At 47.6% G+C, this 115,343-nt stretch carries 74 protein-coding genes (2 of these 74 cut by a window edge); 56 read left to right on the top strand and 18 right to left on the bottom strand.

What is annotated here, in order from left to right:
- From ACYVI9_RS13715 to ACYVI9_RS13680, 8 genes are all read left to right on the top strand, one after another.
- Positions 1-2,456, top strand: partial view of a glutaminase domain-containing protein gene (locus ACYVI9_RS13715; protein ID WP_460765327.1) — the 3' portion only. It extends 7 nt beyond the left edge of the window; the window shows 2,456 of its 2,463 coding nt (coding positions 8-2,463); its start codon lies off the left edge, out of view; the stop codon is at positions 2,454-2,456.
- 101 nt (positions 2,457-2,557) lie between these two features.
- Positions 2,558-4,840, top strand: a complete 2,283-nt coding sequence (locus ACYVI9_RS13710) for a GH92 family glycosyl hydrolase (RefSeq protein WP_460765325.1) — start codon at positions 2,558-2,560, stop codon at positions 4,838-4,840.
- Positions 4,841-5,075: 235 nt separating this feature from the next.
- Positions 5,076-7,298, top strand: a complete 2,223-nt coding sequence (locus ACYVI9_RS13705; RefSeq protein WP_460765323.1) for a glycoside hydrolase family 2 protein — start codon at positions 5,076-5,078, stop codon at positions 7,296-7,298.
- 768 nt (positions 7,299-8,066) lie between these two features.
- Positions 8,067-10,889: a SusC/RagA family TonB-linked outer membrane protein gene (locus tag ACYVI9_RS13700; protein WP_460765321.1), complete on the top strand. Its 2,823-nt coding sequence runs from the start codon at positions 8,067-8,069 to the stop codon at positions 10,887-10,889.
- Positions 10,890-10,901: 12 nt separating this feature from the next.
- Entirely contained in the window at positions 10,902-12,632 is a 1,731-nt protein-coding gene (locus tag ACYVI9_RS13695) for a RagB/SusD family nutrient uptake outer membrane protein (protein WP_460765319.1), read from the top strand.
- A 22-nt stretch (positions 12,633-12,654) separates the two neighbouring features.
- A complete protein-coding gene (locus ACYVI9_RS13690) occupies positions 12,655-15,783 on the top strand; it encodes a SusC/RagA family TonB-linked outer membrane protein (RefSeq protein ID WP_460765317.1) in 3,129 nt (1,042 codons plus the stop codon).
- A gap of 12 nt (positions 15,784-15,795) precedes the next feature.
- Positions 15,796-17,505, top strand: coding sequence for a RagB/SusD family nutrient uptake outer membrane protein (locus ACYVI9_RS13685; protein ID WP_460765315.1), 1,710 nt, complete (start codon positions 15,796-15,798; stop codon positions 17,503-17,505).
- Between the two features lie 28 nt (positions 17,506-17,533).
- Positions 17,534-18,460, top strand: coding sequence for a hypothetical protein (locus tag ACYVI9_RS13680; protein ID WP_460765313.1), 927 nt, complete (start codon positions 17,534-17,536; stop codon positions 18,458-18,460).
- A 522-nt stretch (positions 18,461-18,982) separates the two neighbouring features.
- On the opposite strand, the gene ACYVI9_RS13675 is transcribed toward ACYVI9_RS13680, so the two are convergent.
- Both ACYVI9_RS13675 and ACYVI9_RS13670 read right to left on the bottom strand, forming a co-directional pair.
- Positions 18,983-20,107, bottom strand: coding sequence for a glycoside hydrolase family 43 protein (locus ACYVI9_RS13675; protein WP_460765311.1), 1,125 nt, complete (start codon positions 20,105-20,107; stop codon positions 18,983-18,985).
- A gap of 47 nt (positions 20,108-20,154) precedes the next feature.
- Positions 20,155-21,561 (bottom strand): sulfatase, encoded by a 1,407-nt coding sequence (locus tag ACYVI9_RS13670; protein WP_460765309.1) that lies wholly within the window; start codon positions 21,559-21,561, stop codon positions 20,155-20,157.
- A gap of 314 nt (positions 21,562-21,875) precedes the next feature.
- On the opposite strand from ACYVI9_RS13670, the gene ACYVI9_RS13665 reads away from it, so the two are divergent.
- The 14 genes from ACYVI9_RS13665 to ACYVI9_RS13600 all read left to right on the top strand — a co-directional run bounded on the left by ACYVI9_RS13665 (position 21,876) and on the right by ACYVI9_RS13600 (position 47,722).
- The gene (locus ACYVI9_RS13665) at positions 21,876-25,040 is read left to right on the top strand and encodes a SusC/RagA family TonB-linked outer membrane protein (RefSeq protein ID WP_460765307.1); all 3,165 of its coding nucleotides are present in this window, start codon (positions 21,876-21,878) and stop codon (positions 25,038-25,040) included.
- A 54-nt stretch (positions 25,041-25,094) separates the two neighbouring features.
- Positions 25,095-26,822, top strand: coding sequence for a RagB/SusD family nutrient uptake outer membrane protein (locus ACYVI9_RS13660; RefSeq protein WP_460765305.1), 1,728 nt, complete (start codon positions 25,095-25,097; stop codon positions 26,820-26,822).
- Between the two features lie 39 nt (positions 26,823-26,861).
- Positions 26,862-28,259: a T9SS type B sorting domain-containing protein gene (locus ACYVI9_RS13655; protein ID WP_460765303.1), complete on the top strand. Its 1,398-nt coding sequence runs from the start codon at positions 26,862-26,864 to the stop codon at positions 28,257-28,259.
- 94 nt (positions 28,260-28,353) lie between these two features.
- Complete coding sequence (locus tag ACYVI9_RS13650) at positions 28,354-29,295, top strand: PorP/SprF family type IX secretion system membrane protein (protein WP_460765301.1); 942 nt, start codon at positions 28,354-28,356, stop codon at positions 29,293-29,295.
- Between the two features lie 55 nt (positions 29,296-29,350).
- The gene (locus tag ACYVI9_RS13645; RefSeq protein WP_460765299.1) at positions 29,351-31,456 is read left to right on the top strand and encodes an arylsulfatase; all 2,106 of its coding nucleotides are present in this window, start codon (positions 29,351-29,353) and stop codon (positions 31,454-31,456) included.
- A 3-nt stretch (positions 31,457-31,459) separates the two neighbouring features.
- Positions 31,460-32,776: an alkaline phosphatase family protein gene (locus tag ACYVI9_RS13640; protein WP_460765297.1), complete on the top strand. Its 1,317-nt coding sequence runs from the start codon at positions 31,460-31,462 to the stop codon at positions 32,774-32,776.
- Entirely contained in the window at positions 32,776-34,164 is a 1,389-nt protein-coding gene (locus ACYVI9_RS13635; RefSeq protein WP_460765295.1) for a sulfatase family protein, read from the top strand. The genes ACYVI9_RS13640 and ACYVI9_RS13635 overlap by 1 nt, the downstream gene beginning before the upstream one ends.
- Positions 34,165-34,377: 213 nt before the next feature.
- Positions 34,378-35,802: a sulfatase gene (locus tag ACYVI9_RS13630; RefSeq protein ID WP_460765293.1), complete on the top strand. Its 1,425-nt coding sequence runs from the start codon at positions 34,378-34,380 to the stop codon at positions 35,800-35,802.
- A gap of 9 nt (positions 35,803-35,811) precedes the next feature.
- On the top strand, positions 35,812-39,900 hold the full coding sequence (locus tag ACYVI9_RS13625) for a hybrid sensor histidine kinase/response regulator (protein WP_460765291.1): 4,089 nt from the start codon (positions 35,812-35,814) through the stop codon (positions 39,898-39,900).
- 118 nt (positions 39,901-40,018) lie between these two features.
- Positions 40,019-41,419, top strand: a complete 1,401-nt coding sequence (locus tag ACYVI9_RS13620; RefSeq protein ID WP_460765289.1) for an arylsulfatase B — start codon at positions 40,019-40,021, stop codon at positions 41,417-41,419.
- A gap of 63 nt (positions 41,420-41,482) precedes the next feature.
- Positions 41,483-43,333 carry a sulfatase family protein gene (locus ACYVI9_RS13615; RefSeq protein ID WP_460765287.1) on the top strand — a complete coding sequence of 617 codons (1,851 nt, stop codon included), beginning with the start codon at positions 41,483-41,485 and terminating at the stop codon, positions 43,331-43,333.
- Positions 43,334-43,402: 69 nt separating this feature from the next.
- Positions 43,403-45,073 carry an arylsulfatase gene (locus ACYVI9_RS13610; protein WP_460765285.1) on the top strand — a complete coding sequence of 557 codons (1,671 nt, stop codon included), beginning with the start codon at positions 43,403-43,405 and terminating at the stop codon, positions 45,071-45,073.
- A gap of 77 nt (positions 45,074-45,150) precedes the next feature.
- Complete coding sequence (locus ACYVI9_RS13605) at positions 45,151-46,284, top strand: family 43 glycosylhydrolase (RefSeq protein WP_460765283.1); 1,134 nt, start codon at positions 45,151-45,153, stop codon at positions 46,282-46,284.
- Positions 46,285-46,336: 52 nt separating this feature from the next.
- Positions 46,337-47,722, top strand: a complete 1,386-nt coding sequence (locus ACYVI9_RS13600) for a sulfatase family protein (protein ID WP_460765281.1) — start codon at positions 46,337-46,339, stop codon at positions 47,720-47,722.
- Positions 47,723-47,951: 229 nt separating this feature from the next.
- On the opposite strand, the gene ACYVI9_RS13595 is transcribed toward ACYVI9_RS13600, so the two are convergent.
- From ACYVI9_RS13595 to ACYVI9_RS13570, 6 genes are all read right to left on the bottom strand, one after another.
- Positions 47,952-49,148, bottom strand: a complete 1,197-nt coding sequence (locus ACYVI9_RS13595) for a glycoside hydrolase family 76 protein (protein ID WP_460765279.1) — start codon at positions 49,146-49,148, stop codon at positions 47,952-47,954.
- 156 nt (positions 49,149-49,304) lie between these two features.
- A complete protein-coding gene (locus ACYVI9_RS13590; RefSeq protein ID WP_460765277.1) occupies positions 49,305-50,438 on the bottom strand; it encodes a SusE domain-containing protein in 1,134 nt (377 codons plus the stop codon).
- Positions 50,439-50,479: 41 nt separating this feature from the next.
- Positions 50,480-52,135 (bottom strand): RagB/SusD family nutrient uptake outer membrane protein, encoded by a 1,656-nt coding sequence (locus tag ACYVI9_RS13585; protein ID WP_460765275.1) that lies wholly within the window; start codon positions 52,133-52,135, stop codon positions 50,480-50,482.
- Between the two features lie 11 nt (positions 52,136-52,146).
- On the bottom strand, positions 52,147-55,470 hold the full coding sequence (locus ACYVI9_RS13580; RefSeq protein WP_460765273.1) for a SusC/RagA family TonB-linked outer membrane protein: 3,324 nt from the start codon (positions 55,468-55,470) through the stop codon (positions 52,147-52,149).
- A 217-nt stretch (positions 55,471-55,687) separates the two neighbouring features.
- Positions 55,688-56,776 (bottom strand): FecR family protein, encoded by a 1,089-nt coding sequence (locus ACYVI9_RS13575; RefSeq protein WP_460765271.1) that lies wholly within the window; start codon positions 56,774-56,776, stop codon positions 55,688-55,690.
- A gap of 68 nt (positions 56,777-56,844) precedes the next feature.
- Positions 56,845-57,420, bottom strand: coding sequence for an RNA polymerase sigma factor (locus ACYVI9_RS13570; RefSeq protein ID WP_460765269.1), 576 nt, complete (start codon positions 57,418-57,420; stop codon positions 56,845-56,847).
- Between the two features lie 244 nt (positions 57,421-57,664).
- On the opposite strand from ACYVI9_RS13570, the gene ACYVI9_RS13565 reads away from it, so the two are divergent.
- The 19 genes from ACYVI9_RS13565 (at position 57,665) to ACYVI9_RS13475 (ending at position 89,341) form a co-directional block, all read left to right on the top strand.
- Positions 57,665-59,824, top strand: coding sequence for a GH92 family glycosyl hydrolase (locus ACYVI9_RS13565; protein ID WP_460765267.1), 2,160 nt, complete (start codon positions 57,665-57,667; stop codon positions 59,822-59,824).
- Between the two features lie 27 nt (positions 59,825-59,851).
- Complete coding sequence (locus ACYVI9_RS13560) at positions 59,852-60,754, top strand: ROK family protein (protein ID WP_460765265.1); 903 nt, start codon at positions 59,852-59,854, stop codon at positions 60,752-60,754.
- A gap of 22 nt (positions 60,755-60,776) precedes the next feature.
- Entirely contained in the window at positions 60,777-62,201 is a 1,425-nt protein-coding gene (locus ACYVI9_RS13555; RefSeq protein ID WP_460765263.1) for a glycoside hydrolase family 125 protein, read from the top strand.
- Positions 62,202-62,210: 9 nt separating this feature from the next.
- Positions 62,211-62,897, top strand: a complete 687-nt coding sequence (locus tag ACYVI9_RS13550; protein ID WP_460765261.1) for a basic secretory protein-like protein — start codon at positions 62,211-62,213, stop codon at positions 62,895-62,897.
- Positions 62,898-62,906: 9 nt separating this feature from the next.
- The gene (locus tag ACYVI9_RS13545) at positions 62,907-65,195 is read left to right on the top strand and encodes a GH92 family glycosyl hydrolase (protein ID WP_460765259.1); all 2,289 of its coding nucleotides are present in this window, start codon (positions 62,907-62,909) and stop codon (positions 65,193-65,195) included.
- Between the two features lie 135 nt (positions 65,196-65,330).
- Positions 65,331-67,694 carry a TonB-dependent receptor domain-containing protein gene (locus ACYVI9_RS13540; protein ID WP_460765257.1) on the top strand — a complete coding sequence of 788 codons (2,364 nt, stop codon included), beginning with the start codon at positions 65,331-65,333 and terminating at the stop codon, positions 67,692-67,694.
- A 63-nt stretch (positions 67,695-67,757) separates the two neighbouring features.
- Complete coding sequence (locus ACYVI9_RS13535; protein ID WP_460765255.1) at positions 67,758-68,801, top strand: alpha/beta hydrolase; 1,044 nt, start codon at positions 67,758-67,760, stop codon at positions 68,799-68,801.
- 202 nt (positions 68,802-69,003) lie between these two features.
- Entirely contained in the window at positions 69,004-70,926 is a 1,923-nt protein-coding gene (locus tag ACYVI9_RS13530; protein ID WP_460765253.1) for a glycoside hydrolase family 172 protein, read from the top strand.
- Between the two features lie 78 nt (positions 70,927-71,004).
- Positions 71,005-74,103, top strand: coding sequence for a SusC/RagA family TonB-linked outer membrane protein (locus ACYVI9_RS13525; protein WP_460765250.1), 3,099 nt, complete (start codon positions 71,005-71,007; stop codon positions 74,101-74,103).
- A gap of 38 nt (positions 74,104-74,141) precedes the next feature.
- Positions 74,142-75,989, top strand: coding sequence for a RagB/SusD family nutrient uptake outer membrane protein (locus ACYVI9_RS13520; protein ID WP_460765248.1), 1,848 nt, complete (start codon positions 74,142-74,144; stop codon positions 75,987-75,989).
- Positions 75,990-76,012: 23 nt separating this feature from the next.
- Positions 76,013-77,791 (top strand): DUF4886 domain-containing protein, encoded by a 1,779-nt coding sequence (locus ACYVI9_RS13515; protein ID WP_460765246.1) that lies wholly within the window; start codon positions 76,013-76,015, stop codon positions 77,789-77,791.
- Positions 77,792-77,879: 88 nt separating this feature from the next.
- Positions 77,880-78,932, top strand: coding sequence for a LacI family DNA-binding transcriptional regulator (locus tag ACYVI9_RS13510; protein WP_460765244.1), 1,053 nt, complete (start codon positions 77,880-77,882; stop codon positions 78,930-78,932).
- Positions 78,933-79,076: 144 nt separating this feature from the next.
- Positions 79,077-80,246 carry a glycoside hydrolase family 172 protein gene (locus tag ACYVI9_RS13505; protein ID WP_460765242.1) on the top strand — a complete coding sequence of 390 codons (1,170 nt, stop codon included), beginning with the start codon at positions 79,077-79,079 and terminating at the stop codon, positions 80,244-80,246.
- A 182-nt stretch (positions 80,247-80,428) separates the two neighbouring features.
- Entirely contained in the window at positions 80,429-81,673 is a 1,245-nt protein-coding gene (locus ACYVI9_RS13500; RefSeq protein WP_460765240.1) for a DUF6786 family protein, read from the top strand.
- Positions 81,674-81,737: 64 nt separating this feature from the next.
- On the top strand, positions 81,738-83,525 hold the full coding sequence (locus ACYVI9_RS13495; RefSeq protein WP_460765238.1) for an L-fucose isomerase: 1,788 nt from the start codon (positions 81,738-81,740) through the stop codon (positions 83,523-83,525).
- Between the two features lie 19 nt (positions 83,526-83,544).
- The gene (locus ACYVI9_RS13490; protein ID WP_460765236.1) at positions 83,545-84,609 is read left to right on the top strand and encodes a DUF4185 domain-containing protein; all 1,065 of its coding nucleotides are present in this window, start codon (positions 83,545-83,547) and stop codon (positions 84,607-84,609) included.
- Positions 84,610-84,699: 90 nt separating this feature from the next.
- Positions 84,700-85,998, top strand: a complete 1,299-nt coding sequence (locus ACYVI9_RS13485) for a sugar MFS transporter (protein WP_460765234.1) — start codon at positions 84,700-84,702, stop codon at positions 85,996-85,998.
- A gap of 231 nt (positions 85,999-86,229) precedes the next feature.
- Positions 86,230-87,237, top strand: coding sequence for a glycoside hydrolase family 43 protein (locus ACYVI9_RS13480; protein WP_460765232.1), 1,008 nt, complete (start codon positions 86,230-86,232; stop codon positions 87,235-87,237).
- Positions 87,238-87,253: 16 nt separating this feature from the next.
- Positions 87,254-89,341, top strand: a complete 2,088-nt coding sequence (locus ACYVI9_RS13475; RefSeq protein ID WP_460765230.1) for a hypothetical protein — start codon at positions 87,254-87,256, stop codon at positions 89,339-89,341.
- 115 nt (positions 89,342-89,456) lie between these two features.
- Here the strand turns inward: ACYVI9_RS13475 and ACYVI9_RS13470 are convergent, their stop codons facing one another.
- Positions 89,457-90,971, bottom strand: coding sequence for an alpha/beta fold hydrolase (locus tag ACYVI9_RS13470; protein ID WP_460765228.1), 1,515 nt, complete (start codon positions 90,969-90,971; stop codon positions 89,457-89,459).
- Between the two features lie 290 nt (positions 90,972-91,261).
- Entirely contained in the window at positions 91,262-92,446 is a 1,185-nt protein-coding gene (locus ACYVI9_RS13465; RefSeq protein ID WP_460765226.1) for a hypothetical protein, read from the bottom strand.
- Between the two features lie 225 nt (positions 92,447-92,671).
- On the opposite strand from ACYVI9_RS13465, the gene ACYVI9_RS13460 reads away from it, so the two are divergent.
- Together ACYVI9_RS13460 and ACYVI9_RS13455 are read left to right on the top strand one after the other, a co-directional pair.
- Positions 92,672-94,795, top strand: a complete 2,124-nt coding sequence (locus ACYVI9_RS13460) for a M3 family metallopeptidase (protein WP_460765224.1) — start codon at positions 92,672-92,674, stop codon at positions 94,793-94,795.
- A 49-nt stretch (positions 94,796-94,844) separates the two neighbouring features.
- Positions 94,845-96,035 carry an acyl-CoA dehydrogenase family protein gene (locus tag ACYVI9_RS13455; protein ID WP_460765222.1) on the top strand — a complete coding sequence of 397 codons (1,191 nt, stop codon included), beginning with the start codon at positions 94,845-94,847 and terminating at the stop codon, positions 96,033-96,035.
- A 4-nt stretch (positions 96,036-96,039) separates the two neighbouring features.
- On the opposite strand, the gene ACYVI9_RS13450 is transcribed toward ACYVI9_RS13455, so the two are convergent.
- Both ACYVI9_RS13450 and ACYVI9_RS13445 read right to left on the bottom strand, forming a co-directional pair.
- Positions 96,040-96,714 carry a hypothetical protein gene (locus ACYVI9_RS13450; protein WP_460765220.1) on the bottom strand — a complete coding sequence of 225 codons (675 nt, stop codon included), beginning with the start codon at positions 96,712-96,714 and terminating at the stop codon, positions 96,040-96,042.
- A 52-nt stretch (positions 96,715-96,766) separates the two neighbouring features.
- A complete protein-coding gene (locus ACYVI9_RS13445; protein ID WP_460765218.1) occupies positions 96,767-97,645 on the bottom strand; it encodes a 1-aminocyclopropane-1-carboxylate deaminase/D-cysteine desulfhydrase in 879 nt (292 codons plus the stop codon).
- Between the two features lie 79 nt (positions 97,646-97,724).
- Between ACYVI9_RS13445 and ACYVI9_RS13440 the strand changes: the two genes are divergently transcribed.
- Positions 97,725-98,621, top strand: a complete 897-nt coding sequence (locus ACYVI9_RS13440; RefSeq protein ID WP_460765216.1) for a nucleotidyltransferase family protein — start codon at positions 97,725-97,727, stop codon at positions 98,619-98,621.
- 166 nt (positions 98,622-98,787) lie between these two features.
- Here ACYVI9_RS13440 and ACYVI9_RS13435 read toward each other — a convergent pair whose 3' ends face one another.
- Together ACYVI9_RS13435 and ACYVI9_RS13430 are read right to left on the bottom strand one after the other, a co-directional pair.
- The gene (locus tag ACYVI9_RS13435; RefSeq protein WP_460765214.1) at positions 98,788-99,921 is read right to left on the bottom strand and encodes a S1 family peptidase; all 1,134 of its coding nucleotides are present in this window, start codon (positions 99,919-99,921) and stop codon (positions 98,788-98,790) included.
- Positions 99,921-100,499, bottom strand: a complete 579-nt coding sequence (locus ACYVI9_RS13430) for an RNA polymerase sigma factor (RefSeq protein WP_460765212.1) — start codon at positions 100,497-100,499, stop codon at positions 99,921-99,923. The genes ACYVI9_RS13435 and ACYVI9_RS13430 overlap by 1 nt, the downstream gene beginning before the upstream one ends.
- 213 nt (positions 100,500-100,712) lie before the next feature.
- On the opposite strand from ACYVI9_RS13430, the gene ACYVI9_RS13425 reads away from it, so the two are divergent.
- The 3 genes from ACYVI9_RS13425 to ACYVI9_RS13415 all read left to right on the top strand — a co-directional run bounded on the left by ACYVI9_RS13425 (position 100,713) and on the right by ACYVI9_RS13415 (position 104,044).
- Positions 100,713-100,904, top strand: coding sequence for a hypothetical protein (locus ACYVI9_RS13425; protein WP_460765210.1), 192 nt, complete (start codon positions 100,713-100,715; stop codon positions 100,902-100,904).
- 200 nt (positions 100,905-101,104) lie between these two features.
- Positions 101,105-102,754: a DEAD/DEAH box helicase gene (locus tag ACYVI9_RS13420; protein WP_460765208.1), complete on the top strand. Its 1,650-nt coding sequence runs from the start codon at positions 101,105-101,107 to the stop codon at positions 102,752-102,754.
- Between the two features lie 135 nt (positions 102,755-102,889).
- On the top strand, positions 102,890-104,044 hold the full coding sequence (locus ACYVI9_RS13415; protein ID WP_460765206.1) for an acyl-CoA dehydrogenase: 1,155 nt from the start codon (positions 102,890-102,892) through the stop codon (positions 104,042-104,044).
- A gap of 38 nt (positions 104,045-104,082) precedes the next feature.
- Here the strand turns inward: ACYVI9_RS13415 and ACYVI9_RS13410 are convergent, their stop codons facing one another.
- Positions 104,083-104,544: a hotdog fold thioesterase gene (locus ACYVI9_RS13410; RefSeq protein ID WP_460765204.1), complete on the bottom strand. Its 462-nt coding sequence runs from the start codon at positions 104,542-104,544 to the stop codon at positions 104,083-104,085.
- A gap of 135 nt (positions 104,545-104,679) precedes the next feature.
- Here ACYVI9_RS13410 and ACYVI9_RS13405 point away from each other — a divergent pair, with 135 nt between their 5' ends.
- The 4 genes from ACYVI9_RS13405 (at position 104,680) to ACYVI9_RS13390 (ending at position 108,085) form a co-directional block, all read left to right on the top strand.
- Positions 104,680-105,324: an HAD family hydrolase gene (locus ACYVI9_RS13405; RefSeq protein WP_460765202.1), complete on the top strand. Its 645-nt coding sequence runs from the start codon at positions 104,680-104,682 to the stop codon at positions 105,322-105,324.
- Positions 105,325-105,402: 78 nt separating this feature from the next.
- Positions 105,403-106,998: a M60 family metallopeptidase gene (locus ACYVI9_RS13400; RefSeq protein WP_460765200.1), complete on the top strand. Its 1,596-nt coding sequence runs from the start codon at positions 105,403-105,405 to the stop codon at positions 106,996-106,998.
- A 68-nt stretch (positions 106,999-107,066) separates the two neighbouring features.
- Complete coding sequence (locus ACYVI9_RS13395) at positions 107,067-107,744, top strand: YggS family pyridoxal phosphate-dependent enzyme (RefSeq protein ID WP_460765198.1); 678 nt, start codon at positions 107,067-107,069, stop codon at positions 107,742-107,744.
- Positions 107,745-107,779: 35 nt separating this feature from the next.
- Complete coding sequence (locus ACYVI9_RS13390; protein ID WP_460765196.1) at positions 107,780-108,085, top strand: MmcQ/YjbR family DNA-binding protein; 306 nt, start codon at positions 107,780-107,782, stop codon at positions 108,083-108,085.
- 97 nt (positions 108,086-108,182) lie between these two features.
- On the opposite strand, the gene ACYVI9_RS13385 is transcribed toward ACYVI9_RS13390, so the two are convergent.
- On the bottom strand, positions 108,183-108,596 hold the full coding sequence (locus ACYVI9_RS13385; RefSeq protein ID WP_460765194.1) for an OsmC family protein: 414 nt from the start codon (positions 108,594-108,596) through the stop codon (positions 108,183-108,185).
- Positions 108,597-108,752: 156 nt separating this feature from the next.
- Between ACYVI9_RS13385 and ACYVI9_RS13380 the strand changes: the two genes are divergently transcribed.
- The 5 genes from ACYVI9_RS13380 to lipA all read left to right on the top strand — a co-directional run bounded on the left by ACYVI9_RS13380 (position 108,753) and on the right by lipA (position 113,808).
- Positions 108,753-109,889 (top strand): DmpA family aminopeptidase, encoded by a 1,137-nt coding sequence (locus ACYVI9_RS13380; RefSeq protein ID WP_460765192.1) that lies wholly within the window; start codon positions 108,753-108,755, stop codon positions 109,887-109,889.
- Positions 109,886-110,731, top strand: a complete 846-nt coding sequence (locus ACYVI9_RS13375) for an aminotransferase class IV (RefSeq protein WP_460765190.1) — start codon at positions 109,886-109,888, stop codon at positions 110,729-110,731. Before ACYVI9_RS13380 ends, ACYVI9_RS13375 begins: the two co-directional genes overlap by 4 nt.
- Positions 110,732-110,759: 28 nt before the next feature.
- Positions 110,760-111,260 (top strand): gluconokinase, encoded by a 501-nt coding sequence (locus ACYVI9_RS13370; RefSeq protein ID WP_460765188.1) that lies wholly within the window; start codon positions 110,760-110,762, stop codon positions 111,258-111,260.
- Positions 111,261-111,269: 9 nt separating this feature from the next.
- Positions 111,270-112,589: a gluconate:H+ symporter gene (locus tag ACYVI9_RS13365; RefSeq protein ID WP_460765186.1), complete on the top strand. Its 1,320-nt coding sequence runs from the start codon at positions 111,270-111,272 to the stop codon at positions 112,587-112,589.
- A 295-nt stretch (positions 112,590-112,884) separates the two neighbouring features.
- Entirely contained in the window at positions 112,885-113,808 is a 924-nt protein-coding gene (gene lipA, locus ACYVI9_RS13360) for a lipoyl synthase (RefSeq protein WP_460765184.1), read from the top strand.
- A gap of 93 nt (positions 113,809-113,901) precedes the next feature.
- On the opposite strand, the gene ACYVI9_RS13355 is transcribed toward lipA, so the two are convergent.
- Positions 113,902-114,699, bottom strand: coding sequence for an N-acetylmuramoyl-L-alanine amidase (locus ACYVI9_RS13355; RefSeq protein ID WP_460765182.1), 798 nt, complete (start codon positions 114,697-114,699; stop codon positions 113,902-113,904).
- 50 nt (positions 114,700-114,749) lie between these two features.
- A protein-coding gene (locus tag ACYVI9_RS13350) for an ROK family protein (RefSeq protein WP_460765180.1) crosses the window boundary here: on the bottom strand, positions 114,750-115,343 show its 3' portion. It continues 375 nt past the right edge of the window; only the last 594 of its 969 coding nucleotides appear in the window; its start codon lies beyond the right edge, outside the window — the gene reads right to left on this strand; the stop codon is at positions 114,750-114,752.

Genomic DNA, 115,343 nt, shown 5'->3' with positions numbered 1-115,343 from the left:
GCGTTTTTAGTAAACCTATGTTATTGTTGGGATGTCTTGTTTCTATGTTGTGGTGCCAGGCACAGGAACGTAAAGCACCTTCCTATCCACTGATTACCCATGATCCGTATTTCAGTATCTGGTCAGATACAGATCAACTGCCCGATGCTGTTACAAAACACTGGACAGGGGCGGATCAGTCACTGACAGGGTTTCTGAGTGTGGATGGCAAATTGTACCGTTTTTTGGGTAAGGAAGAAACCGACTATCAAACGGTGTTGCCGGTTGCAACAGAGAAGTCATATACCGTATCCTACACAGTGAATAAACCCGCTGCAGGATGGAAAATGCCTGTATTTAATGAAGCAGGCTGGAAAAAGGGCCCGGCACCTTTTGGTGATGACCGGGAGGCCCGGACGAGTTGGCAAACGGATGATCTTTGGGTCCGCCGGTCCTTTACACTTACGGGAAATATGAAGGAACAATTGTACCTTAAAATCAGACACGATGATAATATTACAGTGTATCTGAACGGCGTAGAGATTTATAAAACGGAAGGTTGGATTCACAAGTATAAGTATATTAAAATTCCGAAAGCGGCTTCTTTATTAAAGAAGGGAGGAAATGTGCTGGCGGTACATATCAGGAATACTGCCGGTGGACGTCACCTTGATTTTGGATTGGTGCGTGAAAAGGCTTCCAGACTTAATGCCGGCATTCAGCCGGCGGTGCAACAATCTGTGAATGTTTCCGCGACCCAAACCAGTTATACCTTTAATTGTGGTCCGGTTGACCTGGACCTGAAATTTACTTCTCCCTTGGTCATCAATGACCTGGATTTACTGGCACGGCCGGTTTCTTATATAAGTTACAAAGTCAGATCCCGGGACCGACGTAGCAGGGACGTAAAACTATTGCTGACGGTCAGTTCAGATCTCGCCGTAAATACACCTGATCAGGAGGTAGCTGTATCCGGTTATCAGACCCAGGGTCTGTCGGTTTTAAAAACAGGTACCCTGTCGCAGGACTATTTGAAGCGAAAGGGAGATGATGTCCGTATAGACTGGGGCTATCTTTATGTGGCGGTTCCTCAGCATAAAAGCGAGCAGTTTGTCAGCCGGGATTATGAAACGGCGCTGCAATCCCTGAAAAGCGGGAAAACCCAACCGCTGTCAACTGAAAAGAAAGGCAAACGCTTCCTGTTGAATACTTTGACGAAGTTAAACGTCAACGATCCGAAGGAAAGTCATTTGTTACTGGGCTACGATGATATATGGTCGATTCAATATTTTGGAACCAATCTCAGACCCTGGTGGAACCAGCATAACAATACAACGATGGATCAACTGTTGGTAGCCGCTCAACAGGATTATGATGCGACGATACAGAAGTGTAAAGCTTTAGACGAACGCATTTATAAGGAAGCCCTGCAGGCAGGGGGCGAGGACTACGCGCGGCTTTGCGAAATTAGCTATCGACAGGTCATGGCAGCACACAAACTGGTTCGTAGCCCTCAGGGCGATTTACTCTGGCTATCGAAAGAGAATTTTAGTAATGGCTGTATCAATACCGTGGATCTGACTTATCCGTCAGCGCCTTTATTTTTAGTGTACAACCCCGATCTCGAAAAAGGTATGATGAACGGTATTTTTTATTACAGTGAGAGTGGACGCTGGAAAAAACCTTTTGCTGCGCATGACCTGGGCACTTACCCTCAGGCCAATGGCCAGGTGTATGGCGAAGACATGCCGGTGGAAGAGTCAGGGAATATGATCATTCTCGCTGCGGCCATTGCCAGAATGGAAGGTAATGCAGATTATGCGAAGCAGCACTGGCAGACCCTGACTACCTGGACCGATTATCTGGTAAAAGAAGGTTTTGACCCCGCCAATCAGCTGTGTACCGATGATTTCGCCGGCCATCTGGCGCGCAACGCCAATCTTTCATTGAAAGCCATTATGGGTATTGAAAGCTACGCCTATTTGGCCAAGATGATGGGAGAAACGGATATCTATAATAAATATCACGGGATCGCTGTATCCATGGTACCCAAGTGGATGCAACTTGCTGACGATGGCGATCATTACAGTCTGGCATTTGAGAAAAAAGGAACCTGGTCTCAGAAATATAATCTGATCTGGGATCGAGTGCTGCGGTTTCATATTTTTCCTGAAGAAGTGTTTCAGAAAGAGATGAAGTTCTATCTGAATCATCTGAATAAATACGGCCTCCCGCTCGACAGCCGCAAAACTTACACCAAAAGCGACTGGACCATCTGGACCGCCTGTTTAACTGGGAATGACCAGGATTTTAAACGGCTGGCAGGTCTTGTTTATAAATATGCCATCGAAACACCTACCAGGGTGCCATTAAGTGACTGGTATGAAACCACCACAGGAAGTAAGGTGGGTTTTCAGGCCCGCAGCGTGATCGGTGGCCATTGGATGAAGGTCCTGGACCATCAGTTAAACCAGTGAACTGCCGGCCACCTGGCTTTAGTACTGGCAGAAACTTCAGATTGCAGATGGACCTGTTCCATTTAATTTCCTGTAGTTTTACGCGAAAGAATTAGCATCATATGAAGAAAATTGGCTATGTTTTGCTGTTAATTATCTGTTGCCGGAACGGAAGTATCAGGGCACAGGATCTGGTACAGTATGTAAATACCCTCCAGGGCACCAACTCGAGTTTTGAGTTGACCCATGGCAATACTTATCCCACAACCGCGTTGCCTTTTGGGATGCATACCTGGACGCCACAAACCGGCAACAATGGAGATGGGTGGAAATACCAGTATGCCAAGAACACGATAAGAGGTTTTCAACAGGCGCATCAGTGCAGCTCCTGGACCAATGATTATGCTGTATTTTCTTTTATGCCGGCCATTGATCAGTTGCGTGTAAATGAAAATCAGCGGGCGTTGCGCTTCAGACATGAGAACGAGATCGCCAAACCCCATTATTATAAAGTGAAGTTTGACAATGATATTGTTACAGAAATTTCACCTACGGAGCGCGGCGCTCATCTCCGTTTCAGTTTTCCCGCAGGACATAAGGCTTTTCTGGTTTTAGACGGTTATACAGGATTAAGTGAAGTTCATATCCACCCGGAACAGAAAATGATCACTGGATTTGTCAATAACGGTAGAGGATTTCAGAAGGGATGGAAGAGCTATTTTGTGGCTGTTTTTGATCAGCCGTTTACGGCCAGCGGCACCTGGGATAATACAACTGATGCTATTCAACCAGGTAAACTTGCGGATCAGGGAAAGGGCAGGGGAGCTTATCTGGAATTTAAAGAAGCTGCAGTGGTGCAGGTAAAAGTCGCTTCTTCTTATATCAGTGCTGAACAGGCCCTGCTGAATCTGGAAAGGGAACTGGGAGGCGCAAACCGTCTGGAAGATACCAAATCCAGGGCAGCGGCAGTCTGGAATGACCATCTTTCCAAAATCCTTGTAGAAGGTGGCTCGGAAGCGGATAAAGCGACTTTTTATTCCTGCTTTTTCAGGGCCAGTTTGTTTTCCCGAAAGTTTTACGAACTGGATCCTCAGGGTCAACCCTATTATTTCAGTCCCTATGACGGCAAAGTGCATCGGGGATATATGTTTACGGATACAGGTTTCTGGGATACTTTTCGGGCGCAGTTCCCCCTCAATATATTATTGTATCCTACCATGCACGGCCGATATATGCAAGCCCTGCTGGACGCTCAGGCGCAATGCGGCTGGCTGCCTTCCTGGAGTTTTCCTAATGAACAGGGCAGTATGATTGGTAATCATGCCATTTCGCTGCTTACAGACGCCTGGGCAAAAGGGATCCGCAGTTTTGATCCGGCGCAAGCCCTGAAAGCCTATGTGCATGAGGCCAATAATAAAGGCCCCTGGGGGCCGGCTAATGGGAGGGACGGTTATCAGTGGTACAATCGTATCGGTTATGTGCCCTATCCGCAGGTCAGAGAGGCTACCGCCAAAACACTGGAATATGCCTATGACGATTTTTGCGGATACCGGTTGGCTGAAATGACGGGGCAGCAGCAGCTGCAAGAGCCTTTTGCTGCTTCTATGTATAATTATAAAAAGGTATATAATCCTTTAACAAGATTTATGGAAGGACGGGATGCGGCAGGGAAATTTTCTCCGGATTTTGATCCGGTGGAATGGGGCGGCCCATTTACGGAGGGCAATGGCTGGCATTGGGTCTGGTCGGTCTTTCATGATATCGACGGGTTAATTCAGCTCATCGGAGGTGACCAAACATTTTGTGCTAAGTTGGATTCTGTATTTTCGATACCGAATAACGTAAAAGTCGGGACCTACGGCGGAATGATCCACGAAATGACCGAAATGGTAAAAGCTGATATGGGACAATATGCCCATGGCAACCAGCCGATACAACATATGCCTTATCTGTATAATTACGCCGGTGCGCCCTGGAAATCCCAGTATCGGGTCCGTCAGGTAATGCGAAAATTATATAATGCCACAGAGAACGGTTATCCGGGAGATGAGGATCAGGGCCAAACATCGTCCTGGTATGTGTTGAGTGCGCTTGGATTTTATAGTGTATGCCCGGGAACAGATCAGTATGTGCTGGGCAGCCCATTGTTCAGAAAAGCGACCATAACGCTGGAAGACGGCAAAAAATTTGTCATACAGGCCGATGGAAACAGTGATCAGCATGTTTATATACGTTCTGCACGGCTCAATAAGAAACGCTACTCGAAAAATTATATCCGTTATTCGGATATCACCCGTGGTGGCAATTTTCAATTGCAAATGGACGACCAACCGAACCAAAAAAGGGGAATATCCCCGGCGGACCGGCCTTTTTCAGTTTCCCGGGACAGAACGGCTAAACCCTGACCCGGCCTGTACCTGATCCCTGAAAATCCCTGTATTTAAGGACCTTAACAGCAGGCTGACACATTTTTTATACAAATACATACAATATTGACAAGTGAATCTTCCGTAGGATTTTAGTTTTAACTTTCCTGCAGTCTGCAAATGCTGCCGGTTGAATTATTTAAATCCGCGACCCCGTCTGTTAAACGGACAGGTGCGCTATCCTACAAGTCAATAGAATATGCGATTGAAAAAAATGTTCCTTGCTATCCTGGTGTCGTCCAGTCTGTCTGCTACGGCACAATCCTACAAACCGGCACCAGCGGCCCTGATGACCGAATGGGGGGAACGGCTGACGCCGGACAATGCATGGCAACAATATCCCCGCCCCCAAATGAAACGCGCTGCCTGGCTCAACCTGAATGGTTTATGGGATTATCGGATTCAACCAAAAGGTTCTGGTGCGCCAGCTGACTATACGGGAAAAATTTTAGTACCATTCGGCATAGAGTCGGCGCTTTCCGGAGTTGGCAAACCGCTGTTACCCGACCAGGAACTCTGGTACCGTCGAAACTTTACCATTCCGGCGGACTGGAAGGGACGGGAGCTGATATTGCATTTTGAAGCAGTTGACTGGTATGCGAAAGTCTGGGTCAACGGACAACTGGTCGGCCAACATAAGGGCGGATCAGATCCCTTTTCCTTTAATATCACTTCATTTTTACGCAGCAGGGGACCCCAGCATCTGGTTCTGTCTGTATGGGACCCCACTGATGCGGATATACAGGCCAGGGGAAAGCAATCCCTGGAACCCAAAGGAATCTGGTATACAGCAGTATCCGGTATCTGGCAGACGGTCTGGCTGGAACCTGTTGCTAAATCACATATTTCCGGTCTGAATCCTGTGCCGGATATCGACCAGCATCGAATTGAATTTAATTTTCAAGCTGAAAATATAACAGCCGGTCACCAGTTGCGTATTGAAATAAAGGATCAGGGCCGGACGATCAAAGATACGCTGGTAGATTATCAGTCTGCTATCAGCATTCCACTTCAGGAGATCCGGTACTGGACGCCTGATCAACCCCAACTGTATCCAACCCGCATCAGTCTGCTCAAAAAGGGCCGGATCGTTGACAGCTTTCAGACTTATTTCGCCATGCGCAAGATCAGTCTTGTTAAAGATGCCAATGGATATCAGCGACTGGCCCTGAACAATAAGCCCCTTTTTCACCTGGGTACCCTGGATCAGGGCTGGTGGCCGGATGGTCTCCTGACACCGCCTTCTGAAGCGGCCATGATGTATGATATCGTCCAGCTGAAGAAGATGGGTTTCAATACGATTCGCAAGCATATCAAGGTAGAACCGTCCCGGTATTATTATATGGCCGATTCCATCGGGATGCTGGTCTGGCAGGACATGCCTTCCGGTTTACTATGGCCCAATGATCCTTCCCATGTAAAATATGAAGATGCCAAAGACTGGGTGCGTCCACCTGCTTCAGCCATTCAGTTCGAGAGCGAATGGAAATCGATCATGACCCACCTTAGATTTTTCCCTTCCATTGTCATGTGGGTGCCATTTAACGAAGGTTGGGGACAGTATGACACCAAACGGATAGCTGAATGGACAAAAACTTTTGATCCGACCCGTCTGGTTGACGCACCCAGCGGCTGGACCGACAGGGGGGTGGGTAACGTAGTGGATGTACATCAGTATCCTGGACCGGCGATGGAAGTACCTGAGTTGCATCCGGGACGTTCAATGGTACTCGGGGAATTTGGAGGACTGGGCCTGGTGGTGAACAATCATATATGGGATGCCCACAAAAGAAACTGGGGGTATAAGACCTATACGGAAGACTCGGTATTGATCCGTGAATACACCGAGTTGATGCACAATCTCTCTTTAATGGTCAAACGCGGACTGTCTGCCGCGATTTATACCCAAACAACCGACGTGGAAGGAGAGGTCAACGGGTTGATGACTTATGACAGGAAGGTCGTAAAAATTCCCATCAGGTTGTTACAGCGTTTGCACCATCCGATCTATGAAAATCCGGATGGACATTTGCAGTTTTTAAACCAGTCAACAGAAACCAGCCGTCCTAACATTCACTATCGGTTGAACAAGCCCGCAGCTGACTGGCTGCAGCAACCGGAGGCCTTTTTATCGTCCCTGAAACCGGTGGAGGTAGAGAAGGGCGGCAATGTTTATGCCTATCAGGAGTTCAATCTCGACCAGATCCCTGATGCACTGGGTATGAAGCTGTATGCTTCCGGCGATTTTTCTGTATACATCAATGGCGTAAAAATTTGGTCTGAGGATCGGGTGCGTATCAAAAGACATTACGATGATATCAACCTTTCAATGGGACTGCGCTTGTTGCACACCGGAAAAAACCGGATAGCTGTTATCGCAAGTAATGCAGAAAGAAAGGTCAATTTTGATTTTTCCTTATACCAATGGCGGCGATAGTCCATATGCAGTAAAGGAAGGGACAAAAGCGCATAATTTTTTCAAATCACCGATCAGCTTCATTCAGACGCGCGTCGGGTCGAAGGGGCCGCCTGAAGCTGGTTCGTTAACGATCAGGTTTTCCGGAATATTCGAATCAGCTCCCTGATACCGCCATCGTGCAAAAAATATAGTAAGTACCGCTTAGTCAGTAATTACTGAGTGGGTAGGTGATGCCACAGTTCGTCGCCCATTCAGTCGACACAGAAAAAAATAAGCCATTGTAAGTCTACTTATTTTGTAGACTAATATGATTCTCTTACTTTTGCGCGAAACCTGCTGAAAATATGTATCAAGAACAAATATGTATGTACAAGATGAAGATGATAAATAGGCGCGATATTGCCTTTTTCTGCGTTAGTAATACAAAATTTACAATATTTCATACAATAGTTAAAGTCTGTTGTCCTGTCTGCATCTATCTTTCCGCTGTTATTAGTTAAAGACTTCGTAACGCCTGATATTGTCCCCAGTGCAATACAGTTGCCTTTCGACTACCAGTTGCAGTGATGCAATTGGTCGGTTGATCATTGTCTGAAGTAACAACGATTGTAGCAGCTTGCCGCCCGGATTGGAAATAACCGGTGATTTCCTGTATACAATTTATTAATAGCTGATACCTGCTGTAAAAGACCTGGGGTCGATAGAATATGATTTCTGTGCGCAATTCAAATCTCATTGCCACCTCGGAACTGCGTTTGAAATATTGAGCGAAAAAAAATACAAAGCATGAAAATACTGCATGTGAAAAAAAGCTTTTTTGCCGGACTACTGGTAATTATTTTCTCTGCCACAGGTCTACGCCTGGATGCACAAACCAGTGATACCCTGGATTTGGGTTACCGTAAAATAGCGAAGGAGGATTTTAATGGTGCGTCTTATACGATAACAGCTGAGGATTTACGCAATTTGCCCGTGACCAACCTCACCAATCTCTTATCGGGGCTGGTACCCGGATTTTTCTCCGTTCAAACATCCGGAGGCACAGTAAATGAAGCCGCCGATTACTGGATACGGGGTATTCGGACCAATGCGGAAGGCGTGTTGGTATTGGTTGACGGCCAGGAACGGGTTTTTGGAATTTTAAGTTCTAATGAAGTTGAATCCATCACAGTGGTTAAAGATGCGCTGGTTACTGCACTATATGGAACCCGGGCTGCCAACGGCATCATCTTCGTCAATACCCGCAAAGGCAATAAGGGGCGTCCACAGATCCAACTTACTTCCCAGCTGATCAATCAGCAACCACTCGGCCAGCTGACTTCTGTAAATGCAGCAGCTTATGCCCGTAATTATAATGCGGCGCTCGCATCAGATGGCCTGGGTACATCCAACCGCTATTCCACATATGATCTCGGTCAATATGACCAGGCCGGACGTAATGAAGAACTATACCCTGATATCAATTGGAGGGATCAATATTTTAAATCCAGTAACTGGGTACAGAAACATAATCTGAGTATATCCGGCGGCTCGGACAAGACCCGCTATTTTATCAATGCCGGTTTTCTGAATCAGGCGGGTATGTTTGAAACAGATCAGGAGTCGGCCTACAGTACCAATAATACGACCAGTCGTTACAATCTGCGTTCCAATCTGGAAGTGGACGTAACAAAAACCACCCTGCTGAATCTGGATCTTTATGGCTGGTTTGACAAACAGAATCGTCCTGGTGGTGATTCTTACGGAGCGTATAATGCCCTGGTGACCACGCCGTCCAATGCTTTTCCTGCCTATTACATCGATCATGGAAATTATCTTGACCAGGAAGGCAATCGCGTTCAGGGCATCAATGGAAAAATAACTGCCGGCAGCAGTCTGGCTTCGAACCCCTGGGCCTTACTCAACCGTAACGGCTATTCCATCCTTAACCGGGTATACGGATCTTTCAGAGCCAGGCTGACCCAGGAACTTTCCTTTCTGACTGAGGGGCTGCAGGCTTCTGCCAGCTTATCGATGGACAGTTATACAGCAGCGGTTACCGACAGAAGTAAGTCATTTGCCTATTACAGTCTTTCAGAAGCGGGTTCTGATGTGCTTAGAAAAACCAACACGGATGGTACAATGGATAATTCGGTATCGGACAGGGCCAGTGAAGCCAGAACTGCTTTGGATTTTCAACTGAGTTATGATAAATCCCTGAACAAACACCATATTACAGCGACTACTTTCTACAGTCAATACGAATTTGACAATCAGACATCCATTCCCAGCCGGTTCCAGACCATTGGTGCTTGGCTGGGTTATCAATATGACCATCGGTATGGAATCGATCTGACCGGGTCCTATCATGGGGTTTACAAATTCGCACCCGGGAAACGCTTTGGTTTTTTCCCGGCAGCAGCAGCAGGCTGGACTGTTTCAAATGAATCCTTCTTTAAAACCCTCCGACCCGTAGTGTCGTATTTCAAGCTCAGGGGCTCTTATGGCCTGGTTGGCAATCAAAGAGGGGTTTCAGAGTTTCAGTTCAAAACGAGGTTGAATCAGGAATCAGCCGTCTACTGGTTTGGCAATGCCATGAATGCCAAGCAGGGTTATGTAGAAGACATTATAGCCAATCCTGGTCTCACCTGGGAGAAAGCAAGTCAGCTTAACCTGGGCGCCGATCTGCGTCTGTTCGACAATCGGTTCAGTTACCACTTTGATTATTTCCGGGACCGGCGCACCGATATGTATATGGTCAATAATAATGTGACTTCATTGTTGGGCACGGTGGCTACGATTCAGCAGAATATCGGGGAGATGGAATCAAAGGGTTTTGAAATGGCCGCCTATTGGAACAGTAGCGTCGGAGCTGTCAACTATATGCTGGGTGGGACTTATTCCCGGACCAGTAACCTGAACATTACTACCGGAGAGATCACAGAACCGTACTACTGGTTGCAGAGTGCGGGTTATGGTAGGGGCATCCGGACCGGTTATGTCGCCACCGGCCTCTTCCGATCCTACGAAGAAATCGCAGCTTCCCCCACCCAGACTTTTTCCGATGTACAGCCTGGTGATATCAAATACCGGGATGTTAATGGCGATGGACGCATCGACCGCAACGACCAGGTGCCACTGGATTACGGTAACGTGCCCCAGATTTTTTACGGGATACATGCGGCGATGTCCTACAAGGGACTGGGGTTGACAATACTCTTGCAGGGAGCAGCCCAAACCACCCAGATGCTGTCCGGCAAAGTGGCGTTTCCTTTTTATGATAATGGCACCATGTATGCACACCAGCTGGATTACTGGACGCCTGATCGTCCCGATGCAACTTATCCGAGAATTTCCACCCTGAACAGTAATGTGAACAATAGCCAGACATCGTCATTCTGGATTCGTGACGCCAGCTATTTGCGATTGAAAACGCTCGAATTGTCTTATGATTTTTCAGAGCGAATCCTCCGCGAATCCTTTATAAAGAACCTGAGATTATTTGTCAACGGCTATGATCTGTATGTCTGGACCCGTAATGGTTCCCCGCTGGATCCGGAAGACGGTGGGGGTTCCGGTTCGATGCCATTGACCAGAAATATGAGTGCGGGATTTTCCATCAGATTTTAAACGGATTAGATTATGAAAACCATGCGTAATAAACTGATATACGGCATGCTGCTCTTACCGCTGGCAGCCTGTCATTATATGGATGAGACGCCTTATGACTGGGCACAGCCAGAAGATGTGTTCTCCATGGAAGCCAGTTATGAGAAACCGATTTCTCAGGCGTATTCCTATCTCAAAGGTGGGTTCAACCGTGTTTCGGGATCCTTTCTGGATGCTGCCACTGATGATGGAATGAGTACCATCAGCACTTCTGCTATTCACCGTCTCTCGCGTGGTTATGCCACATCGAGCAATCCTGTTGAATCCTGCTGGGATGATTCTTATAAGGGGATTCGTCAGGCACTTTTTGTTCAGAAAAGTCTCGCCGAAATTGAGTTAGTGCTCAACAATAAGAGCAGCGAGGATGTGCTTGAGATTAAGAATATCTACTCCGGCGAAATGTACTGTTTGCGGGCGCTTTATGAATACGACCTGCTGCGGCATTATGCGGGGTACCCGATTGTGGATCAGTATTACAGCCTGGGTGATGACCAGCTTGGTCAGCTGGCGCGCAGTTCCTTTGCGGATTGTGTCAGTCATATTACACGCTTATGTGATTCTGCAGCCAAATACCTGGATGTTACGCCCATTGGCAATAACAGTGGTTTTGGCAGAATGACCCGGGGTGCGGCCCTGGCCATCAAGGCTAAGACTCTGGTGCTGGCGGCGAGTCCGCTATTCAACCAGGGTAGCAATAACAATGCACTCACCGGCTATGTGAACGGGGGCGTTGCGGAACAACAGGGTCGATGGGAGGCTGCAGCGGCTGCCTGTGCTGCGGTGATCAATCTGAAGAAAGACAACGGGTCACCAATGTATTCCCTGCAGGGTAATTACCAGAACCTGTTTACCAGTTCACCTAATAATGAATATATCGTTTTTGTAACGGCGGCAAAATCCAATGGTTTGGAAAACCGGCAGTTCCCGCCTACTTTATCCAGGAACCAGGGCGGGGGAACGGTACCTACCCAGGAATTCGTAAATGCATTTACCATGGCTGACGGTACTGATTATACCGGAGGGGCTCCTGAAGATCAGTACAGCGACCGCGATCCCCGCCTCGCATTCATTGTAGGTTATAATGGTGCCAAATACGGCGGCCTGGGCACCATCCAGACCAAGACCGGTACCGGTGCCACAATCGACGGACTGAATATTACAAAGGACCGTTCTACCAATACGGGTTACTATCTGCGTAAATTCCTGGACTTTAATGTGAACTTTTCGAAAGCCAGTCCGGGCAATGCTTTCCATCTGTTTCCCCTGACAAGACTGGCAGACGTTTTACTTCTCTATGCGGAGGCCATGAATGAAGTTAATGGACCCGATGCCGATCCGCAGGGTTATGGATTGACCGCCCGCCAGGCTGTCCAACAGGTTCGCGACCGAGCAGGTTTCAGCACAGATCAGTATCTGGATGGTGTAACAGATATCGCTGCCATGCGCGCAAAGATCAGGCAGGAAAGGAGGGTGGAGCTGGCATTTGAAGAGCAACGTTATTTTGACCTGCGACGATGGATGGAAGGCAGCAGGCTCAGTAATCCGGTTACCGGCGTTCATTTTGAACAATCGGGCAGCAACCTTTCCGGCAGTTATTTTACTGTTGACGGGCTCCGGCATTTTGATTCCAAAATGTACCTGCATCCCATTCCTTATGGAGAAACGAAGATCTCTCCCCAAATAATACAAAATCCAGGCTGGTAACTGATAAATTATGTATACGATTATGAGAAGAATATTATTACTCACCTTACTATTGGTCCTAGGCAGATACTGTGATGCGCAAACGGTGATCAGTGGTACCGTTACAGATGAAGACGGCAAAGCACTGAGTGGCGCTACGGTGGCACAGCAGGGAGCAACCAGTGCTGCCATGGCGGATGTAAACGGGAAGTACGAACTGCAACTCGATCCAGGGGAATCCAGGGTACTTTTATTTTCGATGATCGGTTTTGCCGATCAGCAGGTTAATATCGGCTCGGAAACTGTAATCGATGTACAATTGAAGAGCACTACCAAAGATTTGGATCAGGTGGTGGTAGTGGGGTATGGTACGCAACGCAAAGTATCTGTAACCGGTGCCATATCGAATGTTGGCGCTTCCGAGCTCAAAAGCGTGCCCGTTTCCAGCGTTACCAATGCACTTACCGGCCGGGTGCCCGGTTTGATTACCCGGCAGACCAGTGGCCGACCCGGGCAGGATGATGCAGCCTTATTTATCCGCGGTAGGGCTACATTTAATAATGCTGCACCGCTGGTATTGGTCGATGGCGTGGAGCGGGATTTCACCCAGATAGAAAGTGAAGACATTGCGAGTGTTTCTATATTGAAAGACGCTTCTGCCACTGCGGTATACGGTGTAAGAGGTGCTAATGGAGTGGTACTGGTGACTACCAAAAGAGGCCGGCAGGGCCAGTCCAGAATAAATTTTAATGCGGAGTATGGTATCACTCATTTCAATCGCCTGACCAAGGCCCTGAATGCTGAAACTACTTCATTGTTTCAGCGTGAGGGAACCGTCAATATGGGGCTCGATCCTTCGATAATTTCCAATACCAGTAATTTTCCGGTGGCCGAATACGACAACTATCTCTACCGGACCCACCTGAGTCCCTTTACCCATGCAGACAATGATTTTATTGAAACTTTTACCCGTCCCGGCCGGCAGCAGAAATACAATATCAATATTTCGGGAGGGAACAAAGTCGTCAAGTATTTTGTTTCTGCCGGATATTTTAACCAGCAGGGGATGTTTGAAGCCGATATTGATGCGCTGCGGGAAACACCCGTTCTTCGGCAGCTCATTGACTTGTCACCTGAAGTAGATGCTGCGCTTCAAAAAAAGGATTATGATGCAGCTTATTATTTTCAACGGATCACAACCCGCTCTAATATCGATATCAACCTAAGTGAAGATTTCAAACTGGGTGTGAACATGTCCTACCTGTTCAAAAAGGAAAACCGACCTGCTACTTACGATGGCCTGTCCAGTAAGGCAGAGAACCTACGGCTTTTCGCTTCTTTTTACCGGAATGCCCCCCAGGCTTTTCCGCTGATGAATCCCAACGGTAGTTTTGGCGGTGCCGTAGGTGTGTGGCGACAAAACCCGCTGGTGACGATCGCCAATACTGGTTTCAGGTCCGATTTCTCCAATCAACTGCAAACGGCTTTTACGTTTAACTATAATTTACGAAAACTGCTCAAGGGACTTTCCGTTGACGGACGGTATGCTTTTGATGTCGATTGGAGCAATTGGCGCGGCATGCAATGGCGTCCCTATTTGTATGCTTTTAATACAGAGGACAGTTCTTATCTCCAGGGGTTGGCTGGTGTACTTCCGAACCAGGGATCGGGAAAAACCTCCGCTACCTATGCGCAATGGATCGAACTCGCCATGCGGTACAAAACCAAGATTGGCCTCAAGCATAATATTTCGGCAGTGGTCCTGGGAAATTATATTTCCAATTCCGTTCCCGGTGGCCAGTATTCTTATGTACCGCATGTCTATCAGGCACTGATCGGTAGATTGAACTATGACTATGACAACAGGTATCTGCTGGAAGTCAATACGGGTTATAACGGTTCCAATCGTTTTTCCAAAGGCCATCAATATCAGTTATTTCCTTCGGTTTCTTTTGGCTGGATATTGACCAATGAATCTTTTCTGCCAAAAACTGATTGGTTGAACTTTATTAAGTTAAGGGGATCTTTCGGTCAGGTAGGTAACGATAAGCTGGGTGGGTTCTCCTATTATTACCGATCCACATATGAAAATGGCGCATCCTATTCTTTTGGTGAGACCCAGAATCCCGCCGTTACCGGGCTGCAACAGGGGCGTTTGGCCAATGACAATATCCGCTGGGAGACAGCTTCCAAGTACAACCTGGGTCTGGATACCCGCTGGCTTCGCAGCCGGCTCAGTCTGAATGTAGATCTGTTCAAGGAACATCGTACCGATATTCTGACGATTCCCGCGCAGTACCTGATTGCGGCGGGCGTAAACAGCCTGGCCCCCGAAAATATTGGTGTCGTGGACAATAAAGGTTATGAATTGGAATTGGGCTGGCAGGATACATTTGGTACAGAAGGCAATTATTTCATGAAAGCTATTTACTCATTTGCACGTAATAAGATTATTGAAATGAGCGAGTCCAGCCAGCCTTACGATTATATGATGTCCACGGGGCGTTCCATTGACCAGTTTATGGGCTATTTGTTTGATGGATTTTTCCAGTCTTATGAACAGATTGCAGCGGCACCTCAGCAATTCGGTCTGTCGAATCTTTCTCCAGGTGATATCAAATACAAGGATATTAACCAGGACGGAATTATCGATCAGAATGATCAGTCTGCAATAGGGTATAGTACGGTCCCCGAGATTACTTACTCCTTTTCGGCTGGCATTAGTTATAAAGGCGTGGACCTGAGTCTGCTGTTTCAGGGAGCGGCCCGCAGTTCAGTTTATATGGCCGGTGACCTCGGCTGGGACAATAGCTGGGGGAATTATTACGAAGAGCATGTCAATCGCTGGACACCGGAGACCGCCGCCTCGGCTACTTATCCGCGTTTCCTGCAAAAAGCCGATGGTAATAATCAAAACTATTATCTGTCGGATTTCTGGTTGCGCAATGGTCGCTATCTGCGCCTGAAGAATGTACAATTGGGTTATACAATGCCCAAACGTCTCTACAGACGGGTGCCTATGACTTCGATTCGTTTCTTCGCCAATGCCTTTAACCTGATCACATGGGACGAGGTAAAACGGATCGATCCGGAGTCCAGTCCTGACCGGAATGTTGGTCAGTTCTATCCGCAACAGCGCGTGATCAATTTTGGTGTTAATGTTGGCTTTTAAATCTATCAGCAAATGGAAAAGATTCTTTATATATTCATGCTCGCTCTTCTTTTTAGCTGCAATAAGGAAGGATTATTGGACAGTACGGATCTGGACGAGCTTACCGACGAGAAAGTATTTTCTGATGTAGAGAATACCCGAAAGGCTTTGTACAATCTATACGGAAACATGCGTGAAGAAGTAGCCAATAACAGCGGCAGTTTTTCGGTATTATTTAATATGAATGTGACGGTGGCGATGCTGGACAACGCCACCGATGACGGTGCGGGCAACACAACCCGTACGGCCGGTATTTCTCCTGGCATTCAGAAGTATATCACGGGGGCGATATCCGGGACAACCAATCCGGTGGTATTGACCCATCCCTGGCGTTTTTTCTATCGCAATATCCGTAATGCCAATATTTTTCTGGCCAATATTGATCAGTCCCCGATGACCGATGAAGAGAAAAAGAGCAGTGCCAACCAGGCCCGTTTTCTCCGGGCCTACTATTATCATGAACTTTTCCGTTGGTTTGGCCCGCTGGTGATATCCACCCGGCCGATTGATCCCTTTGCTTTTGATTCTACTAAAAGAGAGAGCGTGAAAGCTACTGTTGATTTTATCGTCGGTGAGTTTGATGCCGTTTCACAGCCCGGTGCTTTGCCTGATCGTTGGAGCGGTGCGGATTATGGCCGGGCTACCCGGACTGCGGCCATGGGTTATAAAGCACGTACACTTTTATATGCCGCCAGTCCGTTATACCAGCAGGAATCCGGGGTAAGCTGGGCCCAGGCAGCTGCGGCGGCGCAGGAGTTGATCGAGTATGCGGATAATAATAATATTCACAGTCTCTATTTTGCGCCCGGAGAACCGGATAAAAATTATACACGCTATTTTAACGAGCGGGTCAATGATGAGAACATGCTGGTCTACCTTCGGGCATCGGATAATGACCTCTATAATTTATTTCCGGCCTTCAACCCCTGGAATGTGAACAAAGAGCTTACAACGGTGCCTACCCAGTGGCTGGTGGATTGCTACGATATGGCCGATGGCTCAGAGCCGATCCTGGGCTATAACGGTGATAACAGCCCTGTTATCAATCCTGCGTCGGGTTACGATGAACAAAACCCCTATGCAAATCGTGATCCCCGATTTGACCAGACAATTATGCACCAGGGCACGATCTGGCCCAACGTCAACAAAGGTTCGGCCAAGGTGAACATTACCACACCTCATAATTGGGGTAGCGGCTATTTTCTGGTTAAATACCTCGATGATCGGATTGACCATCGTGACGGAGGTACTACTTCTATGAATTTTATCATGATGCGTTATGCTGAAATACTGCTGGACTATGCAGAGGCGGTTAATGAAGCAGAAGACAATGCAACCGCCCGAGTGCTGGCAGTGGAGCAGCTAAACAGAATCAGAGCCCGTGCCGGTATTACCCAACCACTGGTGGCGTCGGATTATACCCAGGCGACGCTGCGTCAGCGGATCCGCAAAGAACGACGCGTGGAATTATGTTTTGAAGAACATCGTTTCTTTGATATCAGAAGATGGAAGATCGCCAAGACGGTCATGAACCGACCTGCCATCGGTATCACACTACAAAATGGAAAGTATGTGCGGCAGGAACTGGACAACAGAAATTATAATGAGCGTATGGACTTGTTGCCACTGCCGAATGACGAGGTGAACAATGCGCCATTGATTTATCAAAATCCCGGATATTAAATACAAATTATTTTTTAAACTGATAAATATGAAAAATTATATTTCCCTGCTGAGTTTACTGAGCGCATTAATGCTGATGGTTGCCTGCGAGAAAAACGTCGAGGAAGTAAATTATGTACCCGGTATCAGCATTGGTTTCCAGGAAGTGGGTGATAGCAATATTGTGCAAACCAGTAAAGGTGCGGCGCAGTATACTGCAAAAATTGAAGTGAAGGCTACCGGTAGCATCATCAGCGCCTTTGAAATTTACAGTGCCGATGCACAGACTGGAAATCAGGATACCCTGATTGATGGAACGACGCAGTCTTTTGAGCAGGCTGCCAGTCATGTCAGTGCCAGTTTTACCATTCCGGACCTGAGTGAGAACCGTTGTATCAAAGTCGTGGTTACTGATACCCTGGGTCAGACCTATGAGAAGAACCTGGTGGTGAAAATAACACCCGCAGTCTACTTTTCCAATACCGTACAAATAGAGACGGTCGAAAATTATTACGGCCCTTACTATGCCAGCTGGTTGAATGGTCGTGTATATATGCGCCGTAGCAGTGAATACAAGGATGCCGTTGTGCTTTCGCTCGGTGATATTATCAATCCTGGTATCGATACCCTGCCTTCCCTGGTGGATCCTTCTCAACGCAGCAAATATGGTTTGTTGACCATAGAAGGATTGCAGTCTGCCAGGTTTGCAGCAACCGATCTGACAGGCGATGATTATCAGGCAATCAGTCAGATAGATGCGGCACCCATTACGGCTTTGGGAACGCCTAACCAGGAAGTTGTAGCCATTGCGGCAGGGGGCGTTTATCTGTTTAAAACTGCCGGAGGTACTACCGGTTTGATCCATGTAGAGAGTCTTACGCAGAAAACCGGCACTATCGAACAGTCCAACGGTAATTGGGTGGCTGATACGCCTTATTATGAGGCAGCTATTTCCACCAAAACCCTGGCGCCTTAAGTTGAAGGAGAGGCTCCCTGACGGCATGCCGGTAGCCTCAAAGGGTTTGGTAAGCAAGACCTGGCAGCGCTGGGTTTTTCAAACAAGTAGAACAAGCAAGCAATAAATACAATCCCCGCCCATTTTTATCGGTGGGGCTTTTTCGTATCATTCGCAATCGAACAAATGGATTTAGGAGTGAAGGGGAAATGCCCTGATTTAGTGAATTGCAGTAACACACGCTAAAAAATTCTTGTCGCTTCTCACAATCGAAGACTTTTCCAGGTAGTATAAGGTAAAACCGGTCCCTTGGTCAGACATCTGCCATTCCCGTATCATGGTATATCAACGGAAGACGTTTGCTGCGGTATCCGAATCAACCAGCAATCTTTATCGCCCTAAGACTATTTACTATTTTTGTCTAAGCTGATTGTCACTACATTGAAATGCAGCCGCAGAGTTTAATCAGGTAAATAAGCAATTTTGTCAAATTGTAATCGAAGCCTTCCTTTAATCAAAAGTCCTCATAAACGTTCTGTCGTATTAATGTATTTTGGGATAAGCTTGTGGTGTGGTAGTCGGTCCCTGGACGGTTAACTCTCCTCTGGCATTGATGTTCATCTTGTCGATAAAAACCACCCTTTCTTTGCCTGTTTTGCTGGTTCGGCCATGATAAACGCAATACATGGTTTTGCCATCCTGTGACCAGGTGACGCTATTATGGCCCGTACCGGTAACAATGCCGCCGCTGGCTGTATTTTTTTCAAGAATCGGATTATTAGCAGCCTTGGTAAAGGGACCCAACGGTGAAGTTGCCGTTGCATAGCCCACGGCATAGTTGCCGCCGCCGAAGAAATTAGCGGAATACATCATATAGTATCTGTCCTTGTTTTTGAAGATAAAAGATCCTTCCGTCCAGCGGCGGTTTACTTCGCGGGAGGTAACCGACCGGCTTTCCCATTCGGACTGGCGGTCATCCATTTTGACCGGTGGACGCAGGAGCAGTACAGGTTCGCCGATGACGCCGCTGAAGTCGGGTTTGATTTCTACACCATACACCCAGCTTTCTTCGATTTCCTGGTACCAGCCTTTCTCCCGGGCCCAGGATGCTACTTCGCTTTCCACTGGATGTTTGTAGCAGCAACGGGAATAATACATGAAAGTTCTTCCATCAGGCTCGAACCAGAGATTGGCATCGATAATAGGGTAGCCGGGGTCGAAGATGGGGCGGTTATGTAGATCGATAAAGGGGCCGGTAGGCTGGTCAGCTACTGCTACACCGATCTTGAAATTTTCCTGTTCCTGATTAGGGTTGACCTTCCACTGTGCACTGTAAAACATATAATATTTACCCTGACGTTCATATACTTCCGGTGCCCAATAATCACCCAATCCCCAGCCGTTTTCGTTATTGCCATAATAAACCTGTCCAACAGATTCCCAGTTGACCAGATCCCGCGAGCGATAAGCAGAAAATCCTTTTTTTGCCCCACCACCTGTACCATACATATAATATTGACCGTCTCCGCAGTGCAGTACATAGGGATCGCCGAAAGCCACGTCCAATGGATTACTATAACTAAGTTGGGTTTTATTTGCCTGCTGATGGCAGCCCAGGCAACAGATCATGGCGAGAAAGATCAGGGGGTAACAGGATTTCAGGAGCATTATGGGATATTTATTAAATATTAAAAGATTAAAAGCGTATAAAATTATTAGTCGGTAGCGCCAACTTCGCTTTTCCACCGGTTTAAGGCTGCTTTGAGTTTCTTTACAATTGACTGATGTGTAGCTGACAGATCGCGGGTTTCACTGCGGTCAGTCTGCAGATTATAGAGTTCCGTATGACCGTCATCGTAGAAATCGATTAGTTTCCATTGTCCCTGGATAATACTGCCTGCCGAACGGCCTCCAAGAAAATGAGGTTGATCCAGGGGGTAATGCCAGTAAAAATTTCTGTCGGGCATGGGCTGTTTCGGATCTTTCAACAGGCGGCTAAACGAATAACCGTCCAATTGCTGGCTATTTTTGGAAGCATGTACCAGATCCATAAAAGTAGGGTATATGTCAAAATTCACCAGCGGTTGTTCACAAACTGCCCCCTGGGCGATTCCCGGCCCGTAGATGATAAAGGGCTCGCTGACGCCACCTTCATAGAGCATACTTTTGCCGCCCCTGAGCGGGGCATTGGAGGTTATCCGGGTTTCTCCGCCGTTGTCGCTGGTAAAGATGATGATGGTGTTTTTGTCCAGACCGGTTTCTTTCAGTTTTTTTAAGATCATGCCTACACCATCGTCAATGACTTTTAACTGGGCCGCCAGATGGGGATTATTATGGGTGGCCCAGGTATCATTGCCATAAGGTTTGTAAGGATCATTTTGCGGATTTCTTTTACCAGACGGGCTGGTGCCGGCGTCTTTTTTCCGGCGGAAATGTTCCACGAGTTCGGGCTTGCCGTGAACGGCCGTATGGACGGCATAATGACTCAGGTACAGAAAGAAAGGGGCTTTTTTATTTCGATCGATAAAGTCGACCGCTTCCTGGTTCTGACGGTCTGTCAGGTATTCATGTTCACCCGGCAGTTTTTTGGTAATTTCCCGGTTCCAGAAATAGGGCCAAAAATAAGCGCCTTCGGCAATGCCACGATTCTCACTGACAATCACTTCGTCAAAACCGTGCTGGTCCGGCAGGGTTTCTTCGGTAGCGCCCGCCCGTTTATAACCCGATAAATGCCATTTTCCGACGATGCCGGTCCGGTAGCCATTGGCCTGCAGCATTTCTGCCAGCGTTATATGAGCCAGAGGCAGGTGGGTGGCCGCATCGGGTCGCAGGTAATCGTTAATTTTTAAACGAGCCGGATATTGCCCGGTCATCAGGGCTGCCCGATAGGGAGAACAGACAGGGGCTGCTGCATAGAAACGGGTAAACCGCATTCCTGACCCGGCCATTTTATCCAGATTAGGTGTTTCGTTAAATCTGTTACCATAACAACCCAGTTCACTATATCCAAGGTCATCTGCCAATATATAAATGATATTGGGTTGTTGAATGCGCTGGCTCTGAACCGGAGCGGCAAACAAAAGGCATAGGAGCAGGAGACTTAAACTATATCGAACAAGCATGCCTTAAAGATATCAAAGTCGGGGTTGTCTGTCTGTAAAAATTGTCCCCGGTTCTTTAAAAATTGTCGGGATTCTGGAAAATTTCCGGCAGGATGTACTAAAAGTTTATTAAGTCTACTATATTTGTGGACTATTAGATATTCATAACTAAATCTCATTTTCCGGCGAATTTGGAAGGAAAATACAAAATTGACATGAAAAGATACATTTATTACAGCCCTTCGCCACTTATGACAATACATTCGGTGCAACCAATGCTTACCACATTGTTTACTCATTTATTTTACGATAGCGTTATTTAATAATATGCATTTATGATAATGAAAGCTTGCGGCAGGTTCAGTCTGCTGTTATTATGTTTTCTGATGTCCGTATTTACTGGAAAACTTATGGCCCAGGTGCCCAGAATTTTGACTGGAACCGTAAAGGACATCGCAGATAACCGCCCGATAACCGGTGCCAATATCGAGATCAGGGGCAAACGCAGAACGACGACCACGGATGATCAGGGCCGCTTTACGATTACCGTGGCCCCCAATGATGTATTGATCGTAAGTTTTGTCGGCTACAGCCGCCAGGAAATCCCGTTGAGAGGCCGCAGCACATTGGAAGTGTTGCTGGTAACGGCGGCGACAGACCTGGAAGAAGTGATCACTGTGGGATATGGAACGCTGCGAAAGAGTGATGTTACCGGCTCGATTTCCTCGGTTAAAATGGAGAATGTCGACGAAACCAAAGTAGCCTCCTTTACTGAAGCTTTACAAGGCAAGGTATCAGGGGTTAATATAGTGACGAACTCCGGAGAACCCGGAGGCGCGGTCACCTTTAATATCCGGGGAATGACCTCGGTGACCGGAAGCAACCAGCCCCTGATCGTGATTGACGGTCAACCCATCGAATCCTCCTTCAGCGCGGCTTATGCCGGGTCTGGTCTGGATGGAACGGCAGATGCACCTCCCGCCGACCCCTTGGCTTCAATCAATCCGAATGATATTGAATCCATTGAAATCTTAAAAGACGCCTCATCCACCGCCATTTACGGCTCCCGGGGTGCTAACGGCGTGGTCCTGATTACGACCAAGACAGGTAAGGGGGCTAAAGACCGGATTTCCTTTACCTCCCGGTTTGATGTCAGCCAGTTGCCGAAAAAAATAGAAATGCTGGACAGCTATGAATATATGTTATATAGGAATGAAGCCTATGTCAATGATGACCGGGAACCCCTCTTTAACCAGGCCCAGCTGGATTCAGTGGCAAAAATGCCCAATACCAACTGGCAGGACCTGGTTTACCGGAATGCGCTGACCCAGGATTATTATCTTTCTGTAACTGGAAACGAGCCCAAGAAATGGAACTATCTGCTCTCGGCGAACTATGCCGACATGCAGAGTATTATTAAAAATGCGGGGTATAAAAGGGGAAGCATCCGCCTGAATTTTGACCGTAATATTGGCAGCAAACTCAAGATCAGCTTCAGAACATTTGCGTCCTATGCCCGGCGTAATTTCGGAAGTCAGTCCAACTGGACCGGTATCCTGAGCGGCACCACTGTGCTGGGTGCCCTGGCTTTCAATCCCCTGCAAATTCCGTTTGAGGAAGGGGCAGATGATGACGAACTGGATATGAGTCTGACCAATAGTCCACTGCTCCTCATTAATTTTGCAAAAGATCATTCCAATATCCGGACTTTTATTTCCAATTTTACGGCCGAGTATAAAATTACGCCTTCCTTAACCTACCAGTTCAAAGCCGGGGTAAATGATATAACCACCCGCCGCAACCTGTTTTATCCTACCGGTACCTGGCTGGGGGATACGGCTCCTGATGGTTATGCGTCAGAATCCGATAATAATAACTATAATTATGTGCTCGATCATATCCTGACCTTCCGAAAAATATTCAATAAGAAGCATTCCCTGAATGCCATGGGCGGTTTTTCCTGGCAGCAATGGTACAACCGTTCTTCCAGTGTTATCAATATGGATTTTCCATCCAATACCCTGGGATACGGCAATATGGAAGCCGCTGCATATCCAGGTCGGTACTATAACGGCCTGCGGAGCAGGGCCCTGTCCTCTTTTATCGGTCGCATCAACTATACCTATGACCGGCGGTATTCTATTATGGCCACAGGCCGGTATGACGGTTCCAGCCGTTTATCACCGGGGCATAAATGGTTGCTTTATCCTTCTCTGGGTGCTTCCTGGAATGCCACCAATGAAAAATTTTTCCGGGATAATATAAAAAGCAATGGGGTAATGTCCTCACTTCGCCTGCGTGCGAGCGTAGGGGTTGCCGGCAATGATAATATTGCCATCGGGGGATCCCAGGCTTCCTATGGGCTCAATTTTTATCCCATTGGTTCCAATATTGAGACCGGCTATGTGAACAGCCGTTTTGAGAATCCCAATCTTACCTGGGAACGGACGGTACAATATAATGGAGGTATCGATCTTGGGTTTTTAAAAGACCGGCTGAATTTTACGGTTGATTTTTATCGTAAGGTTACTACGGATCTGCTGATCGATCTTTCGTTGCCCGTGTCCGCAGGTTATGGCAGTTATTATACCAAAGTTGGCGAGGTTACCAATACCGGGGTAGACATCGAGGCCCGGTACAATGTCCTTAAAAGCAAGAAGACTTCACTTGATTTGAGTGGCAATATTTCACCAGTGACCAGTAAGATTATAAGTATGGGTGAGTCCAATATTATTTACGGCCGGAATTTTTACGTGGCGGGTAACTACGTGCTGGGTCAGGCGGTAACGGCCGCTATACCTGGTTATGCAGTATCCTCTTTCTACGGTTATAAGACCAATGGAATTTACCAGAACCAGGCGGAAATCGACAATGACCCGGCGCTGGCCAATGACGATGCCAGGTCTACGATCACACCCGGGATGGTCAGATATGTTGATACCAATGGTGATGGCCTGATATCTGATGCCGACAAGACAGTGATCGGCGATGCCACACCTGATTTTACGTACGGCTTTTCTCTGGATCTGAGCACGGGCAGGTTTTCCGCCAGCATGACATTATTTGGCAGCCAGGGCGCACAATTACTCAACATGAACCGTTGGATTATCGGATCAGGCCATGCCAATACCAGCCATAACCAGATGCGGGACGCTTACGAGGGACGCTGGTATGGAGAAGGAACCAGTAACCTGTATCCTGCGCTAACCACGAATTCTGTGAGGTTGCAGCAGCGATTCCCGGATTGGATGGTGGAAGATGCTTCCTTTCTGCGACTGCAGAACCTGACCCTGGGTTATCTGATCGCGCTTCCCAAAAAAATGAAGCTGGGAGATGTAAAAATTTCGGTGACGGGAACCAATTTGTTTACCCTCACCCAGTACTCGGGTTATGATCCTAATATCAATGCATTCGGACAGAATTCCCTGAATAATGGTATCGATCTGGGTACCCTGGGTCAGGCCAGGTCATTTTCTGCCTCGCTTAAATTATTGTTCTGACGGGCAGCCGGTTGAAATTGTAAAGTTTTATCCTAATTAAAAAATTACGCCAAGATGAGACGAAAAAGTTTAGTGTATATATTACCGCTTTTACTGGCAATCTCCATACAATCCTGCAGTCTGGATGAAACCATTATAGATGGCCCCACACCAGCCACGATCACCACGGAAGGGGATGTGACTGCGTTGATTACCGGATTGTACGCCCGCTTCAATGATCCGGGTATGTTTAAATTCCAGGGACATATCATGTTAACGGTCTGTGCCGACGATTTTTTTTCGACCAAGGGTTCCGAATACGGGCCTTATGCGCAGCGGATCATGACGCCTGCCAATACGACGTCCATGTGGAACGGTCTTTACCTTACGATTTCCAATGCAAACGGACTGATCCAGACCCTGGATGAAATTGAGTTGAACGAAGATTTTGAAAAAAGGGCTTATGGCGAAGCGTATTTTATGCGGGCTTTCTGTTATTATTATCTGGTGCGCTTGTATGGCGGTGTGCCGCTCCGTACCGAAGCCACCACCATCAACAGTGATTATTACCTGCCGCGTGCCACGATAGCCGCCACTTATGCGCTGATTTTTGAAGACTTTACAATGGCGGCTGATCGTCTACCATTGAGTAGTGCCGTGCCGGTATCTGAATTGGGCCGCGCGACCAAAGGTGCTGCTCAGGCCCTGCTGGCACAGGCTTATCTGACTTATGGCGACCAGTTAGTGCTACAGGGGCAGGATGCCAGCGAGCCTATGACCCAGGCGGTCGCTTACGCCGACTCGGTAATCAGCAGTGGACAATATTCGTTGATCAGCAATTATGCCGATCTTTTTGATATCGGCAAGGAGGCCCTTGCTTATAATGAGGTAATTTTCGGGATCCGGTTTCAGACCGATCCGACCAACCGTGCACAACCTTCAGCCGGTTCTGAATATGCCCTTAGGTTCAATGTGGCCAATACGCGTTATGTATCAGCCAATGGGGCTAACCAGAATGGCGACGGTACTTATATTGTCAACCATTGGTTTATCGACTATTACCGGGATGGTGATTACCGGGACGCAGACAGCCTGGAATTTGATTACCGCAATGAAGGTGCCTTCTGGCAATCATCCATCGGGGGAGGTAATAATACCTACTATGTCTATCCCAATGTGGTGCCTGCAGGTGAAGACAATCGCACGATTCCCAACCCCATCATCAGAAAATATATTGATCCGAATGGCAAGGACCAGCGCAACCACGGCAATGACTTTTTTGTCATCCGGCTGGCGGAAATTTATTATATCAAGGCAGAGGCTTTAAATGAGCTTCATGGTGGACCTACAACAGAGGCGCTGGCCGCTTTCAATGCTGTAAGGGCGCGCGCCAGACAGGCGGATGGGACACCCCGTTCAGTTCCGGCTGATCTGGATGCGGTGTCAGCGGGGGATCAGGTGAATTTCAGGATGAAAATTTTTGACGATCGCGGACTGGAGCTGGTAGGGGAAGGCCAGCGCTGGTTTGATCTGGTCCGTATGCCCAGTCCGCTGGGCAATTCGGTAACCATGTATGAATATCAGTTTCTGCACCGACTCAACAATAAGCTGGACGGCTATCCCGAATATACCGCTTTGACATCAAACCCTTCATATAATAATAATACCAAATTATGGTCCGTCAGAAATGGCATTAATGCCAATGAACTCAATGTGAGCGTGCCCAAATTTTTGTTGTTCCCGGTACCGACATCCGAGCTGATACAGAACCTGAAATTTGGCGATCAGAACCCCGGCTGGTAGCGGCGGGATATCTTTTGTAGAATGACCAAAATCTGAACTATGGTAAATAATTTTTTTAATGCAGCACTGATCCTCCTGTTAGTCGTAACGGCAGGTGCCTGTACCAAAAATGTAAGGGAGCAGGCAGCTGGCCAGCAGCAGGAACTGATACCGGATGACCGCAGGGCGGCCGCTGGGGATGCGGCGGGTGGACTTGTGTATTTTCAACAGGATTTTAATTCCTCTACCGACTATGCATCATATGTAGGTTCAGGATCCAACCAGTTTGACGGCTTGCGTTCTAACGGCTCTGCCAGCATCAATACCCTCAATAATACCCTGCAGATTGTGAAGAACGGCGGCAGTGGTACCAACAGGGCCAGTGCAACGAAGACAGACCATCCTTTTAACCCAGACGGCGTGGGTGGATTTCTGCGATTTGAAATGAAGGTGACTATCACCAATAATACGGATGGTAGTAATGTGTCCAATGGCTTTCAGTTTTCCGTAGGCATGGGCATGAGCGGTACAGCACCTGGTGATCCCTCCGATGATAATCTCCACTCCGCTTTTTATGTGAGTCCGGTGGCCACTGAGGGCGCTTTTATGGTCAAGGGCCTGACTGCAGATGGGAAGATCGATGGCGAAGCCGTAAATGGTACCCAGAAGCTCGTCTGGTATATCAATAACAGCGGCGTACCTGCAGGGTATACCGCACCCGACGGCGTCACCCTGGCCAGTGTACTCAATGATTCCTGGGATTTATGGGCGGTAGATGAGAATGGCGAAGTGCAGCTGCTCCTGGATGATATTGCAGCCCTGACTCCCGATATTGAAGGCCTGCGGCAATTCAAAATATCCAATAATGCCAATTTTCTGGCCACCCTGGATATCGATGACATACTGATTGTAGAAGAGCCATTGGTGGAACTCAAAAAAATTACCGGCCTCAGTCCGGTGGCTGCCGTATCGGCACCGGTAAAAACAATTTTCAGTCTCCTGCCCCTGCCTGAATACCTGGATGTTACCCTGGAAGACGGCAGTACCGACCGGGCCGGGGTTCGCTGGTCAGCGGTGGGTAATTATAATCCCTATCACCTGGGCGCTTACGAAGTCCGCGGCGATATCATTGCCAGCAACGGAACCATCAATCTGGACGAACTCTATGTCACGACAACCGCAACGCTGCGTGAGGGGTTCAACATTGTCGATGCATTTACGCCCAATGGCGACGGTATCAACGACACCTGGGTTATACCAGATCTTCGCTGTTTTGTGCGCAGCTCGGTACAGGTCCTGGACGGGCAGGGTCGGAGCCTGTTTTACTCGACAGATCCGCTGGTAGCCTGGGACGGTAAAGACAGCCAGGGACAAATAAGAGCGGGGGCCTATTATTATATCATCAAAGTGCCCGATCTGCTGATGGAGAAAAAAGGAACAGTACGGGTAGTGAAATAGCTGGCGATTGGCTGAAGACAGTCTTCAGAATGTTTCTTCGACGCTGACCCTTCGTTCCAATTGTGATGACCAATTAAAACATAAGCTTATACAAATGAAGAAAATTTCTTTGCTGTTGCTGGTATTGACGCTGATGAGCGGAATTCATGCACAAAGCAGGTTAACGATCGCTGATTATCCCCAGTTCAAACAGTATGTCAATCCGGCACTGACAGGCTTTGACGGGACATCGGTTCAGGCTTTCTATCGAAACCAGATGACCGAATTTGATAAATCCCCCCGGAGTTTATTGCTTTCAGGTGAAGCCCGACTGACAGACCTGGGTTGGGGCGATGCGGCAGCCAAGGTGACGCATCACCTCGGACTGGCGCTCGCCTATGACCGGGAAGGCGGCAACCATACCGGTGGCGTGAATGTTTCCTATGCAGCTTCAGCAAAGATTTCTACTGCGTTAAACCTCCGGGGGGGTATCGCAGTCTCAATGGACAAAGTGAAGATGGAAACAGGCGGTTTGACGATTGATGTTGATAATGATCCGGCTTATGAAGCCCTGATGCGTGATAAAGTAGTAAATAAATTTGGCCTGAATCTGGGTCTGGCGCTGACCGGAAGTAATTTTTACGCAGGTTACGCGGCCTATGATGCCTTAAAAACCGGTAGCGGCAATACGGCTTATTATGATGATAATTATGTGCTGCAACATGCAGTCCAGGCGGGATACCGCTACGCATTTACAGAAGGATTCGGCCTGATAGGCCATGCGGCTTACCGCTATGATGCTTACCGGGAAGGCATCGCAGAGGGAAGGCTGAAAGCCGTATTCAAAAATAAATACTGGATAGGGGGCGGATATCGCCAGGATCAGGCTACCCTGCTCACTGCAGGCGTCCGTATCGGACAACTGAAATTGGGTTACAGCCGGGAACTTCATTCCCACCGAATTAATGAGCAGCGCCTGGGTGCCAATGAAATTATAGTGACCTATCATTTTACACCCGTATTAAAAGCAGTGGGCAGATCGCTGACGATTTGGTAATTTGGTCTTTCATCTTTCTGAGAAAACCTTTAGGTAAAAAAATCGCCTTTACAATATGAATGACAATAAGAAGCAAGGAAAAAAATCGATCGTACTGGCGGCCTTCCTGGGTCTGGTCGGCATTTTTTTGGTGCACATTTCCGGCGCGCAACAGGCGACGCCTGGTTCCCGACCTAATATAATTCTGATCTTGGCGGATGATATGGGCTTTTCTGATATCGGTTCCTATGGCGGCGAAGTGGAAACGCCACATTTGGACCGGCTGGCCGCTGAAGGTCTTCGTTACAAGCAGTTCTATAATGCAGCCCGCTGCTGTCCCACGCGGGCTTCGCTATTAACCGGTATCTATCCGCATCAGGCAGGTATGGGTTGGATGGCGGCGGCAGATCTGGGTACGGGACCGGCTTATCAGGACAACCTGAACAATCAGTGTGTGACCATTGCCGAAGTGTTGCGACCCGCCGGTTACCATACGTATATGACGGGCAAATGGCATGTAACCAATGAAAGAAAGATCGATGGTCAGGTTATCGATAACTGGCCGCTGCAAAGAGGCTTTGAACGTTATTTTGGTATCATTCCCGGCGGGGCCAATTATTATACGCCGATGATCTACAGTGGTAATAGCCGGTATAAGGCGCCCAAGGATTTTTACCTGACTGATGCGATTAGTGACACCAGTGTAAAATTTTTGGAAGAACATTTTGCTTCGGGTGATAAAGCCCCATTTTTTATGTATGTGGCTTATACTTCACCACATTGGCCCCTGCACGCTCCACCGGAAATGATTGAAAAATACAAAGCCCGGTATAAAAAAGGCTGGGACGCCATCCGGCGGGATCGTTTTGCCAGACAAAAAGCCATCGGCCTATTTGATAGTGCCACAGTGTTGAGTCCCCGGGATAGCCGGGTGCCTGCCTGGGAAAGTCTTTCGGTCGCGGAGCAGCAGGAAATGGATATGCGTATGGCCATATATGCGGCCCAGATCGATATTATGGACCAGGGTATCGGCCGGATCATCAGCAGCCTGAAGCAAAATGGCCAACTGGACAACACCCTGATCTTTTTTCTGAGCGATAACGGCGCCTGTGCAGAGTTTATTAGCAGTGGCAAGTCCAAAGCAGTAGACGGTAGTGAGAATACATTTGAAAGTTACCGGATCAACTGGGCTAATGTCAGCAGTACCCCTTTTCGCGAATACAAACATTTTACCCATGAAGGTGGGATAGCCGCTCCATTGATCGTACACTGGCCCGGAGGCATTAATAAAGAACTGGACAATCAGTTTGTCAGCGAGTATGGGCATATAACAGATATCATGGCTACCTGTGTAGATGTGTCCGGCGCTTCCTATCCGGCGAAGTTCAGGGGAGAGGCCATTGTGCCCATGCAGGGCAGGAGCCTGCAGCCGCATTTTTCCGGAGAGCCGAATCACCGGGGAAAGGTTTATTGGGAACATGAGGCCAATATTGCGCTGCGCGATGGTAAATGGAAACTGGTCGCAAAAACGGAAGAAGACCAGCAATTTGATCCGCAGCAGTTGCAGCTTTTCGATATGGATGCCGATCCCACTGAGATGCATGACCTCAGCAAGCAGCACCCGGACCGGGTGACGGCGATGTTCAAAGACTGGAACCAATGGGCCCACCAGATCGGTGCTTTTCCGCTGGATACCCGCGAATATAATGTTCGCATGCGGGACTATAAAAGACGCATCAATGGCAGTTTTGATGATAACCTGGGTGGATGGAATATCCATATTGCCGATCAGGCGCAGGCCCGGATCGGGATTGATGAAAAGGGCATGATCACAGGTGCCAAATCAGCGCTGGTACAAGTGGATAAACCGGGCAGCCGGCCGGCTGCCGTAAATATGGGATGGGTATTCCCGGCAAAGAAAGGGGAGCGTTTTGAAGTGAAGTTCAACGCCGTGGCGGCTGTTTCGGGGAAGTTTATTGTCCGCCTGGAAAAAGTACGTGATGGAGCTGACAAACTGATCGATCGTGAATTGAATGTCGGAAAAGATATGCAGCGTTTTTCTTATATTTCTGAAGCGGCACCTACAGATGGAAATTACCGGTTGGCTTTTTATTTTGGAAAGACGCCCGCTGGTACCCGCACCTGGATCGACGATGTCGCACTGATTCCTGTTAAACAATAATATATGTTGGTTAGATGGTTGTTATTGGGATTATTGATTCCTTTTTTGGGACAGGCCCAGCAAAAAAAACATGTACTCCTGGTGAGTATTGACGGTCTCAGACCGGAAGTGTACAAGACGGATAAATGGAATGCACCGTTTCTAAAGCGTCTGAAAGAAAAAGGGGTCTATGCCGATGGCGTCATTAGCGTATTTCCAACGGTGACTTATCCTTCGCATACAGCGATCGTCACCGGACAGAATCCTGGTGTTCACGGGATTTATTATAATGCCCTTTATCCACCCAAAAACGGGGCCTGGTACTGGGAAGCCAGCCGCATCAAAGTACCGACCATCTGGGATGCCGCACATGCTGCAGGTCTCCGTTCTGGTGCGATCATGTGGCCGGTAACCGTGGGGGCGCCCATTACCTATAATTTTCCGGTAAGAAGACCTAAAAAAGATGAAAAAGGCGGCCAGCTCGAAGTTACGACTCCGGTAGTTACACCTGTGGGACTGATGGATGAAATGGCCGGCGAGCTGGGCAGGTTTTCTGCAGCCAGTTTTGACCACGATCACCTGGATATTACAACCGGACGGATGGCTTCCTATATCATCAGGAAATACCAACCGGAGTTGATGGCCGTACATTTTCTCGGGCTGGATCATGCACAGCACGCGGGCGGCAGAAATGGCAGGCAGTTGCCGCACAGCATCGCACTTATCGACAGTATGTTGCAGGTAGTAGTGGAAAGCTATCGCCAGGCGGGTCTACTGGCTACAACTGATATTATTATTACAGGTGATCACGGGGTGGTATCGGTAAAACGGCAGATTTCTCCCAATGCACTGCTGCGTCAGCAGGGGCTGATCTCCGATAATGGATGGAAGGCCCGTTTCCAGAGTACCGGTGGTTCTGCTTTTCTTTATCTGAAAGATCCGTCGGACAAGGCCATACTGGATCAAGTAATCCGAATATTAAAAAGTGTCCCCGCCGCACAGAGCAGACATTTTACCATCATCGAACGTCCTGAACTGGACCAACTCGGCGTCAATCCTGAAGTCGCACTGGCTTTGGCCGCTGATAACAGTTCAGCGCTTAATGGAGATACCAAACTGCCGCTGATCAAGCCTAAAAAAAAGATTACCGGTGCCCATGGCCATGATCCGCGAATGCCGGAAGTTTATACCGGATTTATTGGTTACGGGCCTTCTTTTAAATCCCATAGTTCCCTGGAAAGATTGCACCTGACAGATATATCGCCACTGGTCAGTACCCTGCTGGGCATACCGTTTAATCAACCGCTGACGGCGGAACTGAAAGCTAAAATTTTAAAATAATGAGGATACAAAAAGCCTGTGGATATTTGATGGTGCTTTGCCTGCTACTCGCCAAAGAGCGGATTCTGGCGCAACAGGAAGCCCGGCGGCCCAATATTGTGATTATAATGGCGGATGATCTTGATTCCCGTCAGCTCAGCTGTTACGGTGGAACGAATCTAAGAACGACGCATATTGATAAACTGGCTTCCCAGGGCATGCAGTTTAATCAGATGGTAGCCTCTGAAGCCATGTGTGTACCCACCCGAGCTTCGCTCTTTACCGGGCTCTATCCTGTACGTCATGGCTCCTTTCAGAACCATAAACCTGTGTATGACAGCCTCAGGAGCATTTGCCAGTACCTGGAGGCGCTAGATTATAAGGTGGCGCTTACCGGTAAAAACCATAGTACCCGGCCTGCTTCAGTTTTCCCGTTTAAATTTATCAAAGGCTTCGAGCCCAATTGTGTTTCCAGGACGGATGATTATTTTCTGGACAGCATCAGGCAGTTTATTACCACCCAGAAAGATCCCTACTGTCTTTTCGTGATGAGCATCAACCCACATGCTCCCTGGACCAATGGAGATCCTTCCGAGTTTCAGGCCGACCAGCTCCGGTTGCCGCCCCATTGGGTGGATACGCGGCAGGTGCGTCAATTATTCTGTAATTATCTGGCCGAAGTAAGGCGATTGGATAATCAGGTGGGCGCTATTATGGATCTGTTAAAAGAAACCGGCCAGGATAAAGAAACGATACTGATTTTTCTGGGAGAGCAGGGTGCCCAGTTTCCAGGTGCCAAATGGACACTCTGGGATCAGGGTCAGAAAAGCTCGATGATCGTGCGCTGGCCGGGTGTGGTGTCACCGGGATCGAGCACAGATGCCATTGTACAATATGAAGATATTACGCCTACTTTAATAGATATTGCCGGTGGCAGGCCGGTGCCGGGACTCGACGGCAGAAGTTTTCTTCAGGTTGTAAAAGGTCAAACTAATAAAGCCAGGCCCTATGCCTATGGTATACATAACAATATTCCTGAGGGTCCCGCCTACCCGATGCGCAGTATCCGTACGGCAGATTATAAGTTGATTTGGAATCTGCGTCCCAATAAAAAATTTCATATCAAGTACATGATGAACCCGAAAAAAACGGACAGTTACTGGAATGGCTGGGTGGCCAAAGGACAGCAAGATCCTCAGGCGCAACAAAAAATAGACCGGATCGTGCATCATCCTTCCCTGGAGTTCTATGACCTGAAAAAGGATCCATATGAAATGAATAACCTGGCCGGTCAGGCGCAGTATGCTTCCCTGGTAACAGCGTATAAAAAAGCGCTGGAAGCGTGGATGCAGGAGCAGGGGGATCGGGGCGCGGCAATGGATATCGTCTATAAAAAGGAAAAAAAATAGCCTTCGGCATGGAATAAAGAATCCGCCGCGATTGCCATCGTTACCGATTGTCTTTTCCGGTCGGACCATGTGCGGGGAACCAATATTTTTGTCGCATCAGGTTGCAGCAACCCTGGCGCCAAAATGGCCGGATAGTCTGCTGTCGGATCTGTCCCAATATTGAGGGGTAGGTATATAGAAGTAGTAAAAGTTAAAAACAAAAAAAAGTTAGCAATGCGTTTGATTCGTCTGGCGGTATCATTATTATTGTTGGCAGTCTCCGGACTGCTTGGGGCGAAACAAAAGCCCAATATCGTTTTTATCCTGGCCGATGATCTGGGGTCCTCTGAGCTGGGTTGTTATGGCAATACCTTTAATGAAACGCCCAACCTGGACCAGCTGTCCCGGCAGGGCATGCGGTTCACCCAGGCTTATTCAGCCGCCCCTATTTGCTCACCGGCGCGGGCGGGATTTATCAGTGGTCAGTACCCGGCCCGTGTCGGAATAACAGATTTTCTGGGCGACAACGCACCCCGGTACCTGGATCCGGCAAAATATTATACAGTCAATGAAGCCCTGTCCGATGCCGGATATCATACGGGGCTTATCGGCAAATGGCATCTGGATACGAAATTCAGTAATCCTATTGGTAATGCTACCCAAAACGGTTTTGACGAAGTCATTGGTACGGAAACCAGGTATATTGCCGACGGCGACTATTTTTTCCCTTATGATAAAATCGCCACCTATACCGAAGGGGAGCAGGACGAATACCTGACGGACCGGCAATGTACTGATGCGGTTGATTTTATCCGTCGCAATAAAGCCAAACCATTTTTCCTGTACCTGTCATTTTACAGTGTTCATACCCGGCTGGATGCGCCGAAACAACTGGTGGATAAATACCGTCGGAAATTTGATGCCCGTTATGGCAATGGTGCCGCCGCTGCTTTTTATGATACGCCTAAGAATCAGCGCCATGAAGGTAAACATAAAGATAATCCCTATCTGGCGGCTATGATTGAAGGAATCGACAATGGTGTAGGCCGGGTGATGCAGGCGCTGAAGGAGCAGGGGCTGGAAGACAATACCCTGGTTATATTTTTTTCTGACAATGGTGGCGTCACCGGCTTTGCGAATAACGGTGTACTCCGGCTGGGGAAATCCTGGCTTTATGAGGGTGGCATCCGGGAGAACCTGATTGCGCGCTGGCCCGCAGTGATCCAAGCCGGCTCGCAGACAAATGCACCCGTCTGCGGTATAGATTTCTATCCAACCTTTCTGGAAATGGCAGGCGTCAGGAATAAGCCGGGCAATATTCTGGATGGTATCAGCATCATGAATGTATTTAAGGGTCGTAGTTGGGAACGTCCAGGCGGATTGTTCTGGCATTACGCTTCGGAAACCGGTAAATGGGTGCCGAGGATGTGCACGGCAGTGCGTATGGGTGATTATAAACTTCTGTATTTTTATGCTGATCAGCGAACCGAACTCTATAATATTGCAGAAGATCCTTCTGAAGAAAATAATATAGCGGCAGCACAGCCCGGCAAAGTACGGGAACTTAAGGCGGCCATTGATCAATGGAAAAAGCGAGTGAAAGCAGAAGAACCGGATATTCATGTACAACGTAAACCCAAACCCAGACGAAAATCGTAATTTCAGGTTTTGAAACAGTGCATAACGATAGGAGGGCCACGATGCGGTAGTTGGTGCCGGCTGCTGATTATTTTATGGAGTAGTTTGTTGACCGGCGATGGGATTTCGGCCCAACAAATGCTGTTTCGCAATTACAGTGTGAATGATGGGATGTCATCCAACACGGTCTGGAATATCATCCAGGATGACCAGGGCTTTATGTGGTTCGGAACCAAGAACGGACTGAATCGTTTTGACGGCCACACTTTTAAAGTGTATCAGGTCCATACCAAGTCTTCTTCCCAGAACAGTTTTATCCATTCTACCTGCCGTTATGACAGCACGCGCTTTTGGGTGGGTACGGAAGACGGCCTGTATATACTGGATTTAATCAAAGAACAGTTTGTTAAGGTAAAAGCAATCGGTAACGACCTCGTATTTTCAGTAATCAGGGACGCTAAGGGTTATATGTGGGTGGGAACACGTTCCCAGGGCCTTTATAAGTATGATCCTGCAAAAAATCATTTTTACAACTATCGCCGTTCGGGTACGGACGTCCGCATTTCTCATAACCAGGTCCGCAAGATTGTGGAAGACAATGACGGCCGGATATGGATTGGTACTTTTGGTGAAGGCATCGATGTATTAAACCCCGTGACGGGTTCTGTACGTCACCTGAATACAGGTAGTCAGGATCAACAGATTACCAGTAATTATATCCTGAGTCTGTTTAAGGACCTGAAAGGCAATATCTGGATTGGTACGCTCTCCGGGGGGCTGAACTGCTGGCGACGCAACAGTGATGAAATTAAGGTATATCGTTCGGGAGGTGACAGTACCATCAGCGATAATATTGTACGCGCCATTTATCAACCAGCAGAAGACCAGCTTTATATTGGTACCGAGAAAGGGCTGAATGTGATGAATCTTAATACGGAGAAGTTCAGGTCTTATACCAATAGTTCGAGTGATCCTTACAGCATCAGTGATGATGCTGTGTACGCTATCTATCCTGATAAGGCCGGTGGCGTATGGGTCGGTACCTATTTTGGCGGTGTTAATTATTTTTCGCGGAAAGGCACGGGCTTTGATTTTTATTATCATACCGGCGCCCCGGATGGCTTATCGGGTAAATCAGTCAGTTGTTTTCTCGAAGACCGGCCTGGTTATTTCTGGGTAGGTACAGAGAATGGCGGATTGAGTTATTTTGATGCCGCTACCGGCAGTTTTCAAAAATATCCTTTTCGCCCCGGACAGGAACGACTCTCCTATAGCAATATACATGCCTTGTATAAAGACCGGGCAGGAAATCTATGGGTAGGAACTTTCAGCGGCGGCCTGAATGTGATCAACCTGAAAACAGGAAGCATTAAGCGCTATACCAGCGATCCGACCGATCCGCAGTCGATCAGTAACAATAGTGTTTATTCCATTAATGAAGACCGGGAGGGTCATATCTGGGTGGGTACGGTCAAAGGGCTCAATAGGTATAATCCGCAGACCGATGACTTTACCCGTATCCGGGGTGCTGGCCTTCAGAATAGTTGTATTTATGAATTACATGAAGATGTTAACGGTAATATTTGGGTGGCAACTTATGAAAATGGCGTGATTTGTCGTAGGGCTGCGGACGAGCAATGGGTGTCGGCGGTGACCGAGCATAACGGACTGAGCTCCAACCGGGTGATTTCCCTGCATGATGATGGGCGTGGCAACCTCTGGCTGGGTACCGACGGAGGTGGCCTCAATAAATTAGAAATGAAGACGGCTGAAGTGACCAGTTATATGGGCCGTAACGGTATGCCTTCGGTAATATTCGGCATACTGGGCGATGACCGGGGCGCGCTTTGGTTGTCCACCAACGACGGAATCTTAAAATTTTCTGATGAGCCCTATCGGGTACTTTCATTTGTTAATACCGGTAATTTTAATAACCGGCTTTATAATTATAATGCCTATTATAAGGCGACTGACGGCAGGATGTTGATGGGCAGCATCAACGGCTTTAGTACTTTTTATCCCGGGCAGTTGCAATTGCAGCCGACCAGCAATAATATTGTGCTGACAAATTTTAAACTGTTCAATAAGGAAGTATCGTTTAATGACAAGAATGCACCTTTGACCGTATCTCCGGGATATGCCCAGACCCTCAGACTGCAATACAATCAGTCCGTGATCAGTTTTGAATATGCTGCCCTGAATTATAAGGACCCTGACCGGATCAAATATGCCTACCGGATGGAGGGTTTTGATGATGAATGGAATCAGGTGGATATCCAACGCAATGCGACATATACCAATCTGCCGCCGGGTCAGTATACTTTTTCCGTAAAAGCCACTGATGTCTACGGTAACTGGGGCGAAGATATCGCCGCCATTGAGGTTCTGGTGAAACCTCCTTTCTATCGGACGACCGTAGCTTATCTGCTCTATGTGCTGCTTTTGGCTGCCGGTATATGGCTGCTGAAGAATTATTTTAAACGTCGGGAGCAGCGTAAAAACGTTATCCGGCTGGAGCGAATGAAAGTGCAGAAAGAGCATGAGTTTTACCAGCAGAAAATGGACTTCTTCACCACCATGGCCCATGAGATCCGCACGCCGTTATCATTGATCATGGCACCGCTGGAAAAACTGCTGGCCACCGAAAACCGCGATACGCACCTCAGTCAGCTGACGGTAATGGATCAGAATACCCGTCGCCTGCAAACCCTGGTCAACCAGTTACTGGATTTTCGCCGGATAGAAAGTGATATTTACACCATACGAAAAGAGCGGATAGAATTGGTATCCTATGTGCATTTCCTGTATTCCAGATTTTCGGCGATTGCTACCCAGAAGGGCATCCGGTTCAATATGTCGACCGAGGTCAATCAGCTAATGATCGATGCCGATGCGGAGGCCCTGCAGAAAATTATCAGCAACCTGCTGATCAATGCTTTTAAGTTTGCTACGTCCTTTGTCGAATTAAAAATCAGTGTGCCCACTCCCGTAGCCGGTACTTCGATGCAGGTAGCGCTTACCGTTTCAGACGACGGGGTAGGGATACCGGCCGAACAATTGAACGAAGTTTTCAAACCTTTTTTCAAAGTCGCTACACCGGAACATAAAATAAAAAATATTGGAGGAACCGGCATCGGACTTTCCCTGGCCCGGGCCCTGGCGGAAAAGCATGAAGGGTCGCTGGAAGTTGAAAGCCGGCCGGGTGGCAGGACGGCATTTGTGTTGACGATTCCCACCGGCGCCGAACCGGCAACGACGGTCTCCGGTACCTACCCCGTTGACGCTGATCAGGCTGAAGGGGAAGGATTGCCCGGCATTCTGATTGTTGAGGATGATGTCAATATGCTCGATTTTGTATCGGCAAATTTCAGAAGCGAGGGGTATCATATTTATTGTGCCGTCAATGGCAGGGAAGCCTTGAGCATTCTCAAACATCAGTCTGTTGAGCTGATTCTCTCGGATTTAATGATGCCGGAAATGGATGGTCTGGAACTTTGCAAGACGGTTAAGGGCCATTTGGATTATTGTCATATACCGGTGATCCTGCTGACTGCCAAAGGCAATAGCGATGCGGAGCTCCAGGGCATCGAAAGCGGTGCGGATGCCTATGTGATTAAACCTTTTAAATGGAAACACCTTACGGCGCTGGTGAAGAACCTGCTGGAGACACGCAGCAAGCTCAAAGAGAAATTCAACCAGCAGCCTCTGGCTGGTATCGCCACGATTACAACCAATTCCCAGGACAAGGAATTGATAGAAACCCTCACCCGGATTATTGAGAACCGCATCGACGATTACAGGCTTTCGGTGGAGGAACTTAGCCGGGAAATGGCCATGAGCCGCTCCACCCTGCATAAAAAGCTTAAAGCAATCACGGGCCAGGTTCCCAATGAGTTCATCCGGCTGATCCGGCTGAAAGCTGCCGCCCGGTTGTTGATTTCAGGGGCTTATAATATTTCTGAAGTGGGCTATAAAACGGGTTTTAATTCGCCATCCTATTTTTCAAGGTGTTTTATCCAGCAGTTCAATATGACGCCCAGTGAATTTTTGGATAAATACCGGAACGGGGAACTCGACGACCTCAAGGTATTTATGAGTCGGGACCCGATGGCCAAATAACGAAGCGGCCATTCCTTTGGTAAAGGCAGGATCAGATTTACTGAATGTTTGATTGCAACAACATGGACTAGGGAGAGGCGCTTAATGGAGGAATTAAGAATTTCAAAATAGAGAATCAATGATAAAGACTTTTTTCTGCTGGATCTGTTTCGGACTACTGATTGCCGGCACCGGCTATGCGCAAAAGGCGCCCAATATTATAGTTATTGTTGCCGATGATCTGGGCTGGGGCGATCTGGGTTTTCATAACAGTGAAATCAAAACGCCACATATTGACGGCCTTGCCCGTGATGGGGTTGTGCTGGACCGTTTTTATGTGGCCCCCATTTGTTCTCCTACGCGGGCCGGCATCATGACCGGTCGTTATCCTGACAGGCTGGGCCTGCGCGATAATGTCATTGCACCCTGGCTGAACTTCGGCATCGATACCGCAGAGCAGTATATCCCTGAACTGCTGGCGACCGCAGGTTACCGCAATCGAGCGGCGATCGGCAAATGGCACCTGGGTCATGCCAGAAAGGCCTACCTTCCTTTGAACCGGGGGTTCACGCATTTTTATGGACATTATAACGGTGCCATTGATTATTTCACACATGAACGGGAAGGGGAACTGGACTGGCATAATGACTGGGAAAGCAGTTATGATAAGGGCTATTCCACAGATCTGGTCAGTAAGGAAGCGGTGCGTTGTGTACGCGCCTATAAGAAGGACGGACCTTTTTTTCTTTATATAGCCTATAATGCGCCACACGGACCCCTGGAAGCCAAGCAGGAAGACCTGCTCCGTTACGGTTACGATTCTACCCAACCTTCGTTTGGTTCGGGTGATAGCAAGGGGCAGGGCCGGGGCAATACAAAACGCCAGACCTATGCCGCGATGGTTAGCAGTATGGATCAGGGTATTGGCCAGATTCTGGCGGCCCTGAAGGAGGAAGGCCTCGAAGACAATACATTGGTGCTGTTTCAAAGTGATAACGGAGCGGCTACAAATATAGGAGGCAGCAGTGGCCAGCTTCGAGGTGCCAAATTCCAGGAATGGGAGGGTGGCGTCCGGGCGGCGGCGGTGATCCGCTGGCCTGCGGGTTTTGCGGGCGGATGGGTCAGTGAGCAGCTTTGTGGTTATGTGGACCTGTTGCCGACCATTTGTGCTGCTGCCGGTGTAAAAAAACTGCCCGCCAGAAAAATCGATGGTATGAATATACTGCCCAGCCTCAAAAATCATGAAGCGATATCCAGGGCTTTCTATCTGGGGCATGGCGCCCTGATAAAAGATAACTGGAAGTTGGTTCAGGCGGGGGGCGGTAACGAGAGTATGAAACTTAAACATGATATGCTCTTTGACATCCTCAAGGATCCTTTCGAGAAAGAAGACCTCCGGACCCGGGAACCTGAGGCTTATCAGCGTTTTAAAAAACTGGTTCAGCCCTATCAGGCGATTACCAGTGATGTCCAGGTTCCGCCTTATGGCCAGGGCAGGAAGACATTTAAAGCGCCCAGGGAGTGGCGGATTGATGAGTAAATCTGAACCCGCCAGCTGATCCTGCGTTCCGTAAGGGCAAGATGATTAAACAAAAAGTTATCCATGAATTTTCGCATTCCCAAATCCCAAAAATTACTGATTGCATTGCTGCTTCTGGCCCTTAGCACGCTGCAGGCGCAACGAAGACCCAATATCGTACTTTTTATTTCCGACGATTTGAACCAGCAGGACCTCGGCTGCTACGGGAATCGGGATGTACATACGCCACATATAGACCAGCTGGCAGCCGAAGGCTTGCGCTTCACCCGGGCTTATGCAGCTTCCTCGATGTGTACGCCTTCTCGCGCCGTCATGTTTACCGGTCTGTACCCCTATAAAAATGGCGTACAGATGAACCATTTCACCGTAAAATCAGGTATCCGAAGTTTACCGCATTATCTGAAAGAACTGGGTTATCGGGTGGTGATTTCCGGTAAAGTAGATGTCAGTCCGCTGAGTGGCTTTCCTTTTGAAGTCACGGGTGAAGAATTCGGAAAATATTTTCCGGTAGAAAACCGTACGGATCGCAGGAAAGCATCGGTGCACTTGATACGGGATCATTTCAGAACCAGGTCCGACCAGCCACTTTGTTTGATAGTGGCGCCCTGGTTGCCGCATGTGCCCTGGTTCCCGCATAAGGATTTTGACCCCGGGCGTCTCCGGATGCCAGATTATCTGGCGGATACCAAAGAAACCAGGAGCGCACTGGCTTCCTATTACCAAAGCATCAGTACCATGGACCAGATGGTGGGTGAAGTGAACGATGCCCTTGCGGCAGCCGGGCAGAAGGATAATACCGTATTTATGTTTACTTCTGATCAGGGTGCACAGTTTCCGGGTGCTAAATGGACCACTTATGACCAGGGCCTGCGGGTACCGTTCATTGTTCGCTGGCCGGGTAAGATTGCCAGAAAATCAATATCTGATGCCCTTATTTCCCTGGTAGATATAACACCGACTATGATCGATCTGGCCGGTGGTCAGGTCGTAGAAAATCTTGATGGTCTGAGTGTCCGCCATGTCTTTGAAAAAAATGACCGGCAACACCATGATTTTGTTTTTGCAGAAACTTCAGTCGAGCCGCATTACTGGTATAATTATACACCTGCGCGCTCCGTCATTACCAGCGCGGGTTGGCATTATATCAGAAATTACCATCCCGGTGTTCGCTTTATAACACATATCGATCATGTCGAGCGCAATGAATATTATTTTGATTCCTGGCTGAGAGATGCACAGAAGAATAAAAAGACGAAGTTTTTATTAGATCGCTACAGTTACCGGCCTCCGGAGGAGCTGTATGATCTTAATACCGACCGGGAGGAATTTCAGAATCTGGCCGGCCAGGATGCCCATCAGGGGAAATTGTCATCCATGCGGGCGTTGTTGGAGCAGGAACTCAACCGTCAGGGAGAGACTGAAGCTATGATCAAAAAAGGTAGTCTGCCTCGTTTTTTCGACCGGAGTTATACCATTGAACAGAATGAATCTGCCTCCGATTTATCCTTTAACCGAAAAAAATGGAATCCCGACACACTATATATTACGGCCTATTTGGAAGGGTTCGATAAGGGCGGTATTGTCTGCGATTATTTTCACAATTTCCGGCTCTTTGCATTTGAGCATAAAATAGGAATCGAACTGCCAACGGGTTCCGTTTATCAGATCGAAGTAACGAAACAGGACAGGGGACAACTGCTATTTCGATTGACGGAAGGTGGTGCCTTGCAAATCAATTTTGATAACAGGGCTATCCTGAACGCTCAACTGAGCCAGGATCTGACGAAGATCAAAGGAGGATATGTCAGCTGCGGTAAGTTACAGGACGAAGTGGCTGAAGGGCGGTTGCAGCCGTACGAGGGACAAATCAGGGACCTGCGTTTTACCATGAATGATCTGTCGGGCAGGCCCTAGTCTACGGCACTGTTAAATATATTTAGGATAGAAAAATTACCGGTTTAAAATCAATTGAAAGGAAAGGATATGAAACGAATTATATTTTATGTTTTTCTGTTCTCGTCGTACCTGTGCATTGCGCAAACACCGCAGGCCGCCAGAAAAGACAAGCGTCCCAATATTGTATTGATACTCGCCGATGATCTGGGTTATTCCGATTTGGGTTGTTTTGGTGGGGAAATTCAAACACCACATCTAAATCAGTTGGCTGAAGAGGGTATCCGGTTTACGCAATTCTATAATATTTCCAGATGTTGCCCTACCCGGGCTTCGCTTTTAACCGGCGTTTACAATCATGACGCGGGAATAGGAGATATGACTACCCGAAAAGACGACCAGGCCTATAAAGGCGCATTGGGTACGGATGTGGTAACCATCGCTGAAGTCCTTCAGACCGCAGGCTACGCGACGGCCATGTCGGGTAAATGGCATGTGTCCAATACCCTGACTCAGCCGAACCGCGCCGTGCAGTTGCAATGGTTAAGCCATCAGGCAGTGCATCCTTTGTTTTCACCACTCGAGCAATATCCGGTAAACAGGGGTTTTGAACAGTTTTACGGCACCATCTGGGGTGTGGTCGATTTTTTTGATCCCTTCAGTCTGGTAGAGGGAACCCAACCGGTAACCACCGTTCCCAAGGGGTATTATCATACGGATGCCATCAATGATAAAGCCGCCGATTATATCCGGGAATTTGCCAGGGGTGACCGGCCATTTTTTCTCTATCTGGCGCACAATGCACCTCACTGGCCGCTGCACGCACTGCCAGCGGATATCAAAAAGTACGAGGACACTTATACGAAAGGTTGGGAAGCCATCCGGCAACAGCGTTATCGTAAGATGGCCCGCCTGGGTTTGATTGACACGAATATTACCAAATTGTCGCCCCGGCATCCTGGTGAAATCCGCTGGCAGGACAATCCCGACAAAGACTGGGATGCACATGCCATGGCCGTTCATGCGGCCATGGTGGATCGTATGGATCAGGGCATCGGCCGGGTCATAGCTGCGTTAAAGGAAACCGGCCAACTGGACAATACGCTCATCGTATTTTTAAGTGATAATGGTGCCAGTGCCGAACTTTGTGAGCGGTATGGTCCCGGGTTTGACCGGCCGGGTACCACCCGCTCGGGAGAAAAAATATCCTATGCCAAAGACAAATCGGTACGCCCGGGACCTGAGACCAGTTATTTTTCTATAGGTCCTGACTGGGCCAATGTGGCCAATACGCCCTATCGTTTATGGAAATCAGCGTCCAGTGAAGGTGGCGTTCGTTCCCCCACTATTGTTTACTGGCCGCGCGGTATCAAAAATAAAGGCAGTAAGAATGACCGGGTAGGTCATGTAATGGATTTTATGGCCACTTTCATTGAACTTACCGGTGCCCGTTATCCGAAAGTTTATAAAGAACATCCCATTATTCCGCTGCAGGGCCAGAGCTTTTTATCGGCCCTCAAGGGCAAGAAAGACCCGGGGCATGTTGAGTTGTTCAATGAACACGAAGGCAGTCAATACGCACGCCGTGGTGTCTGGAAGCTGGTTAAAGTCAAAGGCGCCAGGGACTGGCGACTGTATAATATGGAACAGGATCCCACGGAATTAAAGGATCTTTCGGCCGAACACCCTGAAAAGGTAAGGGAATTATTGCAGGCCTGGCAGAACTGGGCTCGCCAACATCATGTGCTTCCAAAACCCTAGGGTAAGTGTCCGGTCATAGACGGCAATCATTTACGTAACATATAATTAAGGTTGCCAACTGACAGAAAAATTAGCAGATGTACAAATGGGTGCTTCATACATTTTTTTTTCTTCTTTCCGGCACATTGAATGCCCAGGATCAATCGACAGGACTGTTAAGGGACCTCGAACGGCATGACCGGGCCGTTTTGGTAAAGGACGATATATGGATCCGGGATCCTTATATCACGCTGGCATCCGACAGTAATTATTATCTTACGGGAACCACACGTATAGTCGACAACAACTGGCAGGGGTCGGGTGGAGCCAAGAAGAAGAATAAGGCGCCCGTAGGCAGTGCAGTACGCGTCTGGAAATCACCCGATCTGGTCCACTGGCAATATATCGGGGAAATTTTTGATATGCGACAGGGTTATTGGGGACTGGGTGAAAAAGTGCCAGCGAACCCAGCCCTGGCCAATGAGCGTCATCTCTGGGCGCCGGAATTACATTTTATTAATGGCCGGTGGCTGCTGGTACATACGACGCCGGGTCCGGATCTGCAAAAGTCTAATCTGGCGGTGAGCCGCGGCAGCAGTCTGGAAGGCCCTTATGATTTTCCATTGGGCGAATGCGCCGCTAACCTGCACGATCCCAGCATATTTCAGGATACTGATGGCCGGATCTATCTGCTCTGGGCCAATACCCAAATTGCCGAACTGCGTCCCGACCTGGGCGGTTTTGTCGGAAAACCTGAAGAGATTTATCCAGCCAACAAACGGAAAATGCCCAATGGCAGCTTCAAGCAGGGAATTGGTCATGAAGGCTGTTATATGCTGAAAATAGGCGGTAAATATGTCCTGGTTGGGACGGGCTGGTCAACTAATAGAATGCGCCATGGCAGTTATAATCTCTATTATGCTGTCGCAGATAACATCAGGGGCCCTTATGGTCCCCGGAAATTTCTGGGACGGTTTCTGGGGCATGGCACCCCTTTTAAGGACAGGCTGGGCCGCTGGTGGTGTACGGCATTTTACAATGCCAACCGGCCAACTTTGAACAAAGGTGGAATCAGAAACCGGGACCTCAGTGATGATGCTTATACCATCAATCCGCAGGGTCTCACGCTGGTACCGCTGGAAATAACGCAACTGGCTTCCGGGGATATCGAAATCAGTGCATTGGATCCTGATTATGCACAGCCGGGCCCTGATGAAGTACAGCCGTTCTAAATAGAAAAATAAAAGCATGTGTAATAATAGAAAACTGATAATGTTTTGCTGCTTGTTAGCAGGCTTGATCATCAATACAGATATGCAGGCGCAGGTGGAAGTGAAGCGCCCGAATATTCTGTTGATAATGGCCGATGATATGAGTCGGATGGACATGGAGCCTTATGGCAGCCGGCAGGTATTTACGCCTCATTTACAACAGTTGGCCACAGAAGGACTCTGCTTTGATAACATGTACAATATAGTGCCTATTTGTGCCCCCACCCGGCAGACCCTGCTCACCGGATTGGGACCGGTACGCAATGGTGCCTATCCCAACCACAGCGTGATTTATGAGGGTATTAAAACGCTTCCGGTCTATTTGCAAGGCCTTGGCTATAAAGCAGGTCTGATCGGAAAGAAGCATTTTGGACCTTTACCTTCCTATCCCTTTGACTTCCTCGGAGGACGGGACCATGATAACGGCAAGGGCCAGGATGTTGATCTGAGTAAGGCGGAAGCCTATATCAGAAAAGCTGCAGAACAAGAACAGCCATTTCTATTGATGTTTACCAGCAATCAGCCGCATTCTCCCTGGAACCGTGGCCGCCCCGAACGTTATGATCCGGACAAAATACAGCTGGGCGCGAATATGATCGATACCCGACTAACCCGCCAACAAATGACCCGTTATTTTGCAGAAATTACCTATCTGGACAGTCTGGTGGGCCATTGCCTCGAAATGATCGACCGTTTGGGGCTGCGGGACAATACATTGGTGATTTTTACGTCCGAGCAGGGTAATTCCTTTCCTTTTTCCAAATGGACACTCTATGATCAGGGCCTGCGTTCCGGTTTTATTGTCCGCTGGCCGGGCGTTATTAAGCCGGGTACCCGACAGCAGGCAATGGTCCAGTATACCGATATCCTGCCTACCCTGATTGATATTGCCGGTGGAAAGCCTGAATCCCTCAAAACCGGTTCGATAGATGGTTTAGGCGGGGAAGGTTTTGACGGAAGAAGTTTCCGGCCGCTGCTGGAAGGCAGAAGCCAAAGGCATCGGGATTATGTTTTTGGCGTCAATACGACCCGTGGTATTATTCAGGGCGCTGAGGCTTTTGCCAGCCGATCCGTGCGCAATGACAGCTATTTATATATACTGAATCTGAATGCAGAAAACGATTTCTCCAATGTGGTTACCCATTCAGTTTTGTTCCGGCAATGGATGCAAAAAGATGCATCACGTGCGCGTTATTATATCCATCGTCCTGCTGTTGAGCTGTATGATGTCGTGCAGGATCCCTGGCAGCTCCATAATTTGGCAGGTAAAACGAAATATCAAAATGTCGAAGCTACAATGAAGAAGGAACTTGAGGCATTTATGCATCAGCAGGGAGACAGCGGCGTCGCTACAGAAATGCAAGCTTTAACCCGACAGCATAAATCCACAGACAAATAAAGCTTTTGCGGGCAATTGCGATGTTGGACAAAGCGGCTGATTATTGAAACCGCATTAGGGTATTTGAATGCAGCTGTTCTGGTCAAAGGGGCTGTGCCATAACAGCTCATTAATTTTACCACCGATTTTTTGGAGCATCGGGGTGTTTGATACTTGCAGCGCCGTATATATATAAGAGGCGCTACTATGTTCCATTAACATGTAGCGCCTCTGCTAAAAAATAGCGTTATCAGTTCAGAAATCCACCCTGTTGCAAACGCGCCATGGCTTCCATTGTGGTGGCTGCACTGATAGCCGAGCGTAAGTCGCCCCAAACTTCGGTATCACCAGGATTTTTCCACCAGGTATAGGAAAACTTGATATCAGGTGATTTCTGTGTGCCTTCAATCCAGAGATAGCTGGCATTGTTTTTCAGAAAAGAGATATAAGTCTCCCGTTGCTCCTGCTCCAGTTCCGGCAGTTCTATCAGTAAGGTAAAATACCGTACAAAGATCCCCTTGAAAAGATTGACGTCATGGCCACCACCGTCGCCAGCCTGCTCACCAAAGTCCTTCATCACACCATAAGTATTGTCAATATTGTGGGTAATATGGTAATTGGTAATCCGGATGGCATCCTGGAGATAGGCGGCATCTTTTGTGATGTCATAAAGTTCCAGTGCCGCTCCCAGAAATGTCCCCACATCATAAGAGTAGTCGGAGTTTGTATTGCCGATTACTTCAAATACACGGCCTGAGGAAAGGATGGTCCGGTTGTATTTCATCCAGTCGTAGATTCTTTGGGCCCATTGCAGATTATTGAAACCGCCATGAGATTCGTTAGGATATTTTTTATAACGCCGGGCAGCAATAATGGCGGCCGGGCCATTGGCCGGAATGCCTTTGCCTTCTTTCAGATCATCAGAAGGCTTGCGCCATTTAATCCCGCCACCATCGTATTCCGTCCATCCTTGGGTAATCCATTGCCAAAGATCAGCGGAGGATTGGGCATAACGCTGGTCTCCTGTGGCGTCCAGCGCCCGCATATGCGCCAGTCCGTGCCAGCCCATATCATCGTAAAATTCATTTTCCCAGTTATCACTATACCAGTTCTTTTGCCGAACCCCCTCATAGAAATCGTAGATAGCCTGTTGGAATCGGTTGTCCTGGGTTCGTTGGTAGGCATCCACCAGCAGGTCGAGACCATGGGCCTCAGGCCAGTAATCGTTCCATTGAATATTGCCGTCATAGGTATTGTTAAAGACATGATAAGTCGTATTCCAATACCGGTTAAAAAAAGAGTTGGTACTGCTGTCTGCTGCAGCAACCCAGTCAACCTTGTAAAAACTGCTGGCGGCGGTTTCTTCGGGTATATAAGGATCGTTGTATTTGGTACAGGAGGATATGAGTAAGATCACAATTCCGGAAATGATAGTAATCCTTTTCATTCTTTTATATTTTTTAATTGAATCACCAGTGCGTTTTCCAGGGTTCCCGCTTAGATGTCTACCGAGTTGGAAACCGCGGGTCGCCGGTGAATGAGATTTTAATAAGGGGCGGGCAGGAGCAGTCGCTAGGCACGGCTGCTCCCGCTGACCCCCGGTTTAATTTACGGTATAAGAATGCGTATATGCCCCGTCTGATTTCAGTATCAGGTTGACAGTCGTATTTGCTCCGTCTACTTCCGTTGCAAACTTCCATTTATCATCCCATTGGGAATTTTGATCCAGTAGACGTGCGTAAAAATAGGCGGCGGGTGCATTCGCCGGCGGCCGGCTGTCCGTACCATTTACCGTACCCAGCTGTTTAACGCCCTGGGAGGTTTCCATCTGGAATTTATAACGTTCGTCTTTACCCCAGCTTTCCTGCCTGAAATTTATGACACCGGTACCCGACCAGACGCCGGCTCCCTGATAGCTGAGATCCAGAACGATTTTGTTTTCAGGACAGAAAAAGACACCAACCCGGTTGATTTTCATACTGGTGACTCCTTTATTGGTGAAATCCAGTGTAATCCGGTAGACGCCGGTGGCTTCAACCGTGGACTGTTGATCTGTGCCGGCCTCGGCAAGTTTGTTGGCCGCATCGATATAGTAGCGGTTGGGTTCACCCGTCGTACGATCGATAAATGAAAACCCTCCATCGCTTTTTAGTTCTGTATAAATTTCAAATTGTCCGTTGCCTGTTTTTTTCATGGCCAGGGCCTGGCTGGCGTCCGCACCACCTTCAGATGCTTCTCCCGTTATGAATACAGTCTCGGGAATCGATTCGAAACCTTCCAGCCGCTTAACCGTTAACAGGTTTTTCTGGGGGCAGGTCGCAGAACTCAGTCCTCTCCAGGAAACCACGGACCAGAGTACATTTCCTGTTTCCCCTGTTGGAATACCGGCTGCGGCGCAGGCCCGGTTGATATCCAGGTGGGATACATTGGCATAAAGTTCTTTGCCCCCCTGTTCTGAAACCACCCGGTAAATCGGTGTTTCCGGATCAGACTCCTTGTAAAAAGTGACTTCGTAGGAAACCAGCTGCCCGTCCTGCGCATGGCTGGGTGCCCATTGAAACAGGGCACTGGAGCCCTGGTCGGAGCTGAGCACCAGCTGCTGATTTTCCTGGGGCGCATATAATGCATCTACAGGGCTGACTTTAGGGTCCTTGTATTCCATTTCATTTTTCTTACATCCATTGGCCAGAAGCAGCAGTAAGAAAGCTATTAAACTATGGTTGAGTATCGTTTTCATGATTGATAAATTGTATATGAATCAAGTTGAAATTTCATTAATTAATATCCTGGGTTATTGGGTTTGAGTTGAGGATTGAGGTCCATCTGATCCAGTGGTACCGACCAGAGATAGTCCCGGTTACTGTTGAACTGGTACTGCTCTACCCGCAGATAGCCATTATCGACATTGGGATCACTACCGCCGAATTTAAATCCATGGACGACTCCACTAAGCAGTTCGGGTCCCAATTGCCAGCGTTTGATATCATACCATCTCAGCCCTTCAAAAGCGAGTTCTACGCGCCGTTCATTTCTGATGATCGAGCGTAGTTCGGCCTGTGATTTTGCTGCCGGATAGGCCAGCGCAGCGGCCGCTTCAAACCCGGCCCGGTCCCGGATGGTACCGATCGTCTGGTCCCATTCTGCAGCGGATATCTTGGCCAGTTCGTTGCAGGCTTCGGCATACATCAGTAGAATATCCGCATAACGGAACATGATGATATTGAGACCGGAACGATTATCACTGGTCATGGTCCAGTCATAGTACTTGCGGACATAATAGCCCGTTTTGGTCTGCCGCTCCACCGGACCTTTGTATGCATCCTCGGTATTTGTACCTACCGCCGTTCTAATAATATCCGTGGTTCCGTTTTTGTTCAGCCACTTGTAATTGTCATAGACAATCGAAGCAGTGAGCCGGGGATCACGGTTATTATAGGGCGTGCTTTCATTATAAGTCGGATCTTTATCCGCCCCTTTTACGGGTAGGCCATTTAATGTCAGATAACTGTCTACCAGTTCCTGTGTGGGATTGTCAGCAGAGATTTCCGCGAATTTGGAGATAGGCGCCAGCTGCTTCATATTATCCCATGTTTTAAATTCCGGTACATAAGTGATGTCCAGTATGACTTCACTGTTGTATTCATTTTCCGGAGTAAACAGTCGCAGGTAACTTTCCTGGGGATTGCTGTAACGGTACAACTGGTAGCTGCCATAGGTGGAAGGCTCATTGATCAGCCGGCCCGTATATTCTTTGACTTTCGCAAAGTTGCTTTCATAAAGATAGGCTCTGGCCTGGAAAGCACAGGCAGCGCCAATCGTTATACGTCCTTTTTCGACCTGGCTCAACTGATCCGCTTTTGGCAGGTTGCCATTTTGCATGATCTCGTCCAGTTCTGTATGAACGAAAGACAAAATCGCTGACTTCGGACTGCGACTGACATTATAGGCGTCATCCAGACTGATCTGTGTATCAAAGTAGGGTACGTCGCCATAATAGTTGACCAGCCGGAAATAAATGTAGGCCCGGATAAAACGAATTTCATCCACCATACGTTTTTTTTCGTTTTCGTCCATTGCCGGTACCCTGTCCACATTTTCAAGAAAGACCAGACAGGTTTTGATGCCACCGTAAGCATCTCCCCATTCGTTTTTGAAGAGATTCAATGCGGGTGTGGCCTCTCCCCGGCGAATGGTGTAGGGATCGCTGGTCCCGTACGTATGGACCATATTGTCACTGAGAAATTCATCCCGCCACATCAGGGAAGCGCTGTACATCTGATTGTAAGCCATATTCAACACCAGTTTGGCCTTATCGGTACTGGTCCAGTAATTGGCTTCTGTGAATTTATTGATCGGCGCTACGTCCAGCTTCTGACAAGCCTGAAATTGCAAGGCGGCGATCGTTATGGAAATAATATATAATGCTCTTTTCATGTTCATGCTTTTTAAAACTCTATATTAATACCGGCTCCATAAAATTTAAGCGTTGGGTAATTTCTACCACTGTTACCGCCGCCGGCCTTGAGCATATTATCAAATTCTGTTGATTCAGGATCTATAAAGGAGTTCCGGGAAATGGTTACCGGATTCTGGGCATTGGCATAAATCCTTACCCTTTCAAATCCTATTCTACTGACCCATTCTTGTGGTAATGAATAGCCCAACTGAATGTTCTTGATCCGTATATAACTGGCATCCAGCAGGTACAGATCAGAAGCCTGTCCCCAGTTATTAGAATAGGAGGATCCACTGTTGGTATTCAGCCGTGGAAAACGGGCATCGGTATTGGTGACGGTCCAGGTGTCCAGCTGGTGTTTGAAAATCACCGGGTACCAACCCCCATTGTGAAAGGGGGTATAGATATCACCGCGAAGCGACTGGAGCCGTTTGCCCACACCCTGGATCAGGAGCGCAAAATCAAAGCTCTTGTAGCGCAGATTATAGGAAAATCCATAATTGTAATGAGGGAATCCGTCGCCCAGATAAAAGCGATCGTCATTGTCTATGACACCGTCATTGTTCCGATCCACATATTTTACATCACCCGGTTGGGGGGAAGTCCCAATGGGTACGGCCGAAGCGGCTACTTCATCGTTGCTTTGGAACAGGCCATCGGTTTTCAGGCCGTAATAAGCACCCAGGGGCAGGCCATTGCGACGAATAAAACCAATATTATCGACGGTCCGGATTTCCGGGTTGCCCAGGTCAAGCGCCTTGTTCTGGGTATTTCCCAGGTTGAGCGCTATATTATGGATAAAGTCGCCGGTGCTCAGGTTATAACCCAGGTTCAGTTCCCAGCCCCGGTTCTGCATCGAGCCAATATTCACATCACCCAGTATTGTTCCATATACACTTGGCGTAATGGGTGTCAGCAGGATATCAGTCGTCTTATTCAGGAAAACGTCAAAGCTGACATTGAGCGCCCGTTTCAGAAAATCCAGGTCCAGACCGATATTGGTGGAGTTTACTTTTTCCCATTTTAAATCCGGGCTGGCTTCCTGGAAACCGGTACCGGATACCGGGCTGTTGCCAAAGCCCGCGGCATTGGCATATATCGTATAAGTCGTGAAGTACTGAAAATCTGCTATTTCCTGATTGCCCAGGATACCCCAGGAACCGCGTAGTTTGATATTTCCGATATTATTGCGATAGTTGCTCAGGAAATCTTCCTCAGAAAGGGACCATCCCAGGGAAACGGAAGGGAAACTGCCCCAGCGGTTTTCTTTGGGAAATCGGCTCGAACCATCGGCACGAAGGGTGAATTCGACTGAATAGCGGTCATCATAGTTGTAATTTACCCGACCAAACCCGGACTGGATTACCCTTTTGAGGGAATTGTTTACTTCGGTCCGGCTATTGTCGAAAATGGTCTTATCGTCTTCGCCATTATTGACCGGAATCCCCAGGTCGGGGTCGGTATTGCTGGTTTTGACATCGATGCCCCGGTTATTGAGTACTTCCTGAGAAACACCCGCCATGGCGCTGATGTTATGTTTATTGATCTTTTTATTATAATCCAGCAAAACCTGAGAATTGATAAATACCCCCTTGAACGCATAGTTTTCAGTTTCCCGATTGGTGCCGTTCATTACCGGGGTGGTGCTTTCCGGACTATTATAGGTCGGATATTCCAGCCGCCGGATAAAGCGCCAGTTGGAAGTGATATCGGCACCAAATACCGCTCTTGCTTTCAGGTCATTGGTGATCTTAAATTCCAGGTTGGTTCCTATATTCATCCAGTCGTTATTATGGCGGTTATAACCGGCCAGGTCCAACTGGGCCGCCACATTGGTACCTACCGAACTGATCAGGTAACGCCCGTCATCGGTTTTCGGTACATTATAATAATACTTCGGCGTCCGGCTGGCATCAGCGATTTTAAAGCCCTGATTCGATTCATCTCCTTTGATATCCGTACGGACAAAACCCAGGAATACATCTGCCTTGAACCGTTTGTATTCCGTGGTCAGTTTGGTACGCAGGTTGTACCTTTTGATGCCGTAGTTCGGACCAATAAAGTTGCTACCCTGATTGTAATAGCCCCCGGAAATCATATATGTGCTGTTGGCGGATCCTCCGGATATATTCACATCGTAAGCCTGCTGTGGTGCATCTTTGAATATATAATCCATCATCCATTCAGCGTCACCATGTGCTTTCAGGTCCTGGATCTGTTCCGGCGTATAAGCCGGCGCCTGGCCGCCATTGGCCAGTGCCACATTTAACAGGGTGGCGTTTTGCCAGCCTTCCACCGGACGATACAGTATATCGGCCTGTTGGCTGCCATAAGAGGCGCCCAGCCGTACTTTTGGCTTGGAGTTTTTCCGACCGTTTTTGGTAGTGATCACAATCACACCACTGGCTGACCGGGATCCGTAAATAGCGGCTGAACCAGCATCTTTTAAGACTGAAATTTTGTCAACATCATTGGGATTCAGCTTGTTCATGTTACTGACGTCAGAGATCATCCCGTCGATTACGACCAGCGGATCCGCACTGGTAAGCGTGTTGACGCCGCGGATATTGATGTTCAGGGCATTGTTATTGGGATCCATGCTTTTTTGCTGAATCAGCAAGCTGGGGGCGGCCCCCTGCAATGCCTGGGTAAGATTGCCTACCGGCCGGTCCTGAATATTTTTCGAAGAAATCTGATCCACCGCACCAATGAGCTGTTTTCTTGTCGTGGTGCCGTAGCCGATGACGATGATTTCATCCAGCTTTTGTTCTGCAGCTACCAGGACAATACTGCCCAGCTCTTCACCGGTAACCAGAATTTCCCGACTTTCAAAACCCACACTGGAAACGACCAGTACCGCCGTATTGCTGTTGAGTTTCAGACTAAAATTCCCTGCAGCATCGGTAACGGTGCCGTTACTGGTTCCTTTTTCCAGGATACTGACGCCCGACAACGGATTACCCAGGGTGTCGGTAACGGTACCTCTGACGGTTAATTCCTGTTTCTTTCCGGAGGCGGGTACAATGACCAGCAGGTTGCGATTCATTTTCCGGAAGTCGAAACGGGTATTTACCAGCAACTGTTGCATGACCTGTTCAATCGTAGCCTCCCGTACCTGGAGGTTGACTTTCTGATGTGCCAGCGCCACACTGTCACTATAGACAAACCGGTAGTTGTAATCAGCTTCAATTTTTTTGATAACAGCAGATAAAGGCTGGTTTTTTACGTTCAGGCTGATGCGCTCCTGAGAATTGCCGGTAAAGGCAATGGCCTGAAAGGCACTTAACAACACGAGGATAAATGATAATTTCATTAGCAGCATAAATTTAATAATCCAATGCCTGTCCCTGTGCAGAGCAAGACAATCTCTTTTTTTCATACTTTCGTTAAGTTTTAATCGTGATGGAATAATGCAGATTCTGCAATTGTTCTGTCTTTCTTTGGCGGAAAATGTTGCAACCATTTTTCGCCATTTTTTTTATTACCGTTTTTAAGAGGATTTCATATACAAGCTTTTGATTTAAAAATTATTAATAGAGTGTCAAAGTATTGTCGGACAGTTTATACCTGAATCCAACAGCCAGTTGAAAGGACTGGAGGACTTCGGTGAGGCTTTCGTTTTCGAAAATGCCACTCAGCTTCCGGTTGTACAGACTGCTGTCGGAAACGGTAATATTAACGCCATACCAGCGTTCCAGTTCAGGAATGATCTCCCTGAATCCGGTCTGATCAAAAACCAGCCGGTTTTGTGTCCACTGGATTTCATTGGCCAGAGAGTCAGCAGTGGCGCTCTGACCAATCGTCACAACTGACATTTCCGGCGTGTTGTCCCTGACGGCGTTCGGTGTCCCATCGGACCTTCGTGTTGAGGCATCGGTAATATTTTTGACCAGTAGTTTTTCGTGAGGTTTCAACACGATTTTTTCTTTTTCTTTATTACGCAGGTACACTTCAACCTTGCCCTTTATCAGCGTGGCCTGTGTGGTAATATCTTCATCGTATGCGCGGATATTGAAAGTAGTGCCCAGTACCCGGACATCCATCGCTTTGGTTTGGACAATAAAGGGAATATCTGCGTCATGAACAACTTCAAAATACGCTTCGCCTGAAAGGGTGACGGTACGTGTTTTGTCGCCATAAGTTTTTGCATAAGTGAGACGGCTGTCCGCGTTCAGCCACACTGAAGTGCCGTCCGGCAATTCAATCACCGACTTGGAACCCTTACGGGTCATATGCACATAGGGCGCGGTTTTGGCAGGATCCCGGTGCTGCGTCAGGTAAAAAACAGCACCTATGCCCATACAAATAAACAATATGGCTGCGGCCCGCAACAATCTCTTTCTCCAGCGCAACGGCGTAGTACGCAGGGGGAGAGCGGGAATTTCGTCTTCCTGTATCCCAATTTTTTGATGTAGATGGCGTATAAAGGTTTCCTGCTGATCTTCGGAATAACTGTGCTGCTGGTCGAAATGGGTTTGCCATACCGCTTCCAGCGCCTGTGAAAGCTCCAGATCCTCCGGATGCTGCTTGAGGTGAAGTTGTAATTCCCGGATTTCCGCCAGTGTAATCGTACCGGTTGCTTTCCTGGTAAGTAGTTCTAAAAGTCTGTTTTCTTCCATTTGTGGCATGCGCTGTAAGGATAAGTCGCATCTCACAACCCAAAACCCTTAAAAGGCATAAAAAAAAATCAGGCTTTTAATCGAGCAGGGGGTCGTTGCCTTAATAATTGGGACTTCAGGGTGGTAGATAATCTTTTGATGGCAATATACATCTGCGCTTCAACGGTTTTAACCGACAGGTCCAGCAGGCGGGCAGTTTCTTCGTATTTCAGACCTTCTTCCTTCACCAACCGAAACACCAGCCGGCATTTGGGGGGTAAACCGTTAATGGCGGCTTCTATTTCTGAGAGATTTTCCTTACTGATACAGGCAGTTTCCGGATCGCTCGCATGTAAGGGGTGGTCTTCAGGTGCATCTTCCAGGACCAGCGGTCTTTTGACCCGCAACCGGCTGAAGGCCGTATAGCGGGCAGCCGTATACAGGTATTGCGAGAAATTACTGATGGAAAGCAGCGTGCTTCGGTTTTGCCAGAGTTTTACGAATACATCTTCTGCAATCTCTTCTGCCAGTTGATGGTCATTAACGATTACGGTGACATAAGAAACCAGTCCGGGTATATAATTACGGACCAAGCAGTCAAATGCGGACTGATCGGCGCTTTCTGTGATCGCTGTTAATAATTTCCTTATGGCTTCTGGTTTCATTACGTATCAATTAATTATTAGCGGCATCGGGCTATTTCATCCGAAAGCCCGATTCATAAAGATAGCTTGTTGCGGCCTCCTTATAAAAACTAATCAGGAAAAATTAAATTCATGGCAAACAACTGCATTTATAAATATTTTCCTACTTTTATCGCAAAAACGATTTTGCTTTGTTTAGCGAATATAGGCAAAATTCCATATTGAAATCATTATTGCCATTTGTTATAAATAATAAGTTCAGGTTTTGAAGAAATACTATTTTTTGCTGGCCCTCCTGTTCAGTAGCTTTGTTTGGGTCGCTGCGCAGCCGGTACAAAGGAAGTTGACGGACTATGTTAACCCTTTTATCGGGACGACCACACTGTGGGACAGTATTGATCTGGGGTATCGGCCTACCCGAAGGGCCTGGGGAGGAGAAACCTTTCCCGGCGCGTCGCTGCCTAATGCCATGGTCCAGGCGACGCCTGTTACGATGTGGCGTAGTGGATCGGGTTATCAGTATGAGGACACAGTAATTTATGCTTTTGCGCATACCAGTAAGGGACATTGGAATTTAGGTTATGCCCCTTTTATGGCCGTCACCGGTAAAGTAAATCCGCTGACCTATTACTCTACTTACAGTCATGAGAAGGAATCTGCCAGTCCGGGCTATTATCAGGTCTATCTCGAGAAATACGGCATCAACGCGGAACTGACGACTACCCTGCGCTGTGCCATGCACAAGTATACATATACCAGGGGAGGTGAAAAGAAGCTATTGGCTGTTTTAAGCCGCTCCAATGAAAACGTCCGGGATTGGAAGATAGAACGGGTGAATGACCGCTTATTCTCGGGTTATCAGCGTACGGGAAAAAATTTCTATTTTTATGCGGCTACCAGTCACCGAATTAAAAGTATCACTGCATTGGGTGAAGGCGATCATGAGTTACGCAGTATAAATTTTGATCAGGGCATAAATCCGTCCGCTCCACTTGAGATCCAATTTGGCTTTTCCTATGTTTCAGTCGAACAGGCGCGTAAAAATCTTGAAGCAGAAATGCGGCACAAAAGTTTTCAGGAACTGCGGTCAGCCGCTTCTCAAAGCTGGGAGACCCTGCTATCAAAAATTAAAGTATCCGGCGGAACTGATTTTCAAAAAGAAACATTTTATTCCACTTTATACCGCAGTTTTCTTTGGCCCATACTGCTAAGTGATGCAGATGACACTTATCTTGACGAAAGCGGAAAGATTGTAAACAGGGGTTTCCGATACTACAGTAATCCTTCCTTTTGGGACGATTATCGCAATAAACTGATACTGCTGGGTATGTTAACCCCGGATGTGGCTTCAGATGTAATCAGCTCTATCACCGATAAAGGCCGTATCAAAGGATACATGCCTACTTTTTTTCATGGCGATCACGCTTCAGTCTTTATTGCAGGCACTTATTTGCGGGGGATTCGAGATTTCGATCTGAAGGAAGCCTACCGGCTTCTGCTTAGAAATGCCTTTCTGCCTGGCAAGGGGGGAAGACCCCATCTGGAAGACTATATGAAGCGGGGCTGGATTGCGGAGCAGGATGTGAAAGATCCCCGCCTGGAAACGGTCGCCAATGCGGCGGTGACCAAGACCCAGGAATATGCTTATGATGATTATGCCACGGCACTACTGGCCAGGGAAATGAAGGATGAATCCAATTACCGGAAACTGATGCAACGGACGGATAGTTATAAGCATTTATTCGATACCTCTACCGGGCTGATGCGGGGACGACTGGCGGATGGATCCTGGATCAGTCCTTTTGATCCGCAACAACCCTATTTTGAGTATATGTACCGGGAGGCGAATGGCTGGCAGTCCAGTTTTTTCGCACCGCATGATCCCGAAGGATTGATTGCACTCTATCCGAATCCTGCCAGCTTTGAGCGGAAACTGGATTCACTGTTTAGTATACCATGGAAAGGATATGAAGCCCATAATCTGACTGGTTTTATAGGGCAGTATTGTCATGGCAATCAACCGGATCACAGTGCTCCTTATTTTTATTATTTTATCGACCGCCAGCCCAAAGCACAGTTGATTCTGGATTCAATTATGAACCATTATTACCGGATGGGCCGGGAGAAACTGGCTTATGCCGGAATGGATGATGCCGGCGAAATGTCTTCCTGGTATGTGTTTAATGCAATAGGGCTTTATACGTTTTCTCCAGCGGATCCCAGCTATCTGATCACCGTTCCGCTATTTGACCAGGTTGATTTTGACCTCAATGGTAAGAAGTTTACCATCCGGAAAACCGGAACAGGTCCCCGCATTGCTGAAATACGTTACGGTGGTAAAAAGCTCAGCGGTTTCCGTATCGAACATGAGCAGCTTAAGCAGGGGCGCGAATTGCTTATTATAACCGAACCTTTAAACAACTAAACCAATCAGAAAAAAAAATTAAAAGCTATGAAAAGATGGGGCATCGACTTAGGGGGCACCAAAATGGAATGTGTGGTTCTGGATGCGGAAAAACCTGAAGTCATCGAACGTATCAGAATCGCCACAGAGGCGTCGAAAGGATATGATCATTTACTTGGAAGGATTCAGGAACTGATCGCCCTCGTTACCGCGAAACTGGGTGAAGCACCCTCTCGTATTGGATTTGCCACTCCCGGTACACTGGAGCCGGAAACCCAAACGATGAAAAATTGCAACACTACCTGTATGAATGGCAGGCCCATGCAGGCGGATCTGGAACGTTTACTCGGGATACCCGTGCGTATCGCCAATGACGCAAACTGTTTCGCACTGGCTGAATCACAGATGGGCGCCGGGGCCGACTATCCGGATGCAGCGCTGGTCTTTGGAGTGATCATGGGAACCGGTGTGGGCGGTGGTCTGGTAGTGCATCGAAAAGTAATTAACGGACATCACGGTATTGGAGGAGAGTGGGGCCATAACCAGCTGGTGGAAAATGGGGTTCTTTGTTATTGCGGCAGAACAGGTTGCGTAGAAACCGTGATTTCAGGTCCCGCTCTGGAGCAAAATTATGAGCAATTAACCGGCATCAGTATACCGCTTCAGGAGATCGTGAATCGGCATCTTTCGGCTGAAGACAGTCATGCGACCCAAACTGTGGAACGGTTGCTGGAAAATTATGGCAAAGCGCTCGCACAGATCATCAACATAATCGATCCCGATCTGATTATCATCGGCGGCGGGGTGGGCAATATTGATTTATTATATTGTGAAGGTTATGAACGCATTAAAAAGTATATTTTTAACAACGGAAAGCTGACAACCCCTATTTGCAAGCCAGTGCTGGGTGACAGTGCCGGCGTATTCGGGGCAGCTTTGCTCTGGGGATAATGAAATTCAAAAATCGAACGATATGAACCGCAAGACATTTTTAGGGCAGACAGGAGCACTCGGTGCCGGATTGCTTTTTTCTGATTTCGCTTTTGGCAAACCAGGGAATAATTTTCCGGAAGTCAGGTGGGCGCCATCCAAAAGGCATTTTAAGTCAGACGTTATAGAAAAAGTTATCAGGACTTTTGGTTCTGGTGTCAAAAATCCCGAACTCGCCTGGTTGTTCAATAACTGTTTTCCCAATACCCTGGATACTACGGTGTATTTTTCTGAGCGCGACGGTAAGCCCGACACTTATGTCATTACCGGAGACATCGATGCTATGTGGCTGCGGGACAGTTCCGCACAGGTATTTCCTTACCTGCCTTTTACAAAAGAAGATGCGGAGCTGCATAAGCTGATCAGCGGCGTAATTCGCAAGCAAACGCATTTTATATTAAAAGATCCCTATGCCAATGCTTTTTATAATGATGACAGTAAAGTAAGTGAGTGGAAGGAGACGGACCAGACGGACATGAAGCCAGGCGTACATGAACGCAAATGGGAAATCGATTCACTTTGTTATCCCATCCGGCTGGGCTACCATTTCTGGAAAGAAACCGGTGATAGCCGTCCTTTTGATGCAGAATGGAAGCAGGCTATTGTGTTGACATTAAAAACTTTTAAGGAGCAGCAGCGAAAACATGATAAAGGGCCTTATAGTTTTCAACGGAAAACGGCCTGGGCGACCGATGGTGTGCCAATGGCCGGCTATGGGTATCCCGTAAAGCCCAATGGATTGATTTGCTCCATGTTCCGGCCCAGTGACGACGCTACCATCTTTGCGTATCTGATACCTTCTAATTTTTTTGCGGTACTGAGTCTGCGCCAGGCGGCCGAGATGGTTGCTTCGATTGCAAAAGATGCGGCGCTTTCGCTGCAGCTCAAAGAACTGGCAGATGAAGTAGAAACGGCATTGAAGCAGCATGCCATTGTAACACATCCGGAGTTTGGTAAAATCTATGCCTATGAAATTAATGGCTTTGGTAGCTACAATCTGATGGACGATGCCAATGTTCCCAGTTTGCTGGCCATGCCCTATCTGGGTACGGTTGCTGCTTCCGACCCCATCTACCGCAATACCCGCAACTATGTATGGTCCGCGCAGAATCCATTTTTCTTTAAAGGCAGGGCAGCGGAAGGAATCGGCGGTCCACATATAGGGTTGGATATGGTATGGCCGATGAGTATAATAATGAAGGCCCTGACCAGTTCTGATCCGGCGGAAATCCGGCAATGTATCCAGACCCTGCAGCATTCACATGGTGATACAGGATTTATGCATGAATCCTTTCACAAGGATGACCCCAAGAAATTTACCCGTTCCTGGTTTGCCTGGGCCAATACGCTTTTCGGAGAACTGTTATGGAAGACATATCGTCAGCAACCGGCATTATTGAATCTCTAAATTTTTTATATGCGTCATTTTTTGATTTTGTTTTTGATGCTTACGGCTTTTGCCTGTAATAAACATGTAAAAGGCTGGGTTTATGATCCTGATGCCACTTTCTACCAGAAAGGACCCTACCAGCTGCATTTTGAAGATCTGTCAAAAGATTTGAACCCCGATACCAAAAGGCGACTGGTGGAAACATTCTTTAAAGTGTATCCCTTACTGGCCGCAGATTTTAATACGCAGACCACAAAGGAAGTGCGGTTTAAAATTGATCCGGCTTATGAAGGCGTGGCGGCTACCTCGGGAGATATCGTCCGGTATGATCCTGACTGGTTTAAGAAAAATCCGGAGGATATCGATGTGGTAACCCACGAAGTCATGCATATTGTACAGCATTATGGTAAAAGTGTAGGTCCCTGGTGGTGTACGGAAGGCGTCGCTGATTACGTCAGAGAAGTATATGGTGTAAATAACGCCTCAGCAAAATGGAACCTTCATCTTCCCCGTGAAGGTGAAAATTATGACAATGGTTATCGGGTGACCGCGAGATTTCTGCTATGGATCGAAAAGAAAGTCAAAAAAGGGTTTGTTACGACCCTGGATGCCGCATTGCGGGACCACAGCTATACTGCCGAAATCTGGGTTAGCCAGACCGGAAAATCACCAGCAGCCTTATGGCAGGACTATATAAAGAACCCGACATTATAAATATTAATTATGTTAAGACTTTTTGCTTTATCAGTATTGATGATCCTGTCAACAGGAAGCCGTGCGCAAGCCCCAACCGGAGATCTGGTTGATTATGTAAATCCTTTAATGGGAACCCTGTCAAAGTTTTCGCTTTCCACAGGCAATACCTATCCGGCCATCGGAATGCCATGGGGCATGAATCTCTGGACACCACAGACGGGAAAAATGGGTGATGGCTGGGCCTATAAATACCAGGACGATAAAATTCTGGGATTCAAGCAAACCCATCAGCCTTCTCCCTGGATGAACGATTATGGTTATTTTGCCATCATGCCGGTGGTCAATAAGCTGTGTTTCCGGGAAGAGGACAGGGCCAGCTGGTTTTCTCATAAAGCAGAGAAAGCCCAACCCCATTACTACAGTGTTTACCTGGCGGATGCCGATGTCACCACTGAGATTGCGCCGACCGAGCGGGCTGCCGCTTTTCAGTTCACTTTTCCAAAAACCGACAGTGCCTTTATTATCGTCGATGCGATAGACAGGGGTTCCTATGTTAAAATTATTCCTTCGGAGAACAAGATTATTGGATACAGTACCCGCAATAGCGGCAGTGTGCCCAAAAATTTCAAATCCTATTTTGTAATACAGTTTGACCGGCCCTTTGATTATAAAACTACCTGGGATGACAGCCTTTTTACAGACAAAATGGAAGTGGAAAGCCGGCATGCAGGCGCCGTTATCGGGTTTAAAGGACTCCGTCGGGGTGAACAGGTCCATACCAATGTGGCCTCTTCCTTTATCAGTTTTGAGCAGGCGGAACTGAACTTAAAAACAGAAATCGGTAACCGCGATTTTGCATCAATTCGCCGGCAGGGCAGGGCGGAATGGAATAAGGTGTTGGGGCGTATCCAGGTTTCAGGAGGTAGTGAGCAGCAGTTGCGTACTTTCTATTCCTGTTTATACCGCATGGTGTTCTTCCCATTGAAAATGTATGAAAAAAATGCGTCCGGTGAATTGGTCCATTACAGCCCATATACGGGACAGACTGAACCGGGGTATAAATTTGCCGGAACGGGGTTCTGGGATACATTCAGGGCACTCTATCCCTTTCTGAATTTTGTTTATACTTCAATGGTAAAAGAAATGCAGCAGGGCCTGATCAGTGATTTCAAGGAGGGCGGCTGGCTGCCCGAATGGTCCTCACCAGGCTACCGCGGTATCATGGTAGGGAATAACTCAGCATCCGTAGTGGCAGAAGCCTACCTGAAAGGTGCCAGGGGCTATGATATCGAAACATTGTGGAAAGCCCTGGTTCACGGCGCGAACAACGAGGGGCCGGACGCTACGGGCAGAAGGGGCGTGGAATACTATAACAAACTGGGCTATGTTCCCAATGATGTGAAGATTCGTGAAAATGTGGCCCGGTCTCTGGAATATGCCTATGACGATTATGCCATTTATGCACTCGGAAAAGCATTGGGTAAACCTGCGGCTGAAATTGCGATTTATAAAGAGCGGGCCATGAATTATAAAAAGCTTTTTGACCCGCAAACCCTGTTGATGTGGCCTAAAAATCAGGATGGCAGCTTCACAACGCCATTCAATCCCTATTCCTGGGGTGGGGCATTCACAGAGGGTAACAGCTGGCATTATTCCTGGAGTGTGTTCCAGGACATCAACGGATTGAAGCAATTGATGGGTGGTGACCAGGGATTTATCCGGATGCTGGATTCGGTATTTATAATGCCTCCGGATTTCGGGGATTATTCCTACTACGGATCAGTGATTCATGAGATGCGGGAAATGCAGATCATGAATATGGGCCAGTACGCGCATGGCAACCAGCCGATTCAGCATATGACTTACCTGTATAATTACGCCGGTGCCCCCTGGAAATCCCAATACTGGGTCCGGGAAGTAATGAACCGGCTCTATACACCTGATCCCGATGGTTATTGCGGCGATGAGGATAACGGACAGACTTCTGCCTGGTATGTTTTTTCTGCGCTGGGATTTTACCCCGTTACCCCGGCTAGTACCCAGTACGTGTTGGGTGTGCCCTTATTTAAAAAAGCGGAAATTCATTTTGAAAACGGTAAAAAGTTGCTGATCACAGCTCCGCAGAATAACGCCGAAAACCGCTATGTCCAGGCAGTGACCTTCAATGGCAGGAACACTACCAGGAATTATCTGGATCATTTTGCATTACAGCGGGGCGGTGTGCTCCAGTTTGGTCTGGATCGTAAACCCAATAAGAACAGGGGCAATAAACCGGCGGATTATCCTTTTTCCATGAGCCTGACCGAAGCAGAATAAAAAAGGGCAATTTTCAGGACACACTATATATGTAAAAAAAACAAATATTTCCCGATTTCGTAAACAGATAAGATAATCAGGCTTTTAGCTTTGCAGCGCCTTAACAGAAAGTTGGGGTGTTATAAAAATCAAAGGATGTTAAAGCTAAAACTTGTTCAATTTTCGATCTTATTATGTTTATGTGGTTTGGGTACGATAGCGGCGTCGGCTCAATCAGGAACCAATGGAATTATTGCCGGCCGCGTCCTGAATGCAGACCAGCAACCTCAGGAAAATGTGATACTGGTATTGGAACCTTCGGGCCGTCAGACAGGCTCCGATGACAATGGTCATTTTGAGTTCAGAAATGTGCCTGAGGGCGCATATACCGTCTCGGTTAAATCACTGGGCGTAACGGCTGCGCCCGTCTCGGTAACGCTGGATCGTTCCAGGGTGGAGCTGCCCGATATCATATTGGAGCAAAATGCGACTGTGCTGGATCGTGTGATCGTCACCAACGCATACCGGAATGTTGATAAGAATAGTTCCCAGGTAGGCAGGGTGCCGATGACTTATATTGAGAATCCGCAGAATTATGCCGTGATACCCAAGGATGTCTTATTGTCCCAGCTGGTCACGACGACAGAACAGGCCCTGATAAATATTCCTGGTGTTAGCAATCTCTCGATTGCCGGAGGAAGTGGCGGGTCCATTCTGACGTTTAAATCCCGCGGATTTTCCAATGGCTCCATTCTGTACCGCAATGGCGTTTCAACGGGGTATGTTTCACTTACGGATCTGTTTAACACAGAAAGAATCGAAGCGATCAAGGGGCCTGCTGCAACCCTGTTTGGAGGAAATCAGGGCGCTTCCTACGGTGGTGTATATAATATGATCACCCGCCAACCGCTGGAGGTGAAGCGTGGGGAAGTATCTTTTACAACGGGAAGCTATGAAATGGCCCGCACTACAATTGATTACAACACGCCGCTGAATGAGGATAAAACGGCCCTGCTGCGTTTGAACGCCGTATATGACAGTCGCAATAATTTCCAGGAATTGCCACAGAATACGGTGGGTTTTGCACCTTCTCTACTGATTAAAGCAACCGATCGTCTGAAATTACATTTCGACGGGTATTATTTCCGGAGCAGCCGTCCGATTATATTATTCGGATTTTCGGCACCTCCGGGTGGATCCGGCACGACGAACTATCAGGGCAATGTAAAAAGCCTGGGGCTCGATCCCAAAAATGCCTATGCCAATCCAGATTTCAACAGCTCCCAGCAAACACTGGCGATCAGTGGTGTAGCGGAATACAAATTATCGGATAAATGGCTGTCTCAGACGAATTTTTCCATCGCACGTAATAATAACGTTACCCACTATATCTCTTTACTGGCCAATAAAGCCAGCCTGGAAGATACGACCTGGATCCGCCGCAGTGTGCTGGATATCCCCCATAGTCAGCTGTATACCCAGCAGTTTCAACAGAATTTTATTGGGGACTTTAAATTGGGTAGCATGAGAAACCGGCTACTGGTCGGTCTGGATTACTTTAAAACCAATGTATTGGGCGCCCGGGCTTCGCTGGTTTATGATACCATCTACGCCGGCGCTCCTGCTAACCAGCTGACGATTAAGGAGGCGAAAGTACTGGATATGCTGAGTGGTGCTACTTACAACGGCAACCGATCGATTTCCAACAGCTATGGGGCTTATGTCTCCGAACTGCTGAATGTCACCGACCGTTTATTGTTGATGGCCAGCCTGCGGATCAATCGTTTTGTAAGTGGTGATTTTATGCAGACTTCCTATTCTCCCAAGCTGGGTATTTCCTATCAACTGGTCAGGGATGTCCTGTCGCTGTATGCGAACTACAATAATGGGTATAATAATGTCACGCAAACTGATTCACTCGGTAATATCCTGAAACCGGAGTATGCCAACCAGCTGGAAGGCGGCCTGAAATTCGATGTGTTACAGCATCGCCTGACTGGGACGGTCAGCGTTTATGATATCAAGGTGGAGAACAGGGTGCGTCAGATTCCCGGTACGACTTATTATGTGCAGGACAATACCCAGCAAAGCCGTGGTGTGGATGTGGACATTCTTGCCAATCCTGTTACCGGTCTGAACATTGCGATGGGCTATGGTTATAATGATATTCGTTACAGAGACTTCAGGAATGATCCTGATATCGAGGACAATCTGGTGGAGAGTTCTCCTCATCATGCGGCCAATATCTGGGGTACTTATCAGTTCACCCGGGGCAGGCTGAAGGGTTTTGGGCTGGGTGCCGGTGGAAACGGGCAAAGCAGTTCCTATGCCAATATGGAGAATACCATATCACTGGACGGCTTTGCGGTCTATGGCGCCAGCATTTTCTACAATGCCCTGAAGTTCCGGATCAGCGCCAAGATAGATAATATCGCCAATAAGAAATATTATACCTATAATTCCTGGCTTTTTGCCGGACAGCCCCGGATGCTCTCCTTTAACGTGACTTACCGGTTTTAATATTAATTCATTTATCAGCAAACAAATATTGGGTGGTAATAGCCACCCAATATCTTTTTTACCATGAAGCCCATTCTAGTATTTCTGTGTATAGCCATTTGTAGTTTAACGGCCCGGTCCCAGGATTCGCTTTTTATCGGAATCCGAGCTAACTACGATTCCCGTGAACTCCGGGAACAGCGCCCTTACCGCGTTGCCCTGCCGATACATTATTACGATACTAAATACCAGCCGGCCCGTTACCCGGTATTATATGTATTGGACGGTGAGATGGCTTTTGACTATTATGTAGCCGTCGTCCGTTTCCTGAGCAAGGGGGTTTATGCGAGCATTCCGGAGATGATTGTCGTTGGTATTGATAACACCAGCCGTACCCGGGATTTTACGCCCACCAATGATACGGTGCCTTCACCTGACAATCCGGCGAAAGGGTTATTTACGGACAGTGGGGGAGCGGATCATTTTCTGGATTTTCTGGGTGGTGAATTCATTCCTTTTATCGACAGTCAATATCGCAGTTCAGGCTATCGGATCCTTGCCGGTCATTCCTTTGGAGGGCTGGTCAGTGCGTATTCCCTGTTAACCCGGCCGGATTTGTTCAATGCCTACCTGATCCATGATCCCAGTATTTGGTGGGACGGAGGGCTATTACTTGACCTGGCCCGAAAATCACTGACCACCCATGTTTATAAGAAAACCCGGGTATATCTTTCGCAGGCCAATAACGAAGAAAAAGGAGCATTTGACGCGCATTTTGAGCATATCAAATCCTTTCATCAGCTTATAGATTCTGTTGCTAACCCTGGTCTGGCTTATCAATATACCTTTTATGACGGGGAGGATCATGGCACGCTGCCTTTGCCGGCAGCTTACAACGGTCTCAGATTTCTCTTCGATGGTTACTGGATGGATTTTAAGAAAATCAAGCAGGACCGGCAGTTATTGCAAAAGTCCTATCAGTCCTTTTCTGAAAAAATGAATTTCAAGTTTGAACCCTCCGAACCCATGCTGACTTTTATCATTCGTTATTTTAAACAGATCAATCAGCCGGAGGCCGCAGCTGAAGTAGAAAGACTCTGCCGGCAACTGTATGCACCTAAACGTTGATTGAATGAATGCGACCGGGGGTGCGGCTAGCAGGTAACTATGTCGGCTTGGGCGCTTTTACCCTGTTTTTGGATAGAAATCTGGGGATTAGGATCAGAAAATGGGTCCACCTTACAGTAGTAATTAAAATTTTTTAAAAAAAATTTGCGGGTTCTGAGTTTTTAATTATGTTTGCTTAAACGATTAATTATTGACTTGTGCTATGAAAGTCTTTTTTCTTATCTGCTTTCTTGTTACCGGAACCCTGCTTCAGGCCCAGCCCGTTGTCAGTTTTCAGTCGGAACTATTTAGGCTGAAAGATGTAGCAGATCTACCTGCTTACAGGCAGGGGACAATCGTCAAACAAGTATCCTCTTATGATACCACCGGAGGTAATGACGATGGTTTCGGGGGCAAATATTCATTTCTTCGTAAAGATCCCGATGGTGGACTGGTCATTTTTGATGCCCGTGGTCCTGGTGTTATTGAGCGTATCTGGACGCCGACGCCCACTGACGATACCCTGGATTTTTATTTTGACGGTAATGACCGGCCCGGCCTGAGTATTCGGTTCAGGGATCTGTTCTCTGGCCGGGTATATCCTTTTCTGGCACCATTGGCGGATCATAAAGTAGGTGGATTTTACAGTTATATTCCTATACCTTTCTCAAAGAGCTGCAAAATAGTTTTTCGGGGAGAAAAGATACTGTTTCATCAGATACAGTACCGAAGTTTCGAACAGGGGGTACCTGTTACCAGTTATTCGTCGGCTGCAGCAAGAGCGCAGCAGGCTTTATTGGAACAGACGGCCCGATTATGGAAATCCGGGGAGCGAAGTGTGGACAGGTTTTATAAGTCATCTCCGCCTTGTATCAGGAAGGACCTGAAATTGGAACCAGGCAATACGATATCGCTGGCCGAGATGGATGGTGGTGGACGGATTGTGGGTATCGAATTACTGCCGGCGGCTGCTTTTGAAGGCCTGAATAAATTAATCGATTTAAAAATTACCTGGGATAATGAAAAGCGGCCGGCAATTCTGGTACCGGTAGCGGATTTTTTTGGCTTTGCTTATGGTAGCCGTTCGATGGAAAGTCTGTTATTGGGTACTACTTCAGCAAAAGCCTATTGCTATCTGCCGATGCCTTTTGACAAAGCTGCAAAGATAGAACTGGTGTATCGGTCTGGCATCTCCGGGAGCGATCCTGTTAATTTGCAGACCCGGGTGTACTATACGCGCCAGAAAAGAAACCCGAAAACTGAAGGGCGTTTTTACAGCTATTGGAAGCAGGAAGATCCCGAAATTGGCCAGCCTTATATTTTTATGAATGCAAGTGGCCAGGGACATTATGTGGGAACACTGATGCAGGGGCAGGCGACCGATTTTACACATTTTACCGAGTTTTTTGAAGGCGACGATTATACGGCCATCGACGGTGTTCCCACCGTGCATGGAACCGGTTCAGAAGATTATTTTAACGGAGGCTGGTATGCGCAACCTGGTGGATGGGTGGAACGCCTCGGTGCTCCGTTGTCTGGCTGTCTGGATTATTCATTACCACTGGGCAGAACAGGTGGCTATCGGTTTTTCCTATCCGATAAAATGCCCTTCTCCAAAAGTATTTTACACAGCATTGAGCATGGTCCGGTTGATAACAACCGCCAGGTACGCTATATTTCGGTTGCCATGTATTATGCAGATCGAAATCTGACTACAGGTCAGACACCCGGAAATGCGACAACAGAGGTTTACCAGCCTGACACCGTCACCTTCTATACACGATTGATGCAACACCTGACCTACAATGGTCACCTGGGGATTAAAGACAATGCCGCGCAGCTGGATGGAGCAGGAGATGCCCAGATGAATATAAATGTGACAGAGCTGGAGAAAGGACAGTATAAGATCTATCTAAGTCAGATAAAATCCAATTTAGACCAACTGGAAACCATGATTACGAGCGGTGGGTCTGATCGCCAATGGCAGACACTTGAGGTAGCAAACGGCGAACGGCAACGGAACCTCTATATTGGAACATTAAACATTTATGATCCGGCAATTCCTGTAAGTATTTTATTCAAAACGACAACTGCCAACCCGCTGCTGCGATTTGACAGGGTAAGTCTGGTGAAAGTAAAAAAATAGGGAATACATTCGGGTCTTTTTTCGGCTCAATAGCTTAAACGATTAAGTATTTAATTTCTGATAAGAAAAATAACAACTATGCACAAAACGATGCTTGAATTCAGGAGGCTACTCCTGTGGACGTTGGTTGCGGCCTGCTGCTGGCTGCCTGACGTGGCCCAATCACAACCTACTGCAGACGGGGCTTTCAAAGTCACGGGAAGGGTGACCAATCAAAGCGGTGAGCTACTTGCCGGCGCTTCTGTTCTGGAAGTCGGAACCTCGAATGGCGTTTCGACGGATGAGCGCGGCGTTTATGAAATTACTGTCGCCAATGAAAATGCCAGACTGGAAATTTCCTCGGTGGGATATGAGACCAAGACCGTTCAGGTTACCCGGAAGGGCGTCCTGGACGTAGCCCTTGATAAATTGATTAAGGAAGGCGATGAAGTCGTGGTAGTGGGATTCGGTACCCAGCGGAAAGCCTCGGTTGTGGGTGCGATCAGTACGGTATCGCCGCGACAACTGCAGTTGACACCGAACCGATCCCTGAGTAATAATCTGGCGGGAATGGTGCCCGGCGTTATCGCCGTTCAGCGCAGCGGTGATCCATGGACCAATAATTCTGATTTCTGGATTCGTGGCGTCAGCACATTCGGAGGTAATTCAAGGCCGTTGGTCCTGGTGGACGGCGTTGAGCGTAGTTTGAACGATATCGATCCTGAGGAAATAGAATCCTTTTCCGTATTAAAGGATGCAGCCGCCAGTGCGGTTTATGGGGTAAGAGGCGCAAACGGCGTCATTATGATCAATACCAAAAGGGGAAAAATCGGTCCGCCAAAAGTGAGTTTCAGGTATGAAGGCTCCCAGACCCAACCGGTAAAGATTCCTGAATATGTCGGTGCCGTAAAATATATCGAACTGATGAACGAAGTATATATGGATGCCGGAAAGCCGCCTATGATTTCTGATGAGATTCTCCAGAAATACAAAGATCAGTCTGATCCCGATCTGTATCCGGATGTCAACTGGTGGAAGGTGCTGGCAAAAGATCATGCAACCAATCAACGGGCCAACCTGAATCTGAATGGTGGAAATACTTTCTTACGCTATGCGCTGGAACTGGGATATTTTACGGAGGATGGCATCATCAGAAGAGATACCAAACAGGAATGGAATTCAGCGATTAAGGTCAATCGCTATAATGTCCGGTCCAATGTGGACCTGAACGTTACGCCAACCACCGTCGTACGTGTCAGCCTCGGTGGATATCTGCAGACCCGCAACGGACCGCCCGGTGATGCCTCAATGACGGATTTTAATATTTTTTATCAGGCTTCCCGGATACCTCCTTTTATTCATCCTCCGCAGTATTCAACCGGTGAAATCCCCCGCATCAGCTTTCGGGAGAATCCCTGGGCCTGGACCACCCAGCGCGGTTATGAACGTTGGGGGGTGAATCAGTTACAGTCTACCACGGCCGTGGAACAGGATTTCAAATGGATTACGCCAGGTCTGAAGGGAAAACTGACATTTGCCTTTGATAAATACTCAGGCAATTCGGTGGTGAGGAGTAAGACGCCGGATTATTATGTGCCGGCTTCAGGACGGGATGAAGACGGTAACCTGATTCTGGATATTCAGAGCCATGGCCAGGAATTCCTGGGCTATAGCACAGGTTCCCAATGGGGTAACCAGAGTGTCTATATGGAGGGAATGATCTCTTATGCGAAGGTGCTGAATTATAAACATGACATCAATACCATGATATTGTATAACCAGCGTAACTATGATAATGGTAGTGCGCTTCCTTACAGGAATCAGGGTTTGGCGGGTCGTTTTTCCTATACCTATGACAGACGATATATTGCTGAAGCCAATTTTGGCTATAATGGTTCAGAGAATTTTGCCAGGGGCAAGCGCTTTGGGTTTTTCCCCGCACTGGCCGCCGGATGGATTGTCTCGAATGAGAAATTTATGGAACCGGTGCGCGATGTGATTTCGAACCTGAAAATCAGGGGATCCTGGGGTGAAGCCGGTAACAGTGACATCGGCGGCCGACGCTTTGCCTATATTTCGACGATTGCAGATTTTAGCTATTATCGCTGGGGTGTGGACAATGATATCTATCGGCTGGGCAGGGCAGAAGGAGATGTTGGTGTGGCGGATCTGACCTGGGAAACGGTAGCTAAAAGGAACCTGGGACTGGAACTGGGATTGTGGAATGGAGCTGTCAATTTTAATTTGGACTTCTTTAGTGAAAAACGTCGGGACATTTTTATGCAGCGGAATAATGTACCGGGTTCTGCAGGATTTATACGTTCTATTTATGCCAACTACGGTAAAGTGGAGAACAAGGGCGTGGAAATGTCATTGAATGTAGATAAGCAGTTTAATAATGACTGGGGCGTTACTGCCATGGGTAATTTCACTTATGCGCATAATGTTCGCACAGAGATTGACGAACCTATCGGGCTTTTGGGTACTTACCGGTCAGCAACCGGTACACCGGTCGGACAGATGTTTGGTCTGGTGGCAGAGGGATTGTTTACTGAAGCGGATTTTTCGGAAGACGGCGAACTGAAGCTGGGCATACCGGAGCAAACTTTCAGTGAAGTGCTTCGGCCGGGAGATATTCGCTATCGGGACTTGAATGGTGACGGGGTGATCAATGCGCTGGACAGAACAGCGATCGGTGGTACCAGGATGCCGGAGATCATTTATGGATTTGGTAGCACGGTAAGATATAAACTGGTAGATCTTGGATTTTTCTTCCAGGGGGCAGGACGTACCTGGCAGATATTGGGGGGCGAAAACTGGATGCCGGGAACTGCGCTGGGCGCCACCGGTAATATCTACGCCAATATCGATGATCGCTGGACGCCGGAGAACCCCAGCCAGGATGTGTTCTGGCCGCGACTGACTTACGGTGTGAATTCCAATAATGAACAATCATCCACCTGGTGGCTGAAAGACATGAGTTTCCTGCGGCTGAAGAATGTGGAGCTGGGTATTACGCTGCCCAGAAACTGGAGTAAAAGGGCCTGGATCGACCGGTTCCGGATTTTTGCACGCGGATCAAATATTCTTACCCTTTCCAAATTCAAGCTCTGGGATCCGGAACTGGAAACTACGGACGGGTTAAAGTATCCGATCATTAAATCCTATTCTGTCGGGCTGAATATCAATTTCATGTAACCCGAAAATTTTTACAATTACCAATTAAAATATTTGAAATGAAAAGCAATAAGGTTCTGATGATTGCGGTATTGCTGACGGTCTTTGTGTCCACCGGATGCCGTAAATTTCTGGATAAAATGCCGGATGATCAGCTCACGATGGAGATGATCTTCAATGACAAAGTCCGTACGGAGGACTGGCTGGCAGGGGTATATTCAGGCGTGCCCAATCCGCTCTGGGGCTATTACAAAGACCAGGGCTTTAATATCATGGGTGATGATTTGACCATTCCGGCTGAGTGGACTCCTTTTGGCTGGGCCAATGTGTACGCCTATACAGTAGGTGACTGGAACCCGTCCTCAGCCTGGAACCCCTACTATTGGGTAGAACTACCCAAAAGAATACGTTCCGGATTGATATTTCTGGAGAATGTAAAAACCTTACCGGGTGTGTCTCAGTCGGATGTGGATATAATGAAAGGACAGGTGCGTTTTTTAATTGCGTATTACTATTCGCTGATGATTGAACTCTATGGACCAATACCATTTAAACCGGGTGTCATCGAAGAAGTGAGTACACCTGCTTCCGAACTGATGATCACCCAAACACCCTATGATTCGATCGTTAACTGGATCGATGTGGAACTCAAGGAAGTATCCGGCCTGCTCCCTGCTTCTTATTCTGATATGCATGACTGGGGTAAAGCAACTTCCATTGCGGCACTGGCGATCCGGGCCAGAACCCTGCTTTTTGCAGCCAGCCCCCTGTTTAACGGAAATGCCGATCTGAGCAGCTGGAAGAACAGTAATGGTACCAGTTTGTTTGGTGCCTATGACGCTTCGAAATGGAGCCATGCCGCTGCTGCATTTAAGGAATTGATTGATGCCGCCGAAGCTGCGGGGTATGGATTATATTATGAAAGGAACGGTGACGGTTCCATTGATCCTTTTATGTCTTATTATAATATGTCACTGAAAAAGTTCTCAGAAGGAAACCGGGAGATATTGTGGGGCCGGGCCGATAATCCGGATAATAACTGGTGGCAGGCCCATCACCTTCCAATTGGTATTGGCGGAAATGGTGGAATGGGTGTGACCCAGGAGCTGGTCGATGCTTTTTACATGAGCAATGGGCTGCCGATTACCGATGCCGCATCGGGTTATTCAGAATCCGGGTTTTCAACGGCAGTGGAGTCCAGAAATACCAAATGGAGAGGCGGCGGACCTGTTGAGGGTAACGTGACGCAGGCAGGTACTTTTAATATGTATTGTAACCGTGAGCCGCGCTTTTATGTATCAGTTATTTTCGATAATGCCTGGATTGGTGTGGACAACCGAAAAGTAGAGTTTGTTCAGGGAGGAAGAGATACCCGGCTTTCTTTCGATGCGCCACAGAACGGATATAATGTGCGTAAAAGGATCAGTCTGGAAATATTTCCACGTGAGAACCGTTATACCTATCAGCCAGGTATATTATACCGGATGGCGGAAGCTTATCTGAGTTATGCCGAAGCATTGAATGAGTCAGATCCGGGCAACCCCGACATTTTAAAATATGTCAATCTGGTTCGGGAAAGAGCCGGTATTCCCTTACTTACCGGAGGTCTCTCACAGGTGAGAATGCGGGATGTTATTAAACGGGAACGCCGTATTGAGTTTAACTGCGAAGGCATTCGATTTAATGATATTCGCAGGTGGAAACAGGGCGAGGAATTTCTGAACCGGGGCCTCTATGGCATGAATTTTACCGGAAATGTAAGATCTGATGACGCTTCCAATCCGAATGCCTTCTTCAAAAGGACATTTTACAAGAACCGCGTTTTTACCAAGAAAATGTATCTCTGGCCCGTTCCTCAGGCACAACTGGATATTAATCCCAACCTGGTTCCCACACCCTGGTACTAATTCAACCATTTAATTAACATATTATGAATCGAACATTTCAACTACAAAATATAACGGGCAATATGCGGATGGTTTACCGTCTCAGCCTGCTATGGTTATGTCTCTTCACCGGATTATTACAGTCTTGTGAAAAAATACGATCCTTGCCTGATGCACCCGGATCCGGGCAGCAGGAGATTATGCTGGACAAGCAGACAGCCAGCCTGATGACCGGTGAGACGCTTGTACTGAACTTACAGGGAGCAGATGGCGGTCCTTTTTTAAAACGTTTCGACTTTTCGATTTCGGACCCGGAACTGGCGACCGTTACGAAAACCTCAGGATACGCAGTTCAGGTTCGCGCACTCCGCAAAGGCACTGCGATAGTGAAATTCGTGGGAGAAGACCAGCAGGAACTGACCTGCACGATTACCATTGATGAACTGGCTCCTGATCATATAACCCGGGTATTGGCCATTGGTAACAGTTTTTCCGAAGACGCTTTGGAGAATTACCTGCATCCGATTGCAACCGCCGCCGGCGACAGTCTGATCATTGCGAATCTGTATATCGGCGGTTCATCGCTGGAGGATCATTTGAACAATGCCAAAGGGAATAAAACGGTATACTCCTATCGTAAAATTGGCACTAACGGGGTGAAAGTTACCCGGGAAAACGTTTCAATTGAGGAAGCAATTAATGAAGAACGCTGGGACTATATCAGTTTTCAGCAGGTAAGTCAATTGTCGGGACAGTTCAATACTTACCAGGCTTCTCTGCCGGAATTGTTTGATTATGTAAAGAAAAGAGTGTTTTATTCCCGTACCAAATATGTATTCCACCAAACCTGGGCCTATGCACAGAATTCCACGCATTCGGGTTTTGCCAATTACGGAAATGATCAGCAAACCATGTATAGTGCCATAGTAGATGCGGTCGGTCAGGCCCGTCAGCTCGTTCCGATTGATCTGGTCGTGCCCGACGGTACAGCGATACAGAATGGCCGAACCAGTTTCTGGGGGGATAATTTTTGCAGGGATGGCTATCACCTGGATCTGAATGTTGGCAGGTATCTGGTGGCCTGTACCTGGTACGAGGCATTATTTGGCAAATCCGTCATTGGTAATTCCTATAATCCCGGTTTATTTGCACTTTCCGCAGCTGAGATGGAAATGGCCCAGCACGCCGCTCATGCAGCAGTGCAGCAACCCAATTCAGTCACAGATTTGACGGCATATAAAAATATCAATTCTGTGGAGTTCGCCAGTCCTGTTTTTGTAGATGTCGCACAGCAGGTGCCGGTTTTTGGCTGGAACGGGCTGACCAGTCCGATGGCAGGTACTTCGATTCCTTTCCTTCGTGACAAAGATGGCAACCTGACCTCGGCATCGCTGACCATCACAGAGCGGTTTAATAATATCAATATGGACGGTGTTCAAACAACGACGACGGATTTCAATATGCCGGCTTCAGTGGCCAGGAATTCTTACTTTGGAAATTCCAAAGGCGTATTCGGAGACGTGCTTATTCCCAAATCCGTACTTAAAATTTCTCATCTGGATCCTTCCAAACACTATAATTTCTGTTTCTTTGGCTCCAGAGGTGGTACGGGAGAAGGGCGGCAGACAAAATATATCAGCAAAGGCCAGAATGAAGTGGCGGCCTACCTGAATACGGGCAATAACGGCAGTCAGACCGCTTGTACGGAGGGCATCCAGCCAGATGCCAACGGCGATATTTACATTACCGTAACCGCGGGAGAGAGCAATGATAATTCGTTCGGATTTTATTATCTGACAGCCATCCGCATTAGTTTGCAGTGATTTTGCCAAAAGAATAGTTATTTTGTTAGGGAGAATCAGCGCCCTTTGTGAGCCGGAGGCCTAAAATCAAGTATATAATTAATGGTATATGGCAAAAAGAGTTTCAATTAAAGATATCGCAGAAGAAGTGGGGGTGTCAACAGCATTGGTATCCTATGTGCTGAATGGTAAGGAGAAACAGGCGCGTATTGGCCAGGAAATGGTTAAAAAAGTAAAAACTGTTGCCGCCAGACTAAATTATCAGCCGAACCTGATTGCCCGGGGTTTGAAATTTGGTAAAACCAAAACCCTGGGACTGATCGTAGCCGATATTTCTAACCCGTTTTTCTCGTCGCTGGCGCGCATCATCGAGAACGAGGCCAAAAAGCACGGTTATACAGTGATTTTTGGCAGCAGTGATGAACAGCTGGAAAAATCGCAGGTGCTGATTGATACTTTATTGAACCGACAGGTGGATGGTCTGATCATTGCCCCGGTAGAAGGTTCGCAGGAACAAATCGCACGGATACGGAACAGCAATGTGCCCGTCGTCCTGATCGACCGTGGACTGGATGAATTGCCCACCCATCGGGTTACCATAGATAATTATCAGTCGGTTTTTAAGGCGGTTAAATTGCTGGTCAAAAACGGTTATCAGCGGATTGGGATGATGGCTTATGATTCCAACCTGACCCATATGCAGGACCGGGTCCGGGGTTATCGGGATGCTTTGAAGGCTGAGGGCTTGCCGGCGGGCAGTAAATTACTGGTCCGGTTAAGTTATGAACACAGTGCAGCGGATATTTCTTCGGCTTTGGAAGCGCTGATCCGGCAGAAAAAAATCGATGCCATCGTCCTGGCTACCAACTCGATTTCACTGCATGCCCTCAGGGCGATTAATAATCTGGGGATTCAGGTACCGACGGAGCTGGGTGTTGTTTGTTTTGATGAAAGTGATGTATACGATTTTTTTTATACGCCAATCACATATATCAAACAGGATCTCAAAACGATTGGGGAGACAGCAGTCGAAATAATGATCCGGGATATCGACAACCCGCAGCCTCATAAACTGATCGATAAAGTTGTTAAATCTAAAATGATGATAGGTGCCAGTTCCCGCGGAAATCAGGCGGTAAAGTCCAGGTCGCTGAAAGGCTAAGCCTCATCGATGTTTTTAGGTGTACAAGAAGTTGGCCCGAGTTGCTGAATCGTTTAATTTAATAAATATTGCCGTCTGTTACGATTGTTCTGATGCAGGCGATTAAAAGATTTCCTTTGATCATCTAAATAAAAAAAAGCACAAATGAAAAAACTTATTTTATCTATTTGCCTGATCGGATTTACCGCAGCAACGGGGTTTGCCCAATCGGGAAAATTTAATGGTCTGGACATGAATCTGGGTAATTTGTCCCGGCTTTCAGATGCCAAAACCCGATCCATCAGTCCTGAAAACTTTACCGGCGAGAAAGGGAAGGGGGCAATGGCGGATCCCGTGGCTGACAAGGGTAAAAGAAACGTAGCCAATGCGGCCAATGAAGCCCGGGAACTGGGTAAAGGCTGGAAAGTAAATCCGTTTATTATCATTGAACCCGGAGAAACCTTTACGATGGCGGATATCGCAGGTCCCGGTGCTATTCAGCATATCTGGATGACACCCACAGGCAATTTTAATTACACAATATTTCGCATCTATTATGATGATGAATCCACACCTTCGGTAGAATCACCCGTGGGGCCATTTTTTGGTACCGGATGGAATGAGGTTTCCTGGTTAAATTCACTGGCTATCACGGTAAATCCAGGCAGTGCCTTTAACAGTTACTGGAAAATGCCATTTCGCAAGAAATGTAAAATTACCATGCAAAATATGGACAGCCAGCCGATGCGCCTGTATTATCAAATTGACTATACTTTGACAGATATCGGGGAAGATGAGGCATATTTTCATGCGCAGTACCGTCGCAGTAAACGAAGCGCCACCTCCCTGCATACGATTGTAGATGGCATCAAAGGGAAGGGCCAGTATGTCGGTACTTATATGGGCGTCGGCGTTACCAACAATGGCTGGTGGGGAGAAGGAGAGATTAAATTTTATATGGACGGGGACAAGGATTACGCGACCATTGTAGGTACAGGAACCGAAGACTATTTTTGTGGATCCTATAATTTCGAGAATAAAAGGACCCACCAGTATGAGGCTTTTTCTACGGCTTATGCAGGATTACACCAGGTCTTGCGTCCCGATGGTTTATATGGTTCGCAGCAGCGTTTTGGAATGTATCGCTGGCATATAATGGATCCGATCCGATTTGAGAAAGATTTGAAAGTGACCATCCAGGATCTCGGCTGGCGCAGCGGCGGCCGTTACCTGGCGCAGCAATCCGATATTATTACGGTAGCCTACTGGTATCAAACAGAGCCGCATGGTAAATTTCCCAAGTTGCCGGAAATGAATGATCTGGAAGTGAATTAGCGTCCCCCGGCCGCCAATGAATCCCGGATATATGTTAAATTTCACGGAGGGAGGGGGCCAGATCGTTTTAGCATCTGATATTTAATTATTTTGTCCCGATGCCAATATTGGAATCATTTGAAATGGGAAGAAGATCGTTAATAACAAGAATTTTTTTCTATTTGAAGTAAATAAAGAATCTAATGAATTATACATTAATTGCCGCTTTTTCACTGGCTGTGGGGCTGGCATCCTGTAAGGGAGGAGATCGTAAAACAACCGGGGAAAAAAAAGATACTTCTGTGAAAACTTTTGAATCCGGAAGTTTTGGCTACGATCAGGATTTCCTGCAACAAAGAGACAGTGGCTTGGTGATTTTGCAAAGCAAGGATGGAAAAGCTCAGTTGATTGTGTCGCCGAAATATCAGGCCAAAGTGTTTACATCGACGGCTGCCGGTGCGGAAGGTAAAAGTTTTGGCTGGGTTAATTATAAGGCTTTTGATGAGCCGGTGAATGAACATATGAATGCCTACGGAGGGGAAGACCGGCTATGGCTGGGGCCTGAAGGCGGAAAGTTTTCGCTGTATTTTAAACCCGGCGCCAAGATGGTATTTAATGACTGGCATACGCCGGGGGTTATTGATACGGCTACCTGGAATAAAGAAACGGAGACCGCCAGTTCGGTTTCCATGCGTACCGAAGCTACCTTGCAGAATTATGCCGGTACTAAATTGGAATTCAGATTGGACCGTTCGGTGAACTTACTGGACAATGCTGCGATCGCTGCTGCATTGGGTATCCAGGTGACTGATAGATTGCACCCGGTTGGATTCAGTACCCGCAACGCCATTACCAATACGGGTACCGGGGCATGGACTGAGGCTACGGGCATGCCCTGTTTATGGAATTTGGACATGTTCCGCCCTTCAGAACAAACAGTGATTGTGATCCCTTATCAGACCAATGCCTCTGGGAAAATTGCCACCACCGACTATTTTGGTGAAATCCCCAAAGACCGTATAAAAATGGAAGCGGGTATCCTCTTCTTCAAAGCCGACGGCAAATCCAGGGGAAAGCTGGGGATTCCTCCCGGCAGGGTTAAAGATGTAGCAGGCAGTTATGATGCTGCCGGCAATGTGCTGACACTGGTCAAGTACGATATACAACCAGGTGGAAAATACCTGAATCAGGAATGGCGTACGGATCGGGAAACCTTCAGCGGTGATGCAATGAACGCTTATAACGATGGTCCGCTGGAGGATGGCAGTCAGATGGGACCGTTTTATGAAATTGAAAGTGTGTCACCAGCGGCTTTTTTGAAACCTGGTGAGCAGTTGGAGCATAACCACAGCGTTTTTCATTTTATCGGCGACAGGGCAGAACTGGATAAAATTGCCCGTCAGGTACTGGGTGTGTCTCTGGATACCATTACCGGCGCTTTTAAATAATGCATATACAGATTAAAGTAAAGTGTAGATCAAACCCGAATCGAAAAATTATAATTATACGATAGTGAAAGCAACAAGAAATTCCCCTAAAGCAACTTATCCCAGAATTGGAATCCGACCGATTATCGACGGGCGACTCGGCGGTATCCGGGAGTCATTGGAGCAAACCACCATGGCAATGGCCAAAGCGGTTGCCAGATTATATGAGAACGAACTCAGGTATCCAGACGGAACTCCTGTGCAATGTGTCATTGCCGACAGTACCATTGGAGGTGTCAGAGAAGCTGCCGATTGTGCAGCGAAGTTTGAAGCGCAAAACGTGGGCCTGTCCCTTTCTGTGACGCCTTGCTGGTGCTATGGCTCTGAGACGATGGATATGAACCCGGCGCTTCCAAAAGCGATTTGGGGATTCAACGGGACCGAGCGCCCGGGGGCTGTTTATCTGGCCGCAACATTAGCCGCACATAACCAGAAAGGATTGCCCTGTTTTGGTATTTATGGAAGGGATGTGCAGGATCTGGGTGATAACCGGATACCGGGTGATGTTAAGGATAAACTACTAAATTTCGCCAGAGCTGGTTTGGCGGTCTCAATGCTGCGCGGAAAAACTTACCTGGCAATCGGTTCTGTAAGTATGGGCATCGCGGGTTCGATTGTCGATCCCGATTTTTTCCAGGAGTACCTGGGAATGCGGAATGAATATGTAGACGCCACAGAAGTATTGCGTCGGATTGAATTGGGTATCTATGACCAGCAGGAATTTAAAAAGGCGGTTGCCTGGGTAAAGAAGAATTGCAGGGAAGGGGCTGATTATAACAGAAAAGACAAGATTAAGTCCCGCAAACAAAAGGATAAAGACTGGGAATTCGTAGTAAAAATGACCATGATCATCCGGGACCTCATGGTCGGGAATCCCAGACTGGCTACCATGGGTCATGCTGAGGAAGCCCAGGGGCATCATGCGTTGGTCTCAGGCTTTCAGGGTCAACGTCAGTGGACTGATTTTCTCCCTGACGGTGATTTTTCCGAGGCTATGCTAAATTCGTCATTTGACTGGAATGGTATCCGCAATCCCTATATCGTGGCAACCGAGAACGATTGTTACAATGGGGTATCGATGCTGTTCAATTATTTGTTGACCAATACTGCACAAATATTCGCAGACGTACGTACTTACTGGAGTCCTCATGCGGTAGAACGGGTTACCGGCTGGAAGCCTGAAGGTCCGGCTGCGGCGGGCTTTATACACCTGATAAATTCCGGGTCTGCCACTTTGGATGGTACCGGAAGACAGACCCGGAACGGCGAACCCGCCATGAAGCCATTTTGGGAGATCAGTCCGAAAGAAGCGAAAGCCTGTCTCGATGCAACTACCTGGAGCCCTGCCAACCGGGACTATATGCGTGGCGGAGGCTATTCCTCTACTTTCCTCACAAAGGGTGGCATGCCGGTTACGATGTGCCGGCTGAACCTGATCAAGGGCCAGGGGCCGGTACTGCAGCTTGCCGAAGGCTATACCATCGACCTTCCTGAAAAAGTGCACGATACATTGAATGAACGTACCGATCGGATCTGGCCGACCACCTGGTTTGTGCCGCAGCTTACCGGAGAAGGCGTTTTTAAAGATGTTTATTCAGTGATGGCTGCCTGGGGTGCCAACCATGGAGCCATCAGCTATGGTCATATAGGGGACCAGTTAATCACACTGGCGTCAATGTTACGGATACCGGTAGCGATGCATAATATTGATCCTGACAGAATATTCCGTCCCTCCGCCTGGAACGCATTTGGGATGGACACGGAAGGGTCGGATTATCGGGCTTGTGCAGTATATGGTCCGCTCTATAAATAAGGGGCTGATAAATTAAGGAATGCGGGTTTTATACATTGTCATACTAATGCTGGTTTGCTATGGTAGTTACGGACAAGCCCCGGCTTTGAAGCTGGAGGTCCGTGGACTACGTATTGTTGCCCGGGTTACGGGCGCATCAGCTGCTGCTGATTCTTTTCCCAACACAGGTCAGACACCGATTTATGGCGTCGGTGGTACAGACTTGGGTATCTCCTGGGTTTTAGGGAATGGACAGACAGGTATTTTTTTTGGAGATACCTATGGTAATGATTTTAAACCCGTGGGCGGCGGACCGGGCCAGGCAGGTGCCTGGCGTAATAATGTACTGGCATTTACCGGAGACAGCTGCTACGCTGACGGATTAACCTTGGATTCCATGGCCGTTTCCGACACCAATAAACATTTTGCCCGGGAAATAATACATCGGTCCAGGGGCGCACATACCGCGATTCCAACGGCAGCCATACATGTAGGTGGGGCGGAGTATGTTCATTATTTTGATTTAAAATCCTGGGAAGGATGGCGGACTAATTTTTCTTCTTATTACCGATCGCTGGATCATGGCAGGAGCTGGCAACCCTGCCCCGAAATCCGTTTTCCCCGCGGAAGTAAATTTTCGATTGCTGCGCTGGCGAAAAAGGACGGATATGTATACATGATAGGCGGTTCCAGTCTCAGACAATCCAGACCCTTTTTATGCCGTTTCCTGGAAAAAAATATATTATTTCAGGATCGGTATGCGTACTGGAATAACGAAAGGGGATGGGTCAAAAACGAGGAAGCAGCTTCAACTGCCTTGTTTGATGAGACGGCGGGAGAAGCCAGTTTGTTTTATCATGAGGAATTGAAAACCTGGATATTTGTTTACCTCAGTGAACAGGCGCGGGCGATAAGGTTGCGAACGGCTTTAGCGCCGAACGGCCCCTGGTCTGCCCCAGTTGAAGTGGCAGATATGCGCAAGTATCCTGGTGGTTACGGACCTTTTGTGCTGCCGCATCAAACAGGCCGGGATCTGTATTTTACGATGTCTATGTGGTCGCCTTATAATGTTTTTTTGATGCATGCAGAATTAACGCGGTTATGATTTTAAAGATGCTTATTTTTAAAGTTTTTGAGATTGCTCCCCTGGCCTGATCCGGGGTTGCCTGATTTTTTAAATTTATTGTTACCATTTATGAACCAGAAGAAATCGATTTTTGTCAGAGACGGTGTGAATTATGCGGCTCCCTTTGCAGCCATCAGTGCCTTATTCTTCCTGTGGGGTGTGGCGCACGGTATGCTGGATACCCTGGATAAGAACTTTCAGGAAATGCTTCATTTAAAAAAATGGCAGTCCAGCTTCATTCAATTTTCATTGTACGGTGCATATTTTGGTATGGCCATTCCGGCTGGCTTGTTTATGAAAAAATACGGCTATAAGAAAGGTGTGATTTTTGGCTTATTGCTCTTTGCGGCTGGTGCTTTACTGGCAGCGGCAACGGCGCCGGCACAATCATTTATCCTGTTTCTTTTATGTCTGCTGGTAATTGGTGCGGGATTGACGACACTGGAAACAGCGGCCAATCCCTATACCACCAAATTGGGACCACCGGAATCTGCGGAGCGCCGGATTAATATGTCGCAGTCTTTTAATGGGCTGGCCTGGGTCGTTGGGCCGTTGATCGCCTTGTATGTATATGGCAACCAGAGCCATGTCGAAGGCGAAAAGATGATGTCGATTGTACTGCCCTTCGCTTTGATTGGCTTGGCGGTACTTATCGTGGCATTTATTTTTATGCGTTTGAAACTTCCGGAGATTACTGAAGAAGATGAGCATGCAGCGCATGGCGGCCACGGGATTTCTGCTACCCCTGGTGCCGATGCTGATATTGAAGTGAATGATCCTGCCGATCCGCGGTATATTTCCAAAAAGCCTTTATGGCAGAACCGGCATTTTGTAATGGGGTTCATCGCACAGGCTTGTTATGTGGCGGCCCAGACCGGCATATTCAGTTACCTGATTAATTTTGTTACAGACCATGATATGCATCCCCGATTCGATGTCAAATATGGTCCTTATTTTCTTTCGCTCGGGTTTTTGTTGTTCATGACCGGCCGTATTACCGGAAGTGCGCTGATGAAGTATTATAAACCCACGAAATTGCTGGCATTATACGCGCTGGCGGTTTGCCTGTTGTTGCCACTGGTGGCTTCTGAACAAGGCTGGACTTCACTAATTGCCTTATATGCCGTCTTCTTTTTTATGTCGATTATGTTTCCGACGATATTCGCACTGGCGATTAAAGGATTGGGCGCCAAAACCAAACAGGGGGCATCTTATCTGGTGATGGCCGTTGCCGGAGGTGCTGTTTTTCCGCCCTTGATGGGATTGGTTGCTGATACCTACGGGATGGCTACAGGTTTCTTTGTGCCGATACCGCTATTCATATTTATTCTGTATTACGCCACTAAAGGGCATAAGGTACTGGCCTGATCCCTGGGGCCACGCAGATGAACGCTTATTTTGACAGTGGAAACTGTAAGCCGGAATTCCGGCGCTCCGACAGACCGGATATTAAAATACTTTGATCTGTCTGCGCGTTCCGGTGCTTTGGATAATGGTCCGGGTTTTTGTATTCCCGTTGCTTAAACGATTAAGTATCTCGTTGAAGCTAATGTTTAATAATCAGGGAACCATGCCGGTTCCCCATTAAAAATTCACATGATGGCATTTAATGGATTATACAGGGTAATAGGCGGGTTGGCTTTCCTGATATTGACAGGGAGTAGCGCCTGCAGCAAAAAAAGCAGTCATCAGGAGCCGGAACCCGAACCCCCTGTTGCGACCGGGACGCCCATCTATCAGGCGGATCCCAGTATTTTTTTCTATGGAGGTAAATATTATCTCTATGGTACAGACGGATCTGTTCCTGATAAAGGAATCCGGGTATATATATCATCGGATAAGGTGAATTGGAATTTGTTCACACGGCCCGGTGCTGCTTTTGCCCTCATGCCGGGAACAGCTTTCGGTAGCCGCGGTTTTTGGGCGCCTCAGGTATGGCACCGAAATGATAAATTTTATATGGCTTATGTGGCCAATGAACAAATCGCCATTGCCAGTGCGGGAAGTCCCGAAGGACCATTTACAGGCAATGACCCGATAGATTTTGATCAAAAGAATATTGATCCATATGTGTTTTTTGATGATGACGGTAAAACCTACCTTTATCATGTCGATATTACCAATGGCAACAAGATATACGTGGCCCGGCTCAATAATGATTTTACCGCTATTGATAAGGACAGTCGCAGACATTGTCTGGTCGCAACGGAACCCTGGGAAACTATTCAGGCCCGGGTAGTGGAAGGTCCTACGGTCATAAAGCATAAGGGGCTGTACTATTTGATATATTCCGCCAACCATTTCGAAAATCAGCATTATGCGGTGGGTTATGCCGTTGCTGACAATCCGATGGGCCCCTGGACTAAGGCGACTGAAAATCCGATTTTGAGTATGGATAATATCGGAAAGCCGGGTGCAGGCCATGGTGATATACTTATAGATACGGATGGATCCCTGTACTATGTATTTCACACCCACAATAGTATGGATAAAGTTATTCCGAGGCGTACGGCCATGGTGAAAGCCCGGTTTGTAGCAGGCAGCAGTGGAACAGACCGGTTGGTAATGGATGTGGACAGTTTCTCCTATCTGAAAACTGAAAAATAATTAAGTGTTGAAGTTTATGGGATACCGCAAAAAAGCAATACTGGTTCTATTCATTTTAATGTGCGGATGGGGCAGGGGGCTGGCACAGGAAACATTGCCTGTGGCATTGCGTAAGTATATTCATTCCATTACAGTAACGCAACTCCCCGATGCATCCATATCGATTTCCTGCAGCCAGATCGGCAGGGGCGCATACCGGGTTGCCGTAACGGCGCAGCTGAAACGACCTGTGCAGTCGGATCGGTGGGCCGTAGCGATCCGACCGGATTTTCAACCAGTATTTCACTGGGCACCCCTACTGACACAAGATAGTAATCATGTTATTGCCCAACATGTATTCCGGGCGCCGGCATTGGTGGCAGCAGACAGTGCTCATGTATTAACTATCATTCCGGATCTGGATCTGTTGTCAAAAGGCAGTCCGGTGCCCTGGTACCTTGATCTGGATGCACCAGACAATCTGCTGGAGATTGGCATGACAAAAACGAAGGTAAAGGAACATGTACTTTACGAAAGCATTCCGGGAGCTGTTTTCCCGGCAGGAAAGCTGGAACTGGCCTTTTATTGTCTGGTGGACGATAAGAAGGAGCAAATATTTAACCCCTGGCATGCTGCCCTGAACTTTATGTGGGAGCGATGGGCCCGGCCATTATATCAGTCAGGGGCACCCTTGTATAAAACAGACCTGGAACCTTATGTCAAACAGACTTATGATTGGGCTTTTTCCAACTGGAAAAAGGCGGTATGGCAGGAGTTTGAACTGAAAGGCAGGAAGGTGGGTGCACCGGTATTTATAGTCAACACTACCCAAAGCCCGAATTACCCCGGACAGGTCAATCAACGGGAGTTCCTTTCGATCTGGAACCAGGCCTGGTTCAATTCACTGCGCTCTGCACAGGGACTGTATCGTTATGCGCGATCGACCGGGAATGACACATTAAAACAGTATGCGCTTAAAACCAAGGAACTGGCACTGGCATTTGAACAGAAAGAAGGCTTTTTTAAATCTGTTGTAGCTACTGAAATGGAAACCCTGGAACAGAACGGGCAACAGTATCACCGGTCCCGGGGCTGGAATACCCTGTATTTTGGAAACTCCAATCGCAATCCATACACCTGGGATGCCCGACAGTCTCCTTACCATATTGCGGATATGAGTTTTACAGCCTATTGGATGCTGGTCTGGTACAAGGAACTGGAAAAAGACAGCCGTTTGCTGGATTATGCCGAACGATATGCCAGGTCCCTGGTTCAGATCCAGGATGCGGAAGGTTTTTTTCCTGCCTGGCTGCAATTAGACAATCTGCAGCCGATGCAACATCTTAATCAATCTCCGGAAACCAGTATCTCCGTTAGCTTTCTGATTAAATTGTATCACCTGACCCGAAACAGTAAATACCTGCAGGCGGCCAAACGGGCCATGGATGCCGTTATCCGGATTAATATTCCAGTAGGTCAATGGGAGGATTTTGAAACCTACTGGTCCTGTAGCCGGGTGGGCGCCGAAGACTGGGTGGGTAAGAAGGTCAAGCGCAATAATATGTACAAACAAAATAATTTTTGTATTTATTGGACGGCTGAAGCATTGCTAGAAGTTTATCAGGCGACCGGTGACAGCGCGTATCTGTTATGGGGTCAGCGGGTGCTGGATGAGCTATTGATGTACCAGGCGACCTGGCAGCCGCCTTATATAGCAGTCAGCAGCCTGGGCGGTTTTGGTGTTATGAACGGGGATGCGGAATGGAATGATTCCCGTCAAAGCCTGTTTGCCGAGTTGATCATCAGGTACGGTATGACGCTGAAAGATAAAACCTATCTGGAACGGGGGCTGGCTGCAATTCGGGCGGCATTTACAATGATGTATACACCGTTGAATCCACGCACCATGGAACAGTGGCAGGCCCGATGGCCATTTTTCGGCCCCAGAGATTATGGATTTATGATGGAAAACTACGGTCATGGAGGTGTTACCAATGCGCAAGGTCTGGGAATTGGCGACTTTACCATTTATGACTGGGGTAACGGTGCAGCGGCAGAAGCTTTCAGCCGATTGCGGGATCATTATGGAAAGGCATTTATTAACGGGAACTTACCGGACTTTTAAATCGTTTGATGTACGCTTTGTAACCCTTTTATTTTTTAAAAATTACGACTTCTTATCCCCAGTCATTTCGCGCATACCAACTTACAGGTCGGCTCGATTGGATTCTCGGCGCTTGTTAAATGGCTTTTTTCCTTTGTTTTTCATCTGCTATTTTCTGTAATTCACCATTGATATCGGTGGTGACAAATTTAATTCTCTCTATTTCATTAATGCATTTGATGTCAATTGGCTTATGGGGATTTTCAAGAAATTTTTCAACTAACAGGACAGTACATTCGTTATAATGCATTGCGGCGTGAGCGGCATTGGGCACAATAACCAAAGTCGCGTTTGAGAGTTTTTTTACTGTGGCGTGACTGAATGATGGTGGTGTTCCGGGGTCGAATTCTCCTGACATCACCAGAATAGGCATGTTGCTCTCTATGGGCTCGTAAAAGGACGTTTCAGGGTGTTCAGGTCTAAAAATATTGCATATTTCCATGAAATCCTTACCTGCTAAAGATTTAAGATGGGGATACTTTCTTTCTAAAGCCTGCGGCGTTTCCCGGTAATTTTTGGGTTTGCATTCATAACAGGTAATAGCTTTACTGTGAAAGCCATTTGGTTTGCCATATTGATTTTCTGAATGTAAAACATTAAGCCATTTCAGCAGTAATGAATCGTTCCCACTAGCAAATTCTTTTAATGCAAGCGGTATAAGTTTTACAATTTTTGACTGATAAAAAGTCATTAACATGGCCCAGGCAAAATCATCTCCCGTGAAATCCCGACCCTGCACTTTAACTGGTCGTCTATTAAGTCTTTCGGCAGTCCTTGAAAAATCCGAAATAATATTTGGGAATTCAGTTGCAGTTTTTGGGTCTGCCGAAAGTTTACTTTGCATATGTTTCAAGGTTTCGTCTAAAGTCGATGCAAAGTCAAAATAGGGTGCATTTGGAGGAAACGGTGAGTCCAATACAATGCCTTCTATGTTCGCGGGAAAATGGCGAACAGACAGTAGTGCAACCAATGTGCCGTAAGAAACGCCATAAATCTGCCATTTATCAATATTCAGCTGTTCTCGTACCGCATCTGCATCAGCCGCCATTTGCAATGATGTAAAAGTGTTGATGTCTACATTATTTTTTTCAAGTGCATCACGACAGTCCATTGCAATTTGGATTATTTGTTCTCTTTTCTCCCTATCCGAAAGTGTAGACCTTTCAATTTTACTTATCGAATCCAAAAGGTTTTCGCACAGATATGGCTCAGAATAACCCGTTCCGCTGTAGTCCATCATGATGATATCATGTGTTCTTCTTAATTGCTTCCAATTCTTACTATCAAGGTAGCGTTGTGCATTATCAAGGGTTGCAATTCCAGGGCCGCCGTGTAAGTATAGTAACGGCTTAAAGTCTGATTTTTCGGTTTTCCCTGCTTTAATAACTGCAATGTTTTTGCTCCCTTTTGTCGCATCACCATAAATCAGGTTTACTGGAATTTTAAAGCAGTTTATATTTTCAGCTTTTGCCCAAATTGTATCAATTCCTATTTCGGAACAATTACATTCGTGTTTGTTTTGCGCTATTGAAACCTGGGATAGCAAAACAGGGATGGATAAAAAAAGGAGTCTCATATAAGATGGCAGCATATCATGTAGATTTAATTGGTTTTAAATGGTAGCCTGGGTTTTGCGTATTGTCGGTGTTGCGGGTATTCGTATTTTGTTAGTTAAGTTTTACTTTAAAGTTACATAGAATTCTGAACTAGCATATATTTTAGTTCAGCTCGTGAAGGGACAAGTACAAATTATTTTATCCTAAATATTAGCTAGAAGGGGTTAGATAAAAATAAACGAGACGCTCCTGATGGTAAAAATTGAAAGAAAAAAATAGCCGTTGCTGAAGGCAACGGCTATACTACAGTAATCGAGACCGATGTTTAGACCTTGTACATTCTGTTGGCGGAGTTAATGTACTCTAATGGGTCAAATGTTTTATCAAAAGATTCCTGGAGCTCTTTCATTTTGATTTCCAGATCTTTTATACGACCACCCAATTGCGGATCGGCCTTATATTTTTCAAAAAGTTCCTTGTATTTTAACAGGTTCTGACTGATGCGAAATGTAACCTGTCCGAATCTTTGTTTGAGGGATTGCACATCATTCATTTGAATATAGGCTTTCTGCCGCCACTCCTTGGGGTTGTTTTCCTTCTCGGAATTTACAAATTTGGCAGCTGCATCCCGAAGTTTTGTCAAATACTGGTACCTTTTTTCAGCATCATTTTCCTTCGAAAAATTGGCCTCAAAATCTGCGGGTGAGGTTTTGATGATCGCAAGATTCTCCTTTAGTGATTTATCAAATTTCTTCTGCAGGTCCTGCAGCTCTGTTGTAATAGACTCCCATTCATTTTCTATCCGGTCATTGTCATAATTGAACTGACTGATTTTCATCGTCAGTGTAAGCATCTCCTCACTTTGTTTTTTTAATTCTTTTTCTTTCTTGCCCAGATTATCGATATAGGTGGTCATGCTGGAAAACAGGGCAGAAGTTATGGGGCCGGTTACAGGAGCGCCCTTGGTGAAATTACCGGCAAAACTGAGCAGGTTGCTGGTGACAGTCAGCACCGGGCTTTCCGCTTTTTTATCTTTCACATATGCGGCATACTGATTATACCATTTGGTATAGCCATCATAGTTCATGGGGTTACCTGTTTCACTCAAGGAATTAAAGAAAGCCTTGGTGGAGTTGAATAGCAGCAAGGGCTTGATTTCCCGGTCCATTGACACCAGATTTACCATGGCAGACTGGTAGTTGGCCTGGAAGATGTTCAATTCGTTTTGTTCAATAGCTTTTTGTTTTTCCTCTACGGCAATGACTCTTTGTTGCAACTTATCTGCCTTGTCTTTTGCGTCCTTGGAGGCGGCAATAGATTTGTCCAGACTGGACAGCCGCTGATCCAATTGGGATACGGTGGAATCTATGGCCTGAGTCTTGCTGCTGAAACTGGTTTGAATATCATTCAATACTTTATCCCGAAGCGTCATTTCATGCTTTATACTATCGATTTGCCCAAAACAGTTGACCGTGATGCTACAAAATAACAGTATCAGTAATTTTTTCATGTTGAAGCGTTTTTAGTGTAATCCTGCAATTGGGCTGCAAATAATTCGCCAAATTGCATAGGGTACAAATATAAGTCAATCTTGACTATGTGCAAGTAATTCATAAGCAAGTATTTATGATGGTTTGGGGTTATTTTACTTTTGCTTTTTGCGCTTTTTAATTCAGCCTTCTCTGCTTACATTTGTTAGCGATTGCAACCTGTGGCCATAATTAAAACATTGAAGATGAAGTATATTTTATTTTTAATCGGAATAGCAATGATAACTGCATGTAATAGTATTGGTGACAACCAAACGGATAGCCAAATTGAGCATCACCCCTTTTCAGAAGCCAGTACGCTTCCTTTTCAGGCAATCGACTTTGATAAGGTCCGTGATACTGATTTTAAACCGGCCTTCGAGCAGGCCTTGCTGGAACACAACCGGGAAATTGAAAAGATCGCCAACGATACGACTACCCCTGGTTTTGAAAACACTTTGGTCGCATTGGAGAAAAGCGGTGCCATGCTCGGGCGGGTGGAACGGGCTTTTGACCTGCTAACGGGTGCTAATACCAATGATATCCTGCAGCAGGTAGAAGAGGAAATGGCGCCGCGGCTGGCTGCCCATAATGACGGGATTTACCTGAACGAAAAATTGTTTAAAAGGGTCGACGCAGTTTATAAGCAACTGGACACCCTCGAGCTGGATGCTGAATCCCGAAAATTGGTAGATTATTACCACCGGAAATTTATAATGGCCGGTGCCGCGCTTTCAGAAACGGATAAACAGCAGCTAAAAGAGCTGAATGAAGAAGCTGCGGCATTGAGTAGCCGGTTCAGTAATCAATTATTGGCTGCATCAAAGGCGGCCGCATTGACGGTCGATTCAAAAGAAGCGCTGAAAGGTCTTTCAGAGGCGGCTATCGCTGCGGCAGCAGCAGCGGCAAAAGCTGATAAGCAGGAAGGGAAATATCAGCTGGTCATAATTAATACCACCCAGCAACCGGCGCTACAGTCGCTGCAGAACCGACAGACCCGCGAGACCCTTTTTGAACACGCCTGGACGAGGGCGGAAAAATCTGACAGCAACGATACACGGGCAGGTATTGCGCGGTTGGCCCAGATTAGGGCCCGGAAGGCCGAACTACTGGGATACCCGAATTTCGCGGCCTGGACCCTGCAAAATCAAATGGCCAAAACACCAGAGGCGGTTACTGCATTTTTGAATAAACTGGTGCCGGCTGCTGTTCAGAAAGCGGCTGCGGAAGCTGAAGTCATACAATCGGCCATCATAGCTGAAAAAGACAGTTTTCAACTGGAACCATGGGATTGGGATTACTATGCTGAAAAAGTCAGGCTTCAGCGCTATCAACTCGATGATGCGGCCATCAAACCTTACTTTGTCCTGGATAGTGTATTGAAAAACGGTGTGTTTTTCGCTGCTGAAAAATTATACGGCATCAGCTTCAAGCCCAGAACGGACCTGCCGGTTTACCATAAGGATGTCCGGGTATTTGAAGTGATTGATACCAATGGCCATTCGATTGGCCTGTTTTATGGAGATTTCTATAAACGGGATAATAAGCGGGGGGGTGCCTGGATGAGCAATATGGTGGTCCAGTCCAGACTACTCGGTACCAAACCTGTCATATATAATGTATGTAATTTCCCTAAACCTGTGGCAGGGCAGCCTGCGCTGATCAGTTTTGATGATGTCACGACAATGTTCCATGAATTCGGACATGCTTTGCATGGTTTATTTGCTAATCAGCAATATCCCTCCCTGTCAGGAACGGATGTCGCCAGGGATTTTGTTGAGATGCCTTCTCAGTTTAACGAGCACTGGGCCCTGGACACCACGGTTCTGAAAAACTATGCCCGGCATTATGAGACCGGCCAGCCCATGCCCGACTCACTGATCACTAAAATAAAGGCCGCATCAGGATTCAATCAGGGGTATGCTTTTACAGAATTACTGGCTGCAACCAATTTGGATTTACAATGGCATTTACTGACATCCCGGGACTCCATTGTCCGGGATGTAGACGCCTTTGAAAAAGCGGCCCTCGAGCGAACAGGACTTTTGATCGCGGCGGTACCTCCTCGTTACCGCTCCTCTTATTTCCAGCACATCTGGGCCAATGGATATGCGGCAGGGTATTACGCTTATACCTGGGCCGACATGTTGAATCATGATGCTTTTGCATGGTTTACGGAAAACGGCGGACTTACCCGGGCAAATGGCCAGCGTTTCCGGGAGATGATTTTATCCCGGGGTAATAGTGAAGACCTGGCTACGCTGTACCGTAATTTTCGAATGAAAGAACCCGATATCAAGTACATGTTGCACAACAAAGGGTTACAATGAATAGGCTCCATGCGATAGGGTATTTGCGAATCGGTAAATTGGATAATTTATGTCTGTAAAAAAAGATCTTTTCGAAAGTCCGGATTATTTTAAAGTTGATGAACTCTTAAGCCAGGAACACCTGATGATCCGTGATGCGGTGCGCAGCTATGTAAAAAAAGAGATTGCACCGATAATCGAAGACTACGCACAGCGCGCGGCTTTCCCCGAGCAGATTGTCAGCCAGTTGGGCGCATTGGGCTGTTTCGGGCCTACAATACCTGAAACTTACGGTGGCGCCGGATTGGATTATATCAGTTATGGACTCATGATGCAGGAACTGGAACGGGGCGATAGCGGGGTACGCTCAACGGCTTCCGTACAGGGCTCGCTGGTCATGTTTCCTATCTTCAGCTATGGAAGTGAAGCACAGCGGAAAAAATACCTGCCCCAACTGGCCAGTGGTAACTGGCTCGGTTGCTTTGGACTGACCGAACCTGATCATGGCAGTGACCCGGCCGGTATGCGGACCAGCTTCCGTTCGGAAGGGACAGACGTCCTACTGAATGGCGCCAAAATGTGGATCAGTAATGCCCCTTTTGCCCAGGTAGCAGTGGTTTGGGCCCGAGATGAAGATGACGGAGGAAATGTAAAGGGATTGATAGTGGAGCGGGGCATGGAAGGTTTTACGACGCCGACAACCCATCACAAATGGAGTTTGCGCGCTTCGGCTACCGGTGAACTGGTATTTGACAATGTACGGGTGCCGAAAGAAAATATCCTGCCTGGTGTAAAGGGGCTGAAAGGGCCTTTGAGTTGTCTGACCAAGGCCCGGTATGGTATTGCCTGGGGGGCGCTTGGGGCAGCTATGGATTGTTATGATACCGCATTGCGTTACGCCAGGGAACGGGTTCAGTTCGGTAAACCTATTGCGGGTTTTCAGCTCCAACAAAAAAAACTGGCGGAAATGATCACGGAGATAACGAAAGCGCAATTGTTGAACTGGCGGCTGGGTGTGTTAATGGACGAAGAAAAAGTGACGCCACAGCAGGTAAGTATGGCCAAAAGGAATAGCTGTGAGGTGGCGGCCCGTATCTGCCGTGATGCCCGGCAAATACTAGGTGGCATGGGCATAACCGGTGAGTTTTCAGTGATGCGCCATATGATGAATCTGGAAAGCGTGATTACCTATGAGGGAACCCACGATATTCATTTGTTGATTACAGGACAGGACATTACCGGTTTGAACGCTTTCAAGTAGGCGATTAAAATTCCTTAGGTACATAGACCCTGTATTTTTCCAGCAGCTTGCCATCGGCATACAGCTCAAAATTTACAAATCCGGCACTGTAAAAGTAAGCCCGGTCCAGTTTAAAATGACGTTCCTTGATATCGTTGAGTTCAAAGAGCGGCTGGCCGTTTTCCCGGAAAAATTTCAAATCGTATTTTCTTTTATCGAAAGGAAGTTCCACTTTCACATAACGATCAGGCGTAGTGAATACATAAGTCGACTGATTAAAACCCGCGGGTAGAAAATTGCTGTTCAGGGTTGCCTGGACATCCGAACTGCCACTGCTATAGGCATCTGCGAGACCCAGGGTATCAACCGCAGGACGTTTGGACTTGGTGGCCAGGTACTGACCGCCGTCAAACATGATAAAAATGCGGTAAAACATATTAGGCGAGGGCGGATTGGCGTCTGCAAAGCCATTTTGCTGCAGGCTGGGATCCGGCATATTACCGATGGTTTTGAAGTAATTGAGACTGTCGGTGGAGCGTTGAATGCTTACTTGTTTTATGGAGGGATAATTATGGGTCCAGGCCACCACCACTCGGCCGCCACCAATTTTGTACACCGAGAAATCAGGAAGCATTTCCTGTGCAGATAAATTGCTGAGAATCATTAAGCCTGTCCAAAGGAGAAATATCGCTTTCGTCATAAATAGAGCCATTAAGTAAGTCAACAAAGATAATAGTTGGAAAATAATCGGATCAGAATATTAACTTTCCTTTACCTAATGACTGATTGCCTTGCAGCCCACCTGAATGAATCAGTAACAGGCGACAGGGTTCCCTGAAAAAGCCGGAATCTATTAATTGACGAACGCCATAGAATAGCTTCCCGGTATATACAAAATCTGTGGGGATGCCATCAGTTCGGAACAGATCATTCATAAATTCAAGCAACTCGGGCCGGTGCCGGCCATAGCCGCCAAAATGAAAGTCATGCACCAGGCTGAAAGGTTGTTCCGGATCATACAATAAAGCGGCAACTTCATCGCAAAGGCTATTATTATTCTTGAAAACACTGACGCCCAGTACCTGTTGTCCTTCCGTTTTACTATTGATAAGTCCCGCCAGGGTTGTTCCGGTACCTACCGCACAACAAACGATATTATAATGATGGCGATAGAAGGGGATTTCCGCGATACCCCGGGCCCCCGGCACACCATAGCCACCTTCGGGTATGATAAAGGGATCGACTGCTGCGATGGCATCGGGTATTCGTTTCTGCCGGTAATCATCGCGGCTGATGAAGTAGAGTTTCATGCCATAGTCCATGGCTTTTTCGAGGGTGGGGGATAGTTGCTGCGGTTTTTCTCCCCGGATGATACCCATACTTTCAAATCCTGACAGGTGGCAGGCGGCAGCAGTGGCAATAATATGATTGGAATAGGCACCTCCGAAACTGGCGATCGTTTTTTTGCCGGATTGGTCCGCCTGTTCCAGGTATTTTTTCAGCTTGAACCATTTATTCCCGCTAATGACGGGATGCAGCCGGTCCAGCCTGAGTACATCAACGGTCACCGATGGCCGACTTAGTAGCCGGGAATGCGTGATCTCAATGGCCGTTTCATTAATTATCTCCATTAGCTAAGTTCCCTCTTGGCTAAATTACCTTATTTTTGAAACCTGTGTTTTAAATTTCTAAATTTTACTTAAATCAATTATGAAACCAACTTTAGTGATCCTGGCGGCGGGTATGGCTTCCAGATATGGCAGCATGAAACAGGTAGAGGCATTCGGGCCTAGCGGAGAAACCATAATGGATTATTCCATTGCAGACGCTGTGAAAGCAGGATTTGGTAAAATAGTGTTTTTAATTCGTGAGCAGTTTGAAGAAAATTTCAGAAATCTGTTTGCATCCAAACTGGACGGGAAAGTTGATTATACTTTTGCCTTTCAGGAACTGGATATGTTTCTGGATGGCGTTTCAGTGCCGGAGGAACGCACCAAACCCTGGGGTACGGGACATGCCGTCTTATGCACTAAAGGCGTGGTGGATACACCTTTTGCAGTGATTAATGCCGATGATTTTTATGGTTATGACGCTTTCGCCAAAGCGGTAGCATTCCTGACAGGTGATTGTGATGAAAAGACCTACTCCGTGATCGGGTATCCGCTGGTCAATACCTTATCCGCACATGGCACGGTGAACCGCGGCGTTTGCAGCCTGGATGAAAAAGGGGACCTGGCAGGAATTGTGGAAAGGATTGGTATTGGAAGGACAGGAGCTGAAATTACGGTGACCGACGGTTTGCAACCTGCGACCTTGAACGAAGATACCGTTGTGTCGATGAATTTCTGGTGCTTTCATCCCTCGGTTTTTGATTTATATGAAAAGGATTTTAAAGCATTTATCAGCGAACAACTAACGGTGCCCAAAGCAGAATTTCTTATTCCGGCCGTGGTAGATAATTTTATTAAAGATGGCGGTGTGGTGAAAGTAATAACCACAGAAGCTCAATGGTTTGGCGTGACTTACAAGGAAGATGCGCCTGCGGTGCAGCAGCAACTCAATGCGCTGATCGATGCCGGAGCCTATAGTACCAATCTCTGGGGTTAGGTCATTATTACACCGACACAGACGCTGTCGGGGTACGCGGGAGCGCGGATTCGGAAACACCTTAAAGGAAACCGGCCCGTCAACCAGATAACCTGAAAGTATACAGAAATAACAAAGGCCGCAAACATATTTGTTGCGGCCTTTGTCTATTGTTATACGGTGGTCTTTAATTCACTTTAACCATATAGATATAATCTTCTATTTTGTTGGTCTGTTGCGAGCGTTTCATTCCATACAGACTGCTTTTGGTATTCAGTTTGATGGTTTTAAGGGTTGAATCTGTATTATCGCGGTCTTTCAGTTCGTCCAGTGCCTTGAAAATATTTCTCGACTGGATGGCAAAAGCAAAGCCTTCCACATCTTTCTGCCTTCCGTTCAATATTCCCAATACCTCTCCGTTATGATTCATAATCGGACTACCGCTATTACCACGGTTGGCCGTCATGTCGATCTGAAAACTCATTGTATCGCCCCGGTAACCGGTCTTGGAACTCAGATAACCTTCATTATAGACAATGTCTTCTCTTGGATAACCCAGGGTAAACAGTTGTTCTGCCAGTTCAGGGTTCTTTTTGGTAAAACTATAGGGCAGGGAAGGCAGGCTTTTGAAGTCCTTATCCGTAATCTTCACAATGGCGATATCGGTCAGGGGATTGCTGTAAACTACTTTGGCCAGGAATTCTTTTCCTGCCACATTCTGTACCGCTACATTCTGGGCATTTTCAATGACATGACTATTGGTTACCAGATAACCCTTGCCATCGATCAGGAATCCGGTTCCGCTATTGGTATATGGAATTTCCGGGATGTTTTTGGCCGTACTGCTCTGTTTAAGTTTATGAATTTCCTGATCCTGCATTTTTGATTTCAGGGCCAGGTTATTGATATCGTTTTTCAGGATTTCAAATTGGGTATGGTTGGTTGACTTATTGGAAAGCGATCGCACCATGCCGGTGAGGATCAGGGTAGTAATACCAGCGATAGAAGCAGCGATAATCGCCGTTTTTCTGTACCGGTGGTATAAATGACGCAATTTTCCGCCCCTGGTTTTTTCTGCATCTATTTTACCCTGTGCAGATAGCTCCTTATGAATTTCATTCAGCGAGCGCTGGAATTTTTCCCATTGATTAAAGCGGTTCAGTTTCTGCAGAAACAGGGTATGCTCGACAACCAACTGGTCCACATCACTATCAGACCTTCTGAGGTTTTCGAAGTGCAGGCGTTCATCAGGGTTCATCTCACCCATTATATACCGTTCCACGGCTTCTAACAGGGTAATGTTACTGTGCTGCTCATTCATCACTTGTCGTTTTTTTTATATTGAGAAAAGAATATTTTTTTTAATCGAACCAGGCACTTGTATTTCTGGGTCTTCGCATTTTCCGAATTGGTATAACCAAACGTTTCGGCGATCTCCTGCATGCTGTTTTCTTTGAAGTAAAATGCTTCCAGCAGACTTTTGCAGGGTTCTCCCAGACTACTGATCGCTGCATGCATCATTTCAAATTCAGCGTCTTTTTGCTCATGGTCCTGGAGGTCATCATCCACTATGACCCTGTTCTCGTTGGTATCATCAAAATCCAGCACCTGTCTGCCATGCTGATTCAACTTTTTCAGCCACAACCTTCGGGCCACAGCATATAGAAAAGTGCTAATCTGGCAATTCAGCTGGAAATTACCGGACCGCGCCTTTTCATAAAGTACCATCATCGTTTCCTGAAAGATATCTTTCGCATCTTCGATCGTCCCACTGTTATTTACAATCAAAGCCTGAATCAGGTTGTAATTCTGACTATAAATCAATGCTGCCGATTTCTTATCGTTGCGGGCTAATCCTTTCAGTAATCCTAGTTCCTGTTCTAAAGTAGAATCTTTCAAGCGTAAGTATGTTTTAATACGAATTTTTAAAAATAGTAACCCTTTCGCAGCCAGAAAAAAAAATATACAAGGGTTACTTTTTTTTAACTATTGTATATAAGAGTGAAAACAGCTAAAAAACCGGTGTATCTCCCCGAATCCTGCCGGGTTTTGCAGGCCTGTCAGTTCAGGCCAATACCTGCAGAAGATTTGTAAATAGACAATAAGTTTACGATGAAAATACTGTTTATATTACTGTTAATCAGTTCTTTATGTTTTTTATCCTGCGGCGATCCGGCTGTTGAAAACCGCCTCGAAAATACGGATTCAGCGGCCGCATTTAAGGCAGCACCGGCAGACAGTCTATCAGGTACTGCTCCGGCTGCGGCCGAAGATACGGTAGCAGGAGATACAGCGGTGCATTAAGGATTTTTGTTCGGCAAGCAATATAGAGGAAGCCATCCTGTTCGCGGGATGGTTTTTTTTCGTTCAGGCACCGGATGAGCGACCCCAGACGGAGGATTCGCTGTAAAAAATTGTTTATCAACAGAATAACTTTTCCTGGGGCCTTCGCAACAACTAAAAAATGTAAACTATCAACATTATACTACCTTTGCACCCGTTTTATGACAACATTTGAATCTTTAGGAATTGAAGAAGGGCTGCTTCAATCATTGCAGACTATCGGTTTTGAGACCCCCACACCCATACAGGAAAAAGCCATACCGGTTTTATTACAGGGCACAAAGGATTTTGTGGGCCTGGCGCAGACAGGTACCGGCAAAACCGCCGCTTTCGGCCTGCCTCTGTTACAATTGATCGATAAAAGTCAACGCAGTCCGCAGGCCCTGGTGATCTGTCCGACCCGGGAACTATGCCTGCAAATCACTTCAGATATTGAGAAATTTTCAGGAAAGCAGAAAGTTCAGGTAACTGCGGTTTACGGCGGGACTTCTATTTCGCTACAAATCCGGGAACTGAAAAGAGGTACACATATAGTGGTTGCCACACCCGGCAGACTGATTGATCTGATTGAACGCAAGGCGATTCATTTGGAAGACATTAATTACGTGGTGCTGGATGAAGCGGATGAGATGCTCAATATGGGATTTAAAGACGATATTGAGTTTATCCTGAAAGAAACGGTAAACCGGCACAGTATGTGGCTGTTTAGTGCCACGATGCCCCCGGAAATCCGACATGTAAGCAAACGCTATATGGACCAGCCGGTTGAAATTGCCGTTGGTAAAGTCAATACGGCCAATGCGAATATCGACCACCAATACTATGTAACCCAGCATATCAACCGCTATGAAACCCTGAAACGAATCATCGATTTTAATCCGGGAATTTATGGGATCATATTTACCCGGACCAAGGCGGATGCCCAGCATGTTACGGAATTGCTGGTGCGTGAAGGCTACGATATTGAAGCCCTCCACGGGGATCTGACCCAGGCCCAACGGGATAAGGTAATGGGGCGTTTCCGGGAAAAATCCTTGCAGCTGTTGATTGCTACTGATGTGGCTGCCCGGGGTATCGATGTGAAGGGGATCACACATGTCATTCATTATGAATTGCCGGATGATACCGAAGTCTATACCCACCGCAGTGGCCGAACCGGTCGGGCGGGCAGAAGTGGTATATCGGTTTCCATTGTAACACCCCGCGAGTCGTATCGGCTCCGCCAGGTAGAGAAACTGGTGAATTCCCGGTTTGCTAAAATGGACATTCCTGCCGGTAAAGATGTATGCCGCAAACAGTTTTTCTATTTTATTGATAAATTACTGAGCGCGGATATCAGCAGTCATGAGTATGAGGCCTACCTGCCGGTGCTGGAAGAGAAATTTGCCGAAGTAACCAAGGAAGAAATCCTGCAAAGGGTTGCCGCATTGGAATTTGACCGGTTTTTAAAATATTATGAGAATGCACCTGATCTGAATGCCCGCAATGACCGCGGTCGGGAAGACCGGGGGGCCAGACAGGACGGATTTAGCAGAAAGCGCAGTGGAAAAAACAATGGCTATCAGCGGCTTTTTGTGAATCTGGGCACCAAAGATGGATTTTATAAAGCCAACTTCCTGCAGTTCATACTGGATATGAGTGGTCTGCAAAAGGATGTGCTGGGTAATATCGACATGAAAGAAATGAACAGCTGGATTGAAATTGAACCCACCGCAGGCAAAAAAATGATTAAAGCCATCGACGGCAAAAATTACCGTGGTCGAAGAATCCGTATGAACGATGCGGCTACCGGCGGTGGTAGAAGAAAATAAGCGATGAGGCGGTGCAACCGCTCATTATTTGGATATTGTTTAAAATCGGGGTCTCAGGACCCCGATTTCTGTTTTGAAATGCAGCGGATTTGGTAAATGCCTCAAATACTCTAAATTTATCGAAAACTATGCTATATGGACTTTGCTTTTACTGAAGAACAACTCATGATTCAGCAGGCGGCCAGGGATTTCGCAAAACAGGAATGTCTGCCCGGCGTCATTGAGCGAGATGAAAAACAACAATTTCCCAAAGAGCTGGTGTCAAAAATTGCTGATCTGGGTTTTATGGGTATGATGGTGCGGCCTGAATACGGCGGTGCCGGTCTCGATACAGTCAGTTATGTACTGGCAATGGAGGAAATTTCGAAAATCGATGCCAGCCTGAGTGTTTGTATGAGTGTAAACAACAGCCTGGTTTGTTATGGGCTCCAGGAATTCGGAACGGACGCACAAAAAGAAAAATACCTGGTTCCACTGGCGCAGGGTAAAAAAGATGGGGAACTGTATATCGGTGCTTTTATGTTGAGTGAACCTGAAGCAGGTAGCGATGCTACTTCGCAGCGGACAACGGCTGAAGACAAGGGTGATTACTACCTCCTAAACGGTACTAAAAACTGGATCACCAATGGTGGTTCGGCCTCGGTTTATCTGGTAATGGCCCAGACCGACCCCGCAAAAGGCACCAGGGGCATCAATTGTTTCATAGTCGAAAAGGATTGGCCTGGTGTAACCGTGGCGGCCAAAGAGAATAAACTGGGCATTCGGGGCAGCGACACCCATACTGTGATGTTCAATGATGTGAAAGTACCCCGGGAAAACCGGATTGGTGAGGACGGCTTTGGATTCCGTTTTGCCATGAAAACCCTGGATGGCGGCCGTATCGGTATTGCTTCGCAGGCCTTGGGCATTGCCAGTGGTGCTTATGAGCTGGCCAGAGATTACGCCAAGACCCGAAAAGCTTTTGGTACGGAGATCATGAACCATCAGGTAATCGCCTTTAAGCTGGCCGATATGGCGACACGTATTGAAGCCGCGCGGCTATTGGTCCTGAAAGCCGCCTGGCAAAAGGACAATCATCTGGAATATGGACATTGTTCTGCGATGGCCAAAGTGACGGCCTCAGAAACCGCGATGTGGGTAACCGTTGAAGCGGTACAGATTCATGGCGGATATGGATATGTGAAGGAGTATCATGTAGAACGCCTGATGCGCGATGCAAAAATTACCCAAATTTATGAAGGTACCAGTGAGGTGCAGCGCATCGTAATCAGCAGGAATATATTAAAGTAAAACCTACCAGATCAAATTGGGTAAAGCAATCAAAGATTTCAGGTTGTTGGTGCAAGCTCTTTTTTAAGCACAGCAACGGTCAGCCGGCTGATACAGATTAATTTTCGGTCGTCGTCGTAAAGGCGGATATCCCAGACATGACTGCTTCTACCCAGGTGAAGCGGCTCACAAACTGCCCGAACCTGTCCCGACCGGACCGCTTTGAGGTGATTGGCATTAATCTCCATACCTACGACAATGTATTTTTCGGGATCAATGACGAGGCTGCTGGCAAAGGAGCCGATCGTTTCTGCAAGGGCTACAGAAGCGCCTCCATGCAAAATACCATAGGGCTGTCGGGTTTTCTCGTTCACCGGCATGGTGGCTTCCAGGCTGTTTTCGGTAATAGCTGTAAACCGGATTTCGAGATGGGTATGCATGTCCACTACAGGTGCATCGTTCAAACGGTTCAGTTCGTATTTTTTAAACCAGATCATTTTTGTATTCTTTGAAGTTTGCATCAAATCTATTCACCTGATTAAGATACAACAATAATTTCGGGCTAAGCCGCTATTTTTGTGACCTCAAATTTTTTTCAAGGGCCGCAGCAACTGTAACAGTTGACTGAATCCAGTCCCGCACCTAATACTACCTCCATGCGCTACAAAGCTTTTTTGTTTGATATGAACGGCACGATGATCGATGATATGCAATATCATATTCATGCATGGCATGGTATATTAAATGAACTGGGCGCCGGTATATCTCTGGAAACGACCAAAGAACATTGCTACGGAAAAAACGATGAGCTGTTGGAAAGAATTTTTCCGGCCCGGTTCACTCCCGCAGAGAAGCAGGCCATGGGAATGGAAAAGGAGCGGCAGTATCAGATTCATTTTCGGCCCCATCTTCGACTGCTCCCTGGCCTGGATCGTTTTCTGCAAAACGCCGACGGGCAGGGGATAAAAATGGCCATCGGCTCTGCCGCCATTATGTTTAATATTGATTTTGTGCTGGATGGACTGGGCGTACGTGACTATTTTGAAGCCATAGTTAGCGCCGATGATGTTGTTCATAGCAAGCCCGATCCGGAAACCTTTTTAAAATGTGCGACTTTGCTGGGGGTGGATCCCGGAGATTGTCTGGTATTTGAAGATGCCCCCAAAGGTGTAGATGCCGCCGGAAATGCGGGCATGGATGTTATGGTCCTGACGACCATGCACGAAACGCATGAATTTCGTCAGTCAAATATCATCGGTTTCGAAAAAGATTTTAGCCATATGTCCCGGCTGCTGGACTGAGTTTTTGTACAATCGTTTGCGCATCAAATCCCAATACTTAGTTCTTATCTTACTGGTTCAAAGCAACTAAAATCAGCTATGACAGTAAAAAAACTATTTCTTTTAGGAGCGGCCCTGAGTGTATTGTGCAGCGCCTATAGCCAGACTGCAAAAGAATTGCGGTCGCTTTACCGGGACCTGATGGTATTTGAAAATCCAATGGCCACTTCCCTGAGAAAAGGTATTCGAAAAGCGGATATAGAAAAAATGCAGGATCCGTCTCTGAAAGCGCTGGCCCAGGCCCAATTACTGAAAAAATATAATTCCTCATATCGTCTGGCTGAATATAAAGCCTGGCGCACACCAACGACCTTGGGCCAGGAGCTGATGATTGGGGATGGTTATAGTAAGTTTGAAGGAATTACCGGCATCTATCTTCCCGAAGGGGTACATATTATCCTGGTGGATGGGGTCGTCGCAGGGCAGGAGGTAGGCCTGGTCGTTCCCAACTGGGAACGGCATGCACCAGAAGGAATAGAACCGACCAAGGATCCCGCCGGTTGGGGCATCCACCGTCAGCGTTTCCCATTACGTAACGGTATCAACCGCATCGAACTTAAAGGGTTTGGCGGGCTGGCTTATGTGGACTACTATGCTGACGAGCCACAGAAAGCGCCGCCGGTGCAGGTGCATTTTACCGATGGCAAAGTAAACGGCTACTTTGACGCTGCCAGGCATACGAATGAAGACTGGAACCGACTGATTGATCAGGCAGTGTATCCGGTTATCGACGCAAGGGGACGCCATATTCAAATTGCCTACCCTGCGGCTGCCTGTAAAAAATATGCATATGGTCGTGGCCTGGAGCTCATTGCGAACTATGATTCCCTGGTATACCGGCAGCACCGTCTGCTGGGACTGATTAAATATAATAAAGTACCAGAGAATCATATCCTGGCCCGGGTCAATTATAATTATTATATGTTCCGTGACGGGGACGGCGTCGCTTATATGGGTACGGATCCCGGCAATGCCATGGCCCTGGTTGTGGATCCTGACCGGGTCATCAAAGGGGATCCCTGCTGGGGTTTCAGCCATGAAGTGGGACATGTCCACCAATTGCGACCTTACCTGAATTGGGGCGGACTGGGCGAAGTGAGCAATAATATTTTTTCATTGTACGGGACCCAGTCATTTGGTAACAAAAGCCGGATCAGTGAGCAGAAAAATTATCAGAAAGCCCGTGATAGTATTATTGCCAGAAAAATCTGCTACCTGCAGGATAAAGATGTTTTTAACCGTCTGGTACCATTCTGGCAATTACAGTTGTATTTTACCGGTCCCGGAAATTATCCGGATTTTTATCCGGATTTATTCGAAGCTTTCCGTCAAGAGGGCAAGCGTCAGGCGGCTTCCCGTGGTGGCAGACGCGGCCGCGGGGGCTGGGGTGACCGGGGCAATAATCCAGCCCCTTACCAGCTCAATTTTGTAAAGACCGCCTGCCAGGTGAGTAAGACAGACCTTACCCGGTTTTTTGAGCAATACGGGTTTTTCTATGTAGGAAGTTTTACGATGGAAGATTACGGAAATTATCAATACGAAATGACAGAAGAAATGGTGGCGGCCTGCAAGGCCGAAATCAAAGCCATGAACCTGCCGCCACCCCGAACAGACCTTACTTTACTGGAGGACTGACAGCCTCCGGTCGGGGGCCGACAAGTATTTTGACTGGCAGATCGGTGGAGAACTTTATTTTTGCAGTTATGTCAGTCAATACATCCGCTTACCACCAGTTACAGGAAACCCTGACGCCCAAGCAGGTAACCCTGGTGGCTGTATCCAAGTTGAAACCCCCGGCAGCGATACAGGAGCTGTATGACCTGGGCCAGCGTGATTTTGGTGAAAATTATGTGCAGGAACTACTGGATAAACATGGAAAGTTACCCAATGATATCCGCTGGCATTTTATCGGCCATCTGCAGCGCAACAAGGTCAGGTTTATCGCGCCATTTGTACATATGATACATGGTGTCGATAGTTACAATCTGCTGCGGGAAATCAACAAGCAGGCTATAAAACAGCAACGTGTCATCGATTGTCTGTTGCAGGTTCATATCGCAACTGAGGAAACGAAATTTGGTCTGGATAAGGCCGAACTTACGGACCTGATAGGGGGACTCGGTGAACTGGCGATGGTCCGGGTGTGCGGGTTGATGGGTATGGCCAGTTTCTCAGAAGACCAGGGATTGGTGCGCCGTGAATTCCGGCAACTGAAATCATGTTTTGAGCAATTAAAAAATTACGAGATTCCCAATCTGCAACCCAGCGTGCTTTCCATGGGTATGAGCGGAGATTATGAGCTGGCAATGGAGGAAGGTAGTAATCTGGTACGCATTGGCAGCATGTTATTTGGTGCCAGAAACCAGAAGATACAACACTAAACCAACAGGCATGGCCTGTATAAAATGTAAACCTCATGAGCCCATCTGTATTTAAACAACAGGCATTGTCGTTGCCCGAAGTTCAGGCCCATCCACATTTTGAAAGACTCGCATTTAAAGTGCCGGGCAGAAAAATCTTTACCACATTGCTGGAAGGAAATGCGACGGCTAATATTGTCCTGCTGCCTGAAGACCAGCTATTTTTCTGTAATGCCGACCCGGCGCATATTCGTCCGGTGCCTAACAAATGGGGAGCCAGGGGCTGGACCTGCTTTGACCTGGTAAATGTGGAAGAAGGGCTGGTAAGATCTGCCCTTCTCCTGGCCTATGAAGCTTCTTAGTCGTTCTTATTTGAGTGATACGGTTCCAACTTATAGCCGCTGTAAGCTGCTCTGGCGAATGAATAGGTTCGATCCTGAAAACGCCATAAGCCAGGGATCAGGCCCAGGCGCCCCAATCAATAGTAAGCACAATGTCCGGATGCAGACTTTTGGCCACCGGACAGGTCAGCCCCGTATTTTTAAGAATGGTGATCGTTTTGGCCTCCAACTGCTGTAGGGAGGCAGGAATATGAAACTGAAGGTCAATGCCGCTGACGCGCCGCGGATCAGTAGCCATGTTTTTTAGTACTTCCACCTGAATACCTTCCAGATCAAAATCCATGGTCCGGGCTTTGATGCCCATGACCGTCAGCATGCAGGCCGCCAGACTGGTAGCCAGCAGATCGGTGGGCGAGAAACGTTCTCCTTTGCCGTTGTTATCTGTTGGCGCGTCGGTTTCAAAAGCCGCGCCACTCCTCAGGTGTGTGCAGGTGGTTCTTAATGCACCGTCATATTGTACAGTCGAAGTCATATGATATATTTTTTCTAAAGATAAGCAGGCGCCGGCATCTTTCATGGACCCCGTATATTGAAAGCCTGAAAATTTCATTGCCGCCAGATCGATAAGGATGAAGGTCTGAATCATCAGAACACCGGGCTTCTGATATATTTTGTTATTTTCACAGCTATGTACTTAAAGTCTATCCGCCTTCTGCTTGCCACATTCTTATGTACGGGGTGGTTTTACGGTGGCGCCCAGTCGACGGCGCCTGTCAGGATTGGTGTACTGGAATCTGGTCCCCTCAACAGTATCACTGATGTACCGGATGTACTGGTGGGACAGAAAACGCTCATTCAGGATCGTACCGTCAGAACCGGTGTAACAGTAATAAAGCCTCATTCCGGTAACCTGTTTCAACAGAAAGTGCCGGCGGCGATCTATGTAGGCAATGGTTTTGGCAAACTGGCCGGTATTACACAGGTGCAGGAACTGGGCAATCTGGAAAGTCCGGTCATCCTTACCAATACCTTAAATGTCGCAGCTGCTATCGACGGCGGCATCAGTTATACCCTGCGTCAACAAGGCAATGAGCAGGTCCGGAGTGTCAATATTGTGGTAGGAGAGACCAATGATGGATATCTGAATGATATTCGTGGCCGGCATGTAACGGTCCCTGATGTGCTTGAAGCCATAGCTGCGGCCCACAGCGGACCGGTTCAACAGGGGAATGTCGGTGCTGGTACCGGGACGATATGTTTTGGATTTAAGGGTGGCATTGGAACCGCTTCCAGGAAGCTTCCGGCGGACTTGAAAGGATATACGGTCGGCGTACTGGTCCAGACCAATTTCGGTGGCGTACTTCAGGTGGACGGCGTACCAGTAGGCGAGGTATTGGGCACCTATTATCTGAAAGACCAGTTGAATCATACACCGGACGGCAGCTGTATGGTGGTGGTGGCAACCGATGCGCCACTGGACGCCCGCAACCTGGAAAGGCTGGCCAAAAGGGCCTTCATGGGCATTGCCAAAACCGGTGGGATCGCCAGCAATGGCAGTGGAGACTATGTGATTGCCTTTTCCAATAGTCCCTTGGTTCGAATCCCGGCAGACGTACCCGCAAAGGAATTGCTCCGTTCTGAGACCGTAGCTAATGATGATATGTCGCCGCTGTTTATGGCCGCCATAGAAGCAACAGAGGAAGCCATTATTAATTCCCTGTTCGCCGCCCGGACCATGGAAGGCCGTGACGGACACAAAGTGGAGGCACTGCCCAGGGAACAGGTAATCGAAATTTTAAAAAAATACAATAGGTATCAACCATGAAATGGATTTTCGTGAACCAGGAGTTTTACCCGGCGGATCGGGCTTTTATCGGTACCGGTGATCTGGCCCTGCAGCGAGGATATGCTGCCTTCGATTATTTTCGAACCGTAGACCATCAACCGCTTTTCCTGGAAGATTATCTGGACCGGTTTTTCAATTCTGCTGCGGCCATGTACCTTCAAATGCCGCTAACTAAGGAAGCACTCAGGACTGCCATTGAAACTTTAATCCATAAAAATCAACTCCCTGAATCTGGTATCCGGATGATCCTGACAGGGGGCTATGCACCCGATCATTACACGCCGGTGCGGGGCAACCTGATCCTGGAGCAGTCCCCCCTGGTATTGCCCGACGCGTCAAAATTCAATAAAGGAGTGAAAATTATGACGCATGATTATTGCCGGGACCTGCCTGGCGTAAAGTCCGTCAACTACCTGATGGGTATCTGGCTGCAGCATCAGCTGCGAGAACGCGGACTCGATGATGTATTGTATTATCATCAGGACCGGATCACAGAGTTTCCGAGGGCGAATGTTTTTATTATTACTACGGAGGGTAAGTTGGTAACACCGGCCCGGGATGTGTTGGAAGGCATTACCCGAAAAAAATTGCTGGAACTGGCATCAGGAATCATGCCCGTAGAACAACGCGATATCAGCCGGGAAGAGTTGTTACAGGCAAAGGAGGTCTTTATGACTTCTACCACGAAGCGCTTGCTGCCAGTGGTAGCCATTGATGGGATTCAGATCGGCGACGGCCTGGCGGGCACGCAGACCCGCCTGTTGAAGGAAGCTTTCCTGCGAGTTGAGCAGCAGGAACTGACACAATTTTCTCCAGACTAGTAACCGTTGATAGAATCATTGCATTCTTATGAAAGCTTGTATTATTATAATGGGCGTTTCCGGAGCAGGGAAAACAACGATTGGTAAAATGGTGGCAGCCGCCGCCCACTTTAGTTTTATCGATGGTGATGAATTACATCCTGAAGCCAATATCCGGAAAATGCAGGCCTCGAAACCCCTTGATGACCAGGATCGGCAGGAATGGTTTCGGCGGATAATTGAACGGATCAATATTATGCAGCAGGAAACAGGCGTGGTGCTGGCCTGCTCCGCATTGAAGAAAAGTTACCGGGATCTTTTAAGAATGGGGATCGCTTCTCTCCGGTTTGTTTATCTTCAGGGAGATTATGAAACGATTCAGCGGCAACTGGCCGCAAGAAAAAGCCATTTTATGCCCGCTGATCTATTGCGGAGTCAGTTCCAGACACTGGAACCGCCTACAGCGGCGGAACCGGATGTGCACTGTGTTGTGATTCAATCGGACGCCCAGACTACCGGCGCAGCTGTGATCCGGGCCCTGAACCTTTAAAATATTGCCATGAACCCTGTTGTTGTGCTCGTTATCGGTATCCTGCTGTTGCTGCTGCTCATCGGCTGGGTAAAAATCAATGCTTTTACCTCACTGATCCTTACCGCTTTATTTATCGGCTGGGCCGGCGGGATGGAGAATGCTGTACTCCTGGGAGCTATCTCTAAAGGCGCCGGCGATATAATGGGTTCAGTAATTGCCGTGCTGGGTTTTGGCGTCATGCTGGGCAGTCTGCTCACCGAAACCGGAGCGACCCGGCAGATCAGTGACTGGCTCTTACGGATATTTGGCGCCCGCCGTGCAAAAATTGCCATTGCCGCTACCAGTTTCTGCGTGGGCCTGGCTTTATTTTACAACGCAGGTTTCGTTGTCCTCATACCGCTTGTTTACACGGTCGCACGCCAAACGGGTTTACCATTGACCTATCTGGCGATTTCCATGGCTGCCCCACTTTCTGTGACGCATGGATTCCTGCCGCCCCATCCGGGCCCTACGGTGATCGCGGGTATATTTCAGGCGGATATCGGACTGACACTGCTCTATGGTCTTCTGGTGGCCGTTCCGGTTTTAATCCTGGCTGCTGTGCTGTTTCCGGAATGGATAAAAAAAGTGCAAGCCCGGCCGCCTGCAGGGCTGTTCAATGACGCACCGGTCGCAACGGCCCGCCCGCCGCGGTTCCTTGTCAGTCTGCTGATTGCTCTCTCACCGGTTTTGATGCTCGCAACCGCTACGTTAATACTTCAACTGGGTCAGCCCTCAGGAACCAGCAGACAATTGCTGGTCTTTATCAGTGATCCGGCGATGTCGCTATTGATCGCCCTTGTCCTGGCCCTGCTTTTTCTGGGACTGCCCAGCGGTGTAAAAATCAGCGAGTTGATGAACCGATGTGGTCTGGCCATCAATGCGATTGCATCCATCGTTTTTATCACTGCCGCCGGAGGCGCCCTTAAACAGGTACTCATCGCCAGTGGTACCGGAGAAGCCATCACACTTTTTTTTACCGGGAGCGGACTACCGCCACTGCTGTTAGGCTGGCTGATCGCCACGATTCTGAGAATTGCCATCGGCTCTGCTACGGTTGCGGGATTGACTGCAGCCGGCATTGTGCAGCCGCTGGTGGCCAGCCTGCATGTCCGACCTGAGCTCATGGTTCTGTCCATAGGTGCCGGTTCGCTGATGTGTTCTCATGTCAATGATACCGGTTTCTGGATGTTTAAAGAATACCTGGGCCTCTCCCTGAAAGATACTTTCCGAACCTGGACCCTGATGGAATCCGTGATTGGCCTGGCGGGGCTGATCGGTGTTTTGTTGCTCAACAGCCTGCTCTGAAGGCACATGATGCACGGAGATGGCTACCGTTGCGGAACGTATCCATGCCGGGAACCGGCGATGTATAACTGACCGGGCCTGGTTTCACTGAAAACCTGATAGCTGATTGAAGGCATCCGGCCGCACCGGTCATTGGATGAGGGGTAATTAACCATCCTATGATACTGAGAAAAGGTTCTTGAACAATTGATCAGGGCCTTTTGTTAACCTTAAGCCCTGCGCAGCCACCAGCAGCCATCTGACTGCTGCGTCGAAACACGGTGGTGCGCATTTTAAAAAGCATTATTTTCGCAGCATGACGGAATTACCAGTTACTACCAAAGTGAAGAAACCGGATTGGTTACGTGTGAAACTGCCGATTGGTCAGGAATACAAGCATGTACGTAATCTGGTGGATACCCATAAATTACATACGATCTGTGAAAGTGGCAACTGCCCCAATATGGGGGAGTGCTGGGGCGCCGGTACGGCGACTTTTATGATTCTGGGCAATATCTGTACCCGCAGCTGTGGTTTTTGTGCCGTAGCGACAGGAAGACCTACCGAACTGGACTGGGATGAGCCCCAGCGGGTAGCCGAAGCGATTCACTTAATGAAGGTGAAACATGCCGTAATTACTTCCGTGGACCGGGACGAACTCAAAGACGGGGGCTCTACGATCTGGCACAATACCATTAAAGCAGTCAAGGCGCTGAACCCTGGCACCACACTGGAAACACTGATACCGGATTTTAAAGGCAAAACCGATGATATTCAACGGGTCATGGATGCAGCGCCCGAAGTGGTCTCCCATAATATAGAGACCGTGGAAAGGCTGACCCGACAGGTACGGATCCAGGCCAAATACTGGCGCAGCATGGAAGTGATCCGGACTTTGAAACAGGGCGGTATGCGGACCAAGAGCGGCATTATGCTGGGACTGGGTGAGACCCGGGAGGAAGTTGTACAGACCCTGAGGGACCTCCGGGATAATGGTTGTGATGTTGTGACGATCGGTCAGTACCTGCAACCCACCCAAAAGCATTTACCGGTGCAGCGCTTTGTACATCCCGATGAATTTGCATATTACCGTCATGCCGGCTACGAAATGGGGCTGGATTATGTGGAAAGTGGCCCCCTGGTACGTTCCTCCTACCATAGTGAAAGACATGTACTGGAAGGGCTGGGCAGAAAAGAGTGGCTGGAACAGCAGGCAATGGAAACCTATACACCTGCCTGAGCAGCCACCATCGCCCGGTTACCTTAGACATTTCGATTTAGATCCGCCGTACCGGCAATTTTTCAATGTAGGTGGCGCGGGTCAATCCTTCACCTATTTATATTTTTCGAGCAGGCTGCTGATGATCCGGTCATCGGTTGCCGTCAGTACCCTTGTCGTATCGGAGGGATTGAAATGGATCTTATAGGACTGAATCGCATCGGCGGGGCGGGCGGTATTATAGCCGATGGTGCGAAGGGCCATCAACCCGTCAAAGTCTGGTTTTACCGCAACGGCAGTTGTGTCATACCAATACCCGAAGCCTGCATCTGCCAGGCGCTTCCAGGGGAAAAAGCGACTGGGATCTACCTTACGTCCCGGCGCGATATCTGCATGACCGAGAAAGTTGGATTCCGGAATTTTATAGGTAGTCTTTAGATTATTCAGTAATACCAGCAGGCTGTTTATCTGGGCTTCGGTAAAAGGCTCATGGCCGTTATTGTCGATTTCGATACCGATACTGCTGCTGTTCAGGTCGGTCAGGGTGCCCCAACGGCTGACGCCGCCATGATGGGCCCGCAGCAGGTCATTGAGCATATGATAGACGGTGCCGGACCGGCAAATGACATAATGCGCACTTACTTCGCGGCTTCCTTTTCTGGTAAATGTTCGCAGGGTTTCCTCACAGCTGTTCTGGGCGGTATGATGGATGATGACAAAATTAGGCCGCCGCATGGTAAAATTGGTCGTGCCGACAAATTGCATTCCTGAATCCCGGAGGGGGTATTGCCGGAGCAGTTCACTATATGCTTTTGCCTGTTTTTTATAGACTTTATCTGCCGTAGCATAGGGTTTGGGACTACAGGCCATTACACCTGAGACCAAGAGCAGAAAAACAATTGCCTGTTTCATCTTAATGGGTTTTAAATTTAAAATGAATCCTCAACCCGGATCAACCCTGTTCAATTCTCCCAGACCAGGGCGCTGGCACCCAGGATCGCAGCATCCGCTTCCCGGAGCTCACTGAATACCAGTTTGACCTTATTCTGGAAAATCGGCAGCAGGTTTTTTTCCATATGTTCCTTGGTAGGCTGCATGATGAAATCACCGGCTTTAATGACACCGCCAAATAGTATGATGGCTTCCGGAGAAGAAAACATGATAAAATTAGCCAGGGCTTCCCCCAGAATCTGTCCGGTATAGCGAAATACTTCCAAAGCCGTGGAATCCCCTTTCCGGGCCATTTCGAATACCGATTTGGAGTCCAGGGCTTCTTCAGGAATCTGGTTCAGCAGGGAATCAGGATATTCCGCGCGGAGTTTTTTGGCGGTGATGGTTATGCCGGTTGCAGAGCAATAGGATTCCAGGGACCCGTGGGCTCCGGTGCTCCAATGGGTACGTCCGCCAGGGCGTACGATAATATGTCCCAGTTCGCCGGCGAAGCCGTCATGGCCGTAAATTACCTGGCCGTTACTCACAATGCCGCTGCCGACACCGGTACCCAGGGTGATCATTATAAAATCCCGCATGCCTCTTGCGGCTCCGTACATCATTTC

This window comes from Niabella terrae (genome assembly GCF_054783135.1).
The sequence above is the reverse complement of the archived record's forward strand: the minus strand, read 5'-3'. Positions and strand labels throughout refer to the sequence as shown.

Bases quoted from the DNA above. Each gene is read 5' to 3' on its own strand.
- ACYVI9_RS13710 (WP_460765325.1), top strand. From the start codon at position 2,558: ATGAAGAAAATTGGCTATGTTTTGCTGTTAATTATCTGTTGCCGGAAC.
- ACYVI9_RS13705 (WP_460765323.1), top strand. From the start codon at position 5,076: ATGTTCCTTGCTATCCTGGTGTCGTCCAGTCTGTCTGCTACGGCACAA.
- ACYVI9_RS13700 (WP_460765321.1), top strand. From the start codon at position 8,067: ATGAAAATACTGCATGTGAAAAAAAGCTTTTTTGCCGGACTACTGGTA.
- ACYVI9_RS13695 (WP_460765319.1), top strand. From the start codon at position 10,902: ATGAAAACCATGCGTAATAAACTGATATACGGCATGCTGCTCTTACCG.
- ACYVI9_RS13690 (WP_460765317.1), top strand. From the start codon at position 12,655: ATGAGAAGAATATTATTACTCACCTTACTATTGGTCCTAGGCAGATAC.
- ACYVI9_RS13685 (WP_460765315.1), top strand. From the start codon at position 15,796: ATGGAAAAGATTCTTTATATATTCATGCTCGCTCTTCTTTTTAGCTGC.
- ACYVI9_RS13680 (WP_460765313.1), top strand. From the start codon at position 17,534: ATGAAAAATTATATTTCCCTGCTGAGTTTACTGAGCGCATTAATGCTG.
- ACYVI9_RS13675 (WP_460765311.1), bottom strand. From the start codon at position 20,107: ATGCTCCTGAAATCCTGTTACCCCCTGATCTTTCTCGCCATGATCTGT.
- ACYVI9_RS13670 (WP_460765309.1), bottom strand. From the start codon at position 21,561: ATGCTTGTTCGATATAGTTTAAGTCTCCTGCTCCTATGCCTTTTGTTT.
- ACYVI9_RS13665 (WP_460765307.1), top strand. From the start codon at position 21,876: ATGATAATGAAAGCTTGCGGCAGGTTCAGTCTGCTGTTATTATGTTTT.
- ACYVI9_RS13660 (WP_460765305.1), top strand. From the start codon at position 25,095: ATGAGACGAAAAAGTTTAGTGTATATATTACCGCTTTTACTGGCAATC.
- ACYVI9_RS13655 (WP_460765303.1), top strand. From the start codon at position 26,862: ATGGTAAATAATTTTTTTAATGCAGCACTGATCCTCCTGTTAGTCGTA.
- ACYVI9_RS13650 (WP_460765301.1), top strand. From the start codon at position 28,354: ATGAAGAAAATTTCTTTGCTGTTGCTGGTATTGACGCTGATGAGCGGA.
- ACYVI9_RS13645 (WP_460765299.1), top strand. From the start codon at position 29,351: ATGAATGACAATAAGAAGCAAGGAAAAAAATCGATCGTACTGGCGGCC.
- ACYVI9_RS13640 (WP_460765297.1), top strand. From the start codon at position 31,460: ATGTTGGTTAGATGGTTGTTATTGGGATTATTGATTCCTTTTTTGGGA.
- ACYVI9_RS13635 (WP_460765295.1), top strand. From the start codon at position 32,776: ATGAGGATACAAAAAGCCTGTGGATATTTGATGGTGCTTTGCCTGCTA.
- ACYVI9_RS13630 (WP_460765293.1), top strand. From the start codon at position 34,378: ATGCGTTTGATTCGTCTGGCGGTATCATTATTATTGTTGGCAGTCTCC.
- ACYVI9_RS13620 (WP_460765289.1), top strand. From the start codon at position 40,019: ATGATAAAGACTTTTTTCTGCTGGATCTGTTTCGGACTACTGATTGCC.
- ACYVI9_RS13615 (WP_460765287.1), top strand. From the start codon at position 41,483: ATGAATTTTCGCATTCCCAAATCCCAAAAATTACTGATTGCATTGCTG.
- ACYVI9_RS13610 (WP_460765285.1), top strand. From the start codon at position 43,403: ATGAAACGAATTATATTTTATGTTTTTCTGTTCTCGTCGTACCTGTGC.
- ACYVI9_RS13605 (WP_460765283.1), top strand. From the start codon at position 45,151: ATGTACAAATGGGTGCTTCATACATTTTTTTTTCTTCTTTCCGGCACA.
- ACYVI9_RS13595 (WP_460765279.1), bottom strand. From the start codon at position 49,148: ATGAAAAGGATTACTATCATTTCCGGAATTGTGATCTTACTCATATCC.
- ACYVI9_RS13590 (WP_460765277.1), bottom strand. From the start codon at position 50,438: ATGAAAACGATACTCAACCATAGTTTAATAGCTTTCTTACTGCTGCTT.
- ACYVI9_RS13585 (WP_460765275.1), bottom strand. From the start codon at position 52,135: ATGAAAAGAGCATTATATATTATTTCCATAACGATCGCCGCCTTGCAA.
- ACYVI9_RS13580 (WP_460765273.1), bottom strand. From the start codon at position 55,470: ATGAAATTATCATTTATCCTCGTGTTGTTAAGTGCCTTTCAGGCCATT.
- ACYVI9_RS13575 (WP_460765271.1), bottom strand. From the start codon at position 56,776: ATGGAAGAAAACAGACTTTTAGAACTACTTACCAGGAAAGCAACCGGT.
- ACYVI9_RS13570 (WP_460765269.1), bottom strand. From the start codon at position 57,420: ATGAAACCAGAAGCCATAAGGAAATTATTAACAGCGATCACAGAAAGC.
- ACYVI9_RS13560 (WP_460765265.1), top strand. From the start codon at position 59,852: ATGAAAAGATGGGGCATCGACTTAGGGGGCACCAAAATGGAATGTGTG.
- ACYVI9_RS13555 (WP_460765263.1), top strand. From the start codon at position 60,777: ATGAACCGCAAGACATTTTTAGGGCAGACAGGAGCACTCGGTGCCGGA.
- ACYVI9_RS13550 (WP_460765261.1), top strand. From the start codon at position 62,211: ATGCGTCATTTTTTGATTTTGTTTTTGATGCTTACGGCTTTTGCCTGT.
- ACYVI9_RS13545 (WP_460765259.1), top strand. From the start codon at position 62,907: ATGTTAAGACTTTTTGCTTTATCAGTATTGATGATCCTGTCAACAGGA.
- ACYVI9_RS13540 (WP_460765257.1), top strand. From the start codon at position 65,331: ATGTTAAAGCTAAAACTTGTTCAATTTTCGATCTTATTATGTTTATGT.
- ACYVI9_RS13535 (WP_460765255.1), top strand. From the start codon at position 67,758: ATGAAGCCCATTCTAGTATTTCTGTGTATAGCCATTTGTAGTTTAACG.
- ACYVI9_RS13530 (WP_460765253.1), top strand. From the start codon at position 69,004: ATGAAAGTCTTTTTTCTTATCTGCTTTCTTGTTACCGGAACCCTGCTT.
- ACYVI9_RS13525 (WP_460765250.1), top strand. From the start codon at position 71,005: ATGCACAAAACGATGCTTGAATTCAGGAGGCTACTCCTGTGGACGTTG.
- ACYVI9_RS13520 (WP_460765248.1), top strand. From the start codon at position 74,142: ATGAAAAGCAATAAGGTTCTGATGATTGCGGTATTGCTGACGGTCTTT.
- ACYVI9_RS13515 (WP_460765246.1), top strand. From the start codon at position 76,013: ATGAATCGAACATTTCAACTACAAAATATAACGGGCAATATGCGGATG.
- ACYVI9_RS13510 (WP_460765244.1), top strand. From the start codon at position 77,880: ATGGCAAAAAGAGTTTCAATTAAAGATATCGCAGAAGAAGTGGGGGTG.
- ACYVI9_RS13505 (WP_460765242.1), top strand. From the start codon at position 79,077: ATGAAAAAACTTATTTTATCTATTTGCCTGATCGGATTTACCGCAGCA.
- ACYVI9_RS13500 (WP_460765240.1), top strand. From the start codon at position 80,429: ATGAATTATACATTAATTGCCGCTTTTTCACTGGCTGTGGGGCTGGCA.
- ACYVI9_RS13490 (WP_460765236.1), top strand. From the start codon at position 83,545: ATGCGGGTTTTATACATTGTCATACTAATGCTGGTTTGCTATGGTAGT.
- ACYVI9_RS13485 (WP_460765234.1), top strand. From the start codon at position 84,700: ATGAACCAGAAGAAATCGATTTTTGTCAGAGACGGTGTGAATTATGCG.
- ACYVI9_RS13480 (WP_460765232.1), top strand. From the start codon at position 86,230: ATGGCATTTAATGGATTATACAGGGTAATAGGCGGGTTGGCTTTCCTG.
- ACYVI9_RS13475 (WP_460765230.1), top strand. From the start codon at position 87,254: ATGGGATACCGCAAAAAAGCAATACTGGTTCTATTCATTTTAATGTGC.
- ACYVI9_RS13470 (WP_460765228.1), bottom strand. From the start codon at position 90,971: ATGCTGCCATCTTATATGAGACTCCTTTTTTTATCCATCCCTGTTTTG.
- ACYVI9_RS13465 (WP_460765226.1), bottom strand. From the start codon at position 92,446: ATGAAAAAATTACTGATACTGTTATTTTGTAGCATCACGGTCAACTGT.
- ACYVI9_RS13460 (WP_460765224.1), top strand. From the start codon at position 92,672: ATGAAGTATATTTTATTTTTAATCGGAATAGCAATGATAACTGCATGT.
- ACYVI9_RS13455 (WP_460765222.1), top strand. From the start codon at position 94,845: ATGTCTGTAAAAAAAGATCTTTTCGAAAGTCCGGATTATTTTAAAGTT.
- ACYVI9_RS13450 (WP_460765220.1), bottom strand. From the start codon at position 96,714: ATGACGAAAGCGATATTTCTCCTTTGGACAGGCTTAATGATTCTCAGC.
- ACYVI9_RS13445 (WP_460765218.1), bottom strand. From the start codon at position 97,645: ATGGAGATAATTAATGAAACGGCCATTGAGATCACGCATTCCCGGCTA.
- ACYVI9_RS13440 (WP_460765216.1), top strand. From the start codon at position 97,725: ATGAAACCAACTTTAGTGATCCTGGCGGCGGGTATGGCTTCCAGATAT.
- ACYVI9_RS13435 (WP_460765214.1), bottom strand. From the start codon at position 99,921: ATGAATGAGCAGCACAGTAACATTACCCTGTTAGAAGCCGTGGAACGG.
- ACYVI9_RS13425 (WP_460765210.1), top strand. From the start codon at position 100,713: ATGAAAATACTGTTTATATTACTGTTAATCAGTTCTTTATGTTTTTTA.
- ACYVI9_RS13420 (WP_460765208.1), top strand. From the start codon at position 101,105: ATGACAACATTTGAATCTTTAGGAATTGAAGAAGGGCTGCTTCAATCA.
- ACYVI9_RS13415 (WP_460765206.1), top strand. From the start codon at position 102,890: ATGGACTTTGCTTTTACTGAAGAACAACTCATGATTCAGCAGGCGGCC.
- ACYVI9_RS13410 (WP_460765204.1), bottom strand. From the start codon at position 104,544: ATGCAAACTTCAAAGAATACAAAAATGATCTGGTTTAAAAAATACGAA.
- ACYVI9_RS13405 (WP_460765202.1), top strand. From the start codon at position 104,680: ATGCGCTACAAAGCTTTTTTGTTTGATATGAACGGCACGATGATCGAT.
- ACYVI9_RS13400 (WP_460765200.1), top strand. From the start codon at position 105,403: ATGACAGTAAAAAAACTATTTCTTTTAGGAGCGGCCCTGAGTGTATTG.
- ACYVI9_RS13395 (WP_460765198.1), top strand. From the start codon at position 107,067: ATGTCAGTCAATACATCCGCTTACCACCAGTTACAGGAAACCCTGACG.
- ACYVI9_RS13390 (WP_460765196.1), top strand. From the start codon at position 107,780: ATGAGCCCATCTGTATTTAAACAACAGGCATTGTCGTTGCCCGAAGTT.
- ACYVI9_RS13385 (WP_460765194.1), bottom strand. From the start codon at position 108,596: ATGACTTCGACTGTACAATATGACGGTGCATTAAGAACCACCTGCACA.
- ACYVI9_RS13380 (WP_460765192.1), top strand. From the start codon at position 108,753: ATGTACTTAAAGTCTATCCGCCTTCTGCTTGCCACATTCTTATGTACG.
- ACYVI9_RS13375 (WP_460765190.1), top strand. From the start codon at position 109,886: ATGAAATGGATTTTCGTGAACCAGGAGTTTTACCCGGCGGATCGGGCT.
- ACYVI9_RS13370 (WP_460765188.1), top strand. From the start codon at position 110,760: ATGAAAGCTTGTATTATTATAATGGGCGTTTCCGGAGCAGGGAAAACA.
- ACYVI9_RS13365 (WP_460765186.1), top strand. From the start codon at position 111,270: ATGAACCCTGTTGTTGTGCTCGTTATCGGTATCCTGCTGTTGCTGCTG.
- lipA (WP_460765184.1), top strand. From the start codon at position 112,885: ATGACGGAATTACCAGTTACTACCAAAGTGAAGAAACCGGATTGGTTA.
- ACYVI9_RS13355 (WP_460765182.1), bottom strand. From the start codon at position 114,699: ATGAAACAGGCAATTGTTTTTCTGCTCTTGGTCTCAGGTGTAATGGCC.